This is a genomic window from Kocuria sp. CPCC 205261, assembly GCF_040981025.1.
GTDB lineage: Bacteria > Actinomycetota > Actinomycetes > Actinomycetales > Micrococcaceae > Kocuria > Kocuria marina.
In genome coordinates, this window is the sequence record NZ_JAVKPU010000004.1 from 1 (window position 1) to 112916 (window position 112916).

At 69.0% G+C, this 112916-nt stretch carries 110 protein-coding genes and 9 pseudogenes (1 of these 119 running past the window's edge); 71 read left to right on the top strand and 48 right to left on the bottom strand.

What is annotated here, in order from left to right; genetic code table 11:
• Positions 1–63: 63 nt before the first annotated feature.
• The 11 genes and pseudogenes from RF646_RS05415 to RF646_RS05465 all read left to right on the top strand — a co-directional run.
• A pseudogene (locus tag RF646_RS05415) lies at positions 64–525 on the top strand (transposase); the annotation flags it as partial.
• Positions 526–568: 43 nt separating this feature from the next.
• Positions 569–1087 carry a DUF4396 domain-containing protein gene (locus RF646_RS05420; RefSeq protein WP_085106907.1) on the top strand — a complete coding sequence of 173 codons (519 nt, stop codon included), beginning with the start codon at positions 569–571 and terminating at the stop codon, positions 1085–1087.
• Positions 1088–1192: 105 nt separating this feature from the next.
• A complete protein-coding gene (locus RF646_RS05425; protein ID WP_144997628.1) occupies positions 1193–1819 on the top strand; it encodes a YdhK family protein in 627 nt (208 codons plus the stop codon).
• 119 nt (positions 1820–1938) lie between these two features.
• Positions 1939–2322 (top strand): response regulator transcription factor, encoded by a 384-nt coding sequence (locus RF646_RS05430; RefSeq protein WP_144997630.1) that lies wholly within the window; start codon positions 1939–1941, stop codon positions 2320–2322.
• 6 nt (positions 2323–2328) lie between these two features.
• On the top strand, positions 2329–3426 hold the full coding sequence (locus tag RF646_RS05435; protein WP_085106905.1) for a HEAT repeat domain-containing protein: 1098 nt from the start codon (positions 2329–2331) through the stop codon (positions 3424–3426).
• Entirely contained in the window at positions 3413–4858 is a 1446-nt protein-coding gene (locus tag RF646_RS05440) for a glycosyltransferase (RefSeq protein WP_368835410.1), read from the top strand. The genes RF646_RS05435 and RF646_RS05440 overlap by 14 nt, the downstream gene beginning before the upstream one ends.
• Positions 4855–6429 (top strand): ATP-binding protein, encoded by a 1575-nt coding sequence (locus RF646_RS05445; RefSeq protein WP_368835411.1) that lies wholly within the window; start codon positions 4855–4857, stop codon positions 6427–6429. Before RF646_RS05440 ends, RF646_RS05445 begins: the two co-directional genes overlap by 4 nt.
• A gap of 40 nt (positions 6430–6469) precedes the next feature.
• A pseudogene (locus tag RF646_RS05450) lies at positions 6470–6585 on the top strand (ribosomal protein bL36).
• Positions 6586–6756: 171 nt separating this feature from the next.
• Entirely contained in the window at positions 6757–7776 is a 1020-nt protein-coding gene (locus tag RF646_RS05455; protein WP_064845456.1) for an NADP-dependent oxidoreductase, read from the top strand.
• 133 nt (positions 7777–7909) lie between these two features.
• Positions 7910–10159, top strand: a complete 2250-nt coding sequence (locus RF646_RS05460) for a bifunctional anthranilate synthase component I family protein/class IV aminotransferase (protein ID WP_368835412.1) — start codon at positions 7910–7912, stop codon at positions 10157–10159.
• 84 nt (positions 10160–10243) lie between these two features.
• Complete coding sequence (locus RF646_RS05465) at positions 10244–10405, top strand: hypothetical protein (protein ID WP_164497787.1); 162 nt, start codon at positions 10244–10246, stop codon at positions 10403–10405.
• A gap of 93 nt (positions 10406–10498) precedes the next feature.
• Here the strand turns inward: RF646_RS05465 and RF646_RS05470 are convergent, their stop codons facing one another.
• The gene (locus tag RF646_RS05470) at positions 10499–10735 is read right to left on the bottom strand and encodes a hypothetical protein (protein ID WP_055085169.1); all 237 of its coding nucleotides are present in this window, start codon (positions 10733–10735) and stop codon (positions 10499–10501) included.
• 186 nt (positions 10736–10921) lie between these two features.
• Here RF646_RS05470 and RF646_RS05475 point away from each other — a divergent pair, with 186 nt between their 5' ends.
• The 3 genes from RF646_RS05475 (at position 10922) to RF646_RS05485 (ending at position 13933) form a co-directional block, all read left to right on the top strand.
• Positions 10922–11872, top strand: a complete 951-nt coding sequence (locus RF646_RS05475) for an NAD(P)H-binding protein (RefSeq protein WP_368835413.1) — start codon at positions 10922–10924, stop codon at positions 11870–11872.
• Positions 11873–12286, top strand: coding sequence for a hypothetical protein (locus RF646_RS05480; protein ID WP_368835414.1), 414 nt, complete (start codon positions 11873–11875; stop codon positions 12284–12286).
• A 192-nt stretch (positions 12287–12478) separates the two neighbouring features.
• On the top strand, positions 12479–13933 hold the full coding sequence (locus RF646_RS05485; RefSeq protein WP_368835415.1) for a YeeE/YedE thiosulfate transporter family protein: 1455 nt from the start codon (positions 12479–12481) through the stop codon (positions 13931–13933).
• 178 nt (positions 13934–14111) lie between these two features.
• Here the strand turns inward: RF646_RS05485 and RF646_RS05490 are convergent, their stop codons facing one another.
• Positions 14112–15677: an MFS transporter gene (locus tag RF646_RS05490; RefSeq protein WP_368835416.1), complete on the bottom strand. Its 1566-nt coding sequence runs from the start codon at positions 15675–15677 to the stop codon at positions 14112–14114.
• 145 nt (positions 15678–15822) lie between these two features.
• Between RF646_RS05490 and RF646_RS05495 the strand changes: the two genes are divergently transcribed.
• From RF646_RS05495 to RF646_RS05515, 5 genes are read left to right on the top strand one after another with little or no spacing between them, the layout of a single operon-like run.
• The gene (locus tag RF646_RS05495; RefSeq protein ID WP_085106897.1) at positions 15823–17049 is read left to right on the top strand and encodes an inorganic phosphate transporter; all 1227 of its coding nucleotides are present in this window, start codon (positions 15823–15825) and stop codon (positions 17047–17049) included.
• On the top strand, positions 17046–17318 hold the full coding sequence (locus tag RF646_RS05500; RefSeq protein ID WP_085106896.1) for a hypothetical protein: 273 nt from the start codon (positions 17046–17048) through the stop codon (positions 17316–17318). Before RF646_RS05495 ends, RF646_RS05500 begins: the two co-directional genes overlap by 4 nt.
• Positions 17315–17923 (top strand): DUF3349 domain-containing protein, encoded by a 609-nt coding sequence (locus RF646_RS05505; RefSeq protein WP_368835417.1) that lies wholly within the window; start codon positions 17315–17317, stop codon positions 17921–17923. Before RF646_RS05500 ends, RF646_RS05505 begins: the two co-directional genes overlap by 4 nt.
• 38 nt (positions 17924–17961) lie before the next feature.
• Entirely contained in the window at positions 17962–18108 is a 147-nt protein-coding gene (locus RF646_RS05510; protein WP_368835418.1) for a hypothetical protein, read from the top strand.
• A complete protein-coding gene (locus tag RF646_RS05515) occupies positions 18105–18431 on the top strand; it encodes an aldo/keto reductase (RefSeq protein ID WP_368835419.1) in 327 nt (108 codons plus the stop codon). The genes RF646_RS05510 and RF646_RS05515 overlap by 4 nt, the downstream gene beginning before the upstream one ends.
• 127 nt (positions 18432–18558) lie before the next feature.
• On the opposite strand, the gene fmdA is transcribed toward RF646_RS05515, so the two are convergent.
• From fmdA to RF646_RS05530, 3 genes and pseudogenes are all read right to left on the bottom strand, one after another.
• Positions 18559–19815, bottom strand: a complete 1257-nt coding sequence (gene fmdA, locus RF646_RS05520; protein WP_368835420.1) for a formamidase — start codon at positions 19813–19815, stop codon at positions 18559–18561.
• Between the two features lie 58 nt (positions 19816–19873).
• The gene (locus RF646_RS05525; RefSeq protein ID WP_064845445.1) at positions 19874–20167 is read right to left on the bottom strand and encodes an FmdB family zinc ribbon protein; all 294 of its coding nucleotides are present in this window, start codon (positions 20165–20167) and stop codon (positions 19874–19876) included.
• Positions 20168–20389: 222 nt separating this feature from the next.
• A pseudogene (locus RF646_RS05530) lies at positions 20390–21196 on the bottom strand (urocanate hydratase); the annotation flags it as partial.
• 342 nt (positions 21197–21538) lie between these two features.
• Here RF646_RS05530 and RF646_RS05535 point away from each other — a divergent pair.
• The 4 genes from RF646_RS05535 (at position 21539) to RF646_RS05550 (ending at position 23624) form a co-directional block, all read left to right on the top strand.
• Entirely contained in the window at positions 21539–21739 is a 201-nt protein-coding gene (locus RF646_RS05535; protein WP_110919795.1) for an antitoxin VbhA family protein, read from the top strand.
• 42 nt (positions 21740–21781) lie between these two features.
• Positions 21782–22018: a hypothetical protein gene (locus tag RF646_RS05540; protein WP_368835512.1), complete on the top strand. Its 237-nt coding sequence runs from the start codon at positions 21782–21784 to the stop codon at positions 22016–22018.
• A 4-nt stretch (positions 22019–22022) separates the two neighbouring features.
• Positions 22023–22307 carry a Fic family protein gene (locus tag RF646_RS05545; RefSeq protein ID WP_368835508.1) on the top strand — a complete coding sequence of 95 codons (285 nt, stop codon included), beginning with the start codon at positions 22023–22025 and terminating at the stop codon, positions 22305–22307.
• A gap of 435 nt (positions 22308–22742) precedes the next feature.
• A complete protein-coding gene (locus tag RF646_RS05550) occupies positions 22743–23624 on the top strand; it encodes a manganese catalase family protein (protein ID WP_085106889.1) in 882 nt (293 codons plus the stop codon).
• A gap of 521 nt (positions 23625–24145) precedes the next feature.
• On the opposite strand, the gene RF646_RS05555 is transcribed toward RF646_RS05550, so the two are convergent.
• On the bottom strand, positions 24146–24352 hold the full coding sequence (locus RF646_RS05555) for an IclR family transcriptional regulator C-terminal domain-containing protein (protein ID WP_240919013.1): 207 nt from the start codon (positions 24350–24352) through the stop codon (positions 24146–24148).
• Here RF646_RS05555 and RF646_RS05560 point away from each other — a divergent pair.
• A complete protein-coding gene (locus RF646_RS05560; protein ID WP_367403059.1) occupies positions 24261–25076 on the top strand; it encodes an arginase family protein in 816 nt (271 codons plus the stop codon). The genes RF646_RS05555 and RF646_RS05560 overlap by 92 nt on opposite strands.
• Positions 25069–26337: pseudogene (locus tag RF646_RS05565) on the top strand (amino acid permease). The gene RF646_RS05560 and the pseudogene RF646_RS05565 overlap by 8 nt, the downstream one beginning before the upstream one ends.
• Before the next feature lie 254 nt (positions 26338–26591).
• Here RF646_RS05565 and RF646_RS05570 read toward each other — a convergent pair.
• Positions 26592–27338 (bottom strand): helix-turn-helix domain-containing protein, encoded by a 747-nt coding sequence (locus tag RF646_RS05570; protein WP_367403057.1) that lies wholly within the window; start codon positions 27336–27338, stop codon positions 26592–26594.
• A gap of 89 nt (positions 27339–27427) precedes the next feature.
• On the opposite strand from RF646_RS05570, the gene RF646_RS05575 reads away from it, so the two are divergent.
• Entirely contained in the window at positions 27428–29185 is a 1758-nt protein-coding gene (locus tag RF646_RS05575; protein WP_368835421.1) for an oleate hydratase, read from the top strand.
• A 47-nt stretch (positions 29186–29232) separates the two neighbouring features.
• Here the strand turns inward: RF646_RS05575 and RF646_RS05580 are convergent, their stop codons facing one another.
• On the bottom strand, positions 29233–29664 hold the full coding sequence (locus RF646_RS05580; RefSeq protein WP_286738714.1) for a MarR family winged helix-turn-helix transcriptional regulator: 432 nt from the start codon (positions 29662–29664) through the stop codon (positions 29233–29235).
• Positions 29665–29884: 220 nt separating this feature from the next.
• Here RF646_RS05580 and RF646_RS05585 point away from each other — a divergent pair, with 220 nt between their 5' ends.
• Positions 29885–30235 carry a hypothetical protein gene (locus tag RF646_RS05585; RefSeq protein ID WP_368835422.1) on the top strand — a complete coding sequence of 117 codons (351 nt, stop codon included), beginning with the start codon at positions 29885–29887 and terminating at the stop codon, positions 30233–30235.
• Positions 30208–30405, top strand: a complete 198-nt coding sequence (locus tag RF646_RS05590; RefSeq protein WP_064845438.1) for a hypothetical protein — start codon at positions 30208–30210, stop codon at positions 30403–30405. The genes RF646_RS05585 and RF646_RS05590 overlap by 28 nt, the downstream gene beginning before the upstream one ends.
• A 31-nt stretch (positions 30406–30436) precedes the next feature.
• Here RF646_RS05590 and RF646_RS05595 read toward each other — a convergent pair whose 3' ends face one another.
• The gene (locus RF646_RS05595) at positions 30437–31585 is read right to left on the bottom strand and encodes a 3,4-dioxygenase subunit beta (RefSeq protein ID WP_368835423.1); all 1149 of its coding nucleotides are present in this window, start codon (positions 31583–31585) and stop codon (positions 30437–30439) included.
• Between the two features lie 25 nt (positions 31586–31610).
• Here RF646_RS05595 and RF646_RS05600 point away from each other — a divergent pair, with 25 nt between their 5' ends.
• The 3 genes from RF646_RS05600 (at position 31611) to RF646_RS05610 (ending at position 34193) form a co-directional block, all read left to right on the top strand.
• Entirely contained in the window at positions 31611–31835 is a 225-nt protein-coding gene (locus RF646_RS05600) for a hypothetical protein (RefSeq protein WP_368835424.1), read from the top strand.
• 236 nt (positions 31836–32071) lie between these two features.
• On the top strand, positions 32072–33397 hold the full coding sequence (locus RF646_RS05605; RefSeq protein WP_368835425.1) for a deoxyribodipyrimidine photo-lyase: 1326 nt from the start codon (positions 32072–32074) through the stop codon (positions 33395–33397).
• A 31-nt stretch (positions 33398–33428) separates the two neighbouring features.
• A complete protein-coding gene (locus RF646_RS05610; protein ID WP_368835426.1) occupies positions 33429–34193 on the top strand; it encodes an SDR family oxidoreductase in 765 nt (254 codons plus the stop codon).
• 103 nt (positions 34194–34296) lie between these two features.
• Here the strand turns inward: RF646_RS05610 and RF646_RS05615 are convergent, their stop codons facing one another.
• The 8 genes and pseudogenes from RF646_RS05615 to RF646_RS05650 form a co-directional block, all read right to left on the bottom strand.
• Complete coding sequence (locus RF646_RS05615; RefSeq protein WP_144997669.1) at positions 34297–34980, bottom strand: GNAT family N-acetyltransferase; 684 nt, start codon at positions 34978–34980, stop codon at positions 34297–34299.
• A 14-nt stretch (positions 34981–34994) separates the two neighbouring features.
• Entirely contained in the window at positions 34995–35570 is a 576-nt protein-coding gene (locus tag RF646_RS05620) for a PIN domain-containing protein (protein WP_239321538.1), read from the bottom strand.
• Positions 35571–35650: 80 nt separating this feature from the next.
• The gene (locus RF646_RS05625; protein ID WP_035965677.1) at positions 35651–36082 is read right to left on the bottom strand and encodes a helix-turn-helix domain-containing protein; all 432 of its coding nucleotides are present in this window, start codon (positions 36080–36082) and stop codon (positions 35651–35653) included.
• 83 nt (positions 36083–36165) lie between these two features.
• Positions 36166–37131 (bottom strand): annotated as a pseudogene (locus tag RF646_RS05630) (AMP-binding protein); the annotation flags it as partial.
• A gap of 47 nt (positions 37132–37178) precedes the next feature.
• Positions 37179–37442 (bottom strand): DUF2892 domain-containing protein, encoded by a 264-nt coding sequence (locus RF646_RS05635; RefSeq protein ID WP_239321949.1) that lies wholly within the window; start codon positions 37440–37442, stop codon positions 37179–37181.
• Positions 37379–37729, bottom strand: coding sequence for a rhodanese-like domain-containing protein (locus RF646_RS05640; RefSeq protein WP_239321951.1), 351 nt, complete (start codon positions 37727–37729; stop codon positions 37379–37381). The genes RF646_RS05635 and RF646_RS05640 overlap by 64 nt, the downstream gene beginning before the upstream one ends.
• A 67-nt stretch (positions 37730–37796) precedes the next feature.
• Positions 37797–38006 (bottom strand): hypothetical protein, encoded by a 210-nt coding sequence (locus tag RF646_RS05645; protein WP_035965675.1) that lies wholly within the window; start codon positions 38004–38006, stop codon positions 37797–37799.
• 54 nt (positions 38007–38060) lie between these two features.
• On the bottom strand, positions 38061–38477 hold the full coding sequence (locus RF646_RS05650) for a sulfite exporter TauE/SafE family protein (protein ID WP_052161002.1): 417 nt from the start codon (positions 38475–38477) through the stop codon (positions 38061–38063).
• 285 nt (positions 38478–38762) lie between these two features.
• Between RF646_RS05650 and RF646_RS05655 the strand changes: the two genes are divergently transcribed.
• A complete protein-coding gene (locus RF646_RS05655) occupies positions 38763–39185 on the top strand; it encodes an organic hydroperoxide resistance protein (protein ID WP_035965673.1) in 423 nt (140 codons plus the stop codon).
• A gap of 159 nt (positions 39186–39344) precedes the next feature.
• On the opposite strand, the gene RF646_RS05660 is transcribed toward RF646_RS05655, so the two are convergent.
• A complete protein-coding gene (locus RF646_RS05660) occupies positions 39345–40262 on the bottom strand; it encodes a sulfite exporter TauE/SafE family protein (protein ID WP_162230341.1) in 918 nt (305 codons plus the stop codon).
• Between the two features lie 220 nt (positions 40263–40482).
• On the opposite strand from RF646_RS05660, the gene RF646_RS05665 reads away from it, so the two are divergent.
• Positions 40483–40650 (top strand): hypothetical protein, encoded by a 168-nt coding sequence (locus RF646_RS05665; RefSeq protein WP_165489832.1) that lies wholly within the window; start codon positions 40483–40485, stop codon positions 40648–40650.
• A 73-nt stretch (positions 40651–40723) separates the two neighbouring features.
• Here the strand turns inward: RF646_RS05665 and RF646_RS05670 are convergent, their stop codons facing one another.
• From RF646_RS05670 to RF646_RS05680, 3 genes are all read right to left on the bottom strand, one after another.
• The gene (locus RF646_RS05670) at positions 40724–41023 is read right to left on the bottom strand and encodes a CDGSH iron-sulfur domain-containing protein (RefSeq protein ID WP_368835427.1); all 300 of its coding nucleotides are present in this window, start codon (positions 41021–41023) and stop codon (positions 40724–40726) included.
• Complete coding sequence (locus tag RF646_RS05675; protein ID WP_368835428.1) at positions 41020–42117, bottom strand: iron-containing redox enzyme family protein; 1098 nt, start codon at positions 42115–42117, stop codon at positions 41020–41022. Before RF646_RS05675 ends, RF646_RS05670 begins: the two co-directional genes overlap by 4 nt.
• Before the next feature lie 132 nt (positions 42118–42249).
• Positions 42250–44469, bottom strand: coding sequence for a catalase (locus tag RF646_RS05680; RefSeq protein ID WP_368835429.1), 2220 nt, complete (start codon positions 44467–44469; stop codon positions 42250–42252).
• Between the two features lie 184 nt (positions 44470–44653).
• Here RF646_RS05680 and RF646_RS05685 point away from each other — a divergent pair, with 184 nt between their 5' ends.
• Positions 44654–45241, top strand: coding sequence for a GNAT family N-acetyltransferase (locus tag RF646_RS05685; RefSeq protein ID WP_368835430.1), 588 nt, complete (start codon positions 44654–44656; stop codon positions 45239–45241).
• A 67-nt stretch (positions 45242–45308) separates the two neighbouring features.
• Positions 45309–46175 carry a VanW family protein gene (locus RF646_RS05690; protein ID WP_368835431.1) on the top strand — a complete coding sequence of 289 codons (867 nt, stop codon included), beginning with the start codon at positions 45309–45311 and terminating at the stop codon, positions 46173–46175.
• Here the strand turns inward: RF646_RS05690 and RF646_RS05695 are convergent.
• The 10 genes from RF646_RS05695 to RF646_RS05740 form a co-directional block, all read right to left on the bottom strand.
• Entirely contained in the window at positions 46070–46825 is a 756-nt protein-coding gene (locus RF646_RS05695) for a class I SAM-dependent methyltransferase (protein ID WP_064845431.1), read from the bottom strand. The genes RF646_RS05690 and RF646_RS05695 overlap by 106 nt on opposite strands.
• Positions 46822–47373 (bottom strand): GNAT family N-acetyltransferase, encoded by a 552-nt coding sequence (locus tag RF646_RS05700; protein ID WP_368835432.1) that lies wholly within the window; start codon positions 47371–47373, stop codon positions 46822–46824. Before RF646_RS05700 ends, RF646_RS05695 begins: the two co-directional genes overlap by 4 nt.
• The gene (locus RF646_RS05705; protein WP_144997690.1) at positions 47370–48038 is read right to left on the bottom strand and encodes a hypothetical protein; all 669 of its coding nucleotides are present in this window, start codon (positions 48036–48038) and stop codon (positions 47370–47372) included. The genes RF646_RS05700 and RF646_RS05705 overlap by 4 nt, the downstream gene beginning before the upstream one ends.
• A gap of 211 nt (positions 48039–48249) precedes the next feature.
• Positions 48250–49671, bottom strand: a complete 1422-nt coding sequence (locus RF646_RS05710) for an MFS transporter (RefSeq protein ID WP_368835433.1) — start codon at positions 49669–49671, stop codon at positions 48250–48252.
• Positions 49668–50285 (bottom strand): methyltransferase domain-containing protein, encoded by a 618-nt coding sequence (locus RF646_RS05715; RefSeq protein WP_368814641.1) that lies wholly within the window; start codon positions 50283–50285, stop codon positions 49668–49670. Before RF646_RS05715 ends, RF646_RS05710 begins: the two co-directional genes overlap by 4 nt.
• Before the next feature lie 347 nt (positions 50286–50632).
• Entirely contained in the window at positions 50633–51178 is a 546-nt protein-coding gene (locus RF646_RS05720; protein WP_311254154.1) for a hypothetical protein, read from the bottom strand.
• Positions 51175–51969 (bottom strand): glycosyltransferase family A protein, encoded by a 795-nt coding sequence (locus tag RF646_RS05725; protein WP_368835434.1) that lies wholly within the window; start codon positions 51967–51969, stop codon positions 51175–51177. The genes RF646_RS05720 and RF646_RS05725 overlap by 4 nt, the downstream gene beginning before the upstream one ends.
• A 12-nt stretch (positions 51970–51981) precedes the next feature.
• Positions 51982–52482 carry a methylated-DNA--[protein]-cysteine S-methyltransferase gene (locus RF646_RS05730; RefSeq protein WP_064845422.1) on the bottom strand — a complete coding sequence of 167 codons (501 nt, stop codon included), beginning with the start codon at positions 52480–52482 and terminating at the stop codon, positions 51982–51984.
• Entirely contained in the window at positions 52479–53981 is a 1503-nt protein-coding gene (locus RF646_RS05735; RefSeq protein ID WP_368835435.1) for a DNA-3-methyladenine glycosylase 2 family protein, read from the bottom strand. The genes RF646_RS05730 and RF646_RS05735 overlap by 4 nt, the downstream gene beginning before the upstream one ends.
• A 69-nt stretch (positions 53982–54050) precedes the next feature.
• Positions 54051–54497, bottom strand: coding sequence for a pyrimidine dimer DNA glycosylase/endonuclease V (locus RF646_RS05740; RefSeq protein ID WP_368835436.1), 447 nt, complete (start codon positions 54495–54497; stop codon positions 54051–54053).
• Between the two features lie 106 nt (positions 54498–54603).
• Here RF646_RS05740 and RF646_RS05745 point away from each other — a divergent pair, with 106 nt between their 5' ends.
• From RF646_RS05745 to RF646_RS05765, 5 genes are all read left to right on the top strand, one after another.
• Complete coding sequence (locus RF646_RS05745) at positions 54604–55275, top strand: DedA family protein (protein ID WP_035965656.1); 672 nt, start codon at positions 54604–54606, stop codon at positions 55273–55275.
• 111 nt (positions 55276–55386) lie between these two features.
• Positions 55387–56016, top strand: coding sequence for a TetR/AcrR family transcriptional regulator (locus tag RF646_RS05750; protein WP_368835437.1), 630 nt, complete (start codon positions 55387–55389; stop codon positions 56014–56016).
• Positions 56017–56059: 43 nt separating this feature from the next.
• Entirely contained in the window at positions 56060–57262 is a 1203-nt protein-coding gene (locus RF646_RS05755) for a PLP-dependent aminotransferase family protein (protein ID WP_368835438.1), read from the top strand.
• Between the two features lie 102 nt (positions 57263–57364).
• Positions 57365–59095 carry a choline/carnitine O-acyltransferase gene (locus tag RF646_RS05760; protein WP_368835439.1) on the top strand — a complete coding sequence of 577 codons (1731 nt, stop codon included), beginning with the start codon at positions 57365–57367 and terminating at the stop codon, positions 59093–59095.
• Positions 59092–60348: an FAD-dependent oxidoreductase gene (locus RF646_RS05765; RefSeq protein ID WP_368835440.1), complete on the top strand. Its 1257-nt coding sequence runs from the start codon at positions 59092–59094 to the stop codon at positions 60346–60348. Before RF646_RS05760 ends, RF646_RS05765 begins: the two co-directional genes overlap by 4 nt.
• Here the strand turns inward: RF646_RS05765 and RF646_RS05770 are convergent, their stop codons facing one another.
• Together RF646_RS05770 and RF646_RS05775 are read right to left on the bottom strand one after the other, a co-directional pair.
• Positions 60349–60519, bottom strand: a complete 171-nt coding sequence (locus RF646_RS05770) for a hypothetical protein (protein ID WP_368835513.1) — start codon at positions 60517–60519, stop codon at positions 60349–60351.
• On the bottom strand, positions 60494–60892 hold the full coding sequence (locus RF646_RS05775; protein WP_368835441.1) for an NAD(P)-binding protein: 399 nt from the start codon (positions 60890–60892) through the stop codon (positions 60494–60496). Before RF646_RS05775 ends, RF646_RS05770 begins: the two co-directional genes overlap by 26 nt.
• Positions 60893–61333: 441 nt before the next feature.
• On the opposite strand from RF646_RS05775, the gene RF646_RS05780 reads away from it, so the two are divergent.
• On the top strand, positions 61334–61645 hold the full coding sequence (locus RF646_RS05780; protein ID WP_368835442.1) for a WGxxGxxG family protein: 312 nt from the start codon (positions 61334–61336) through the stop codon (positions 61643–61645).
• Between the two features lie 124 nt (positions 61646–61769).
• Here RF646_RS05780 and RF646_RS05785 read toward each other — a convergent pair whose 3' ends face one another.
• Both RF646_RS05785 and RF646_RS05790 read right to left on the bottom strand, forming a co-directional pair.
• Positions 61770–63101, bottom strand: a complete 1332-nt coding sequence (locus RF646_RS05785) for a CynX/NimT family MFS transporter (RefSeq protein ID WP_368835443.1) — start codon at positions 63099–63101, stop codon at positions 61770–61772.
• Between the two features lie 91 nt (positions 63102–63192).
• Positions 63193–63384 (bottom strand): hypothetical protein, encoded by a 192-nt coding sequence (locus tag RF646_RS05790; protein WP_035965649.1) that lies wholly within the window; start codon positions 63382–63384, stop codon positions 63193–63195.
• A gap of 200 nt (positions 63385–63584) precedes the next feature.
• Between RF646_RS05790 and RF646_RS05795 the strand changes: the two genes are divergently transcribed.
• Positions 63585–64862, top strand: coding sequence for an MFS transporter (locus RF646_RS05795; RefSeq protein ID WP_368835444.1), 1278 nt, complete (start codon positions 63585–63587; stop codon positions 64860–64862).
• A 340-nt stretch (positions 64863–65202) separates the two neighbouring features.
• On the opposite strand, the gene RF646_RS05800 is transcribed toward RF646_RS05795, so the two are convergent.
• Complete coding sequence (locus tag RF646_RS05800; protein ID WP_368835445.1) at positions 65203–65640, bottom strand: PaaI family thioesterase; 438 nt, start codon at positions 65638–65640, stop codon at positions 65203–65205.
• 180 nt (positions 65641–65820) lie between these two features.
• On the opposite strand from RF646_RS05800, the gene mgtE reads away from it, so the two are divergent.
• From mgtE to RF646_RS05820, 4 genes and pseudogenes are all read left to right on the top strand, one after another.
• A complete protein-coding gene (gene mgtE / locus RF646_RS05805) occupies positions 65821–67182 on the top strand; it encodes a magnesium transporter (RefSeq protein WP_368835446.1) in 1362 nt (453 codons plus the stop codon).
• A 63-nt stretch (positions 67183–67245) separates the two neighbouring features.
• A pseudogene (locus RF646_RS05810) lies at positions 67246–67722 on the top strand (aldehyde dehydrogenase family protein); the annotation flags it as partial.
• A gap of 142 nt (positions 67723–67864) precedes the next feature.
• On the top strand, positions 67865–68950 hold the full coding sequence (locus tag RF646_RS05815; RefSeq protein ID WP_085106860.1) for an alkene reductase: 1086 nt from the start codon (positions 67865–67867) through the stop codon (positions 68948–68950).
• A gap of 518 nt (positions 68951–69468) precedes the next feature.
• Positions 69469–70710: an MFS transporter gene (locus RF646_RS05820; RefSeq protein WP_368835447.1), complete on the top strand. Its 1242-nt coding sequence runs from the start codon at positions 69469–69471 to the stop codon at positions 70708–70710.
• 159 nt (positions 70711–70869) lie between these two features.
• On the opposite strand, the gene RF646_RS05825 is transcribed toward RF646_RS05820, so the two are convergent.
• Positions 70870–72321: an MFS transporter gene (locus RF646_RS05825; protein ID WP_084118221.1), complete on the bottom strand. Its 1452-nt coding sequence runs from the start codon at positions 72319–72321 to the stop codon at positions 70870–70872.
• 147 nt (positions 72322–72468) lie between these two features.
• On the opposite strand from RF646_RS05825, the gene RF646_RS05830 reads away from it, so the two are divergent.
• From RF646_RS05830 to RF646_RS05855, 6 genes are all read left to right on the top strand, one after another.
• Positions 72469–73371, top strand: a complete 903-nt coding sequence (locus RF646_RS05830; RefSeq protein ID WP_318281319.1) for an IclR family transcriptional regulator — start codon at positions 72469–72471, stop codon at positions 73369–73371.
• 74 nt (positions 73372–73445) lie between these two features.
• Positions 73446–74387, top strand: a complete 942-nt coding sequence (locus tag RF646_RS05835) for a shikimate dehydrogenase (RefSeq protein WP_167319007.1) — start codon at positions 73446–73448, stop codon at positions 74385–74387.
• Positions 74384–76240, top strand: coding sequence for a bifunctional sugar phosphate isomerase/epimerase/4-hydroxyphenylpyruvate dioxygenase family protein (locus tag RF646_RS05840; protein WP_368835448.1), 1857 nt, complete (start codon positions 74384–74386; stop codon positions 76238–76240). The genes RF646_RS05835 and RF646_RS05840 overlap by 4 nt, the downstream gene beginning before the upstream one ends.
• A 45-nt stretch (positions 76241–76285) precedes the next feature.
• Positions 76286–77617 (top strand): D-serine ammonia-lyase, encoded by a 1332-nt coding sequence (locus tag RF646_RS05845; protein WP_368835449.1) that lies wholly within the window; start codon positions 76286–76288, stop codon positions 77615–77617.
• 144 nt (positions 77618–77761) lie between these two features.
• Positions 77762–78463 (top strand): TetR/AcrR family transcriptional regulator, encoded by a 702-nt coding sequence (locus tag RF646_RS05850; protein ID WP_368835450.1) that lies wholly within the window; start codon positions 77762–77764, stop codon positions 78461–78463.
• 178 nt (positions 78464–78641) lie between these two features.
• Complete coding sequence (locus RF646_RS05855; protein WP_368835451.1) at positions 78642–82427, top strand: MMPL family transporter; 3786 nt, start codon at positions 78642–78644, stop codon at positions 82425–82427.
• A 149-nt stretch (positions 82428–82576) separates the two neighbouring features.
• On the opposite strand, the gene RF646_RS05860 is transcribed toward RF646_RS05855, so the two are convergent.
• Complete coding sequence (locus tag RF646_RS05860; RefSeq protein WP_167319000.1) at positions 82577–83071, bottom strand: Hsp20/alpha crystallin family protein; 495 nt, start codon at positions 83069–83071, stop codon at positions 82577–82579.
• A 259-nt stretch (positions 83072–83330) separates the two neighbouring features.
• Between RF646_RS05860 and RF646_RS05865 the strand changes: the two genes are divergently transcribed.
• Positions 83331–83750, top strand: a complete 420-nt coding sequence (locus RF646_RS05865) for a ChaB family protein (protein WP_144997750.1) — start codon at positions 83331–83333, stop codon at positions 83748–83750.
• 63 nt (positions 83751–83813) lie between these two features.
• On the opposite strand, the gene RF646_RS05870 is transcribed toward RF646_RS05865, so the two are convergent.
• The gene (locus tag RF646_RS05870; protein WP_035965631.1) at positions 83814–84293 is read right to left on the bottom strand and encodes a GNAT family N-acetyltransferase; all 480 of its coding nucleotides are present in this window, start codon (positions 84291–84293) and stop codon (positions 83814–83816) included.
• A 61-nt stretch (positions 84294–84354) separates the two neighbouring features.
• Between RF646_RS05870 and RF646_RS05875 the strand changes: the two genes are divergently transcribed.
• Together RF646_RS05875 and surE are read left to right on the top strand one after the other, a co-directional pair.
• Positions 84355–85317 carry a 1-phosphofructokinase family hexose kinase gene (locus RF646_RS05875; protein ID WP_064847129.1) on the top strand — a complete coding sequence of 321 codons (963 nt, stop codon included), beginning with the start codon at positions 84355–84357 and terminating at the stop codon, positions 85315–85317.
• Between the two features lie 219 nt (positions 85318–85536).
• Positions 85537–86394 (top strand): 5'/3'-nucleotidase SurE, encoded by an 858-nt coding sequence (gene surE / locus RF646_RS05880; RefSeq protein ID WP_144997753.1) that lies wholly within the window; start codon positions 85537–85539, stop codon positions 86392–86394.
• Positions 86395–86652: 258 nt separating this feature from the next.
• Here the strand turns inward: surE and RF646_RS05885 are convergent, their stop codons facing one another.
• The gene (locus RF646_RS05885) at positions 86653–87087 is read right to left on the bottom strand and encodes an NUDIX domain-containing protein (protein WP_368835452.1); all 435 of its coding nucleotides are present in this window, start codon (positions 87085–87087) and stop codon (positions 86653–86655) included.
• An 82-nt stretch (positions 87088–87169) separates the two neighbouring features.
• Between RF646_RS05885 and RF646_RS05890 the strand changes: the two genes are divergently transcribed.
• The 3 genes and pseudogenes from RF646_RS05890 (at position 87170) to RF646_RS05900 (ending at position 89505) form a co-directional block, all read left to right on the top strand.
• Positions 87170–88183: an NAD(P)H-dependent flavin oxidoreductase gene (locus RF646_RS05890; RefSeq protein WP_368835453.1), complete on the top strand. Its 1014-nt coding sequence runs from the start codon at positions 87170–87172 to the stop codon at positions 88181–88183.
• 114 nt (positions 88184–88297) lie between these two features.
• Positions 88298–88587, top strand: a pseudogene (locus RF646_RS05895) (Dyp-type peroxidase); the annotation flags it as partial.
• On the top strand, positions 88570–89505 hold the full coding sequence (locus tag RF646_RS05900; protein ID WP_368835509.1) for an encapsulin: 936 nt from the start codon (positions 88570–88572) through the stop codon (positions 89503–89505). The pseudogene RF646_RS05895 and the gene RF646_RS05900, both read left to right, overlap by 18 nt.
• Positions 89506–89557: 52 nt before the next feature.
• On the opposite strand, the gene RF646_RS05905 is transcribed toward RF646_RS05900, so the two are convergent.
• Together RF646_RS05905 and RF646_RS05910 are read right to left on the bottom strand one after the other, a co-directional pair.
• The gene (locus RF646_RS05905; RefSeq protein WP_368835454.1) at positions 89558–91444 is read right to left on the bottom strand and encodes an FAD-binding monooxygenase; all 1887 of its coding nucleotides are present in this window, start codon (positions 91442–91444) and stop codon (positions 89558–89560) included.
• Positions 91445–91627: 183 nt separating this feature from the next.
• On the bottom strand, positions 91628–91972 hold the full coding sequence (locus RF646_RS05910) for a hypothetical protein (RefSeq protein ID WP_368835455.1): 345 nt from the start codon (positions 91970–91972) through the stop codon (positions 91628–91630).
• A gap of 150 nt (positions 91973–92122) precedes the next feature.
• Here RF646_RS05910 and RF646_RS05915 point away from each other — a divergent pair, with 150 nt between their 5' ends.
• The 6 genes from RF646_RS05915 (at position 92123) to RF646_RS05940 (ending at position 98874) form a co-directional block, all read left to right on the top strand.
• Positions 92123–93649: a fumarylacetoacetate hydrolase family protein gene (locus RF646_RS05915; protein WP_368835456.1), complete on the top strand. Its 1527-nt coding sequence runs from the start codon at positions 92123–92125 to the stop codon at positions 93647–93649.
• 28 nt (positions 93650–93677) lie between these two features.
• Positions 93678–94373, top strand: a complete 696-nt coding sequence (locus tag RF646_RS05920; RefSeq protein ID WP_368835457.1) for a GntR family transcriptional regulator — start codon at positions 93678–93680, stop codon at positions 94371–94373.
• A gap of 110 nt (positions 94374–94483) precedes the next feature.
• Complete coding sequence (gene hpaE, locus RF646_RS05925; protein WP_368835458.1) at positions 94484–96019, top strand: 5-carboxymethyl-2-hydroxymuconate semialdehyde dehydrogenase; 1536 nt, start codon at positions 94484–94486, stop codon at positions 96017–96019.
• Between the two features lie 48 nt (positions 96020–96067).
• On the top strand, positions 96068–97234 hold the full coding sequence (gene hpaD, locus RF646_RS05930) for a 3,4-dihydroxyphenylacetate 2,3-dioxygenase (RefSeq protein WP_368835459.1): 1167 nt from the start codon (positions 96068–96070) through the stop codon (positions 97232–97234).
• A gap of 36 nt (positions 97235–97270) precedes the next feature.
• Positions 97271–98056, top strand: coding sequence for a 2-oxo-hept-4-ene-1,7-dioate hydratase (hpaH, locus tag RF646_RS05935; protein ID WP_131333745.1), 786 nt, complete (start codon positions 97271–97273; stop codon positions 98054–98056).
• A 110-nt stretch (positions 98057–98166) separates the two neighbouring features.
• Positions 98167–98874, top strand: coding sequence for an aldolase/citrate lyase family protein (locus RF646_RS05940; protein WP_368835510.1), 708 nt, complete (start codon positions 98167–98169; stop codon positions 98872–98874).
• Positions 98875–99118: 244 nt separating this feature from the next.
• On the opposite strand, the gene RF646_RS05945 is transcribed toward RF646_RS05940, so the two are convergent.
• From RF646_RS05945 to RF646_RS05970, 6 genes are all read right to left on the bottom strand, one after another.
• A complete protein-coding gene (locus RF646_RS05945) occupies positions 99119–99952 on the bottom strand; it encodes a hypothetical protein (protein WP_368835460.1) in 834 nt (277 codons plus the stop codon).
• 250 nt (positions 99953–100202) lie between these two features.
• Positions 100203–100946 (bottom strand): hypothetical protein, encoded by a 744-nt coding sequence (locus RF646_RS05950; RefSeq protein WP_186317169.1) that lies wholly within the window; start codon positions 100944–100946, stop codon positions 100203–100205.
• 244 nt (positions 100947–101190) lie between these two features.
• Entirely contained in the window at positions 101191–102861 is a 1671-nt protein-coding gene (locus RF646_RS05955; RefSeq protein ID WP_085106843.1) for an AbgT family transporter, read from the bottom strand.
• Between the two features lie 128 nt (positions 102862–102989).
• Positions 102990–103667: a hypothetical protein gene (locus tag RF646_RS05960; RefSeq protein ID WP_144997776.1), complete on the bottom strand. Its 678-nt coding sequence runs from the start codon at positions 103665–103667 to the stop codon at positions 102990–102992.
• 94 nt (positions 103668–103761) lie between these two features.
• Positions 103762–104577, bottom strand: coding sequence for a sulfurtransferase (locus RF646_RS05965; RefSeq protein WP_368835461.1), 816 nt, complete (start codon positions 104575–104577; stop codon positions 103762–103764).
• 137 nt (positions 104578–104714) lie between these two features.
• Positions 104715–105683 carry a LysR family transcriptional regulator gene (locus tag RF646_RS05970; RefSeq protein WP_368835462.1) on the bottom strand — a complete coding sequence of 323 codons (969 nt, stop codon included), beginning with the start codon at positions 105681–105683 and terminating at the stop codon, positions 104715–104717.
• A 140-nt stretch (positions 105684–105823) separates the two neighbouring features.
• Between RF646_RS05970 and RF646_RS05975 the strand changes: the two are divergent.
• The 7 genes and pseudogenes from RF646_RS05975 to RF646_RS06005 all read left to right on the top strand — a co-directional run.
• A pseudogene (locus RF646_RS05975) lies at positions 105824–106846 on the top strand (maleylacetate reductase); the annotation flags it as partial.
• Between the two features lie 144 nt (positions 106847–106990).
• Positions 106991–107821, top strand: coding sequence for a dioxygenase (locus tag RF646_RS05980; protein ID WP_260850521.1), 831 nt, complete (start codon positions 106991–106993; stop codon positions 107819–107821).
• Positions 107818–109314: pseudogene (locus RF646_RS05985) on the top strand (FAD-dependent oxidoreductase). The gene RF646_RS05980 and the pseudogene RF646_RS05985 overlap by 4 nt, the downstream one beginning before the upstream one ends.
• Before the next feature lie 57 nt (positions 109315–109371).
• Complete coding sequence (locus RF646_RS05990) at positions 109372–109764, top strand: hypothetical protein (protein ID WP_368835463.1); 393 nt, start codon at positions 109372–109374, stop codon at positions 109762–109764.
• A gap of 135 nt (positions 109765–109899) precedes the next feature.
• Entirely contained in the window at positions 109900–110697 is a 798-nt protein-coding gene (locus tag RF646_RS05995; RefSeq protein WP_368835464.1) for a carbon-nitrogen hydrolase family protein, read from the top strand.
• Positions 110698–110836: 139 nt separating this feature from the next.
• Positions 110837–111964, top strand: coding sequence for a Gfo/Idh/MocA family protein (locus tag RF646_RS06000; RefSeq protein WP_368835465.1), 1128 nt, complete (start codon positions 110837–110839; stop codon positions 111962–111964).
• A gap of 42 nt (positions 111965–112006) precedes the next feature.
• A protein-coding gene (locus tag RF646_RS06005) for a TIGR01777 family oxidoreductase (protein ID WP_064847114.1) crosses the window boundary here: on the top strand, positions 112007–112916 show its 5' portion. The gene runs 503 nt beyond the window's last position; only the first 910 of its 1413 coding nucleotides appear in the window; the start codon lies at positions 112007–112009; its stop codon lies off the right edge, out of view.

The window sequence follows — 112916 nt, forward strand, 5'->3', positions numbered from 1 at the left end:
GCCGAATAACCATCGCACGCACCTCTCGATCAGAGTGTTGCGACGATGGCTGGAACTCAAGCCGACGAGGGAAAGCTCTACCTCTGCGCCATCAAGGACGTGTTCTCAGCCCGGATCGTCGGCTACTCGATCAGCGACCGTATGAAGGCGCGACTGGCGGTGAACGCCCTGGACAACGCCGCTTCCCGCCGCGGTGACGTCGCTGGCTGCATCGTACATTCGGACCGAGGATCCCAGTTCCGGTCACGCAAATTCGTGCAGACGTTGAACCGTCATCACCTCATCGGATCGATGGGGAGAGTCGGTGCCGCTGGGGACAACGCCGCGATGGAGTCCTTCTTCGCCCTGCTGCAAAAGAACGTCCTGGACCGGAAGCGGTGGCGGACCCGCGACGAGCTCCGGATCGCGATCGTTACCTGGATCGAACGCAAGTATCACCGCCGCCGTCGACAGGCCCGTCTGGGTCGATTGACCCCCATCGAATACGAGACCATCATGAACCCCGCCGTGAGCCTCGCGGCCTGACACCCCAACTGTCACCTGTTCGTGCGGCAGTCCCGGTCACGACATGTCCAACATGGCCGCCAGCGCCACCCTCCACTGCCTCACCGGCTGCTCCATCGGCGAGATCCTCGGCCTGATCCTGGCCACCGTGTTCGGGTGGGGCAACGTCACCAGCACCGCCGTGGCCATCGCCCTGGCCTTCGTGTTCGGCTATGCCCTGTCCTCCCTGCCCCTGCTGCGCGCCGGCATCAGCGTGGGTCGGGCCCTGCGTCTCGTGCTCGCCGCGGACACCGTCTCCATCCTCACCATGGAGGTCGTGGACAACCTCGTCATGTGGCTGGTCCCCGGCGCCATGGACGCCGGCCTGCTGGACGCCCTGTTCTGGGGTTCCATGGCCCTGTCCCTCGTGATCGCGTACTTCGCGGCATACCCGGTGAACAAGGCCCTGCTGCGCCGCGGCAAGGGCCACGCCATCACCCACCACGCCTCCGGCGGCGGCCCCATGGACAACCGCCCCCTGGCGTACGGCATCAGCGCGTTCATGCTGGGCGGCTTCGTCGCCTCCCTCGGTACCCTGCTGTAGGGAACCAGTGCAGCGGGGTTCCGCTGCCACCCCGCATTCCCACCAGAAACCCGCCCGTACCGGGGTCCAGCAACCCGGGCGGGCCCGCAGAAAGGATCCTTTCCCATGCGTCGACTTCCCCTCACCCTCGCCGGTCTCGCCATCCTGGTGACCGCCACCGCCTGCTCCGCCGGTTCCGATTCCGCGGACCACTCCGCCCACGAGGGCCACGAGACCAGCGCGACCTCCAGCGCGACGAGCCAGGCGACGTCGTCCTCCGCGAGTGGCACGCCCAGTGCGAGCCAGGGCGGGCACGAGCACATGCACGCCATGGACGGTGGCCCCGCCCCGGAGGGCATCGTCGCCGCGGAGAAGCCCACCTACCCGGTGGGCACGCAGGTCACGCTGACCGCCGACCACATGGAGGGCATGAAGGGCGCCCCGGCCACTGTGGTGGGCGCTTACAAGACCGTGGCCTACGCCGTGAACTACACCCCCACGGACGGCGGACCCGAGGTCACCAACCACAAGTGGGTCGTCCAGGAGGAACTCCAGGGTGCCGGTTCCGAGCGCCTCGCGGACGGGACCGAGGTCACCATCGAGGCGGACCACATGCCCGGCATGAAGGGCGCCACGGGCACCGTTGCCTCCTCCACCACCCAGACCGTCTACATGGTGGACTATGAGGCGGACGGCATGACCATGACCAACCACAAGTGGGTCGTGGAGAAGGAGATGAAGCCCCGCGGCTGATTCCACCGCACGAAGTGTCATCTCCCGCCAACCTGCATGTATTCGAATACTCTTGGCCTCATCTCCTCCGCTGCCGCGGACCCGGAGCGTGTTCATCCCCCCAACACACGGAGCCCCTCGTGACCTCTGCGCAGCTCTCCATCCTCGTGGCGGACGACGACCCCGATATCCGGGACCTCGTGGTCTTCAAACTGCAGCAGGCGGGATACGAGGTCCGGGCGGTGGAGGATGGCACCGCTGCGCTGAGCGCGCTGGAGGACGGCATCCCAGACGTCGTGGTGCTGGACGTCATGATGCCCGGTCTCAGCGGACTGGACGTGCTGCGCCAGATCCGTGCCACCGAGGCTCTGAAACACCTCAAAGTGGTCCTGCTGACCGCCCGGGCCAGGGACACGGACGTGGACGACGGGTACAACACCGGTGCGGACGAGTACGTCACCAAGCCCTTCAGCCCCCGTGAGCTGCTGCACCGTGTGAACAGCCTCCTCAGCCGGGGGCGGTGACCCGCAGTGGCGACCCCCACGGTGGTCTCCGCGCAGCTGCTGTCCTGGGTGCTGTGGGTTCTGGTATGGGCCGCGGCCCTGCTCCTCGCGACCGTCCTGGGAACGCGTGCAGGCCGGCAGTGGCGTGAACGCCGGGACGCGAAGCTGCTCGGTGAGTTGCGCCCCGCAATGCTCGAGGTCGCGTCCGGTGAGGACGACGACGCCTCCGCCCTGCGCCGCCTGACCGCGGTGCCCCGGCGCCGCGTACCGGTGGTGGACCGCGCCGTCTCCGCGATGCTCTCCAAGGTCAGGGGGGAGCCCGCCCGTGCTCTGGCCCGGGTGCTCGACGCCCACGGACGCGCCGAGTGGGCCATCACGGGGCTCTCCTCCCACAGCGCGGTGCGCCGTGCCCACGCCGCCTGGACCCTCGGGCTGATGCGCGCTCGCGAGTCCGCGCCCCGGCTCCTGCCCCTGCTCCAGGACCGTTCCGCGGACGTGGTGGTTGCCGCCGCCCGTGCCCTGGCGCTGCTCGGCGATGGCTCCGCGGCCCGCGCCGTGCTGCGCGCGGTGGCGCCGCGGCGTCGTCCCCGCGGACTGCCCAGCTGGGTGGCCGTGGAGTCCCTGTGCGCCTTCGACGACGCAGCGGCACCCGTGATCGAGGAGGCCACCCTGCACCCGGACCCGGCGGTGCGCCACGTGGCGGCAACTGTGATCGGAGTGCGCCCCGTGCCAGGTGCCGCTCCCGTCGTGCGTGAGCGCCTGGCACAGGAGACCGACCCCCGGGCCCTCACCGCCTTCGTCGGCGCCCTGGGATGGGTGGGGGGAGCGCAGGACCTCGCCGTCCTGTCCGAGCTCGCCCGCCACCGGGACGAGAGCGTGGCGCTCGCCGCCGTGGAGTCCCTCGAACGGCTGGGTCTGCCCGCCTCCGTGGCGGCCCTGGGCCCCCTGGTCGAGGACACCCGGCCCCGGTTGGCGGAGCGGGCCGCGGTGGCTCTCACCGAACTGGGCCCTGCCGGGCGGGAGCGGCTGCTGGGCGCCCTGGACGGGGACACCCCTGCCGTGCACCCCGCCCACTACGCGCTGCAGCTGAGCGCCATGAGAGGAGCCGGCCGTGGAGTGGCTTGAGCTGCTGCGCGGCGCTGTGGCCGGGATCCTGGCGTTCATTGCGGTGCCGGTGCTGATCTACTTCCTGCTGATCAACACGTCCTACCTGGTGATGATCGTCCTGGCGGCGGTGGACTTCGTGGCCTACCGCCGCCGGATCCCGTTCGCGGGGCGGGAGGAACTGATGCGCTCCCGCACCATGCCCGGCATCAGCGTGGTGGCACCCATGCACAACGAGGAGGTCGGCATCCGCGTGGCCGTGGAGTCCTTTCTGTCGCTGCAGCACCCGCGCCACGAGGTGATCGTGGTGGACGACGGCAGCACCGACAACGGTTTCGAGGTGCTGCGCCGGGCCTTCGACCTGGTGCCGGTGTCCCGGCAGATGCCCGAGGACGTTCCGGTGCGGGAGGCACCGACCAGCATTCACGTCCCACGGGACGGGCGGACCCGGCTGACCGTGGTGCACAAGCGCAACTCGGGCCGCTCCGACTCCACCAACGTGGGCGTCAACCTGGCCCGCGAGGACCTGGTGCTGTTCGTGGACTCGGACTCCATCCTGGACCCCGGGGCGCTGCTGACGGTGTCCCGGCCCTTCATCGAGGACCCGATCTCCACGGTCGCCGCCGGGGGAGTGATCCGCGCCGTCAACGGGTGCCGCGTGAAGGGCGGCCGTGTCCTGGAGGTGCGCATGCCGGGCACGCCGCTCGCGGACATCCAGGTGATGGAGTACCTGCGAGCCTTCCACCTGGGACGCGCAGGCTGGTCCCGGATCAACGCGCTGCTACTCATCAGCGGCGCGTTCGGTGTCTTCCGCCGGGATGCCCTCGTGGCGGTGGGAGGCCTGGACGCCTCGAGCATCGGTGAGGACTTCGAACTGGTGATGCGTCTGCACCGGACCCTCCGCAGGCAGCGCCGGCCCTACCGCGTCACCTTTCTCACGGAGCCCATCTGCTGGACGGAGGTCCCCAGCACCCTGCCCGTGCTGCGGCGGCAGCGGGCGCGCTGGCACCGGGGTCTGTGGGAGACCCTGTGGGCCTACCGGGACATGCTGTTCAACCCCCGCTACGGCCGGCTGGGTCTCGTGGCGGTTCCGTACTACTGGCTCTTCGAGCTGATCGCCCCGCTGCTGGAACTCGCCGGGCTGGTACTGATCGCCCTGGGCTTCGCGCTGGGACTCGTGTCCTGGCAGTACTTCCTGTTGTTCATGCTCGTGGCCTACGCGTATGCGATCATCGTGACCCTCGCGGCCGTGACGATCGAGGAGCTGAGCTACCACAAGTACCCCCGCTGGCGGGACCTGGGCATCACGCTGGGCGCGGTGGTCCTGGAGAACCTGGGCTACCGCCAGCTCACGGCGTGGTGGCGCATGGAGGGCTGGGTGGCCTCCCTGCTGGGGCGCCGCCAGCAGTGGGGCACCATGACCCGTTCGGGTTTCACGGAGGTGAACGAATGAGCGCCCGCTTCCCGGCACTGACCCGCGTGCGGGACGGTGTCCGCCACCGCGGGGTGCGCGCCATCCTCCTGCAGGTGCTCGCCCTGTTGTGCCTCGCACTGCTCTTCACCGGCGCCACCGCACTGTGGGGACTGCACACAGTGCAGCTGAACGTGGCCGCCACGCGCACCACCATCACACCCCTGATGGATGCCACGCACCAGGTGGAGGCCACGCTGCTGCGCGCCCAGACGGCCGCGCGCGGCTACGCGGTCAGCGGAGACCAGGCTTTCGCGCGGGAGTACGCTGAGGCCACTGCGGACCTCACTGCAGCCCAGGACGTCCTGGGTGAGGTGGCGGCCGGGCGGCTGCCGCAGCTGCGGTCCTTGAACGAGTCCGTGGACACGTGGCTCGGCCTCACCCGGGAACCAGGGAGGGACACCCCGCGGAGATCTCTGGACCTGCCCACTACGACATCCGCCATGGACCGGGCCCTCGGTACACTGGAGGACGTCCGGGCGGACGCCTCCCGCCTGCGGGAGCAGCGCAGAGCGGATCTGAACCGGTCCATGACCCTGGCCGCGGCCGCCGTGGTGACTGCCGCGATGCTGTCGATCGCGGTGGCGTTCCTCGCCCTGGGCCGCGCGGACCGCGCCCTCGGGGCGCCGCTGCTCGCGCTGCAGTGCACGGTGGCGAGGCAGCGCGCGGGCGATCACGACGCCGTCGCGGAAACCTCCCACGGCGCTCGTGAAGTGGTGGGCCTCGCCGCGTCCTTCAACGCCTTCACCCGCGAGGCCCGGGACGTGGTGGAGCAGCGGGAGCGCACCCTGGAGCAGCTCACGGAGCTCAACCGCCAGAAATCCGTGTTCGTCTCCACCACCAACCACGAGCTGCGAACCCCGCTCACATCCATCAGCGGCTATGTGGAGATGCTCCAGGACGGGGACTTCGGCAGTGTCGGCCCGGAACAGGCCCGCGTGCTGGAAGTGGTGCGGCGCAACACGGAACGGCTGCGGCTGCTGATCGAGGACCTGCTGCTGATCAACAAGCTGGACCAGGACCAGGAGAACCGCTCGGCGCGCCACTGTGTGCTGGACCTCGCAGAGTGCGTGTCCGGGGTGGTCACCAATCTCGTTCCCCAGGCCGCGGCGGGCGAGGTGACCGTCCACGCGGACACGGACGGTTCGTGGCCCGTGTTCGGGGACCGGGACCGTCTGGAGCGGGCCGTCACCAACGTGGTGGGTAACGCCATCAAGTTCACCCCGCCCCACGGTGCCGTCTCGCTGACGCTGGAAGGCACGCCCGATGGCACGGGAGTCCGCCTGACGTGCACGGACACCGGGATGGGCATTCCCGAGAAAGAGGTGGGGTCCCTCTTCACGAGCTTCACCCGGGCCTCCAACGCCACGGCCCAGCAGGTGCCCGGAACGGGACTGGGGCTCGTGATCATGCGCACCATCGTGGAGCAGCACGGGGGGTCCGTGGCCCTGGAGTCGGTGGAGGGGGAAGGCACCACCGTCACGCTGAATCTCCCCCTGGCGACCCAGCGGAGCGAACCGGTGCAGCGGGTTGTGGCTACCGATGCTCCGTGATGCTCTCCTGAATAAGAATTGTTCGCAACCATGAGGTTCCGTGAAGGTTCGCACCTCGCTCCGCTCCCTCAAGCAGATCCCGGCTCGCAGGTGGTCCGCCACCGGGGCACGACCGATGTGATCAACAGGAAGAATCGGCGCATGAAGGCTCGTTAGGGCTGAGCCGCGCGCGGGGCGCCCCCGGGAACCGGTCCGTGCGGCGTCGGCGATCACCGTGGGGTGCGTAAATTACTCCTGGGCTGCCCCATGTGACGAGTAACCGGGGGTAGCGTCCGCTGGGCGCGAATCCTTGCTGTGGCAAACGTTTGTGCATGCCACTATGGCGACATGGCTACTACCGATTCCACCAGCACACAGATCCAGCTCGTCTCCCGCCCGGAGGGGTGGCCCGAGCACGAGAACTTCCGCACCGTCACCGTGGACCTGCCGGAGCTGCAGGACGGAGAGGTGCGCGTGCGCAACGAGTTCATGTCCGTGGACCCGTACATGCGCGGGCGCATGCGGGACGAGAAGAGCTACGTCCCGCCGTTCGCCCTGAACGAGACCATGACCGGCGGCGCCATCGGCCGCGTGGTCGAGTCCCGCTCCGAGGATCTCCCCGAAGGCACCCCCGTGCTGCACCAGTACGGCTGGCGCGACCTCGCCCAGGGATCTGCCAAGGAGTTCACCAAGGTTGAGGAGCTGCCCAACGCCGAGCTGTCCGTGTACCTGGGCGTGCTGGGCATGACAGGGATGACTGCGTACACCGGGCTCACCCGCATCGCCGGGCTGAAGGAGGGGGACCGCGTGTTCGTTTCCGGTGCCGCCGGCGCCGTGGGCTCCATCGCGGGTCAGATCGCCAAGCTGCTGGGCGCCTCCTACGTGATCGGTTCCGCCGGCTCGGACGAGAAGGCCCGGATGCTCACCGAGAAGTACGGCTTCGACAAGGTGCTCAACTACAAGGATGCCCCCATCCGTGAGCAGCTGGCCGATGCTGTGGGTGAGGATGGCGTGGACGTGTACTACGACAACGTGGGCGGCGACCACCTGGAGGCGGCTCTGGACGTGCTTAACCGTCACGGCCGTGTGGCCGTGTGCGGCGCGATCAGCCAGTACAACTCCACCGAGCGCCCCTGCGGCCCGGACAACATGGGCAACATCATCAAGAACTCCCTCATGCTGGAGGGCTTCACCATGGGTGACCACACTGACGTCGCCCAGGAGTACCGCCAGCGGATGGGTGAGTGGTTCACCTCCGGCAAGGTCACCCACGATGAGACCGTGGTGGAGGGCATCGACCACGCCGTGGACGCGTTCCTGGACATGATGAAGGGCGCGAACAAGGGCAAGATGGTCGTCAAGATCTGAGTGACGTCCTCGCCGCGTGGCTGCGCGGCACTGTGACCGTCGTCGAGGAACCGCTCCGCTGCTCTGCGTGGCGGTTCCTCTCCATATCATGGCCGCGTCCGAGCTGCTCCCCGGCGCCCCACGAGAGGAAACCGTGCCCCGACACCCTCTGCCGCATCGCGTGAGACCCGTGCAGATGCTGCGCGCGCTGCATGCTGAACCCGGTCTCGCGGCGCTGCTCGGGGACTGGATGCACGGGGACGCGGTGATCGGCATCCGGCCCGCGCGCGTGCTCGGTGCGGACGAGGACCCGTTCGCCGCTCTGGGCTCCGCGGACGACGACGATCCTCCCACCGTGGCGCGCGCCGCCCCGCCCAGCACGGGCGGGAACCGGCACGATCTCTGCGTTCTGGCTCGCCCCTGCGCCGATCCCGCCCGCTTCGGTGGCGGGTGGCTCGGTTACCTGGGGTACCAGCTCTCGCGCCGCCTGGAGTCGCTCCCGCCCGCACCTCCGCACTCGGGCGGTCTGCCGGAGCACCACCTGGCGCGCTACGACCACGTCCTGGTGCACGACAGCGCTGCGGACCGCTGGTTCTGTGAGTCCCTGCCCGGTGCGGACCCTGCCCGGGTGGCTGAGACGATTGCGGCGGTGGAGCGGGCGCTCGGTGCCGGCCCGGCGTCATCGTCCGGGGCGTCCGCGCCGCGCTCGTACCGGTGCGGGCCGTTCGAGGCCGCCGTGACCGGCGCGGCCCACGCCAAGGCGGTGCGGCGCGCGCTGGCGCACATCCGGGACGGGGACATCTTCCAGGCGAACATCTGCCGAGAGCTCACAGCGGCATTCGACGGTGACCCACTGGACCTGTTCTGCGCCGGGTACGAGCGGCTGCGGCCGCGTTTCGCCGGGTTCTTGCGCGTGCCGGGCGGCGCGGTGGCCAGCTTCTCGCCCGAGCTCTACCTGCGTCGGACGGGCACCGCCGTGCTCACGTCCCCGATCAAGGGCACCGCGCCCGCGGACTCGGACCCTCGCGAGCTGCACGCCTCCGCCAAGAACCGCGCCGAGAACGTGATGATCGTGGACCTCATGCGCAACGACCTCTCCCGCGTGTGCGTCCCCGGCTCTGTCCTGAGCCCCGCCGTGCCGCGCGTGGAGCCGCACACGGGCGTCCACCACCTGGTCGCGGATGTCCACGGCACGCTGCGCCCCGGGCTCGACGACGCCGCCCTCCTGCGCTCCACGTTTCCGCCCGGTTCGTGCACGGGGGCGCCGAAGGTCAGGGCCACCGAGATCATCAACGCCCTGGAGACCACCGCACGGGGCGTCTACACCGGTGGGATCGGGTACGCGAGCCCCGTGGCGGGGCTGGCCATGAACGTGGCCATCCGTACGTTCGAGTTCTCGGGCGCCACGGTGCGCCTGGGTGTGGGTGGCGGGATCGTCGCCGACTCGGACCCGGACGGGGAGGCGTTCGAGACCCTCGTGAAGGCCGCCCCGCTGCTGGATGCGGTCGGCGCCCGCTTCGGGCCCGAGCTGTCCCGGGAGTGGCGTGAGCACGCGGGGTCCTCGGAGGTGGCGACCCCGGCGTGCGTGGGAGGCGGTGGGGCGCCGTCGAGCGCGGCAGCCGCACTGCGGGACGCGCCCGTGATCCGCTCGACCCCCGACCCCTCCCTGGGGGTCTTCACCACGATGCTCGTCCGCGAGGGGCGCCCCGAGCAGCTGGTGGAGCACCTGGCAAGGCTCGGGAGCAGCGTGCGGGCGTGCTTCTCCCATGAGCTGCCGGGCGCGCTCGCAGAGCAGGTCCGCCAGCGTGCTGCCGGATTGGATGGCCCGCACCGGCTGCGGGTCACGGCAGTTCCGAACGCTGGGAGTCTGTGTCTCGAGATGACCCACGCCCCGCTGAACCCTCCCGGCGCGGCCCCTCCCGTGGATCCGTGGGTGCTGCGCCCGGTGGTGGTGCCCGGCGGGTGGGGGCGCCACAAGTGGGCGGACCGCCGCGCCCTGAACACGACACCCGGTCCGTGGTCCCCGGTGTGTGACCCGCTGCTGGTGGACCAGGACGGCACGGTGCTGGAGACCGGGCGTGCAAATGTGTTCGTGGTGCGCGGTGGCGTGGTCACCACCCCGCCCGTTGACGGCCGGATCCTGCCCGGGGTGATGCGCGCCCGGGTGCTCTCGACCCTGCGGGCCGCCGGGTACGAGGTCCGTGAACAGGACGTCACTCTCACGGACCTCGCTGGGGCGTCGGAGGTGTTCGTGACCAACGCCCTGCGGGGTGCCCAACCCGTGGGGGAGATCCGCGGTGTGGGTGCGTGGGCCCCTGGGCCTGTGACGGTGTGGGTGCAGCGCGCGCTCGCGGACGCCCCGTGGCGAACGGGCGGCATCGCCCCCATTGACACGACCCGGTGAGGTGAGGATGCTCGGGGCACGGCGCCGTCGTCCGGGCCGCGGAGCTCGGGGCGGCGCACCACGCAACCGCGAAGGAGCGCAGCCATGGGCAAGAACCCGCAGGACGAGAACACCGAGTCGGTCAGCCAGGTGGACACCGACGAGCAGCGCCAGAAGGCCGCCGAGCAGGCGAACACCCAGGAGCAGCAGGAGTTCTTCGAGGAGCAGGCCGGCACGGAGGAGCAGTCCCAGGGCTACGGGCACTGAGCACCGCACCGGGCAGCCGCTGACAGGCGAACCGCCCCGCACCAGGAAGGTACGGGGCGGTTCTTCTGCGCCGAGTGGCTGCGGGGTCGGTGGCTACTTCTTCTTGTTCTCGAGGGTCTGCTCGTACTGGGCGAGAGCCAGGCCCACGCTCATGAAGGTGGGCGCCCAGTGGCCCACGAAGATGCCCCAGCGGTCCGACTGGGCCTTGGAGTCGTCGCTCTTGAGGCGCGAGATTCCCCACGACACGAAGGACAGGGCGATCGAGCCCATGCCTGCGGTGTAGGCGTACTCGGAGCGGATACCGGCGTCGTGCAGGGTCTTCATGATCATGGTGTGATCTCCGTTCTGCTCTGCTGAGCAAGTGGTGGTGAAGCAGGGCTGGGTACCTCCACCGTAGATGCCGGGGGGCCAAATAATAAGGGGGTGATGGATCGGGTTCTGCCCGGTCATGGCACCGTTCCTTTCCCTTACCGAGCCGGACCACGCGCCGTCGCGCGGACATGACAGGCTGGTGCCATGAATGATTCCGCTGCAACAGTGCTCCTGGCCGGCTGCGGGGACGTGGGGACCGCCCTGGGATTGCGCCTCGCTGAACGCGGAGTGCGCGCGGTGGGCGTGCGGCGCCGCGCGGACGCGCTGCCCGAGCCCATCGAGCCGGTCTCTCTGGACCTCACCGAACCGGGGGAGGCCGTCCTTCCCGCGGCCGACGCCGTGGTGGTCACCCTCACCGCCGACGGCCGCGACGCGACCGCCTACGAACGCACCTACCTGGGTGCGCTGCGCGGGTTGCACCTGGCCCTGCCGTCCGACGCCGCGCCGCGCGTGGTGCTCGTGTCCTCCACAGGCGTCCTGGGCGGCACCGACGGTGAGGTCGTCACCGAGGCCACCCCGCCCGACCCTCAGCGCGCCACCGCCCACGTGTTGCTCGCCGCGGAGGAGCTCGCCGCCGACCTCTTCCCGGACCTGGTCATCGTGCGCCCCGCGGGGATCTACGGGCCCGGCCGCACGTCCCTGGTCGAGCGGGTCCGCACGGCCACGCCTGTCACCCACCGGCGCGTGACCAACAGGATCCACCGGGACGATCTCGTCACGGTCCTCTCCACCGTGCTCGACGCTCCCGAGCCGCCGCGGTTGCTGCACGCCGTGGATCATGACGCCGCTCAGCTGGGTGACGTCGTCACGCACCTCGCGGCGCGGCTGGGTGTCGCGGTGCCCCCGGACAACTCGCCCGCGGGGGAGGGGCCGCTCGGCAAGATCATCGACGGGGCGCTCGTGCACTCCCTGGTTCCTCGATCCCGGTGGCGCTACCCCACGTTCCGGGAGGGGTACGACGCGCTGCTGGGAGCGTCGTCGCCGGAGGAGTGCGACGCCGACGCCGGGCGAGCCTCCGGCGATGCCGCCGAGTGTGACGCCTGGACCGGGCGGGGCGCGACGTCGAACGCCACGACCGAATCGCGAGGTGCGTGAATGGCCGCGGAGACCCACTGGTTGCTTCCCATCAACCCGGCCGCTCATGGGCAGCACATGCCCGCCGACTGGCGCACCCGCCAGGACGCCACGGCGGTGTGGGAGGCGATCGGGCGCTCGCAGCCCGCGGATCGGTGGTGCCTGCGCACGGGCTACCGAACCATGACGGCGGGGGACACCATCTGGGCCTACCTGTCCCAGCGGCAGGAGCTGTGCGCCACGGGCGCCGTGCGGGAAGTCGTGCGGGAGGGCGATGAGTGGTTCGTGCTCGTGGACTGGGACGTGGAGCGGACCGCGCAGCTGTGCCGGGCCCCGATCCCGCGGGAGGTTTTCGGGCAGGTGCCCATGTCCGTGAGTCGGGCGGGGGAGGGTGCCGTCGGGGCGCTGCGGGCGGTATCGCGCCGGGCAACGTGACGCAATGTCGCTAATACCTCACGAGTAGGTACTTCGGGGCGTTTCCGGGAAGTGTGACACTTTGTGACGACAACCTGGACGTTGCCCCCGGGTGAGGAGTTGAGTATACGGAGTCTTTTTCGATCCCTCATCTCATCGTCCCTTCCTCCGAACGCGCCCTCTTTCCGGTGCGCGGGAAACTGGTACTCACCTATGATCCTTACCGGACTTGTCATCGGCGCGCTGCTGGGCATCGTCATGCAGCGCGGCCGCTTCTGCGTGACGGGCATGCTGCGGGACATCTTCCTGCAGCGCTCGTGGCGCACGTTCACGGCTCTGCTCGTGGTGATCACGGTGCACGCCGTGGGGCTCGCTGCGCTCACCACCCTCGGGGTGATCTCCCCCGACTACCCCTCGTTCATGCCGTTGGCCGTGGTCGTGGGCGGGTTCATGTTCGGGGTGGGGATCATCCTGGCCGGCGGGTGCGCCTCCGGCACGTGGTACCGCTCCGGCGAGGGCCTCGTGGGCTCGTGGATCGCGCTGGCCATGTACGCGCTGTCCGCGTCCGCCATGAAGACCGGCGTGCTCAAGGGCTTCAACTCCGGCATGAAGCAGTGGGACACCGGGCTCACCACCATCCCCAGTGCCCTGGGCGTCTCCCCGTGGCTGTTCGTGATCGTCCTGGCAGCGGTCACCGGTGTGATGGTGCGCCACTTCCTCAACCGCGAGAAGAACACCGTGAAGCCCGCACGGCTGAACGGCCGTCCCGCATGGAAGAAGCCCCTGCACGTCTACACTGCCGGCGCGCTCGTGGGTCTGATCGGCGTCATCGCATGGCCGCTGTCCGCCGCGACCGGCCGCAACGACGGTCTGGGCATCACCACCCCCACCGCCAACCTGCTGAACTTCCTGGTCACCGGAGCAGACGGGAAGCTGGACTGGGGTGTGATGCTCGTGCTCGGCATCCTGGTGGGCTCGTTCATCGCCGCCAAGTCCACGGGTGAGTTCCGCGTGCGCGTCCCGGACGCCACCACCACGGTGCGCTCCATCGCGGGCGGCCTGCTCATGGGTGTGGGCGCGGCCCTGGCCGGTGGCTGCACAGTGGGCAACGGCATGGTCCAGACCAGCCTGTTCACGTTCCAGGGTTGGATCGCGCTGCTGTTCATCGCCCTGGGCGTGGCCGTGGCCACCAGGATCTGGCTCAAGCCCACCGTTACGCAGCCCGCCACCGGCGAAGACGGCACCTACTCCACTGCTCAGAGCCTGGACCACACGGTGGGCGCCACCGCACCGGACGACAACTCGATCGACGCCGCTCCCACCGCGGGGGCTCCCCGCACCTCGGGTGCGAACGTGTTCTCGGGCTTCGCTGCGGCACCCGTCGCGCTCATGGTCAAGGACCCGGCAGGTGCACCATCGAAGAAGCTCACAGGCCTGGGGGACGGCTACTATGCCCTGGACTCGCTCGGTGCCGTGTGCCCGTTCCCGTTGATCGAGGCCAAGGATGTCATGCAGACCCTTCAGACCGGTGAGCACCTGGTGATCGACTTCGACTGCACCCAGGCCACCGAGGCCATTCCGCAGTGGGCGGCCACGGACGGCCACGAGGTCACCGACTTCGTGGAGAAGGGCGACGCCAGCTGGCAGATCACCCTCAAGAAGGGCTGACCCGACAGGCATCCCGGTTCACGACGCCGCCGCGCCACCTCTGCGCCTCACGCTCCCGCCTGCCGGGGGCCGGGGTTGGGAGGGCGCGGCGGCGGCGTCGTACCACCGGGACAGTGCGGAGCGCGGGCCCCGGGGGGGGGCGAGCGCTCCGGAGGTGTCGTGGTGTGCGCGCCGTGACTCAGGCGCGGGAGTCCTGTCGGGCGCGGTGGCGCATGTCCCGCAGGGCCACGGCCAGGGCGAGGAGCACCACGAGCACCACAACGCCCAGTCCCGCCGCGATGCCCACGGACCAGCCCTGGCCGGCGATCACTCCGTACGCCACCGCGGTGATCATGGCGATGCCCACGGCGGTGCCCACGCGCTGGCCGGTCTGCATCACGCCACCGGCGCTGCCCGCGTACTCGAGTGGCACCTCCGCGAGCGTGAGTGTCTGGTTGGGGCTCACCACGGCGCCCTGGCCGAAACCCACGAAGCCCAGGGTGAGCACGAGCCACCACTCGCTGATGTGCCAAGAGTCGTGCAGCAGGATCACCGCCATGCTCAGCAGCAGGCCCACGACCACGCTGAGCATGCCGAGCACCACGATCTTGCGGCCCATCCGGTTCACGCGGCTGCCGGCCAGGTTGGAGGCCACCGCGCTCGCCAAGGCATTGAGCAGGCCCACGCAACCGGCGGCCAGCGCGGTGTGGCCGAGCCCCTTCTGCATGTAGAGGGTGACAAGCACCCACACGCTCGTGATGCCCAGGAAATACAGCGAGATCAGCAGGGTGCCGTTGAGGAAACTGCTGACCCTGAAGATGTCCAGGTCCACCATGGGCTGGTGCCCAGAGGCCTTGAAGTGCTTCTCCCACGCGATCCACAGGGCCAGGAACATGGCGGCGACCGCGAGCAGGGCCCACACCCACGGGCTCGTGCCGGGGGAGCCGGCCTCGATGAACGGGAGCAGGGTGGCGAGCAGCGCGATGCCCAGGAGCACCGCACCCGTGGGGTCCATCTCCCGCAGGGCGTGGCGGATGGTGGTGCCCTCGGGCCTGCGCAGCAGCGGGCGGGGGAACCAGAGGAACGCGAGCACGAGCGCGACGACGCCCACGGGGACGTTCACCATGAACAGCCACCGCCAGCCCTCGGCCGCGCCGCCCGTCTGGATCAGCAGACCTCCCAGGACGGGGCCGATGGCCACGGAGACACCCACTGCGCTGCCCAGCATTCCGAACGCCTTCCCGCGCTCTGCGCCCTTGAAGTACTGCTGGATCATGGCCACGCCCTGCGGGTTGAGCAGCCCAGAGCCCACACCCTGCACGAAGCGGGCCACGATCAGCATGGTGGGATCCGGTGCCAGGCCCGCGGCGATCGAGGACAGCGTGAAGATGGCCACCCCGAGCATCCACAGGAACCCACGCCCGAACACGTCCCCGGCGCGGCCGCCCGCCACCAGGACCACACCGAAGGTCAGCGCGTAGCCGGAGAGGATCCACTGCAGCTGGGACTCGGAGGCGCCCAGTCCCTCCTGGATGGAGGGCAGCCCCACGTTGATGATGCTCACGGCCACCAGGGACATGAAGATGGCCACGAGCAGCACGGCCAGGATCCGCCACCGCCGCGGATCCGTGCCGTGGGCGTAGCCCCGGTGGGTCTGCGGATCCGGGCGCGGGCTGAGGATGGGCAGCTCGCCGGTTCCCGTGGCCGGGGAGCGTTCGTGCCAGGTCTCGCCGGGGTCCGGATCACGGTGGGGGTCAGAGGTCATGAACGCATTATGGGCCCGGTCTCAGACGCGCTGGGCGATGTTTCCCTGCGGCGGATCGTGCCGGACGCATGCACCCCGGTGCTGTCCCAGTGCCGTCCCGGGGGCGGTTTTGGTGCGCGGGACAGGGGGGCGTCATCCTGGAGGCATGACAGTTGAACTGGTGATCCTGGGCCTGGTGGTCGTGACCGCACTGGCTTTCGACTTCACCAACGGATTCCACGACACCGGCAACGCCATGGCAACATCCATCGCCACCGGTGCGCTCTCACCCAGGACGGCGGTTGCACTGTCCGCGGTGCTGAACCTGGTGGGGGCGTTCCTCTCCGTGGAGGTGGCCACCACGGTGACCAAGGACGTCCTGCTCATCCAGACCTCGGACGGCGGACTGGTTCACGGCCTGGACCCCACTCTCGCGCTGGTGCTGATCTTCTCCGGACTCATCGGCGGCATCCTCTGGAACCTGGCCACCTGGCTGTTCGGTCTGCCCTCCAGCTCGTCGCACGCGCTGTTCGGCGGGCTGATCGGCGCCGGCCTGGCCTCGCTCGGCGTCGCCGGGGTCAACTGGTCCGGTGTGGTCCAGAAAATCCTCGTCCCCGCCGCCCTCGCCCCGTTCATCGCTGGGTGCGTGGCCGCGGTGGGAACGGCGCTCGTCTACCTCATCAGCCGCGCCGCCTCGAACCGCCACAAGGACCGCGGCTTCCGTTGGGGGCAGGTGGGAACAGCGTCGATGGTGTCTCTCGCGCACGGCACGGGTGACGCGCAGAAGACCATGGGCGTGATTGCCCTCGCGCTGATCGCCCACGGGAACCTGAGCGTCCAGGGAATCGAGGACAACGGGCTGCCGCCGTGGATCATCGTCACGTGCGCCGTGGCCATCGCGCTCGGCACCTACCTGGGCGGCTGGCGCGTGATCCGCACCCTGGGCAAGGGACTCGTGGAGATCGAACCGCCGCAGGGCATGGCCGCGGAGGCTTCCTCGGCCGCGATCATCCTCACCTCCAGCCACTTCGGCATGGCGCTGTCGACGACGCACGTGGCCACCGGATCCATCCTCGGTTCGGGCGTCGGCAAGCCCGGGGCACGGGTGCGCTGGGGCGTGGCCGGGCGCATGGTGGTGGGCTGGCTGCTCACCCTCCCCGCCGCGGCCGTGGTGGGTGCGGTGTGCTTCATCATCGCCCGGGCCGTGGGCGGGTTGCCGGGAGCCGTGGTGATCTTCCTGCTCTTGGCGGCGGCGTCCGCGGTGATCTTCCTGCGCTCCCGGCACCAGAAGGTGGACCGGCACAACGTCAATGCCGAGTGGGACGAGAACACCCACTCCGTGGCCCCCGGTGACCCGGACCGGGCCGACACCCAGGAGGTGGCTCGCTCATGATCGCCCAGATGGCGAAATCTGCCCTCGCCGTGTTGCTGGCCGGGCTCTGCTTCGGCGCCGGACTGCCCGCGCTGTTCACGGTGGGCATCGCCCTGTGGAGCCGCGCCACCCTGCCGCCGGGCCCGGACGGCACGGTGCGCAGGAACGCCGTGGCGCTCGCGGGCGCCGTGCTGTGCTTTGCCATCGTGCTCGCCGCCGTGGTGATCGGGGTCCTGTGGATCACCCGGAAGAGCTTGGACCACTACCTAGGGATCTCGGTGTTCGGATGATGACCTTCGACGCGGCGCTGGAGCACCTCCGAGCCGCCTACCCCCAGGGTGTCCCCGAGGACGTGCGCCCCGTTCTGGCGGAGCTGCTCGTGCGCACGGTGGGCTCCCGCCGCGCGGAGCGCCTCCTGGAGGCCCTCGAGCTCCCCAGCCATGACACGCTCGTGGCCGCCTCCGGGTCCGCGGAGCAGCTCGCCGACGTCGCTGCCACCCTCGCGCGCGCCGGCTGGCCCCTCGCCGGGCCGGGTCCGGATGCCCCCGTCCGGCAGCCGGGCTACGTGGCCCGCGCCATGAACTGGCTGCGCGCGGACTACCCCCACGGCGTGCCCGCGCAGGACTACCTCCCGGTCCTGGCGGTGCTGCGCCCGCAGCTCAACGACGAGGACATGGCCGCGATCGCCGAGCAGCTCGCAACGGACGCCCGCACTGAGGGCACCTCCCTCTCCGAGGCGGACGCCCGCGCTGCGATCCACCGGGCCACGGAGGACGAGCCCAAGCCGGAGGAGATGGAGCGCATCCGCGCGATGCTCGCCGCGCACGGCTGGCCGCTGGAGGAGCCGCAGGATCCGGCCGCGGATCCGGGGCAGACCGAGGAGACCCGCTCGTAACCACCTACCAGGGCGCGTCCGCTGAGAAGGCCGGGTGTGTGGGCATCGTCTCGCGCGACGTCGCGCGCATGGGCTACGGCCTGGGGAGCCTGACGCGGGCGGCGTCGTCCGGGGCGGACCGGGACGCCGTGTTCTACGCGAGCAAGGTGGGTGCCCGGCCGCTCCCCGAAGGACCGCGCCCATGACGGCCGCCCCGAAGCCCTCCGAGCTGCCCTATACCGTCCACGAGAACCTGCGCTCGCTCGGCACCGACCACCTGGACGTGGTCTGCCTGCGGCGCATGGACATGCAGCCCGGGCTCGTCATCGAGGACCCCCGCGCACGCGAGATCGCAGAGCAGCTGGGGGTGGCCCCCAACCAGGTGGGACTCGCGTGGGTCCTGGCGCGCTCGCCGCAGTCACTCGTCGTCTCGGGTACGGCCGACCCGGACCACCTTCGCGAGAACGTGGAGGCGGCGGGAGTGCACCTTCCTGCCGAGGTGCTGCGGGAGCTCGACGCCGCGGCATGAGGCGCGCGGGAGTCTCCCGGCGGCGCGGTGCATCTGAGGCGGGAAATGACTGTCCGGTGGCATGGAAGCCGGGCACTTCCCGCCCCAGATGTCGTCGGGGCGGATCAGGAGCGGCGAACCGCGCGGATCAGCCCGGGTTCATCGCCCGCGGCGCGCCCATGCCCGGATCCACCTGCGTGGGGCCGCTGGCGGAGGGGCGGATGTCCACGTCGAAGATCTCCGTGGGCAGATACACCGTGGCGCACGAGTTGGGGATGTCCACCACCCCGGAGAAGCGACCTTCGATGGGGGCGGCGCCCAGCAGCAGGTACGCCTGCTCCTTGGACCAGCCGAACTTGGCGAGGTAGTCGATCGCGTGCAGGATCGCGCGCTGGTAGGACAGGTGGGAGTCCAGGTAGCGCTGCTCGCCGTCGAGCGTGACAGACGTGCCGGAGAACGCGAGCCACTCCGAGTACACCGGACCGTTGCGCCCGGGCATGAAGATGGCGTTCTCGCTCACGCCGTAGGTGTCCATGCCGCCCTTGATCACGTCCACGTGAATGTCGATGAACCCGCCCATCTCGATGCCGCCGCAGAACGTGATCTCACCGTCCCCCTGGGAGAAGTGCAGGTCCCCCATGGAGAGGTTCGCCCCGGACACGTACACCGGGTAGAACACGCGCGAGCCCTTGGTGAAGTTCTTGATGTCCTGGTTGCCGCCGTTCTCGCGCGGGGGAGCCGTGCGGGCGCCCTCGCTGGCCACGCGGTCGAAGTCGGTGCCGGTCAGCGAACCCAGGATCGCGGCGTCGGGTTCGGGTGGCAAAGCCAGCGGGGGCACGCGCTGGGGATCGGTGGCGATCAGATCGCCCTCGCGCTTGTTCCACGTTTTCAGCAGCTCGGAGGACGGCGCGGTGCCCATGAGACCGGGGTGGACCATGCCCGTGAACTTCACGCCGGGGATGTGCCGGGACGTGCACTCGCCGCCGCGGAAGTCCCACACGGCCTTGTAGGCGTCCGGGAACTGGTCCACCAGGAAGCTGCCGCCGTTCTTCTGCGCGAAGATCCCGGTGTAGCCCCAGCCCTGCCCGGCCAGCGGCCCCTCCTCCTGCGGAATGGGCCCCACGTCCAGGATGTCCACGATCAGCAGGTCACCGGGCTCCGCGCCCTCGATCCGGAACGGCCCGGACAGTGCATGCACCCGGTTCAGGGGTGCGTCCCGGATGTCGTCCGCGGAGTCGTCGTTCTTGATGGCGCCGTCGAACCACTCGCGGCAGTCAATGCGGTAGCTCTCGCCACGTTTGAGCGTGGCCACGGGCGGGATGTCCGGGTGCCAGCGGTTGTGGCCGGTCAGCTTCTGCTCGGTGAAGGGCTTGGTCGAGTCCAGCGGGAAAATCACTTCTGGCATGGTCCGTGACCTTTCTGGAGAGCCCCGCGGGCGGTTCCCGCGCGGCAGTGTGGGGAAGCTACGGCCGCGGCAGCTTCGCGTGCCGGGGGTCCCGGGTCACGGCCGGGGCCGCGCCGGGGGCGCCGGGCTGGCGGGGCAGGGATCGGACGACGTCTGGCGCGTCAGCCGTGCGGGCAGCGTCGTCAATCACGCGTGCCCGGGCAGAGTTCGCGCGGGACAGGCCCACGGCGGAGAACACGCGCCGTGCGTCCGCGCCGCACGCGGGACAGTCCTGGGAGCGCGGCACTTGGGCCATGGCGTGGTGGGCGTCGAACGGCCCGCAGGCCTCGCACCGGAACTCGTAGACGGGCATGGACGCTCCCTTCACGCGTGTGAACCACAATACAACCCGGTCTGAGGAGGGGACAGGCCCGGGCGCTGCCCTGCGGGCGGCCCGACGCACAGGGAGAGGTTCTGCCCCCGACAACGCGATATTCAGGGGCAGAACCTCCCCGCAAACGCGGCGTCCCTCACCCTACGTACTGGCTGTGCGCGGGGAGGCACGCGGGCGACGTCGTGCCCCGCCCCGCGCGCTGGTCACGACGTCCGCGGAGATCTCGCCCGCGCGGTGGCGGCGCAGCAGTTCCGGGAACACGTCCGCGGCGTTGCCCACGTACCCCACGGACAGCGCCCGGCGCTCGTTCTTGGCCGCCATGACCTTGGCGAGGGCGGTGTCCAGGTCCGTCTCCACCTCGGCCAGGTAGCGCTTGGACTGGCGGCGCTTGAGGCGCGTCTCGTCCACGTCCACGACGCGGCACGCGCCGCCGTTGAGTGTCACGGCCAGCGGCTGGGCGCCGCCCATGCCGCCGCAGCCGCCGGTGATGGTCAGGGCGCCGGCCAGGGTGGGCTCGGGGATGCGACCCTCCTCGTGCCTCTTGCGGGCGACGGCGTAGAACGTCTCGTAGGTGCCCTGCAGGATGCCCTGCGTGGCGATGTAGATCCAGGACCCGGCCGTCATCTGGCCGTACATCATGAGGCCCTCGTCCTCGAGCTTGCGGAACTCGGGCCACGTGGCCCAGTCGCCCACCAGGTTGGAGTTGGCGATCAGCACGCGCGGGGCCCACTTGTGGGTGCGGAACACGCCCACGGGCTTGCCGGACTGCACCAGAAGGGTCTCGTCCTCCTCGAGCTCCTTGAGGGTCTTGACGATGGCGTCGAACGCCTCCCAGCTGCGGGCCGCGCGGCCGGTTCCGCCGTAGACCACCAGGTCGTCGGGGCGCTCGGCGACCTCCGGGTCCAGGTTGTTCATGAGCATGCGCATGGGGGCTTCGGTCTGCCAGCTCTTGGCGCTGATCTCGGTGCCGCGGGGTGCGCGGACGGGGCGGGCGTTGGGCAGTGCCATGAGGGGTCCTCCAGGTGCGATTCGGTCCTGGGCGTGTGAGGCCGCGGACGGACAATGAGTCCATGGGACCACGGTCGGTGACGGGATCCACGGGTTCTGGAGGGGGTTGTGTCTGGGATGCCAGACAGGGGCGACGGGCGTGAACACGTCAGGTGAGAGGCCCGGCTCTCGGCAAGATCCCATACCGGAGTCACTGCCACGTGAGCCCCATGCGTGCGCCGCTGCGCAGGCCATGGGTTCCCACACGGGCATCGAAGCGGTGGTTCACGAGACGATGGGCACGGAGGTAGCGCGGAGCCACCGAGATGCCGTCACACTGATGCACCGAACCAGGAGGATGCCATGACCACGTACTCGGATGATGATCTTCACGAGCGTCGGGAGTCCATGACGGACATCCTGGCGAGCTGGGACCTCGAGGGAGCGCTGCCCGATGCCGCGGCCATGGACCTGATCCGTGAGTACGTGGCCGGCACGTTCGGATTGGATGAACTGATCCGCAAGATGGCGGATCTCCCGCTGTACCCCGAGCGGGCGGCCTGACGGAGGAAGTTCATCGACTTGTACCTCTAACCGGGCACCGAGGTGCTGCGGAACATCCCTGGTATCCGTGACCCGCGGGCCGCCTCGAAGCGCGAGCGCCGCGAGACGTTGACGCGCCGTCGTGAACTGGAGCGCGACCCGGTGCAGGGCACGTTCGACCTGGCGCACCTGCACGAGACTCACCGGAGGCTCTACCAGGACGTCTGGGAGTGGGCGGGGCAGATCAGGACCGTGGTCCTCGACGTTCCTGCATCCTTCCCGCATCGGGACCGCGTTTAACGGCATCCACGAGACGCTCCGGGAGTCTGGGCTGCTCAACGACCCGAGCATCTCGGACGAGGACTTCATTGAGCAGTCCTCCACCCTGCTGGCGCAGGTCAACTATGTGCACCCGTTCCGTGAGGGCAACGACCGAACGCAGCGGGCCTACCTGGACCAGATCGCCGCACTGTCAGGACGCACCCTGTCGTGGCGGAACATCGGGCGCATCGAGAACGAGCGGGCCTCCATCCGTGCGTCCAGCGAGGGACCGGGGAGCCGTTCAGGCCGCTCATCGAGGAGGTCCTGAAGCCGCCTCTCGACGAAATGTCCCTGCTGGACGAGGCACTGTGCCGGGCAAGCAACCCCGACGGCCGGTGACACGGAACCGATTCGTGCTGTTGCCCTCCTGCAGCCAGAGACCGGGGGTGACGCCGGCGTACTTGCCGTCCGGCAGCCGGGCAGTGCCGATCATGATTCCGTCTGCGGCGTACACGGCCAACGAGGTCGATGGTCCTGGCTTGCGGGGTGCCGTCTGCGCGGGCCAGGCCTGACGTGCCGTGATGCCGTCGCGGCGCTGCCGGTCTACTCGCTGGGGCCCCTATCTTTTTGGCTGAGATAGTAAGTAGCCTGTTGACGGGCGTCGAGGCGTGCAGCGGTCATTTTCGCGCGTTGCTCCAGGACTGATGTCACGACCTCTCTTGTCGCCCGAACGCGCACCACATATTGGCAAAGGGGTCTCCCCATGTTCTTCCACCAGCAAGCTCTGCAGTATCAAGCCAAGCCGAATGAACCCGACGCCGTCTACGCCCGTAAGCTTCAGGAGGTGATCGGCGGCCAATACGGCGAGATCACCGTGGCCATGCAGTACAGCTTCCAGGCCTGGAACGCCCACATCCCGGGCAAATATCGCGATCTGCTCTTCAGCACGGCGGCCGAGGAGTTCGGGCACGTTGAAATGCTCGCCACCATGGTCGCCCAGCTGCTGGAAAAAGCTCCCTTGGGCATTACGACCGACGCCATCCAGGACGACCCGGCTGTCGCTGCGGTGATCGGCGGCACCGACATCCAGCAGGGCATCGTCGCCGGAGCCGGTGCCCGGCCGGTGGACAGCATGGGCAACCCGTGGTCCGCCTCGTACGTGACCGCCAGTGGCAACCTGCTTGCGGACATGACCTCCAACCTCAACGCGGAGATGCAGGGCCGGATCCAGGTGGCCCGGCTGTACCACATGACCGACGACCCGGGGATCCGGGACCTGCTCTCGTTCCTGCTCGCCCGGGACACGATGCACCAGAACCAGTGGGCGGCGGCCGTGCAAGAGCTGAAGGAGTCGGGACTCGAGGAGATGCCGACGCCGAGCAATTTCCCGCAGAACAAGGAAGCCTCCGAGTTCGCTTACACCACCTTCCAGTTCTCCGACGGCGAGAACCTGGCGGACGGCCCGTGGGCCTCCGGCCCGACGCCGGACGGCAAGTCCGAGTTCAGCTACAGCCCGCAGCCGAACCCCGGTGTGCCGATGCCCCCGGTCACGCACCCCGACGCCCGCTTCTACGGCACCACAGAGTTGCCGAACACGGTCGAGAAGATGGCCGGTTCCGTCCAGGACAAGCTCAACCGCGAATAACGGCGGGGCGGTGTGGTGTGGGGCAGGCACCCGGTCTCTGATCGAGTGCCTGCCCCACGGGCACGCCGCGGGCACTTTTCTGCACCGGAAAGCATTGTCGGCATTCACCAGTCGTGGTCGTGTTGCCGCAGGTGGAGCCGGACATCATGCGGTCGGATGGCTCGGATTGTGAACGGGTCGTCGATACCTCGGTCAGCCAACCGAACCTGCACACCAGGACGCCGCAGTGACCGCGTCGGTCGACACCTCCGCGAAAGGCGTCAGGCCCCGCGCCAACGGGGTTCTTTTCCCACTCTTCCCGGGCAACGAGCGGTTTCGCCGCGGCTCCCACGGGCGCAATGAAACCGTCAACGACGGAAGATCCGGCGCCGGGGTGCGGAACCCCCAGTTCAGCATCTTTGGCCGCTGTAGGCGCGGTATTGCGCGATCCGTGCCTGCTGGCTTTCCTCACCCGCGCTCTGCGGAATGACCCGCCGGTGCGGCCCGTCGACCGGGCCGATCGTCGAAGATCGAGCGGGCAACTAGGTGCTGGTCGGCGCCGCCCCGTGCAACCGCCGCGTCAGCGCCTCCGCCGTCCGTCGCACGTGCCCCACCAGCTCCGCCCGCCGCTCGTCGTCGATCTTGTGCGCGAGAAACGTGAGCGCCACCCCCGCCACCGGCAACCCCCGGTGGTCGTGCGCCGCCACCGCCACGGACGCGAAGTTCGGCGTCACATCCCCCTCCTCCACGGCCCAGCCGCGCTCCCGGGTGCGAGAGAGTTCCGCCCGCAGCTGCGTCGCAAAGCTCCTGGACACCGGCAACCCCGTGGTGGTCCTGGGTGGCGGGCACGACACTGCGTGGGGCAGCTACCTGGGCCGCACCCGCTGCAACCGGCTACGGGGTCAGCGCGTGGGCGTGCTGAACCTGGACGCCCACTTCGACCTGCGCCAGGCGGACGAGCCGTCCTCCGGCACCCCGTTCTTGCAGATGGCCCGCGCGGACCAGCAGGCGGGCCGCACGTTCGACTACACCGTGCTGGGTATCAGCGAACCCAACAACACCGGCGTCCTGTTCCGCACCGCGGACGAGCTGGGCGTGGAGTACCTCACGGACGAGCAGTGCCAACCCCGCCACCTCGAGGCCGTCCCGGAGGTCGTGGACCGTCTCGTTGAGCGCGTGGACGCCATCCACCTGAGTATCGACCTGGACGTCCTCCCCGCCGCCGTGGCGCCCGGCGTGAGCGCCCCGGCCGGATACGGTGTTCCCCTGGAGACCATCCAGGCCGTGTGTCACCGCGTGGCCCGCAGCGGCAAACTGGTGCTCGTGGACGTGGTGGAGCTGCTGCCGCGGATGGACGTGGACGGCCGCACCGCCCGCGCCGCCGCGCGCCTCATCACCACCCTGGCCCACGACGCACTGAGCGCCCCACCGACCGGCCCCGCCGGGAACACCACAGGAGAGCGCCATGAGTAGTCCCGCATCCCCGCCGCCCGCACCGCAGCAGGGCGGGGCGGGCCACCCCACGCTGTCCCGCGGGCTGAGCATGCGCCACATCCAGTTCATCGCGCTGGGCTCGGCGATCGGCACCGGGCTGTTCTACGGCTCGGCCACCGCCATCCAGGCGGCCGGACCCTCCGTGATCCTGGCGTACCTGATCGCCGGAGCGGTGGTCTACATGGTCATGCGGGCCCTGGGTGAGATGGCCGTGCGCCACCCCGTCCCTGGTTCTTTCGGCCAGTACGCGGCGCGCTACCTGGGCCCGTTCGCGGGCTTCGTCACGGGCTGGACGTTCGCGTTCGAGATGATCGTGGTGGCCATCGCGGACGTCACCGCGTTCGGCGTGTACATGGGCTTCTGGTTCCCGGACACGCCCCGCTGGATCTGGGTCACGGCCGTCATCCTGTGCATTGCCGCGATCAACACCCGCAACGTGAAGATCCTCGGCGAGATGGAGTTCTGGCTGACCATCATCAAGGTGGGTGCCATCCTGGCGATGATCGGCGGCGGCATCGTGCTCATGGCCCTCGGCGTCTCCTACGCCCCGGGCGAGCCCGTGGGGCTGCAGAACCTGGTGGACCACGGAGGCTTCATGCCCAATGGCCTGGGTGGTCTGCTGGCCGCGCTGTCCGTGGTGGTCTTCGCGTTCGGCGGCATCGAGACCATCGGCATCACCGCGGGTGAGGCCGGCGATCCGGCCCGCTCCATCCCCAAGGCCGTCAACGCCGTGCCCGCCCGCATCCTGCTGTTCTACGTGGGCACCATGGTGGTGCTGATGTCCCTGGTCCCGTGGACCGAGATCACCGGCGAGGCCAGCCCGTTCGTGCAGATCTTCTCCGCCCTGGGTATTCCCGCGGCGGCATCCATCCTCAACGTGGTGATCCCCGAGGACGTGTTCCTGGTGATCGCCTCGATCGCCACGTTCGCCACCGTGTAGGTGTGGCTCATGATCCTGCTCTCGCACATCGCCATGTGCCGCGAGATCGAGCGCAAGAACCGCCCCGAGTCCGCGTTCGAGGTCCCGTTCTGGCCCGTGGCCTCGTGGGCCGCGACCGTCGGCATCCTGTTCGTGATCGTGCTGCTCGGCTGGTTCCCGGACACCCGAGTGGCACTGATCGTGGGCGTCGTGTGGCTCGTGCTCCTGGGTGTGGGCTACCTGCTGTTCGTCAAGGGCGGCGGCCGCAACCGCCCCGACCTGGACGACCACACCGCGCTGATCACCTTGCCCCGCAGCTGATCCCCGCCTGCTGAGAGCCCCGGCCCGTCCGCGAGCCGGGGCTCTCCCGTGCCCGGACGACGACGCCGCACGGCCGGGTCCGCGCGCCCCGTCACGCGCCGCGCCGGGTCACGGGTTCGTCCTCGCGGGGCCGTGCAGCCTGCTGAACGGGGCGCGGCCGCCGTCCGCTCCAGCGCCTGCCCGTGGCGCGCTGGCGCCGCTCCGTGCTCCCTGAGCAGGCCACCCGGGGCACGGCGGCGTCGCGCCCCGGCGGGCTACCGGGCGGACTCCGGGGAGGCGGGGGCAGCGGCATCGTGCGCGGGAGGAAGTGCACTGTCCACGCCCGCGGCCACGAGGGCGACGATTTCCCGCATTCGCTCGAGCACCAGGCGCAGCTCGGCGCGGCCCTGGCGGGCGCGGTTGAGCTCCGCGAGCCCGCTGGTCACGATCATCCGTGCGCCCACGTCCAGAGGCGTAGTGCCGGCGTGCGCGGCGGAGCGGCAGCCCGCGAGCATCCGCGCGATGTGGTTCTCGAGCTTCTCCACCAGCACCAGCACCTCGCGGCGGTGGGGGAGGTCCTCGCCGAAGAGAATCTCCCGCGCGATCCACACGGTGGTCTCCGGCCAGTGCACGGCCATGTCGAAGACCGGGGCGAGTGAGTCCATGATGGCGTCCACCACCGCAGCGGGGGAGCGGTGGCCGGGGTCGGGGGTGGCGTCCAGGGTGTCGTTGATGTGGTCCGCCCAGATGTTCTCGGTGACCATCATCAGCAGCTCCGCCTTGGTGGCGGCGTACTGGAACACGGTGCCCGCGGCCACGTCCGCGCGGGAGGCGACCTCACTCATGGACATCTGCGCGTAGCCCTTCTCGCTCATGAGCGAGCGGGCGGCGGCCAGGATGCGGGCGCGTTTCTGCGCCTTGGCGATCTCGCGGCGCCCGGGGCCGCGCGGGCTCACGCGGGCGGCCACGTGTTCCAGGGGGCGTGCTCTGCGGCGGGGCGTCGGGTTCTGAATTTTCTCCACCAGATAATTGTATTGCACTCAAAATTGAGTATGCTCAATTATGAACGCAGGGAGCGCCAAGGTGACGCCCCCGCGGAAGGAGGAACGACATGCAGTTCACAGCAGGCAACTACGAGGCCTTCATGCGGCCCCGCCCGGCGGAGCACGCACAGGACACCCGCGCGTGGATCGTGGGATCCGGTCTCGCCGGACTCGCGGCGGCAGTGTTCTTGGTCCGGGACGCCGGCGTGCCCGGCGAGAACGTGACTGTGGTGGAGAAGGGCCGGCTGCCCGGCGGTGCCCTGGATGGGCTGGACGTGCCCGAGAAGGGGTTCGTGATCCGCGGCGGGCGTGAGCTCGAGAACCACATGGAGTGCCTGTGGGACATGATGCGCTCCGTGCCGTCCCTGGAGATCGAGGGCGCGTCCGTGCTGGACGAGTTCGCGTGGCTCAACCGGGACGACCCCAACTACTCCCTGCGCCGCGCCACCGTGAAGCAGGGCCAGGACGCGGGCCACAAGGGCAAGTTCGACCTCCCGCAGCGCGCCCAGAAGGACCTCCTGCACATCTTCCTGGCCACGCGTGAGGAGATGGAGGGCAAGCAGATCCAGGAAGTCATGAGCAAGGAGTTCCTGGCTTCCCCGTTCTGGATGTACTGGCGCACCATGTTCGCGTTCGAGGAGTGGCACTCCGCGCTGGAGTTCAAGCTCTACCTTCACCGCTTCGTGCACCACATCGGCGGACTGCCGGACTTCTCCGCGCTGAAGTTCACCAAGTACAACCAGTACGAGTCCTTCGTGCTGCCCCTGATCTCCCACCTCACCGAGCGCGGTGTCACCTTCCAGTACGACACCGATGTCCGCGACATCGACTTCGCCCACCGCAACGGCGAGATCCGTGCCACCGCGATCCACTGGGTGCGCGAGGGCTCCACCGAGACCCAGGAACTGGGTGAGCACGACCTCGTGTTCACCACCATCGGATCCCTCGTGGACAACTCGAACGACGGCGACCACGCCACGGCCGCCACGCTAGACCGCGGCCCCGCCTCGGCCTGGGACCTGTGGAAGCGGATCGCCGCCAAGGACCCGTCGTTCGGGCGCCCCGAGGTGTTCTGCTCATCGATCGACGAGACCAAGTGGGAGTCCGCCACCGTCACCACCTTGGACGAGCGGATCCCCGAGTACATCCGCAAGATCGCGCAGCGGGACCCGTTCAGCGGCCGGGTGGTCACGGGCGGGATCGTCACGGCGGAGGACTCCTCATGGCTGCTCAGCTGGACCGTGAACCGCCAGCCGCACTTCAAGAAGCAGCCGAAGGACCAGGTCGTGGTGTGGGTCTACTCGCTGTTCGTGGACACTCCCGGTGACTTCGTGAAGAAGACCATGGCCGAGTGCACGGGCGAGGAGATCACCCAGGAGTGGCTCTACCACATGGGCGTTCCCGTGGAGGAGATCCCGGAGCTCGCGGCCACCGGCGCCAAGACGGTTCCCGTGATGATGCCGTACGTGACCAGCTTCTTCATGCCCCGCCACGCGGGGGACCGCCCCCGGGTGGTGCCCGAGGGTGCCCGCAACTTCGCGTTCATCGGCCAGTTCGCCGAGACCGGCCGCGACTGCATCTTCACCACCGAGTACTCGGTGCGCACCGGCATGGAGGCCGTGTACCAGCTCATGGGCGTGGAGCGCGGAGTTCCCGAGACGTGGGGCAGCACCTACGACGTGCGCGTGCTGCTCGAGGGCCTCACCCGGCTGCGGGACGGCGAGAAGGTCCGGGTCCCCGGGCCGGAACCGCTGCGCAAGCGGCTGCGTCGTCGTCTGGAGAACGGCGAGGTGGGAGAGCTTCTCGAGGAGTACGGCGTGCTGTGATCCTCAGCGCGGGCTGAGCGACCCTGCACGGGTGCACCCGGAAGCCGTCACAGTACGTGGCACAGATTCTGGGCCAGCATGTGCAGGGTCTTCGTGTCCCTGGGGGACATGTCCAGCTCGTCCAGCAGCTGGCGCTGCATCCCCGCGGCCGGTTCCTGCAGGGCACGCCCGGCGTCCGTGAGAGAGATGACCACCGAGCGTTCGTCCTGCTCGCTGCGGCGGCGGGTCACGAAGCCCGCCGCCTCCAGGCGGCGCAGCAGCGGGGAGAGGGTGCCGCTGTCCAGGGCGAGGGTCTCGCCCAGCTGGCGGACCGAGCGGTGGTCCTGCTCCCATAGCACGAGCATCACCAGGTACTGCGGGTAGGTCAGCCCGATGGCCTTGAGAGGTTCACGGTACGCGCTGGTCACCTTGCGCGAGGCGGTGTACAGCGCGAAGCACAGCTGCGTGTCCAGGCGGAACTCGGGATCCATGCCCACCATGGTACGGGAGGCGCCCACCACGGCGGGGTTGTGGAACAACGAGGACACGTCGCGTATAGCTATGGCCCAGCTCACAGGGTGTCCTCATCCTTCCGCTCTGTCCTTCCCCCAACAGCACGGAGACCCTGGTGCCGGAGCATGACCACGACCGTACGTCCACGCCGGCCGGAGGATCCTCGGTGACCGCAGCCACCGCCGCGCTGGCTGCTCCGGTCTTCTGGTGGCACCGATGATGGCGGTCATGCTCACCGGTCAGCGGATCATGCTGATCATCACCCAGTGGCTGGTGTACCCGCTGACCCTGATCTTGCTGGGCGTGACCCTGTACCCGATTCCCACGTGGAACTTCAGTGCGTTCCGGGGTGTGCCCTCCGCCGGGGACTTCCTGATGTCCGTGTGGATGATCATCCCGGTGCTTACGTTCGCGTTCAACCACTCGCCGGCCATCTCCCAGTTCTCCGTGGCCATGAAGCACGAGTACGGGGACCGCGCGAGCGGGCCTCCGTGGCGGCGTTCATCTTCATCACGGGTTGGATCGCAGCCGTGGCCACCCCGAGCATCCTGTCGCTGATCGAGTCCCTCGCCGGGCCCGTGATCGCCGTGATCCTGTACCTCATGCCGATGCACGCCATCCATCGGATCCCCGCTTTCGCGCCGTACCGTGGTAAGGCCTCCAACGTGTTCGTCACGGTGGCCGGGCTGGTCGCGGTCAGCGGGATCGTCTACGGCCTGGTCCCCTGACCCGTCCCGCCACGGAGTGCGGTCCGCGGTCTCACTGACCCGGAGCTCCACCCCCACCCGCGGCACCCGGACCGGCTCCGCCACCGGGAGCCGCGGCGTTCTGCGGCGCGGTGCTGGTGTCCACGGGCACGTCGATGGTAAGGGTGTACCCCGTGGCCACGCTGCCCGAGACCTTCGGCATCTGCATGTCCACCCCGTCCGAGAAGACGTTGTCCGTCTCCAGGGTGACCTGGGACATGTTCGTGGCGGAGTCCGGGTAGCGGGAGTCCTTGTAGACCGCGGTGGCCATTGCCTGCGGGATCGCGATCTGCGAGGTCAGCACCGCGTTGGTGGCGTCCGTGATCGAGCCGATGTCTGGGAAGACCTCGAAGTGGATGTGCGGCCAGCGGCCCGCGTAGCAGCCCGGGACGATCGACGTGAAGGTGACCTTGCCGTCGTCGCCCACCACCTGGACGCCGCGCAGGTACGTCTCGTCCTCCACGCCCTCCGAGTACATGGAGTAGTTGCCGTCCGGGTCGCAGTGCCACACGTACACGGCCGCGCCCGTCATGGGACCGTTGTCCTTGACCATGTCCACGATGTTCATCGTCAGGGTCATGGCTACGCCGTCCACCGCGGCGCCGCCGTCGATGCTCGCGGTGATGTTGCTGCGCTCCACCCCGGAGACGTCCAGCGCGTCCGCACCGTTGGAGCCGTCACCGGGGTAGGGCCCAGCGGTCTCCTGCGGCATCTCCTCGCCGTAGGTCTTGGAGGGCGATGGCGTGGCGCTCGCGGTCTCGGACGCCGATGCCGTCGCGGAGGCGGAACTGGACGAGCTCGACGTCGTGGTGCCCGTGCACGCCGCCAGTGCGAAGACGCTCGCGCCGGCCCCGAAGATGCCGAGCGCGCGGCGGCGGTCGATCAGCGTTCCGAGGTCGAAAGCGAGGCCCTGGTCCTCCACGTCCTCGTGGGGACGGTCCAGGACCCGTCCCTCGAACGTGCCGGCTGCGGGTGCGGAGAGGGCACCGGAGGCGTCGTGACCCTCATCGCGGGGGTGGCCGGTGTCAGGGCCGCCGGTGTCGCGGTGCCCGGGGTGGTGGCGGCCCGCGTGGTCGCGGTCGGTGCTCTGCGACTGCATGGCGCAGGTCTCGGAGGTGGCCGGGTAGGTGCGGATGCCGCGGCGTCGACGGATCGGGTTCATTACATGCTCCTTCGGAAGGCGCTCAGTGGCGCGTCGAACCCCCGACGCTACGGAGCCGGGCTGGATCCACGGTCCGACCGGCCTGTGCTGCGCGTGGGGTGTGCTTGTGCCGGGGCTGTGGATTGACGGGGAGCAGGCTCCGGGCCCCGCGCAGTGCCGGACGGCCGGGGAGGCCGTGCGTGACGTCGTCCGCAAAACCGGTGCGGACCGCGTGCCGTGGGACCGGCGCTACGGCGGGCTGTTGCCGTAGGTCCGACGCTCAGGGCGATCGTGGTGCGCAGCAGCCCCAGGGCCGGCGCGGCCAGTGCCACGATCAGCCACACGGCGCCGCGGGGTGCGAGGGAGTCAGACGTGTTGCGCACGGCGCCGATGCCACACAGGCCGGTGCCCGGTCCCTTCTCACCGGTGGGTGTGCCAGGCTGACAGGTGTCCCTTGACCGGCCCGGAATCCGGCACGTCCCACGCACGTCCCATCGAGGAGTTCGCATGACCACCGTGGTGCTGTTCCGCGACGACCTGCGGGTCACCGACCACCCCGCCCTGCACGAGGCGGTGTCCCACGGTGAGCCTGTGGTGTGCCTCTACGTGCTGGACGAGGAATCCCCGGGCATCCGGCCCCTCGGGGGTGCAGCGAAGTGGTGGCTGCATCACTCCCTCACGTCGCTGGCGGCGGATCTCGCCGCCCTGGGGACGCCCCTGACACTGCGGCGAGGGGCGGCGGGGGAGGTCGTGCGCGACGTCGTCCGCGAAACCGGTGCGGACCGTGTGCTGTGGAACCGGCGCTACGGCGGGCCCGAGCGCGCGGTGGACGCCGGGCTCAAGGACTGGGCCGGGGAGAACGGGGTGGAGGCGCACTCCTACGCCGGGAACCTGATGTTCGAACCGTGGGCCATCACCACGCAGGCCGGTGACCCCTACCGGGTGTTCACCCCGTTCTGGCGCGCGTGCACGAGCGGGCCGCCGCCGCGTGAACCGTATCCGGCGCCGTCGTCCGTGGTGCCCGCCGAGCCCACCCCTGCCTCCGACGCCCTCGAGGACTGGGGGCTCCTACCTACCGCGCCGGACTGGTCGGCAGGGCTGGCCCGCACGTGGACCGTGGGCGAGCGCGCGGCCCACGACCGCCTCGACGACTTCCTCGACGAGCGCCTGCCCACCTACACGCAGGACCGGGACGTCCCGGCGAAACCGGCGACGTCGGGCCTGTCTCCGCACCTGCGCTGGGGGGAGATCAGCCCGCACACCGTGTGGTACAGGGCGCTGTCCGGCGCGGAGAACCCGGGGAAGTTCCTCACCGAACTGGGATGGCGGGAGTACGCCTGGTACAACCTCTACATCCACCCGGACATGGCCACCCGCCCCATCAACCCCAAATTCGAGCGCTTCCCATGGCCTCCGCTGGACGACGACGCGCTCGCCGCGTGGCAGCGCGGGCGCACGGGGATCCCCCTGGTGGACGCGGGCATGCACGAACTATGGGAGACCGGGACCATGCAGAACCGGGTGCGCATGGTGACCGCGTCTCTATTGGCCAAGAACCTGCTGATCGACTGGCGGCTGGGGGAGCAGTGGTTCTGGGACACCCTCGTGGACGCGGACCCCGCCTCGAACCCTCACAACTGGCAGTGGGTGGCCGGTTCCGGGACCGACGCCGCGCCCTACTTCCGGATCTTCAACCCCGAGACCCAGCAGAAGAAATTCGACCCGGACTTCGTGTACGTGGACCGCTGGAACGGGCGGCAGGAGGGCGTGGAATCCATCGTGGACCTCAAGGCTTCCCGCGCCAACGCCCTGGAGCTGTTCAAGACCCTGTGAACCTCGCACGCTCCACGCCTACGCTGGCCCCATGAAGATCGCCGTGCTGGGTGCCAGCGGGAGTTTCGGGTCCGACGTCGCCGACCTCCTCGAGGCCGACGGCCACATCGTGGTGCGGGCGAGCCGCCGCACGGGGGTGGACGTCGTGGCCGGTCGGGGGTTGTTGCAGGCCTTGGCGGGTGTGGACGTGGTCGTGGACGCTTTGCACATCAATACGTTCGGTGCCCGCAAGTCCGTCCCGTTCTTCACGCGGGCCGCGTCCCAGACCGTTAAGGCGGCGCGCGAGCGGGGCGTGGGCCGGATCGTGTGCCTGTCCATCGCGGGTGCCGTGGATCCGCGGGTCAACGGCGGTTTCGGCTACTACAAGGGCAAGGCCGCGCAGGAAAGCGTGTACCAGCAGGCGGGGATCCCCTCCACCACGGTGCGCTCGACCCAGTGGTTCGATTTCATTCCCGCAACCACCGGCCTGGTCGCCCGCGGCCCGGTGGCCCTGGTGCCCACCCTTCTCATGGCGCCCGCGCGGCGCGAGGAGGTCGCACGGTTCGTCACCGAGGTCGCCACCACCCATCGCGAGGCACGTCACGAGATCCTCGCGGTGCGCGGCCCGGAGGTGGACACCATGGCGAACTTCGCGCGCCGCATCCTCGCGGCCGGCGGTGACCTCGCGGGCCGCACGCCCAGTGTGCTGAAGGAAGCGCCGCTGCTCGGCCGGGCGATCGCCCACGGTGGCCTGATCCCACAGGACGCGTTCGTCACCTCGCAGCGCTTCGACGAGTGGTTGCGGACGGAGCACTGAGAGGCGGCACCGCAGCGGCCCGTCGTGTGACGGATCGATGTCGCGAGGACCGCTATCTCGCCGTCGTCAGAGCATGGTGCGGGGGCCTCTAGTGTGCTGGAGGTCAGTCGCCTTCGATCCCGAAGAAGCGGCGCAGCGCCTGCGTGCCCTCGTAGGTCACCGGCTCCCCGGGCCGCACGTAGGTGTCGGGCGTGACGACGACGCGCTGCTCCTCCATCCCGACCGTCCCCTCCCGGGTGTGCTGCACCCCGCGGACCCGGCCGTTGTCCACGTAACCGGTCTTCCGGCTGACCGCCGCCGAGGCGTGATTGCTTACGACGTACGCGGACTCGCACGTGAGCGCGTCCAGCTCATCGAATGCGAAGCCGACTGCCATTTGGCGCATGAGCGTCCCGAGACCCCTGCCTTGGTGTGCTCGGCCGAACCACGATCCCGTGGTGACCCAGCGGGTGAGGGGGAAGTCCTGGGCCATCACGTCCTGCACGCCGACGAGCTCGCCGTCACAGCGGACGGTCAGCGCCAGGTTCCAGCGATCCGGCGCGAACGTTGACCGTTGCGTCCACCACCAGGACAGTGACGTCGCCGGGAAACCGTCTGGTGTCCCGGGGGCGTACGGTTCCTCGTGCCACGCGCGCGGGAAAGGCATGGGGAGGCCGGAGACCGAGATGCCGTTCTGGACGAGTTCTACGAGCTCCGGGAAGTCCTCGTCCCGGAGCACACGCAGTTCCACGTTCCTGCAGGTGATGCGCAGCCCGTAGGGCGGGAAGATCTCCTCCAACGTGAGCATGTCAGGAAGCGTCCTCAGGGTAGCTGAGCAATGTGGGCTAAGGCCTCTCGGATTCGGAAAGCAAATCGGGGACACCCAGCTTTGAGGAGCGCCTGGTCCAACTGCAGGTGGTTGGACTTGCCACTCCAATACTTTATTTGATTGCGCGCAATGGGAGCTACGCAGGCCGGATTCGAATCAGTAACCAGCAAAAAGAAATCGTCTGGATGGATGACCTCATACGGTTCTGTCTCGGGTGTTGTCGTGATGTCATTGGGATCGTTGCATGTGAGGATGATGTCTGCGCCTCCGAAAACGGCCCCCGCGTGGACGTGGTAATCGTGGCGATCCGTACCGGTGAAATCGAGATCGGACGGGAAGCCCTGCAGGACCTCATCCATGTTCTTGCGTATCAGCTGCGCCCGCTGGGCGGTTCTATGTCCCGGAGCTGTAGGGCATTTCTTACGCATGTTCGCGATGACCTCCGCGAAGACGTCCTCCGTGCTGTGGACCTGGAACATCGCGGGGTTTTCAAGGCGCAACAAGAAGAGCCAATCCATCAGGGTCTTGCTGAAGAGGACGTTGGCATCGACGAAAACTCTTTGCGTCATGGTCCCAATCTAATGACATCACGGGGGGCACCCCGGTTGAAAACAGGGGTGCCCCCCGTGTCGCTCACGAACGCATGATCTCAGTCCTCGAAAAGCTCGAAATTGTCTGCCGCGTCGAGTGCCCGCAGTTTCTCGAAGGCGTCGCGACGTTCCGTTTCCCGCTGTTCCCGCAATCGGAGGACATCGGAACGACGGAAGCGCGTATGTGATCCGACCTTGAAGGATTCGATCAGCCCCTCGCGGGTCCAACGGAGAAGGGTGGGGCGAGAGACCCCCAGGATGTCCGCGGCCACCGTACTTGTCAGCTCGTCGGGCATTTGAGCAATGCTGACCGAACCGTGCTCGGCAATGGCCGTGAGTGCATGGAGGAGTGTCCTCTGGACCTCGTCCGGGAGTTCCACCTCCCCGCCGTTTGCATCGCGCAGAACCAAGGTTGAACCCTGACGCGCGGGGGCCTGCGCCGCGCGCACGGTCTGGGCCGAGATCGTGATCCGCTCAGTCATGGTGGTCATTGGCGTCTCCCTTCGCGCCGTGCTCGTAAGTATTTAGTTATACCGTAACACTCATTCACATATAAGTGAAATAACCTGCGGGTTCAGCGCTCCAGATCCAGCAGCTTGAGCGCCTCCTCACGCATCTCCACCTTGCGGACCTTGCCCGTGACGGTCATGGGCAACTCCTCCACCACGTGCACATAGCGCGGGATCTTGTGGTGGGAGATCTTCCCCTGCGAGAACTGCGCGATGGATTCCGTCGTGATGGGGGCCGCGCCCTGACGCGCCCGGATCCACACCATGAGCTCCTCCCCGTACTTCTTGCTCGGTACACCGATCACCTGGGCGTCCACGATGTCCGGGTGGGTGTAGAGGAACTCCTCGACCTCGCGCGGGTAGATGTTCTCCCCGCCCCGGATCACCATCTCCTTGATGCGGCCGGTGATCTGCGCGTACCCGTCCTGATCCATGACGGCGATGTCCCCGGTGTGCAACCAGCCGTCGGAGTCGACGGTCTCGCGGGTCTTCTCCTCCTGACCCCAGTAGCCCTTCACGACCGAGTAGCCGCGGGGGTGGAACTCCCCGGCCGTGCCGCGCGGCACGGTCTCACCTGTGGAGGGATCCACGGTCCTGACCTTCACGGGCGGGTGCACCCGGCCCACGGTCTCCACGCAGCGGTCCAACGAGTCGTCCGCGCGCGTTTGGAAGCTCACCGGCGAGGTCTCCGTCATGCCGTAGCAGATCGCGACCTCGCTCATGTGCATCTTGTCGATCACCTTGCGCATGACCTCCATGGGGCACGGGGAACCGGCCATCACGCCGCTGCACGGCGAGGACAGGTCGTAGTCCCCGAAGTCCGGCAGCTCGAGCTCGGCGATGAACATGGTGGGCACCCCGTACAGGCTTGTGGCCTTCTCCTGAGAGACGGCGCGAAGCGCGGCCCGCGGGTCGAGCCCCGGCCCCGACAGGATGATCGCGCTGCCGTGGGACGTGGCCGCGAGGTTGCCGATCACCATCCCGAAGCAGTGATACAGCGGCGGCACCACCACGATGCGGTCCTTCTCCGTGCAGTGCCGCCGAGAGAACGTTCTCGGCGGCGCTGCGGTGTCGCGTCTCAGGCGAGCCGACGCGTGACGTCCGCCAGGTGGACGTGGTCGCGCTGGTTGTGCGGCAGGGCCGAGAGCAGCTGGCCCATGGCGCAGGTGTTGCTCACGGCGGCGAAGACCAGCCCCGCGCCGACGGCGCCGGAGAACCATGTGGCACGCGGCGCCACGGTGCTCGTCAGAAGCCCTGCGAGTACCAGGGACCCGGCGGTCAGTCGGACCTGGCGTTCCAGATCCCAGCACCGGTGCGCACCGTGCGTCCGGCGTCGCGCCATGCGTCGATCCCGCCGGTCAGGACGGTTGCGCTCGTCATACCCGCCGAGGCCAACAGCTCCGCGGCGCGCGTTGAGCGGGCTCCGGAGCGGCAGATCACCACGGTGTCGCGGGGTAGTAGCTGCCCGATCTGCCGGGTGTGCTTCTCGGTGAGAGCCAGGGGGGCGTTGACGGAGCCCGGAATGTGACTGATGCCGAACTCCACGGGGGCCCTGACGTCCAGGAACAGCGGTGCACCCTCATGGGGGTCCTGGAGTTCGGAGGCGGAAACGGTGGCGGGTGAGGACATGGTGTTCTCCTTCTCGAGTGGTTCTCGGACGGGACGGTGCCCGGCTCGGGTGCGGGGTGTCACAGGGTCAGCCCAGGAGCCGGGGCACGCTTTGCAGGGCGGTGTAACACTCCGTGAGCACCAGCAGGCCGGCGAAGTCCAACGACAGCAGGCGCGTGTTGATCCGGTGGCCCACGCGGGCGCCGAGTGCTGGGCCCACCACGGCGGCGCCCGCGAACGGCCCCACGGCCTCCCACTCCAGGTGGGGTAGGACGCTCGTGTGCAGCGACAGGGTCACGAGACTGTTGACGAGGGCGGTGAGGATGAGCGGTAGCCATGAGCGCGGGTCGGATCATACGAGACGGTTCTCGGGGCCGTCGTGGTTCGAGGACGGGCGGGACGAGCGTCGCCGCGTGTTCTTCACGATCATGGCCGCGGCCACGACCACGAGCAGCGCGGAGAACAGCGTGAGCAGCACGGCGTCGTCCATCAGGCCGGACACGTTGGCAGCGAGCACCGCACCCCCTGTGCCCAGGGCGCCGAAGACCACGCCGATCCCAGGGCGGACGTGGCGGCGCCGGAGATGCGAGACCAGGCCCGAAATCGCACCCGAGATCACGACCACCAGGGAACCCACCGTTGCGTGGGTCGGGGGGAGTCCCAGGGCGAAGGTGAGCAGCGGCACGGTCATGATGGCCCCGCCGCCGCCCAGCGCGCCCATGACGAGCCCCACCAGCAGCCCTGCGATGACGACGATGAGCGCGATCACTCCTGCGGGATGATGACGGTCCTGGGGTGCGCGCCGAAGCAAGCCGCACTCGCTGTAGCACATACTCCCGGGGGTAATTTTGGAGCGAGGGAGAACCGTGTGCGGATCACGCGGTGGGGTGCAGGGGAGGGGGATTCCGTGTGGCCCTCACCGGCCCGTCCCGCATGAAAAGTGAACGTCTAGATTGTGGACAATCTAAATACCGCGACCTACCATCGATTGCGGTCGTACCACCCGGCGTTCAGGGCCGGGGCTCACCGGCCACGGAAAGGACGAGGAATCATCATGAAGGCTATGTACACCGCGGAAGCGCTTGCCCAGGGCGCGGGCCGCAACGGCAGCGTCGCCACCAAGGACGGGTCGCTGCAGTTCGACCTGGCCGTGCCGAAGGAGATGGGGGGATCCGGGAACGGCGCCAATCCCGAGCAGCTTTTCGCCGCCGGGTACGCGGCCTGCTTCCACTCCGCCTTGCAGATGGTCGCCCGCCAGCAGAAGGTCTCGCTCGGTGATTCCGCCGTGGGGGCCCGCGTGCAGATCGGCGACAACGGCGCAGGCGGGTTCACCCTGGCCGTGCAGTTGGAAGTGATCATCCCCGAACTCGAGCACGACGCGGCCCAGGAACTCGCGGACGCCGCGCACCAGGTCTGCCCCTATTCCAACGCCACGCGCGGCAACATCGAGGTCACCGTGACCGTCGTGGAGGATTGACGAGCGCGTCGCACCGCGCCCGATGAGAGCGCACGGCACGTCCCCGGCGTTCTGCGGCCCACTGAGGCCCTGACGGGGCCGTGCCGTGACGCACGGGCGGGGGCCACGAGCCCCACGGCGCCGAGGGGGATGTCACGTCCCCTCGGCGCGACGTCGCCGTCAGACGTTCTCGGGGACGCGCACCTCGGTGCGCAGTGTCGCGGAGCGGCGGTCGGCGAGTTCGCGGCGCACGACCCAGACCACCGCGACGATCCACAGCAGGGCGAGCGCGCCGAGGATCGCGTAGTACGCGGCGTCGCCGGGGAGGCGCGCCTGCACGGCGTCCAGGCGCAACAGGGTACGCGTGTTCGTGAAGATGATGAGTCCGCCGGCGCCGACGGCGAGGATGCGCGGGGCGAGCCAACGCACGAGCCACGCGGCGATCGGCGCGGCCACCACACCGCCGATCAGCAGAGCCAGGACCATGCCGAAGTCGACGCCCTGGCTGCCGAGTGCCATCAGGAACCCGATGGAGGCACCCAGACTGACCACGAACTCGGACGTGTCGATGGATCCGATGACCTTGCGCGGGGCGATCTTGCCGGAGGCCAGCAGGGTGGGGGTGCCCACGGGGCCCCAGCCACCGCCGCCGATCGCGTCCATGAAGCCCGCGACCGTGGCCAGGGGGATCAGGAAGAATCCGCGCACCTTGCCCGTGAAGTTCGGGCGCCGCCCGCCGAGCCGCAAGAACCTCCACACCACGTAGCAGCCCAGCAGCAACAGGATCACGGACATCACCGGTGCGGCAGCCTCCCCGGAGAGGGTCAGCAGGTGGGCGCCCGCGAATGCGGCGATCCCGCCGGGAACCGCCATGAAGCCCACGACGCGCCAATCGATGTTGCCGAAGCGCCAGTGCGAGAGCCCGGAGGCCAGGGTGGTGCCCACCTCCGCGAGGTGCACTGTCGCGGACACCGAGGCGGGGGTCAGACCCACGGCCAACAGCAGGGTGGATGAGGTCACGCCGTAGGCCATACCGAGCGAACCGTCCACGAGTTGCGCCCCGAAACCCACCAGGGCGAGCAAGATCAATGTACGCACGGTGCGACTCCTGTGCAGTGGAAGGGGTGAGATGACTCAGCCTAGGAACCGGGCGGGCGCTCACCCAAGGAATGTTGCGCCGTGCGTCACAACGTGTAGTGCGGTGACATCCGCTTGACATCGGCCGGGGGACGTCTTCTCTTGTCAATCGTCAGTACGCTGACGAGGATGGGAGGGTCAGCGATTCCGCCGACCGAGACGTCCGACGAAAGGACAGCACGTGGCAGAGAAGAATCCCGCCAACGCGGGCGAGGAATCCATCAAGATGAGCCCCCAGGAAGAGAGTGCGGCCCTAGGTCGGGAGACCCAGGCGGACGCCGAACCTGCCGACGAGGGCGTGGGCGCCATGACGGACAACAAGGGCGACGAGCCCGCCACCGAGAACTGACCTGAACCACTACGTGATCGGCCCGTGGCACATGCCACGGGCCGATCGCGTATTCAGGTCTCTGATGTCCGGCTCAGTCCTCCTCGCGGGGGTTGCCGATGTTGTACCGCGGCGGGCGGGTGCGGAAGTTCGCGAGCTTATGCGAACCGTCGCAGAACGGCGCGATCGACGACATGTTGCACCGGCACAGCGCGACGACGCGCCGCGGCGGCTTCTGCGGCTCGGCCCCCGGTTCCGGGGCGATCAGCACGTCACCGCGCACCAAGAGCGGTCCGTCCGGGCACGGGGTGATCACCACGGGATCCTCGGCGTCGTGCGCCACCGAGAGGCCGGGGCTCCCGTCGTCCGGGGTGCGTGGATCCTGCTCGCTCACAGGGCCACCCGCTCGGCGACCGGGGCCTCGGAACCCACGGTCTGCAGTCCCGGCATGTTCCCCCGCAGGGAGGTCCGCCCGTCCGACCAGCACTCGAGCATGTGATCACCCATGAGCCCGTCCACGTACAGGCACGCGGCCGCGCCGAACAGGACGTCCTCGAGCAGCTCGGGCTCGTCCTGGGCGAGCGCCCCGGCGAGGTCACGCGCGGCGATCTGTTCGTGAACGGCGTCGGCCTCCACGTGCTCGTCGTAGTACCAGGTGATGTCCGCGTCGTAACCGAGCTTGCGGAACGCCCGACCGTAGTACTTGTTGGGGATCGAGGACGTCATCTCGAACGCCGCGAGGTGACCCGCGATGGCCCCGCGCAACCGGCGGTGCAGTCCGAACAGGCTCATGAGGTTCATGGACGCGAGCGTGGGGGCGGGCACGAGGTCCAGGTAGTGGTCCAGGGTGTCGTCCAGGCCGAGACCTCGCATGGTCTGCGCGAAGATCGTGGCGTGCACGCGCTCGGGACGGCCCCCGCCGTACTCGTCCGACTGGATCTCCACGAGCGCCGCCTTCGCGCGGCCCCGCAACCGGGCGATGCCCCACGAGTGGGGGTCCGCCTCGCGCAGCGTGTAGATGGAGCGGTGGACCAGGAACTCGCTCAGGATTTCCTCGCTCGGGTGCCGGGCGAGCCACGTGGCCAGGGTGGGCTTGGCGTCCCCGCCGGTCATCGCGAACATCGTGTCCACGAGCTGCGCGGAGTCGCCGGGCAGGGGATCGGGGAGGGGCACGCGACGGCGCAGCTCGGCCTCGAAACCGGCCTCGAGCACTGTGCGCACGCGCAGCAGCTCGGGATCCCACTCGCGGTCCGCGGTCACGAATTCCGCGGGCCCGTAGTGCAACAGGTAGAGCAGGAACAGGGACAGCTGCAGGTCCTCGTCCGCGAGGACGTCCTGCGACGCGTTAACCGCGGTGGCCGTCGCTTCGGACAGCGCCGCGTACCCGCTCGCCGGGGTCTCCTCCGGGCCGGTCAGGATCTCCAGGAGGGCCGTGCTCACGGGTCCGCGAGCGGTCGGGGCCACGGTTCGGGTGGGGACGGTCGTCATGATGGTGTTCTCCGCTCGGGAAGGTGGGTGCTCGGCGCGGGTGGGGTGTCTCTGAAGACGGGGATTGCCCGCGGACCGCGGTGGAGCGGTCCGCGGGCAATCGGCGGAAATAGTACGACTACTTCCTATTCATTAGGCCAACATACCCGTGGTCGGGAAACGTTCCCAGACCCGGTGGCTGCCGAGCAGTTCCACCACGGTGCTCAGCACGTCCTTGGCGGAGTCCGCGCTCACGACGCCAGGCGTCTGGGCGATCTGCAGGGCGTCCAGCACGTCCGTGCCGGGGCCGAACGCGGCGATCGCCTTGGCGTGGCGCCACATCTCGTTGAGCAGCAGGCTCACGCGGGGGTCGATGTCACCCGGGCTGGGTGCACCTGCCTTCGCGTCCAGGCCACCGGCCACGGGGTTCACAGGAGCGCCGGCGGTGGCGACCACCACGGCGTCGAACTCGATGGACCGTGCCGTGAGCAGGGTGCGGTGCGCCACGATGCCCGGGGCCACCTCACCGCCCTGGGGTGCGATGACGAGCGGGACCATGTCCGCGCCGTCGATCTCGGAGACGAGCGTGGCGAGCTGGTCGGCGTCCGTGTCCGGACCCACGAGAATGCCCACCTGGCGGCCTTCGACGGGCCACGTCTCGCCCACCTGGGTGAGGGCCGGGGAGGCCTGGACGTCCTGGGCGGGAGCCTCGGTGGGCTCCTGCTCGGGCAGCCCCAGCGCCTGGGCCACGGTCTTGCCCAGCGCGGGGTCGATCGCGAACAGGTGGCGCAGCTGACGGGTGCGGATGTTCTCGTCCCAGCACTTGCCGAGCTCGAACGCGTAGGCCTGCGCGGTGTGCTCGCGCTCCACCTCGCTCAGCGAGAGCCAGAACAGGCGTGGCTGGCTGAAGTGGTCCTCAAAGGACTGGGGCCGCACGCGCTCCTTGACGGACGCGGGGACCGGGGCCGGGTAGTCGATGAACGCGTGCTCGTCCTCGGGAGTCTCCGCCGGGTTGCCGCCGTCCAGCGAGTTGGGCCGGTACGGGGCCACACCCGAGTGCACCGCACTCTGGTGGAAACCGTCACGCAGCATGTCGTTGACCGCCGCGTGCGGGCGGTTGATGGGCAGCTGGTTCCAGTTGGGCCCGCCCAGGCGGGTGATCTGGGTGTCCAGGTAGGAGAACAGACGCCCCTGCAGCAAGGGGTCGTTGGTCACGTCGATGCCCGGGACCAGGTTGTTGGGGTTGAACGCCACCTGCTCCGTCTCCGCGAAGTAGTTGGAGGGGTTGCGGTCCAGGGTCATCAGACCCACGGGCTCCACGGGGACGAGTTCCTCCGGGACGATCTTGGTGGGGTCCAGCAAGTCGATGCCCTGGAACATTTGGTCCTCGGTGTCCTCGAACACCTGGACGCCCAGTTCCCATTGCGGGTACGCGCCGGCCTCGATGGCGTCCGCGAGGTCCCGGCGGTGGAAGTCCGGGTCCGCACCGTTGATCAGCTGGGCCTCTTCCCACGCCACGGAGTGCACGCCCAGGCGCGGCTTCCAGTGGAACTTGACCAGCACGGTGGAGCCGTCCTCGGCCACCAGACGGAACGTGTGGACGCCGAAGCCCTCCATCATGCGGAACGAGCGCGGGATGCCGCGGTCGGACATGTTCCAGATGGTGTGGTGCTGGGCCTCGGTGTGCAGGGACACGAAGTCCCAGAACGTGTCGTGGGCGGACTGGGCCTGGGGGATCTCGCGATCCGGGTGGGGCTTACCGGCGTGGATGACGTCCGGGAACTTGATGGCGTCCTGGATGAAGAACACCGGCATGTTGTTGCCCACGAGGTCCCAGGTGCCCTCGTCCGTGTAGAACTTGACGGCGAAACCGCGGGTGTCACGGGCCAGGTCGCCCGAACCGCGGGAGCCCAGCACGGTGGAGAACCGCACGAACACCGGGGTTTCCTTGTCCTTGGCAAACAGGCCCGCGCGGCTGAGCTTGGTGGCCGAGCCGTAGCCGCGGAACGTGCCGTGGGCACCCGCGCCGCGGGCGTGCACCACGCGCTCCGGGATGCGCTCGTGGTCGAAGTGGGAGATCTTCTCCCGGAAGTGGTGGTCCTGCAGCAGCACGGGACCGCGGGCCCCGGCCTTGAGGGACTGGTCGGAGTTCGTCAGGCGCGCGCCGTGCGCGGTGGTGAGGTACTCACCCTGCTGGGCCATCGCGGACATCGGGGCATCGGTGGGCGCACCCGTGGGCGTGACCCGCTCGGGGGCACCCTGATCGGGCTTGGGCGGAAGCGGCTGACGGGGAGCGGTGGGCTCCTCGATGGTCGGCTCACCGGTCCCGGGAACTCCCGGGACCTGGGGGGCGTTGTTATCGCGTGCGGACATGACGATCCTCCTACGAAGCTGACGCACGCCGCGGTCATGGAGTGCGACGTGGTTCTCCCATACTGTCAGCACCCTTGGGGGTGGGCATACACCTGTAGGGAGGCAGTCGCTGTCCTGCGGGGTTGTGAACCCGTCAGGGGCTGCGCCCGCGGGCCGCGCGGCGTCGTCGTGAGACAGTGATCCCATGACGTGGACACCGGTGACATTGCGCGGGCGGTTGGTCCGCCTGGAACCCCTCAGCCGCGAGCACCTGGACGGGCTGATCGAGGCCACCGAGGACGGGCGCATGTGGGAGCGCTGGTACACGAGCGTGGCGGACCCGGACGGTATGGCCACGGCCGTGGAAAAGTGGCTCACGTGGCAGGACGAGGGATTCATGCTGCCCTTCGTGACCGTGCGGCAGGCCGACGACGCCGTGCTCGGGATGACCACGTTCTACGACCCGCAGTGGGGTGTGCCGCGCGTGAGCGTGGGCCACACGTGGAACCGGGCATCCACCCACCGGACGGGGACGAATGCGGAGTCCAAGCTGCTGCTCATGACCCACGCGTTCGAGGAGCTCGGGTGCCGGTGCGTGCGTTATGAGACGAGCTGGGCCAATCAGCAGTCCCGGGCAGCGATCGAGCGCCTCGGTGCTCGGCTGGACGGTGTGCTGCGCGCGGACCGGTTGGAGCGCAACGGCGCGCTGCGGGACACCGTGGTGTACTCGGTGCTCGAGCACGAGTGGCCCTCGGTAAAGGCGGGACTCGAGGCGCGGGTCGCGCGACGCTGAGGGAGAGGCTCACTAAAAACGTTTGTTTGCTATTGCGAATCACTGTGGGCGTTCCTACGCTGGGTCCATGGGACGCAAACTCTTCTCGGAGATCTCCCCACTGACCTACCGCATTGCGGTGGAGCGTCAGAGATGGCAGCGGCGCGCGAAGGACCTCGGCAGACGCGGGGCGTTCGCCACCGAGCGTTCGGCCGAGAACCTGCCCGTGAAGGTCTACCGTCACAACTCACTCATCCGGCGCACGCTCGGCAACACCGAGCTGGACCTGCAGGAGGGCAAGGCACGCTCGCTGGAACTGTCCGCGCCGCTCGTGGACGGGATCGTGATCCGCCCGGGGCAGACGTTCTCCTTCTGGCGGCTCGTGGGCAATCCCACGCGTTCCCGCGGCTACCTGCCGGGTGTGGTGATCAACGGTGACCACGCGGACGTGGGGATCGGCGGGGGCATGTGCCAGTTCACCAACCTGCTGCACTGGATGGCGCTGCACTCGCCACTGACCGTGGTGGAGCACCACCACCACAGCGGATTGGACCTGTTCCCCGACTTCAAACGCCAGATCCCGTTCGGGACCGGGACGTCCATCATCTACAACTTCCTGGACTACCGGCTGCGCAACGACACCGGGCAGAGCTACCAGCTCCGCGTGTACGTGGACGACGAGTACCTGCGCGGTCAGCTGCTCTCGGACGACACCTGGCCGGAGAAGTTCCACATCCGCGAGGACGAGGCGTACTTCTACCGAGTCACGGATCCCGCGACGGGTGAGGAGCAGGTGCGCCGGCACAACGTGGTGCGGCGGGAGACCCGGTCCAAGCGCACGGGCGGCACCTATCGGGACTCCCCGTCCAGCCTGCCCGCCCGCACGGTGATGGGCCAGACGACGTCGCGCGACCGGGACGGTTCGCCCCACGCCTCGGTGAGGTCGGCGGCGTAATGGCGCAGAACGTCGTCGTGCCCGGACTCCGCGGCGTTGCGCACCGCAGACCACGTGCCCAGGTAGCCCAGGAAGGCATCGAGCGGCCAGGATCGCCGGATGGACAGCGCGGCCACCGGGACCTGCGGGAAGGGGAAGTCGATGTCCCGGTACCCGGTCTCCACGAGGCGGCGCTCGGGCGGCCAGAACGGACCGATCTCGCGCCAGTAGAACCGCTCGAAACGTTCCCGCAGGCCCGGCTCCACCTCCACCACGCCGTAGCTGATGAGTGCGAGGACGGCGCCGGGGGCCGCGATGCGGCGTGCCTGCGTGTAGAAAGCCGGCAGGTCGAACCAGTGTGCGGCCTGGGCCGCGGTCACGAGATCGGCGCGGCCGTCGGCCACGGGCAGGTCCTCCGCCGTCCCGCGCGCGTAGTCGACGCCGCGTACGGGGGCGGCATGAGCGAGTTGATCCTCACCGGGGTCCACGCCGATCACGTGCGTGAAGTGTTCGGCCAGCAAGCCCGTGAGCTGGCCTGTCCCACAGCCCACGTCCACCGCGGTGCCCCGCCGCGGGGCGATCCGTGCCAGTTCCGCGCCCAGCTCCGCGGGGTAATCGGGGCGGTGCGCGGCGTAGTTCCCTCCGCCCTGCTCGAACCAGTTCCGGGTCATGTGGCGGCCCTCTCATGGGATGGCGGGGTCGGGTGTACCGGTCGTTCCCACAAGGTCACACGGCTGCGCACCTCGTCGTTCTCGTACGGCGCGGTCTCGCCCGTGGGCTCGTACCCCAGAGCCTTCCAGAAGCCGACGGCGCTCGCCGCGTTGGTCTCCACGATCCCCAGGCGCAGGGTGGTTACCTCGGGCCAGCCGCTCACGAGGTTCGTGACGGCATCATGCATCGCCCGCCCCAGGCCCTCTCCCTGGTGGTCCTGCCGCACGAGAAGCAGACCGATGTGGGCGTGATGCTCCTCGGGGAAATTGCGGATGACGTCGGCCATGGCTGCCAGAGCAGGCCCGCGGAACAGCCCGACGTCGTACTTCTGTTCGCGTGCGAGGCCGGGCGGGAGCGCGGAAAGGATCTCGGCGGCGTCGCCGGGGAGGGGCGCGTGTCCACTGATCCGGCGGGTGTAATCGGGGGTCGCCTCGAGCAGCGCTTGTAGCGCCGGCGCGTCCTCCGGTCTCAGTCCACGCAGTTCTGCCGGTTCGGCGACGGCGCTCACCCGAGTTCCGGGGTCCGCGCAGGGGAGGTGACCGCAGCGGCGTCGGGCACCCGGACGGTGCTGGTCAGGGCGGTGAGGCTGGGCCGGCGCGGGGTGGAGCTGAAACCGAAGTCCGGGGCCGGGGTCATGTCCGTGAGGCGGCCCAGGTCCTGGTCGTCCCAGGTGGCGCGGGAGTGGGTGATGGTGTGGAGGTCGTAGGCGGCGTACCACTCGGTGCGGTCGTTGCCGGCCGTACCCAGGGTGCGCACGCCGGGCATCACGCGGTGGGCCACCTGATCGGTGAGCCGGGCGAAGGTCAGCGAGGTGCTGATCGGTCGGGGGACCGTCTGCAGCAGGTACCCCAGGGGCGCTCGCGGCCCCACGCTGAAGTGCCATGTAAGCGGCCCCGCGGTGACCGTCCACCGGGAGGCGCGGGAGAAGCCCGTGCGCTGCACGTTCACGGGGACGCGGGTGACGGTGTCGAAGGTGTAGGTGTCGGACACGAAATGCGCGACCCAGTCGTTGGGCGCCAGCAGTTCACGGCGTCCGTCCGGGTGGGCGACCATGACGTCCGCGAACGGGCCCTGCGGCGTGTGGGACCAGCACCCCAGCACTAGCCGCGTGCCGGAGGACGTGCCGACCCCGGCGATGTGGCCGGTGAAGCGGTGACGGATGGAGGAGGTCATGGGGCCAGGGTAGGGGAGGAAGGGGTGGTGGGGGAGAAGGTGGCATACGGGCCGGGTACGTCCCTGCTGCGTGGCAAACCCGGGGGCGACGTCGCACCCCCGAGCGCTGAGGCCACCGTGGGTCCCGGGGTGCCGACGTCGTGCGAACCCTGGCGGCGTCGGCGTACCGGGACCCGTGTGGACGCCCCACCGACCCGCCGGTACCCGCGGCTCACTTCACCGACCCCGGCTCGTCCCGCGGGACGGCGTGTGTCGCGGCGGCCATGAGTACGGCGGTACCCGCCGCCGCCACAAAGACCCATCCGGAGGCGTGGATCACGGTGGCGGGATCGCCCTCACCGCCACCGGCACGGATGAGGTTGGTGGCGATGGCGCCGTAGATCGCCACCCCCACGGCTGAGCCGGTGGAGCGGGCGAACATGTTGAGACCCGTCACCGACCCGCGCTGGTTCCACTCCACCGAGGACTGGGCCATGATCAGCGACGGCGCCGCGGTGTAACCGAGCCCCAGCCCGATGATAAACGCGCACACAGCCATACCGATCACGCTCGGCCACGGCGACAGCGCGGCGGTCAGGGCCGCTCCCACGGTCGCGATCGCACCGCCCAGAAACATGGTGCGCCGGAAGCCCCACCGCATGTAGATCCGCCCCGCCGTGGACGCAGCCACGGGCCAGCCGATGCTCACGGCGGCCACGGCCGCTCCCGCCGCGATCGGTGTGGCCCCGGCCGTGCGCTCCAAATAGGTGGGAACGTAGCTCGTCATCCCCACCAGCAGCGCGCCGATCCCCAGGGAGACCAGGGTGGTGCTTGCGACCACGCGGCGTCGTACCAGCGCGAGGTCGATGATTGGTTCGCTCGCGCGACGCTCGACGGCCACGAAGATCGCCAGCCCCATGACGCCGACGACGCCGCACACCAGGGTGGGCACCGAAAGCCACTCCCACGCGTTGCCGCCCTCCAGCGCGCCGAGGATGAGGGCGGACAGGGCGATCGCGAGCACCGCGGCACCGGTGAAGTCCACCCGGTGCTCCTCGCGCTCGATCTTCTCGTGATAGCTGCGCAGCAACAGCCACCCCGCCACGAGGGCCACCGGGATGTTGACGAAGAAGACCCACTGCCAACTCAAGAACTGGGACAGCAGCCCACCCAATGTGGGCCCCACGACCGAAGAGACCGCCCACACCCCGGCCACGTACCCCTGCACGGCGGCGCGCTCGGCCACGGTGTAGATGTCCCCCACGATCGTCATGCCCATGGGCGCCACGGCTCCCGCACCCAATCCCTGGATCACCCGGAAGACGATGAGCGACGGCATGCTCCACGCGCATCCCGCGAGCACGGAGGAGACCAGGAACAGCCCCACACCGGTGAGGATCACGGGTTTGCGCCCGTACATGTCCGAGAGCTTGGAGAAGATCGGCACACTCACCGCCTGCGCCAACATGTAGCTCGAGAACAGCCACGGGAACTGGGCGAAGTTACCCAGGGAACCCACGATGCTCGGCACCGCGGTCGCCAGGATCGTGGCGTCCAGGGCCACCAGAGCCGTGGAGAGCATTACGGCCAGCAGGACGGGACCACGCTGCGAGCGCAGCCCCACCGAGGCGCGATCCACGCCGGAGGTGTTCACGCGCCCCGCCGCGCCACGACCATCCGGTCCCGCGAGTGGCCGGACCCGGCACCGCGTTCCAGGTGTCGCTCGCGGATCTCGTTCGTCTCGATCTGCCATCCCTGCCCGGTCAGATACGTCACCACGTCCTCGGGCATCACGTAGTCGGCGGGGTCGAAACCGTGAGGTGTCTCATCCAGCTCGTGATGCACGAACACCAGCCGCCCGCCCGGTGTCACGGCGTCCGCGAACGCGCGCACCGCTGCGTCGTCGCCCCGCTTGGGCACCGCGGGGTATTGGGCGGACACCAGGTCGAACGGGCCGAGGGGGCGCTCGCCGAACCCTTCAACGAGCCACGTGATCTCGACCCCCGCGGCTTCTGCCGCGGCCCGAGCGCGGTCGACGGCGACGCGTGAGACGTCCAGCCCCGTCACCGTCCAGCCACGTCGGGCCAGCCACACGGCGTCGGCGCCCTCACCGCAACCCACGTCCAGCGCCGTGCCGGGAGCGAGGTCCGACGTGAGCGCCATCAGGGCGCCGTTGGGCTCCCCGCTCCAGATGTGCGTAGCGCCGTAGCGCTCGTCCCAGCCGGCAGCGGTCTCGGGCGTGCGGTGGGGAGCGTGTTCGTGGGTCATGCGTCCCAGAATTCCACTGCGGCCCGGTACCGCGCCACGTCGTCCGCGCTGGGCGTGACCGGCCCGGTACCGCGCCGCGACCGCGAAGGGCAACTGGTGTCTCCATCTAATTGTGGACAACTAAAATGTGAACAACTATGATTAAGCCCGGTCGCCCGAGCACTGCACCCCGGCCCCCGCCTTGGTCCAGCACACGGCCGGTGACCGCGCGTCCGGATCGAACGCCCCGCTCCCCAGCGGGGCTCCATACTGTTCGCCGACGCCGCAAGCGTGCGGTGAGTCCCGGCACTTGGGGGGTCGGGACTCACCGCACGCGACCGTTCACGGCCCGCCGGGGACGACGACGCTCAGTGCGGTTCCCTGTGGAAGCCCACGCAGGCAGCCCCCAGCACCCCCATGACGATGTCCCCCAGCGTGTCCAGGGGTGGGATGTGGATGTCCGGTGTCGCGAACAGGAACCCCAACAGTTCCATGACCTCCCACACCACAGCGATCACGAAGCCGGCCACCGCGCACCACGTGAACCGCATCGCGGGACGATCGCGCACCCGGCCCCGCACCCGGGGGTGGTGGGTCAGAACGCGATTCCATACCATCCACACCAGGGCGTACAGCGTCACGAAGTGGATGAGGATGTCCCACCACCAGATCCTGCTGTAGAGCTGTTCGGCCGCGCTCATGGCGGCGGTGAGCATGATGAGCGAGCACACGGCCCGCGCGTACTGGGTGCGGAACCACAGAAACGCGATCACCTGTCCGAGTCCCGCGAGCAGTAGGACGGCCATGTCCACCCGGCGCCCGTCCAATGCGTAGTAACCCGCCCCGATGATCGCCGTGAAGCACATGGCCGATGCGACCACGCCGCCCACGCTGTGCGTCTGCTCGGACGTCATCGGCTGCCCCCACGACCCAGGGGGCCGGAGAGAACGCGTTGCCGGATACGCACCCACGGTCGTTCACTGCGCCAGTTGAGGAACACGGTGGCCATGGCCATGCGCAGCTGCCGGCGGATCCGAGCGGGGGAGACCAAGGCCCGCCAGGACACGATCGCGACATTGCCCGGGTCCATGATCACGCGCTGATCGCGACGGACGCGGAAGCTGAGGTCGAAATCGTCGTGCACCCGTGGATCCCGGTGCACCTCTTCCCGGACATGCTGCCACCACGCCCGGGTGAAGGCCATGTTGGACCCCCATAAGGCCCAGTGGCCCAGCGCCGTGCCGGCCACCAGGCGGTAGGCCGTGATGTATGCCGCCCCCAGGATGCGTCCGGCCAACTCGTACCGCGGCCCGAACCGCGCGATCCCGGACACCGCCACGGTGGCCTTCCCCTGCGGATCCCGCAGGGCCCGTGACAGCACCGCGGTGTGTCGCTCGACCCAGCCGGGGGAGGGGAGGCTGTCCGCGTCACAGCGCAGGATGAGGTCCCCGCGGGCGGCGTCGTAGCCCGCGGCCGCGGAGACGGCCACTCCGGGGACGGGTTCCCACACCCGGTGTACTTCGGGGTGGCGGTCCAGGACTGTCGAGAGATCATCGGTGGAACCGTTGTCCACCACGACGATCTCGTCCGGGGTGCGGGTCTGCTCACGCAGGGCCCGGAGGCAGCGCTCCAGGTAGGAAGAGTCGTTACGAACGGGGATGACCACGCTGCAGGTCATGCGTTGCTCGGTGTTCTCCCGTTCCACCCGTCCAGTCTGTCATGCCGCGGAGCGTGCCTCTCGCCGCAGCAGATCACGCTTGATCGCCTCGCCCCACGCGAACCCACCCATGGAACCGTCCGAACGCAGCACCCGGTGGCACGGGACGAACAGCGCCACGGGATTGCGGGCGCACACCGACGCCGCCGCCCGAACGGCCCGGGGATTGCCGAGCTCCCGCGCGAACTCGGTGTAGGTCAGGGGGGACCCGGGGCGGATGCGGCGCAGCGCGGCCCACCCGGCCTGCTGGCCCTCGGTGCCGTGCAGGTCCACGGGCACGGTCATGACGGAGTCGAGATTGCCGTCGTAGAACGCGCGGACCGCCTCCAGTGCGGGCACGTCACCGGATTGCGCTTCCTCCGGACGGAAGGCCGGGCGGATCCGCGCGAGCAGCTGCTCGGTCGAGCGTGTCCATCCGGAGGCCACGACGGTTCCGTCCTCCCGGGCCACTGCCGTGAAGGAACCATCAGGGGTGTCAATGCTCTCAACGACATAGGTCATGACTGCACACTTTCCGAGAAGGATGCGGGAGGGGTCAGCGGGCCCCACAGATGGGTGGTGGCGTAACTGCGCCATGGGGCAGCGGCCCCTGCCCAGTCCACGAGTGCGGGTTTGGTGTCCGGGAGCCCGAGCCGTCGGGCACCGGCGCGCATGGCCCCGTCGTCGATCAGGAACACGTCCGGGTCCCCGGTGACCCGCATGCGCACGTGGTCCGCGGTCCATGGCCCCACCCCGGGGAGGGTGAGGAGCGCGGCGCGTTGCTGAGTGGCGTCGTCGCCGGGGGACAACTGCAAATCACCCGAGGCGAGCGCGCGGGCAGCACCCAGGACCGCCTGGACCCGCGCGGCCGGCCCGCCCAGGAACTGGACGCCGTGCTCGGCGATGGCCGCTGCGGTCGGGAACATGTACCGGATGCCCGTGGCGAAGGAGGGCGCGGGCTCTCCCATGTCCCGCGCGCGGGCACCCAACACGGTGCGGGCCGCGGCCAGGGAGATCTGCTGACCGATGAGCGTGCGGATCAACGTCTCGTGCGGGTCCGCGGAACCGGCGACCCGCAGCCCTGGGGCGGCCTCGACCAGCGGGCGCAACACCGGGACGCGGGACAGCGCGGCGGCCACTGCCTCCGGATCGGCGTCCAGGTCGAAGAGCCGACGCACCCGGGCGATCAGCACGGGCAGGTCCGCGAGATCCGTGACCCGCGCGCGCAACCGCAACCGCCCCGCGCGCTCGTACACGCGCAGCCAGGCCGGGCCGCCGGGCAGGCTCAGCGCGCGGGTGTAGGAGGCGGGGGTCCCGACCTCCACGCCGTCCACCGCATGGACCGCGAACCACACGAACAGCCCGCGCACGTTCAGGGGCTCGCGATAGCTCAACGCGAGGTCCACCTCGCCCGGCTCACTCGCCGCGCCGTGTCCCGAGGGTCCGGTGCTCGTGCTGCGCGCCCGCAATTGCTGCGGGGTCATGTCGTACACCTCGCGGATCACCTCGTTGCACTGTCGGATGCTCGAGAATCCCGCGGCGAACGCGGTCTCCGCGACCGGCAGGTCCGTCTGCGTCAGTAGGGCGCGCGCCGTCTGGGCCCTGTGGGCGCGGGCGAGCGCGAGCGGTCCGGCGCCGAGTTCCTCGGTCAGCACGCGGGTGAGGTGGCGCGTGGAATATCCCACGCGCCGCGCGAGTCCCAGCACGCCCTCGCGGTCCACGACCCCCTCGGTGATGAGCCGCATGGCGCGCCCCACCACGTCCCCGCGCAGATCCCACTCCGGGGACCCCGGCACGGCTTCCGGGACACAGCGTTTGCAGGCGCGGTACCCGGCGGCGTGGGCGGCCGCGCTCGTGCGGTAGAAGCGCACGTTCTCGCGGTGGGGCGTGCGCGCGGGGCAGCTCGGGCGGCAGTAGATCCCGGTGGTGCGCACCGCGGTCACGAACTGCCCGTCGAAGCGCCCGTCCCGGGACTCGACAGCCCGGTAGCGCTCGTCGAACGAGGAGTCTTGAGGGGGCATGCGTCCCACGGTCCCACGCCCGGGCGCCGGGCGCTAGCGGATTTCGGACACGGCGGTGGCCCGAACCGGTTACTTCACGCGCTCCCACTCGGCGACCGGCCCGGGAACCGGGACGAACAACGGGTGGTGGGGAGCAGCGTCGGGATCGATGCCGTCCAGTGCGGATCGCGCCCACTCGGGGTCGCGGTCGAGGACCTTGCGCAGCAGGAACTCGAACTCGTAGCGCAGCTGACCGGTGGTCACGGTGAGCGTGATGGGCTGTGTGCTCGCCTCCCGGGCCAGGCGGGTGCGGTCGAAGTTGTAGCCGCGGCGGTCGGCCTCGTCGGCGACGCCGTGCAGGTACGTGGCCACGGACAGGACCGGATCGCTCGTGGCGCGGAAGCGCTGCAGCTGGGGGTGGCGCGTGTAGCCCTTGGTCTGACCGAGCAGGACCTTCTGGACGAGCAGACCCTCCCGCCAGCACGCCACCAGAGCACGACGGTCCAGCAGGGACGGGTGAACTGACCACAGACGCATGGCCCCATTCAATCGCGCACCGCCCCGATAGCTCCAAGCGGACCCCAAGATTCCTCCCGTAGCATGGCGGACACACCCCTGACGACCACGTGCGGAGAACACCTTCATGTCCCTGCCTGCCATCCTGGCCGCCACATCAGCCGACGAGAGTGCTCAGCTCTCCGGTATCGCGGGGTGGGTGGTGGACGTCATGGAAGCCATCGGCGCTCCCGGCGCCGGACTGCTCGTGGCCCTGGAGAACCTGTTCCCGCCGCTGCCGTCCGAGGTGATCCTCCCGCTCGCCGGTTTCACGGCCAGCCAGGGCAATTTCAGCCTGGGCGGGGCCATCTTCTGGACCACGCTGGGGTCGGTCGTGGGCGCGATCGCGCTGTACTGGATCGGCGCCGCACTGGGACGACGCCGCCTGCGCGTGATCGTGGACAAGATGCCGCTCGTGGATCTGCATGACCTGGATCGCACCGAGGAGTGGTTCGACCGCCACGGCAAGGCCGCCGTGTTCTTCGGGAGGATGATCCCCATCTTCAGATCCCTGATCTCCGTTCCCGCGGGGATCGAGCGGATGTCGTTCGGGCTGTTCGTGGTGCTCAGCGCGGCCGGGTCCCTGATCTGGAACACCATTTTCGTGCTCGCCGGGTACTTCCTGGGGGAGAACTGGCACATCGCGGAACAGTACGCCGGGGTGTTCTCACGCATCGTGGTGATCGCGGTCCTGCTGTTCCTGGTGTGGTGGGTCGTCAAGCGGATCCGGCGCAATCGTCGTTCGGCTCACGAGGGATGAATCACGGGGCACCTCGAGGGGTCGCGAACTGGGATACAGTTGCCCCCTAAGATGCCCACAATTCTCGATAATTAATGCACTAACAAGGCTCTGACCAGTACGATCGCACGTGTGGCCCGACCCCGAAAATTTGACGAGACCACTCGCAAAGCACTGATCAAGAACACCGCCGAACAGATCCTGGCCGGCGGTGTCGAGTCCGTTTCCCTCCGGCCACTGGCCGCCAAGCACGGCTGCTCCACCACCGCGATCTACACCATGTTCGGCAGCAGGGACGCCCTGATCGATGCCGTGCGGGAGGAAGCGATCGTGAGCTACCTCCGCGCGCACGAGATGGCCGTGCGCACCGGCGAACCCGTGGCGGACATGCGCGCACTCGCCCGCTCCGGCAGACGCTGGGCCCTGGAGTTCCCGGCGCTGTACAACGTGATCCTGGGCAAGGCGGGGGACTGCATCGGCGCCCGCAGGGACGGTTCCACCGGGGGACCCAGCCGCGCGGAATTCGCGAACACGGCCATGCAACCCATGTACCGACTGGTCCGCGGGGCCATCGACAAGGGAATCTTCCATGACCTCCCCGTGGAGGTCATCGGTGCCACACTCTGGGTGGGCGTCCATGGATGGATCGCCATCGAGATGAGCCGTCCGGTCCTCCCCGACACGGACGCCGACGCCGCGTTCGACCGTCACGTGCTCGCCCTCCTGAGAGCCTGGTGCGCGCGCACGCCCCTGGGTGAGTGATCCCGGACCCTCACCGTTCCGGGGCCGGTGGGATACTGGCCGCATGAGCACCCTCGAACCCTTCTCGTTCCGTATCGCCGACCGTCTGCGCGGGGTGGATTCCTCCCCCGTGCGCGACCTGTTGGAGGTGGTGTCCAAGGAGGGTGTGATCTCGTTCGCCGGTGGTGTCCCGGATCCCGCGTACTTCGAGATTGATGACGTCAAGGCCGCCTACGAGTGGGTATTCGCGAACCACCCCGCACGCGCGCTGCAGTACGCCTCGAGCGAGGGTGAGCTGGAACTTCGCGAGCAAGCGGCGCGTCGGGTCAGCAGGCACCTGCCCACCACCGCGGACCAGATCCAGGTGACCACGGGCTCCCAGGAGGGGTTGTTCGTGGTGGCCCAGGCACTGGTCAACCCGGGGGACGTGATCCTCGTGGAACGGCCCACCTACCTGGCGGCTGTGCAGGCCTTCGATCTCAACGGCGCGCACATGGTGGGCGTCCCCACGGACGAGCACGGCGTGGTGCCGGAGGAGCTCGAGCGGCTCATCGCCGAGCACGGCCCCACCTTCGTCTACCTGATCCCGTCCTTCCAGAACCCGTCCGGGATCTGCATGCCCGTGGAACGACGCCGCGCCGTCGCGGACGTCCTGCTGCGCACCGGCACCGCGCTCGTGGAGGACGACCCGTACGGCGAGTTGTGTTACACGGGCGAGCCCATGGCCCCCATCGCATCCCTTCCGGGGATGTCCGCGCAGACGATCCTGCTGAACTCGGTGTCCAAGATCATCGCTCCGGGGGTGCGGATCGGGTGGATGCGCTCCGAGGGGCCCATCCAGTTCACGCTCACTGTGGCCAAGCAGGCGATCGGGCTGCAGTCGCCCGTGCCGGACCAGTTGGCCGTGGCGCGGTATCTTGCAACCGCCGACGTCGAGGCGCACCTCGAGCGCGTACGTCCCGTCTACGCCGAGCGGGCGCGGGCCATGTACGCGGAACTCGAGGCCGTCCTCCCGCGGGACGCTCACATCACTCGCCCGGACGGAGGCATGTTCCTGTGGGTCCGCCTGGGGCACGGGATCGACACCGCCCGATTGCTACCGTTCGCGGTGGAGGAAGGCGTGGCCTTCGTCCCGGGTGCCTCCTTCTATGCGCACGACCCGGACGAGTCCACCATGCGGTTGTCCTTCGTGACCCATGCCCCGGACGTGATCCACGAGGGCGTGCAGCGGCTGGGCCGCGCGCTGGCCCGCTACGGGGAGCTGTAGACCTCGACCCCATGGAACACCGCGGCGGATCCGCACGGGCGCCGTCGCGCCGGCCCTCCCCTTGACCCGACCCTCCCGTTCCCGCGACCGAAAGGATCCCTCATGAGTGTGAAACCCCTTCCCGTGCCCCCGCTGGAGGAGACGCTGCAGCGGATGCTGAGCGCCGTCGAACCCCTCGTGGACGGCGCGGCGCTCGAGCGGACCCGGCGTGGTGCGGAAGCGTTCCGGACCAGGGAGGGCCCGCGGTTACAAGCGGCACTCGAGGAGTTCGCCCGTGCGGAGGACGCCGAGGGGCGCAGTTGGTTGTCCCGGGAGTGGCTGGACGGATATCTGACCGTGCGCACACCCCTGCCGCTGACCACCAACGTGGGATTCCAGATCACGGGGGACTTCGGCGCCCCGGGGCTGGGCCGGGCGGCCGAACTCGTCTACCGGGCGGCGTGGGTGCATCTACGGCAGGTGCGCGGGGAGACCCCGCAGGAGGTGGACCCCCGCGGTAACGACGTGAGTATGTCCCAGTGGGAATGTCTCACGGGCGGGGTGCGGCATCCTCGCGCGGAACGGGACGAGATCCGCAGATCGGAGCGAGCGGCGTCGTCGGGGTCGGCCGAGGCAGCGGAGGAGATCGGCGTGATCCACGGCGGCCGGCTGTACGCGCTGACGATCAGCACCCAGGACCGGCAACCGCTGCCGCTGCGCACGGTGGCTGCGGGGCTGAGCGCGGTCGTGGAGCGGGACGAACCGCGGGAGACCGAGCTGCCGTTCGGGGCGCTGTCCTACCTGGGCAGTGAGACGGCCGCGCCCCTGTTGGAGAAGTTGACTTCGAACGAGCACAACGCGGAGATCTACGACCGGATCAGCCGCATGGTGTTCCTGGTCAATGTCGTGGGGGCACGGGCCGAGGTCGTGGAGCACCTGGAGCGCTGCGCGTTCGAGGTGGGGCAAGCGTGGGCCTACAAACCGATCACGTACGAGGTGTGCCTCGAGGATCCGTGGCTGGCCATGCACGTGGAACACAGCACCGTGGACGGGGCCACGATCCTGGCCGTCGCGGGAGCCATGCAGGACGTGACGATCCCGGACGAGGCCGCGCTGCCGGACGCCCCGCAACCCGCCGCGATTACGTGGGAGCTCGAGCCGCAGTTGCGTGACGAACTCGTGGCGCGGGTCGCCCAATACCGCACGGAGGCCGCGCTGCTGGGCGTGCACCGGGTGTTCGTGCCGCGGCTGCACCGCGCCGAACTCCCGTTCAAGATCAGCGACGACGCCGCTCAGCAATTCATCATGTTGCTCGCCCAGCTCGCGACGTACGGGACGGCGCGCGGTGTATATGAAGCGGTGGACATGCGTGAGTTCCAGGCGGGGCGCACCGAGTGCCTCCGCCCCGTGACCCCGCAGGCCACCGCGTTCGCCCGCGCCCTGCTCGCCGGTGAGGCGACCGAGGAGCTGTTCACGGAGGCCCTGGACGCACATCGTGGCTGGGTTAAGGCCTGCAAGAACGCCCGCGGTGTGGATCGCCACCTGTTGGGACTCGCCATGATGGCCCGGAAGACGGGGGAGCTGTCCGAGTTCTTCGACTCCCCGGGGATCGCGGCCATGCGCCACGACTTCCTGTCCACCACGTCCATCGGCGGTCCGGACCCGATCGTGCGCTACGCGTTCGCGCCCACCACACCCGAGGGCTTCGGTGTCACGTACACGACCCATACGGACGGCTACGAGTTCTGCGTGAACTACCGCCGGGACTCGAGTGAGGACCTGGAGGCCTTCGCGCACAATCTGACCGTGAGCGCGGAAACGTTCTGGGGATTCGTGAAGGGGCTGGCGGGGTGACGACGCCCGCGGAGCCGCCCACCGTTCGCACCACGTGCGCCATCGTCGGCGGCGGTCCGGCCGGCCTGGTGCTGGGTCTCCTACTGGCGCGTGCGGGTGTGGCGGTCACGGTGTTGGAGAAGCACGCGGACTTCCTCCGCGACTTCCGCGGGGACACCGTGCATCCCACCACTCTGGCCCTGCTCGACGATCTCGGTCTCGTCGATCGTTTCGAGGCCATTCCGCATTCCAGGGTCACCCACGTGGACCTCCCGGACCCCGAGGGCCGCCCGGTGCGCATGGTGGACTTCACCCGGTTGCCGGTGCGCCACCCCTACATCGCCATGGTCCCACAGTGGGATCTTCTGAACCTGCTCGCGGACGCGGCCGCCGCCGAATCCACGTTCTCGCTGCGCGCGGAGCACGAGGTCACCGGGGTGACGTGGGAGAAGGGGCGGGTGAGCGGCGTCGTCGTCGAATCGCCGGAAGGTACCGGACAGGTCGCGGCTGATCTCACGATCGCGTGCGACGGCCGCTGGTCCGTGATCCGCCGCGCCGTAGGGTTTCCGGCGCGGGAACGCGCCGTGGGCTTCGACGTCTGGTGGTACCGCCTGCCCACCGATCGCCGCGTGGGGGAGTCGCTGCTGCCGCGCTCGAACCGGGGGCGGGTGGCCATCGGCATCCCGCGCGACGGCTACATCCAGGTCGCGCAGCTGGGCCCCAAGGGTGCCGACGACGCCGTGCGCGCCCGCGGTCTCGACGCCTTCCGGGCCGACGCCGCGCAGCTCTTCCCGGAGGCGGCCACCGGGGTGACCGGGATCGGGTCCACGGCGGACGTGAAGCACCTCGACGTGCGCCTGGACCGGCTGCGCCGCTGGCACGCCCCGGGGGTCCTGTGCATCGGGGACGCTGCACACGCGATGTCGCCGGTGGGCGGCGTCGGGATCAATCTGGCGGTGCAGGACGCGGTGGCTGCGGCCCGCATTCTGGCTCCGCTGCTGCGTTCTGGCGGTGCATCCGGGCGGGCGGAGGCGCGTGGGTTGGCGCGGATCCAGCGACGCCGCATGGTGCCCACGGTGGTCATCCAGGGCATGCAGCGAATCCTGCACGCGGCACTGATCATGCCGGCGATCCGGGGCAGGGACCTGCGGCCGCCGTCGTGGATCGTGAAGGTCGTGCGGCGGGTCCCGTGGCTCAGTGCGCTCCCGGCGTTGGCGGTGGGCGTAGGACCACGGCCGGAGCGGGCGCCGCGCTGGGCGCGACGCCCTTCCTGATCACCCACCCACGGCCGGGGCTTCCGGGACCTGCTCATCGGCACGGAACGAATGGATCCAGTCCAGGTCCCGGTCTAAGGCGTCCGGCGAGGCCAGGCGAATGTTGCGTTCCCGGGCGCGAGCGCCGTCGGGCAGGTGGAGCATTTCACCCACGGTGACGGACGCGTCCACGATCTTGCGGGTACGGAAACGACGACGCCGCTCGTACTCGGCACGCGCATGGTCCCAGTCGGTCGTGCTGGAGAGTAGGTCGGATAGGACGATCGCGTCCTCGATGGACTGGTTCGCAGCCTGGCCGTGGTGGGGGGACGGCGGCGCTGACCTCCTGCAGGACAGCGGTCTGTTCGTAGATCCGGACGTCCAACCCCTTGCGCTGCAGATCGATGGCAAGGGTCAGACCGCCGATTCCCGCGCCGATGATGGCGATGCGCTGGGACATGTGAGCTCCTCCCGGGGCGACTGATCTTGAAACTACCCGGGGAAGGGGGCGGGCTGGTCCGGGGCGGGTGAGGTTACGGAGGGGGTAGGGGAATGCCCTCTGCATTCCTCGATCATCGGTGCTGGGGGCGCGAGGACGAAATCGTATATTTATTCCCGATTCATCCTCTTCGCCCGCGTGTATCCGGGAAAATTTAAGGAAATCGCCGCTTCACCTGGGTGATGCAGTACGCGCCGGTGTTCCGGCGGCCCCGGCCAGGAGAATCAAGCTCTCGGACTCGCCTCCGATTATTCCCGAATATAAAGAGAGCACACTGTTGCCCGCGAGAGGCGGCGAAGTCATAACGGGGGGCCCGTTAGGCGAGTTAAGACCATATTTCCAAGGGTGCGAAATCAATGCGCCACCTTATCGAATATCCATGCTGTTATTCCCGGCCCGCCACGGCATATATTCCTTACCGGCCGGTCGCTGGAGACACACAATTAAGGTAGGGTGCTTATTAAGCCGTCAAATGATGGTGCTTCCTTTCCCAGCCAGGAGTGCAAAATGATGCGTAAGACCGCTACTACCGCTGCCCTGTCCCTCGCAATCCTCACCGGTGTGTCGGCCCCTGCCATCGCCGCCGAGGAGAGCCCGGCTCCCGCCACGAGCCAGCAGACCAACGACGACAACGGCAACGCCGGCCTGTGGGGTCTGCTCGGTCTCCTGGGTCTGGCCGGTCTGCTGAAGAAGAACAAGACCGTCCACAACGATCGCCACGTCGACCACACCACGGATCGTCGCCGCGACACCGGGACCAGCACCGTGCGCGACACCGGGACTACCAACGTGGACGGCACCACCCACCCGGGTCGCTGAGACCTCGTTCCCTAGGTTCTAGATCCAGGACCTGATGGCTGGGGCCCACTCATTCGTGAGTGGGCCCCAGTCCTGTATCCGTAACATCAACTGCAGTGGAACGCGCGCTGTCATGTCGTGGTGTTCACGACCGCGCCCTGAACGCCGCCAACACCCCGCCCACCGTGAACACCACGGTCGCGGCGAGCACCAACAGCAGGGGCGCCGTCCACGCCCCGGTCGCGGTGTTCAAACCCCCGGCCAGGGGTGGCCCGATCGTGGCCGCGAGGTAGCCGATGCCCTGCACCCGCGCGGACATCCGCGCCGCCTCGGCGGAGGAGCGGGCCACGCGGGCGACGATCGAGAAGATCGCCGTGAAACCGCCGCCCTGGGCCGCCCCGCCGATGAGCGACCACGCGATGAACCACCCCGGCGCGAGCATCAGGCCGATGGGTAGGGTGATCCACAGCGCTCCGATCAGTGCCACCGGAACCCACGCGGGCGCCCGTGCGGCCAGGAGGGGCACGCCGAACGCCCCGATGACGGCGGCCACCTGGAACAGCGACGCCGAGGCCCCGGAACTCGCCAAGCTCAACCCCCGCGTGTCCGCGAGCAGCGCGGGTAGCCACGCCGTCACCGAGTAGTAGGCCATGGCCTGCCCGCAGAACGCCAGCGCGAGCAACCAGCCGATGCGCCGCACACGCCCCGTCGCGTGAGCGGTGTCGGGTTCCGCTGGCGGCAGCATCTCCGCGGGGGCCTCTGAAGTTTCGGGGGCCGACGGCGTGTGGGGGTTGGGGGCCGCGCTGCGGCCGGGGGCGTCGGGGGACGACGACATGTGGGCGGCTGAGGCGGCGTCGTCGCCGGGGCTGCCGGAGCGGCGTCGTGAAAGCAGGAGCCAGTAGCCGATGCCGGCGAGCGCCAGGACGCCCCAGGCCGTGAGGGCCCAGCGCCACCCCAGGGCGGCGGCGAGCGGCGCGGTGCCGAGCGCGGTGATCATGGACCCCACGTTGAGGGCCGCGGAGTAGGCGGCGGTGACCACGGAGACCTGGCGCCAGGGGATGTCGCGGCGGATGATGACCGGGATCACGATGTTGCCGATCGTGATCGACGCCCCGATGACCACGGTGCCCACCAACAGCAGGGGCGTGGAGCCGAGAGAACGGATGATGGTGCCCATTAGGACACCGATGAGGCAGAGCAGGACGGCGGCCTCGGGGCCCGCACGTCGGATGACCGCGGAGGCCGCCGGGGTGACCACGGCGAAGAGGAACACCGGGAGTCCCGTGAGCAGCCCCGCCGCGACCGACGAGAGGCCGATGTCCGCCTGGATGTTCGTGATCACGGGCGTGGGCGCGATCATGGGCCCGCGCAGGCTCAGCGCCACGAGGATGATCCCGGCCACCACCCACGGCAGCCGTGCTCGGATGAAGTGATGCGTGCTCGTGGGGACTCCTCGGTCGATGTGCGTCCCCAGCATCAATATCAGATGGCGCGGCGGATCGGGGAACGGAACCGTTCCCCGAGCCGCACGAGGTTGCCGGAGGGGGCTTACCCCCTCCGGCAACCCCTCACCCCTCCCGCTGCGCGAGAATGTCGTCGAGCGTCTCGCGCACGGCTTGGCGTGCTGCCACGCGGGAGCTGGCGGCGCGTTGCTGCTCGTGGTTGTCCGCGTCCTCGACGCGCTGCATCTCCTCCTGCTCCCGTTCCTTGGCCTTGTCGCGTGCGGATTCCAGGGCATCCCAGATGCTGTTTTCACTCATGCGTTCATTCGACCACTTGCCACGGGACGCGACAACCGTCTCGCGGCAGCGAATTTCGGACGGACCCCTTCCAGTCTTGAACCCGCCGGAAAGCTCCGGTGTAGGACCCTGGTCACATAAATAATCGCGGCCACTGTTCCGGGTGCTCGTATGAGCGGGTCCCGGGGCAACGGCACCACTTCCCTGATCCAGAGGTTGTCATGTCCAGCACGACCGAAGGTCCCACGGAGCATCCCGCGGCCCGAGAACACGACCCCCGCAAGGCCTGCAAAGCGCTGATCGGCGCCTACGTGGGCACGTCCCTCGAGTGGTACGACTTCTTCCTGTTCGGCCCCACCGCGTCCATCGTCTTCGCGCCCTTGTTCTTCGGCGGCGAGGACCCCGCGCTGGCCGTCCTGCGGTTCGTGCAGGGCATGGCGGTCCGCGGCGAATGGGGCGGCGCCACCCTGCTGGCCGTGGAGAACGCCCCTGAGCACAAGCGCGGTTTCTCCGGCGCGGTGGTGCAGCTGGGTTCGCCCACCGGCACCATCCTGTCCTCCATGATCGTGGCCGCCGTGGTGGCCCTCTCGGGCGAGCGGTTCCTCGAGGGCGCGTGGCGTATCCCGTACCTGATCTCTATCGTCCTGGTCGCCGTGGGCGTGTGGATCCGGCTCAAGATCGACGAGACGGAGGACTGCAAGCAGGCCGAGGTCGCTCGGTCGGCGACGCCGCACGAGAAGCAGAGCGCGCCCGTCGCCGACACCCTGCGCGCCGCTCCCGGTCGCCTGATCGTGGGTATCGACACCTACCTGTTCGGTAACGCCGGCTTCTTCGTACTGACCACGTTCATGATCAGCTACGTGACCAAGCAGCTCGGTCTGCCCTCCACCGTGATCCTCACGGCCATCGCATGGGGTGCCGTGGTGCAGATCGTGGTGATGTTCATCGCGGGCAAAGTCGCGGACAAGACCTCCCCGTCCATCGTGGAGGCCGTCGGCTACGCGATCGCCGCGCTCGTGGCTTTCCCCATTTTCTGGCTCGTCGATACCCGGGACACCGCCCTGATCACCGTGGCCATGATCCTGGGACTCGGCTTCGCCTCCATCCCGTACGCCCCCGTGTGCACCGTCCTGACCCAGTTGTTGCCGGTCAAGGTCCGCTATTCGGCCATCGCACGTGCCCGCACCCCAGAGGGTGCACCCGTCGTGGATGCGGGTGGGCGTTACCTCATGCCGGGGCTCATCGAGTCCCACGGGCATCCCGGGATATATGTCTGCCTGACCATGAAGGCGGACTGCAGGCCGTCCGTGACACCGCGAGCGAGCGACGTCGTCAAAGCGATCCGCGAGGCCGCACAGGAGGCCGAGGCGGGGGGAGTGGGTGCGTGGGTGGGCTACGACGAGCACCTTGATGGGCGGGCCCGGACGACCTGCTGGCCGGGAAGCGGGTGGCCCTGGCCGACTTCTCCGCGTGGGGGATCACCACCGTCTACGGCATGAGCAGCGGTCCCCTGGAAGTGGGCGCCTACCAGCGGCTGCACACCGCAGAAGAGCTGACCACGCGCTTCCGGCCGAGGCCCCATGGTTGGGCGTGCCCTGAGCAGTGGGCTGCGGGGGGGGGGGGGGGCGATCCACGGGATCGGGGACCGCGCCGTGAGGCAAGTCTTGGACCTCATCGCGGCGTCCTCGACCGCGTTCGTGTAGGAGCTCGGAAATTCGCACATCAATAATTTGGGCCAGGAGCGCATGAACCGCGATGGTCGCATCGTGCACCGGGGCGGGTGTAGCGCCGTTCCGGTCTGTCATGCGGTGACGGCGCGGCGTTCCAGTGCCCGGCCCGTCACTTCACCGTACCTTTGGGCTGCGGCGGGGTGGTGCCCTGCCCCGTGAAGTAGGCGATCACGCGCCCGTCGGCCTCCAGGACGACGTCGCAGATCTGATTCCTGCCGAAGCTCACCCGGCGCGTGGCGATCGCGGTGATCACCTGGCCGCTGTGCGCGGGAGCCATGAACGTGATCTCGGCGTTGCGCGTGAGGATGGGGGAGCCGGCGGTCGCGCAGCAGTACGCGAGCGTGGTGTCCGCCAGGGTGAACAGGTATCCGCCGTGGCAGACACCGTGGCCGTTGGCCATGAAGTCGGACACGGTCATGGACATGGTCACTCGGCCCTGTTCGATCTCACCGAGGTCCATGCCCAGGTGCAGGGGTGCGGGATCGTTGCGCAGGATCTCGTGCAGGAGTTCACGGATGGCGGTCATGTCGGTGGGGTCTGCGTACACGGTCACCCTTCGGTGCAGGGCCTGGCCGGGCCTGGAGGACCACTCCCGGGTGCGGGGTGGGGCGATACGAGAACACTCTAGAGTGCGGCCACCACTGGGCGGGCGCGTCCGATTTCTGACAGGCTGGCAACGGCTCCCGCGTCCCGTCGGTGCCGTCCAATGACCAGGAAGGGGTGGCACGTGAGCCGTGTCCACGAAGTCAAGGTCCAACGGCCCTTCCGCGCCGTCGAATCGGCCATCGGGAGCCAGGACCTGCCGGAGGTGGCACGCTTGCTCGCGGAGCTCACGGTGGGGGAGGTCGTGGACCTGTTGGAGCGGCTGGGAGTGCGCCAGCGCGCCGTCGCCTACCGGATGCTGGCCAAGGACCGCGCGGTGACCGTGTTCGAACGTCTCGACGCGCCGCTGCAGCGCGAACTCGTGACGGGTCTGCGGGACGAGGAGGTCGCGGGCGTCGTCGAGTCCCTGGACACCGACGATCGCGTGAGTCTGCTGGACGAACTGCCTGCGGCCCTGGCCAGCCGGCTGTTGAAGGGATTACCGCTCTCCGAGCGCGAGCTCACCGCGGCGGTGCTCGGCTACCCGGAGAACTCGATCGGGCGGCGGATGAACCCCTCGTACGTCACGACCCACCCCGACCTGACGTGCGCCGAGAGTCTGGAACGGGTGCGCGGGGAATTGGAACGCACCCGCAATGTGTACACGGTCATGGTCACGGATCCGCAGCGGCGGCTCCTGGGAGTGACCAGCCTGCAACGACTCATGGCAGCCCCTCCGGACACCCTTGTCTCACAGGTCATGGAGGAGGCGGACCGGGTGTCCGCGACGGAACCCCGGGAGCGGGCGGCGCGCCAGTGCGCGGCCCTGCGGGTGCTCAGCCTGCCCGTCGTGGACGACGAGGACCGCCTGGTGGGCGTGCTCACCGTGGACGACGCCCTGGACATTCTCGAGGACGCCGAGTCCGAGGACCAGGCGCGGCTCAGCGGTTCCGAGCCGTTGCGCAGGCCGTACCTGTCCACCCCCGTGTTCCGGCTCGTGCGCTCGCGCGTGGTGTGGTTGTTGGTGCTCGCGGTCAGCGCCGTGCTCACCGTACGGGTGTTGGAGACGTTCGAGTCCACCCTGGAACAGCTCGTGGTGCTGTCCGTGTTCATCCCGCTGCTCACGGGCACCGGCGGCAACACGGGTAACCAGGCGGCGACATCCCTGACCCGCGCGCTCGCCCTGGGGGATGTGCACACCCGGGACGTCGTCAAGGTCATGCTGCGCGAGATGCGCGTGGGACTGTGCCTGGGGCTGTTGTTGGGCGGACTGGGATTCGTGATCGTGGGGTTGATCTACGGGTGGGACATCGGCGCGGTGATCGGGCTGACACTGCTGGCCCTGTGTACGTTGGCCGCCACCGTGGGGGGATGTATGCCATTGATCGCACGCGCCATCGGGGCGGACCCGGCCGTGTTCTCCAACCCGTTCATCTCCACGTTCGTGGATGCCGCCGGGCTCGTGGTCTACTTCCTGATCGCCCGGGCGATGCTGGGGCTGGCCTAGAGCGGGAGCACCCCCAGGCCGGAGCCATTCACCCCGGTGCCCGGAGCGCCCTGCAACGCCGCAGTGGTCAAGCCCTCCGAGTACACCCCGCTGTCCGTGCTGGGCTTGATCCACGTGCTCAACCAGGTGCTCCCGGCGGACGTCCTGCACGTGGTGCCCGGCGGCGGCGAGGTGGGCAAGGCGCTGTCCGAACACGACGGTGTGGAGAAGATCATGTTCACCGGCTCCACCACGACCGGCCAGGCGATCATGCGCTCGGCCGCGGACGGGCTCGCACGACTGACCCTCGAGCTCGGGGGCAACGATGCCGGTGTGGTGCTGCCGGACGTGGACCCGCAGGCCATTGCCGGGGACCTGTTCTGGGGTGCGTTCACCAACACGGGCCAGACGTGTGCCGCGCTCACCCGCCTCTACGTCCACGAGGACGTCTACGACTCCGTGTGCGAGGCGCTCGTCGGCGTGGCGCAGCAGATGTCCATGGGCAATGGCCGTGAGGAACAGAACGTCCTGGGTCCGCTGCAGAACAAGCTGCAGTACGACAACCCGTTGGTGGGCCAGGAGCAGAAGGGCTGCGGCAACTCCTCCGGCGACCCTTCTGAAAGCCTTCCTCGGGAATGGTGTGCGGGGGAAGGATGTTGTGGGTACTGACTAAGTATCAACAGCTTTCGACGAAGGGAAACATATGCCCACCCTGTTCGACCCGATCACCGTAGGAAAGTTCGAGCTCGCGAATCGTGTGGCCATGGCGCCGCTGACCCGGATGCGTTCCGACGCGGACGGCGTACCCAAGGACATGAACGTCGAGTACTACTCGCAGCGGGCGTCCGCGGGCCTCGTGGTCACGGAGGGGACGTTCCCGGCCGTGACGAGCCGCGGGTTCTGGGGTCAGGCTGGCATCGAGACCGCCGAGCAGGCCCAGGGCTGGTCCCGGGTGGCGGACGCCGTACACGAGAAGGGCGGCGTGATCTTCCTGCAGATCATGAACGCCGGGCGGGTCTCCCACCCCGAACTCACCGGCGGCCCCCTGCCCGAGGCCCCCAGCGCGATCGGTGTGGACCAGGCGGTGCACGTGCCCAGCGGCAAGCAGCCCATGCCCACGCCCCGTGCCCTGGAGACCGACGAGCTGCCCCGCATCAAGCAGGAGTTCGTCGCCGCGGCCCGCCGCGCGGTGGACGCCGGGATCGACGGCGTGGAGATCCACGGCGCCAACGGCTACATCCTCCACGAGTTCCTCGCCCCGTCCTCCAACCACCGCACCGACGAGTACGGCGGCTCCCCGCAGAACCGGGCACGGTTCGTGATCGAGGTGGCGCGCGCCGTCGCCGAGGAGATCGGCGGGCAGCGCGTGGGGCTGCGGATCTCGCCCGAGCACAACGTCCAGGGCGCGATCGAGGACGACCACGACGACGTCGTGGCCACCTATGACGCGTTGCTCACCGGTCTGCGCGGACTCGACCTCGCGTACCTGTCCGTGCTGCACAAGGACGTGGACGGGGAGTTCGTGCGGGACCTGCGCCGTGGCTTCGAGGGTGTGTTCTACCTCAACAGCGGCTTCAGCGTGGTCACCGAACTCGAGGAGGCGGAGCACATCATGAGCGCCGATCTCGCGGACGGCGTGGTGGTGGGCCGCGAGCTCATTGCCAACCCGGACCTGGTGGAGCGCTGGCGTGACGGGCTGGAGCTGAACACCCCGGACTCCACGACCTTTTACGTGGGCGGACCCAAGGGGTACGTGGACTACCCGTTCGCGAATGTGGCGGCCCGGTAGGCACGGGTTCCTTCAGGAGGGTGGCAGCCGTCTGGACGGACGGCTGCCACCCTCCTGCGTTTCTTGGGTCGTGACTGGCGCCTCAGCCCGGGGACCCTCGGGCGAGCGGCTGACCCCCTGCTTTAGCTGAGCACATGTCGATTCGCGGGGGTGATGCTGCTTTTGCTCCACTTCGCATTCCTCGACTACGTCAACCGCACAAAATAGCTGACCCTTGATCGGCCCCAACAACCGCTCGGGCTCGACGAATTCCCCTGTCATCAGCCTCGGCGCCACGTCGCGGCGGTGACCGAAGTGATCGGCGTCAGACCCGCGCGTTCGAGGATGGGCCGGAAATACTCCGTGCAGTCGACGTGGACGAAGCGCTTACTTCGGACCTGGGCCGACCTGGCGCGCTGGGCCACGAGGGTGCAGTAGAGACCGCGGCCCGATGGCCCCCGGGTAGCATCGAGGTGTCGTCAGGGGATTATCCGCGCGTGTGGTCGGGTGCGCGGCGTCGGTCGTACCCAGGAGAATCCGTGAGCACTCGCCCACCCGCCGTCCCCGAACCCGCCCGGGACTCACCGTCCCTCTCAGCTGCGGGCGGATGGCCCTTCCTCATCACCGCGCTGGTGGGCAGGCTCCCCGCCGCCACGGTGCAATTGGGTCTGTTGCTGTATGTGAGCGGGGCCGGTCTGGGCCTGGGGCTCGCGGGGATCACCGTGGCCGCCGCGGGACTGGGTTCCGCCGTGGGCGCGCCCGTGATCGGGCGGTTGGTGGATCGCTTCGGACCCCTGCCCGTGGTGCTCGCGGCCACCGTGGTGCAACTGCTCGGGATGGGATTGTTGCTCGCCGTGGTCCTTCACGACGCGCCCCGGTCACTGATCCTGGTGTGCGCCGCGGTGGTCGGCACCGCGAACCCCCAGGTGGGAGCCATCGCGAGGGCCCGCTGGTCCGCCCTGGCCAGGCGCCGGGACACCCCCGGCCTGGTGGGCAAGGCCCTGGGGTACGAGACCGCGTGCGACGAGATCAGCTTCATCCTGGGGCCCGTGATCGCCGGGATCCTGGTGGGTGTACTCGGCCCGAATCCGGCGCTCTTGGTGCTCATGACGTGGGTCGTGGTGGGTCAGGGGTGTTTCATCGCCTATCTGGTGAGCCGCCGCGGCATGAGGGTGGACGCGCAGACGCCCACCCCCACCGACGGCACCGCCCCACGGATCCGCCTGAAGGCCGTCCTCCCGCCCATGCTCGCGTGCCTGTGCGTGGGAACGGTCTTCGGCTCCACGCAGACCGCACTCACCGCGATCAACGCGGCCCGAGGGACCGATGCCTACACGGGCATCATCTACGGCTTCATGGGGCTGGGCAGCGCTGTGGCGAGCGTGCTGGTGTCCCGGTTCCCGGAGCGCGTGCCGCTCGCATGGCGCGTGGCCGGCGGAGCACTTCTCGTGGTGCTGGTGTCCGTCCTGCTGCTGCCGGTCCCCGGCTCGGTGGGTCTGGCGCTGCTGTTCACGGTGATCGGCCTGGGCGTCGGCTCTATCCTGGTCAGCGCCTACACGCGCGGTGAGCGCGTGGCCCCGTCCCACCGGATCGCGAGCGTCATGACCATGCTCACGACCTGCCTGGTCCTGGGGGTCTCCTTTGGCTCGGCACTGGGCGGGGTCCTGTCGGTCGTGCCGCGGCACGGGTTCCTGCTCACCCTCGGGGCCGGGGCGGCCGCCCTGCTGGTCTCGGTCGCCATCCACGCGACCCGCCCGCCCGGACGCCGCCGGGACGTCTGAGGACGGGGCCGCGCGGCGTCGTCGTCCCCGTGCTCGGACGACGACGCTGCGCCGCCTCCGCGACCCACCGCACCTGACGGCGGGCAGACGGAAGGCGCGACCGGGGAGCTCCCGACCGCGCCTTCCACGGAATGGCAGTGCGATGACCAGAGCCCGGAATCAGCGGCCCGCGGCGTTGCGCTTGTCCAGTGCCACGACCTCGAGAGCCTCCGTGCGGCTGGTGTGCAGGTCGTCGATGTTGCGCAGCGAACGGGACTTGGTCTCCTTGGCCGTGAGTGCGGCGATCACCGAGATCAGACCGGCGGCGCAGACCACGAGCGCCACGTTGAGCCAGGCGTCGCCCTCGGCGCCGGCCACGGCTGTGGCCAGGAAGGGGGTCACGCCGCCGGAGATCGCGAAGCCGATCTGCGTGCCCAGCGCGAGCCCGGAGACGCGCACCCGGGTGGGGAACATCTCGGCGTAGAAGGACGGCCAGATGCCGTTGGCCATGGAGTAGAACACGCCGGAGAGCACCGCACCCAGGAGGAAGATCAGGACCCAGTTACCGGAGGACACCGCGCCCAGATAGGGGAACATGAGCAGCGAGGAACCGATCACACCCATCACGAAGATGGGCTTGCGGCCCACCCGGTCCGCGAGCAGCGCCCACGCAGGGATGGTGAACAGGGCCACGAAGTTGGCGAGCACGGACACCCACAGCATGGTGGAGCGTTCCAGGCCCACGACCGAGGTCGCGAAGGACAGGGACCACACCAGGAACACCACGTTGACGGTGTTGATCAGCGCGGCGGCGGCGATCCGGATCACGGCGGCCTTGTGGTACTTGAGCATCAGGGCCAGCGGGGTCGCGGGCTTCTCGCCGGGGGTCTCGGCCTGGGCGTCCTCGAAGGCGGGCGGCTCCTCCAAGTGACGGCGGATCAGGTAGGCGACCAGGACCACCACGGCGGAGATCCAGAACGGGACGCGCCAGCCCCAGCTGAACAGCTGCTCCTCACTCAGCAACAGAGTGAACGGAATGAACACGGCGGTGGCCAGCAGGGTGCCGAACTGCGTCCCCTGCAGGGTCCACGAGGTGGTGAACGCACGGTGGCGGTCGTCGGCGTGCTCCAGGGACACGGAGATGGCACTGGCCTGCTCACCCGAGGCGGACAGGCCCTGGATCACGCGGCACAGCACGAGCAGGGCGGGTGCCAACAGGCCCACCTGGTCGTACGTGGGCAGGCACCCGACCAGGAACGTGGCGCCGCCCATCATGAACAGGGTCAGCATCAGGACGAACTTGCGTCCCATCCGGTCACCGAGCGGGCCCATGATGAGCGCCCCCAGCGGCCGCACCACGTAGGCCACGCCCACGGTGCCCATGGCCAACAGGATGGCCACACCCGGGGACGCGTCCTTGGGGAAGAACAAGTGGTTGAGCACGAGCGCCGCCGCGGTGCCGTATACCGCGAAGTCGTAGTACTCGAGCGCGGAGCCGATCCAGCTGGCCAGCGCCGCCTTCTTGGGGGTCTTGACGTTCTCGGGGCGTGCGTCGGTCAGTTGTCCCGACGACGCCGACGCCGCCGGGGCCGGCGGGTGGATCGGCTGATCCGGTCCTGGGGTCGTGCTCATGAGCGGGTCCTTCCGTGGGGCGTCATCGCGTTAGCAATTGCCAAATAATGAAAATCACTTCCGAATACTTGAAACCAAGAATGGTGTGGGTCACACTGTTCGTCAAGTGGTCGAGAAAAATGTCCGTCAACGAATCAGGAGTTGAGCGTGAGCCCCAGCGCATCGCAGCCGCGCGTCGCGGCGTCGGCGGCCCAGGAACCGGAGCAGGAATCCGGCCGGGAACCGGAGCGAGAAGGCGACCGAAAACCGGGCCGGGAGTCCGGGGAGGGTGGGGCCGGTAGCCGGTCCCGGGCCGCTGACCGTTCGGGAACCGTGCGCAAGGGGCTCGCGCTGCTCGAGATGCTGGCCGAGTACCCCCACGGGGCGACCGCCGGGCAACTCGTGGCGGACTCCGGCTACGCGTTCAGCACGTGTTACCGCTTGCTGAGCACCCTCGTGGACGCCGGGTACGCGGAGTACGAGCCCGCGACTAAGCAGTACCGGTTGGGTCTGCTGCTCTTCGCGATGGGACAGAAGGCGGCCACGGCCAGGGGTTACGCCGGCACCGCACTGCCCGTCATGCGGGAGGTCGTGGAGGCGACCGGTGAGAGCTGTCTGCTGGCCGTGCTGGACGGGGACCGTTTCCTCACCGTGCACACCGTGGACGGCCCGCACCACCGCATCACCACGGACCCGGGGGACCGGGGGGAGCTGCACACCTCCGCGCTCGGCCGGGTGCTGCTGGCTTTCACCGCACCGGACGTCCGCGAGGACCTCGTGGCGTCCCTCGACCTCAGCGCGCGCACGGAGCGCTCGCTCACCGACCGCGAGCGCTTGCGCGCGATCCTCACGCAGGTCCGGGAGCAGGGGTGGGCCCTGCAGGACCAGGAGCACGACGACGGTATGGCCGCCCTGGCCGTGCCCGTCATGTCCCCAGGTGCTCCCCTCCAGGCGGCGCTCGCGCTCGCCGCGCCCGTACACCGGTGCGATCCCACTGAGCTCATCCAGAACGTCCCCCTGTTGCGGGAGGCCGCGGACCGACTCGCGGTGGTGCTTCCGCAGCGCAGCTGATGTTCGGGTCCGGGCTCCCTGGGCCCTGAATTCGCACCTCTTGACCACGGCACACACTCCCCGGAAGGAGTCCCATGTCCACTCGCAACGAGTCCTACCTGGTGGGTTTGATCGGCGACGGCATCACCCAGAGCCTCACCCCGTCCATGCACGAGGCCGAAGCGGACCGGCACGGTCTGCGCTACCTCTACCGCCCCGTGGACCTGGGGGTGATCGGACGCCCCGGCACGAGTGTGGGGGACCTCTTGCGGGCCGGGCGTGATCTGGGGTTCAACGCCTTCAACATCACGCACCCGTGCAAGCAGCTCGTGCTCGAGCACCTGGACGAGATCGATCCGCGCGCCGAGGCCATCCAGGCCGTGAACACGGTGCTCATCCGGGAAGGAAAGTTCATCGGGTACAACACGGACTGCTCGGGGTTCACCACCGGATTCGGGCACGGTCTGCCCGGCGTGACCGTGGGGTCCGTGGTGCAGTTCGGTTCCGGCGGGGCGGGGTCCGCGGTGGCCGAGGCCCTGCTGTCCCTGGGTGCGCAGCGGCTGTGTCTCGTGGACGTGGACGTGGCCCGCGCCGCCGAGCGAGCGAGCGAACTCGCCGCCCGCTACCCGGACGCGGTGGTGGAAGCCGTCACGGCCGAACGGGCCACGGAGCACATCGCGGCGGCCGACGGCGTGGTCAACGCGACCCCGGTGGGGATGCACCACCACCCCGGGACGCCTTTCGACGTGGGTCTGTTGCGACCGGAGCACTGGGTCGCGGACGTGATCTACCTTCCGCTCGAGACGCCCCTGGTACGGGCGGCGCGGGCTCTCGGGTGCTCGGTGCTGGACGGTGGACACATGGCCGTGGGGCAAGCAGTAGATGCGTTTGCATTGATCACGGGGGTTGCCCCGGACAGTGCCCGCATGCGCCGGCACTTCCTGGAGCTCACCGGCCAGGGCGACGACGCCGTTACCGTCCCCGCGTCCGCTCCCGAGGGTGAGCGCAACCACGAGAAACAGGAGGGTGTCCTGTGAGGACCAGTATCGCCACGGTGTGCTTGTCCGGAACCCTCGAGGAGAAGATGCGGGCGGCGGCCTCCGCCGGGTTCGACGGGATCGAGGTCTTCGAGCCGGACCTGGTGGTCTCGCCGTCGTCGCCCGAACAACTCCGAGAGCTCGCAGCGGAGCTGGGGCTCTCCCTGGACATGTACCAGCCGTTCCGCGACGGCGTGGAGGTGGCCCCGGAGGCGTTCCCGGATTCCCTGCGCCGACTGCGCGCCAAGTGCGAACTCATGAACCGGCTGGGCACCACGGTGCTGCTCGTGTGCTCGAACGTGGCTACCGGTGTTCTGGACGACGACCAGGCGATCGCTGAGCAGCTGCGGACCGCGGGCGACGTCGCCGACGAATACGGGATCGACCTGGCCTACGAGGCTCTCGCGTGGGGCGCGCACGTCAACGACTGGCGCCACGCACACCGGATCGTGGAACTCGCGGACCACCCCCGGGTCGGGACGTGCCTGGACAGCTTCCACATCTTCTCCCGCGGGGACACCGTGGCCGGGGTGGAAAAGTGCGACCCGGACAAGATCTTCTTCGTGCAGCTCGCGGACGCGCCCCTGCTCCAACAGGACGTGCTCTCGTGGTCGCGCCACCACCGGGTCTTCCCGGGTGAGGGGGACTTCGACCTGGTGGACCTGCTGGGCCGCCTGCACGAGTGCGGGTACGCCGGGCCCGTGTCCCTGGAGATCTTCAACGACTCGTTCCGGCAGGCGGACGTCTACCGCACGGCCGTGGACGGGTTGCGGTCCCTGCGCTGGCTCGAGGACCAGACCGCGGACGCCGTGCGCGACGCCGGCGGGGAACCCGAGCGCGAGCCGCTCGTGCTCACCGATCTGCCCGCTCCGCAGACCCCCGACGACTGGGACTTCGTGGAGCTGCGCACCCGGGAGCTCGGGCGCGTGACCCGGTTGCTACATCAGCTGGGGTTCTCCCTGGCCGGGCACCACCGCTCCAAGGACTCGGTCCAGGCGTGGACGCAGGGGCCGGTGCGGATCGTGGTCTCGGAGGACCCGGGGGCCACCGTGCAGCCCACGCGGCTCGCGGCCCTCGGCTTCCAGGTCGCGGATCCCGACCTCGCCGCGTACCGCGCGGAACGCCTGCTCGCCCGGGCCGTGGATCGCGCTCAGCAGCCGGACGAGACCGTGCTGCACGGCGTGCTCGCGCCGGACGGGACGGAGTTATTCTTCGGCCCGCACGGCAACCATGGGGTGCCCCCGTGGCTCGGGGAGTTCGGCGCGGACCAGGACGACGCGGCGTCGGGCGCCCTGATCACGGGCGTGGACCACGTGAACCTGGCCCAGCCGTGGCAGCACTACGACGAGGCGGTGCTGTTCCTGACGTCCCTGCTGAACCTGCATCCCACGTCCTCGCAAGAGGTCGCGGGGCCGTCCGGACTCGTGCGCTCGCAGGTCATGCGCTCGGAGGGCAACACCGTGCGGATCCCCCTCAACGTGGCGCCCATGGCCGCGGAGCAGGGCGCCTTCACGGGCGCGGCCTACCCGGAGCACGTGGCGCTCGCGTGCTCGGACGTTGTCGCGGTGGCACGCCGGGCACGACGCCGCGGGCTCGCCTTCCTGCCCGTGCCGCGCAACTACTACGAGGACCTCGTGGCCCGCTTTGATCTGGATTCTGAGTTCGTGGCCGAGCTCGAATCCCACGGGCTGCTCTACGACCGGGACGAGCACGGGGAGTTCCTGCACTTCTACACGGCCACGCTGGGCGAGGTGTTCGTGGAGGTCGTGGAACGCCGCGGCGGCTACGAGGGCTTCGGCGCCCCCAATGCTCCCGTCCGGTTGGCCGCGCAGTACCGGGAGTTCGGGGGCTGAGCCCGGTCGGTGGCCTGTGAGAGCATGCCGCGCCATGATGGGGCCATGGATACGCCGGAGATCGAACCCACCACGGAACCGCCGAGGCAGCACGGGTCAAGGGGTGCGTCGGATCCCGTGCTGTCCCGGCTGGCCCGGGAGGAACCCCTGACATGGTGGAATCCCGCGGTGGACAGCGCCCGGGGGCTGGCGGCTTCCGGGGTGGACCCGGCCTTGGTCGGCGACGCCGCGGCGCGCCTCGAGCGGTTCCGGCCCTGGATTGCGGCGACCTTCCCCGAGACCGCGCCCGCGCGGGGGCTCATCGAGTCGCCATTGGACGAGGCCGGCGAGTGGCAGCGCGTTAGCGGTATCCGGACGGGGCGGGTCCTGCTCAAACGTGACGACATCCTCCCCGTGAGCGGTTCCATCAAGGCCCGTGGCGGGGTGCACGAGGTCCTGCAGTACGCCGAGACGCTCGCGGTGCGCCACGGCCTGCTGCCGGAACCACCGCGGCCCGGACCGGACTACACCGTGTTCGGGGCCGAGCCCTTCCGCCGGCTCATGCGGGAGCACCGCGTGGTCGTGGGTTCCACGGGAAACCTGGGGCTGTCCATCGGGATCATCGCCGCGGCGCTCGAGCTGCGGGCCACGGTGCACATGTCCGTACACGCGCAACAGTGGAAGAAGGATCTGCTGCGCTCGCGGGGAGTGGAGGTCGTGGAACACAGCACCGACTACACGGAAGCCGTCGCGGCGGGGCGTGTGGCCGCCGAGGCGGACGAGTCGGTGCACTTCGTGGACGACGAACACTCGCTGAGCCTGTTTGCGGGGTACGCCGTGGCGGGGGCGCGGGTGGCCCGGCAATTACATGACCTGGGTGTCGCTGTGGACGCTGAGCATCCCCTGTACGTGTACCTTCCATGTGGCATCGGGGGAGCCCCGGGCGGCGTGGCCTACGGATTGAAACGGGAATTCGGGGGTGCAGTGCACTGTGTGTTCGTGGAACCCACCCGCGCACCCTGCATGCTCCTGGGTGTGTACACGGGTCGTCATGACGGGATCTCGGTGGCGGAACTGGGGTTGGACACCCGCACGGTGGCGGACGGGCTCGCGGTGGGGCGGGCCTCAGGATTCGTGGGTCGAGCCGTGGAAGGGTTGCTCGCCGGTTACGTCACGTGCACGGATGAGGCGATGTTGTCCCAGGTCAGGAGCCTGTATGGCGCGGAGGGCATGGTGGTGGAGCCCTCGGCCGCCGCGGCCCTGGACGCCCTGCGGCGCGTCGCCCACGAGGGAGCGGGGGAGAACCCGATGAAGATCCCCGACGGGGCCACCCATCTGGCCTGGCTCACCGGTGGTGGCATGCTCCCGGATCACGTGCGGGCGGGATACCTCGCATGACGCTCCGACAACCGACGTTCCAGGGACCGACGCCCCCACCATCGATCCCTCAAGGACTGAAGTACGCAGACCTGGCAGAGAGGTGATGAGAGCCTCCTCATCAGAAGATGCACACAGTGCAATTACTGCCGTACGATGGATCACGTGTTGACCACGTTGCTGTCCGGATGCGCCGACGACCGTTCGGGTGAGCCTCGATCAGGGGAGCCCAAGGACAAGCGCGAAGCCATCCGGCTGCGCAATCGGCGGGCCATCATCGCGGCCGCGGGTGAACTGGCCACCGAGCTGGGCACCGACCGCGTGACCGTCAACGAGTTGGCCGCGCGGGCGGGGGTCTCCCGCCGGACCATCTTCAACCACTTCCCCTCGGCCCAGGACGCGGTGTTCGAGTACCTCTCGGAACTCGTGGCAGGGCTGATCGACGGGGTGCTGCGGGATCTCCCGGAGCCGACGACGCCGAAGGGCACGACAGTGGCGACCTCGGACGTTTCCCTGGGGGACGTCTACCGGCAGTTGATCGGATCGCTGCGCACCCACACCCTGATCGAGGAACTCCAACCGGTGTTCTCCGTGGACCTGCAGGACACCCCCGCGGCCTCGCTGTGGGGATTCAGGGTGACCCGCACCGCCGTGGACCGCTTGAACGAGGTGCTGCGCGAACGACTGCCGCAGCACTCGTCCTTCGAGACGCACTTGGTGGCCACCACGCTCATCAACTCGTTCGCTGAGTGCCTCGACGAATGGGTTGCGCGCACCGGGGGCGAGCTGGACGAGCGGGGTCGCCGGATCTGGGACGAACTGTTGACCACCGCGCTCGGCGTCCTGGGGCGGGGCTTCGATTCCTGATGCCGCGCACCGATCCGAAACCCTGACCAGCACCACCGGCGAGCCCCCGACGCCGGGGCCCGAGACCGCAGACCGGCGCCGCGGCGTCGTCGACAACCGCACAGCACCCATGGACCGATCAGCCGCCGCCCCGCGCGACGCACCCACCAGAGAACTTCCGATTCAGTAGGAGAATCCCGTGGCACGACTTCTGTACAGGCTGGGCAAGAGCGCAGCCTCCCACGCGTGGGCGGTGATCTTGGTATGGCTCGCGGTGCTTGCGTTGGCCGTGGGCGGGGTCGCCATGTCGGGTGTGAACCTGAGCAACGCCATCACGATCCCGGGCACCGAGACCCAGAACCTCGCGGATCGGCTCAAGGACGAACTCCCGGAGGCGAACCAGGGTACCGGGCGCGTCGTGTTCTTCACGGAGGACGGCTCCGCGTTCACGCAGGCCCAGAAGGACGGCATCGCCGAGGCGCTGAAGGCCACCGAGGACGTGGACCAGGTGGCCTCCACGAGCAACCCGTTCCAGACGCAGCAACAGCTGGACGACGGTCGGCAGCAGTTGCGGGACGGCCGCCAGCAGCTCGAGCAGGGCGAGCAAGCACTCGCACAGCTGCGCCAGAACTTGCCGCCGGGCGTGAGCGAACAGCGCATCCTGCAGCAACGCGGGATCGACCCGCAGCAGATCGCCCAGCAGAAGGCCCAGCTCGAAGAGGGTGAACGGGCCATGGAACGCATGGGTGACTACCGCGTGGTCTCCCGGGACGGCAACTCCGCGATCAGCGTGGTGAGCTTCTCGGTGGACCAGACCTCCGTGGAATCGGACACCAAGAGCGCAGTGATGGACGCCATCAAGGACCACCCCGTGGACGGCGTGGACGCCGAGTTCTCCCAGGAGCTCGCGCAGGACATCTCTTCCCTGGTGGGTCCGGCGGAGATCGTGGGCGTGATCATCGCGGCCCTGGTGCTGCTGATCATGTTGCGCGCCGTGGTCCCCGCGGCGCTGCCCGTGCTGACCGCGCTGTTGGGCGTGGCCATCGCCACGAGTGCCACCCTCGCGTTCTCCGGCGTGATCGACATGATGTCCGTGACGCCCATGCTCGGCGTCATGCTGGGCCTGGCCGTGGGCATCGACTACTCCCTGTTCGTGCTCAACCGGCACCGGCAGCAGTTGCGACGAGGTATGCCCGTGCGGGAATCCATCGGGATGGCCGTGGGCACCTCCGGAACCGCCGTGTTCTTCGCGGCGCTGACCGTGATCGTGGCCCTAGTGGCTCTGAACGTCACGGCGATCCCGTTCCTGGGACTCATGGGCACCGTGGCCGGTGTGGCCGTGGCGGTCGCCCTGCTGTTGACCCTCACACTCACCCCTGCTCTGCTCTCCCTCGCCGGGCGGCGTGTGCTGCCCAGGAAAGCGCGGGACGCCGCGCCCCGCGAGGAGAACATCGACGAGCACGACGTCCCCCTGCACCTGCGCCACCCCTGGATCACCACCCTGGCGTGCGCGGCCGTGCTCATCGTGCTCGCGCTGCCGGCCCAGACCATGCGCCTGGGCCTGCCGGACGCGTCCACTGAACCCCAGGACAGCACCCAGTACCAGGCCTACCAGCGCATCGCGGACGACTTCGGTGCGGGTGAGAACGGACCCCTCGCCGTGGTCGTGGACCTCCCCGGGGGTCTCAGCGATGCCGAGGCCACCGACAAGATGAACACGGTGGCGGACCGCTTGGCGCAGCAGGACGACGTGGCCAACGTGCTCCCCGGTGTGACCACGGACGACAACACCACCGGCGTGATCCAGGTGATCCCCTCCTCGGGACCCGCGGACGCCGAGACCGAGGAACTCGTCAACAACATCCGGGACCTCAACGGCGATCTCCAGGCCAATGAGGACGTCCACGTGGGCGTGGCCGGCACCACCGCGGCGAACATCGACGTCTCCCATTTGCTGGGCGAGAAACTGCCCCTCTACCTGGGCGTCGTGCTGATCATCTCGCTGTTGTTGCTGCTCATGGTCTTCCGCTCCATCCTGGTCCCGGTGATCGCCACGCTGGGCTTCCTGCTCTCCGTGCTCGCGGCCTTCGGTGCCGTGGTGGCCGTGTACCAGTGGGGTTGGGGTGGCGCCGTGTTCGGCGTGCACGATCCCGGGCCCATCCTCAGCTTCCTGCCCACGCTGATGATCGGCATCTTGTTCGGCCTGGCCATGGACTACCAGTTGTTCCTGGTCTCCGGGATGCGCGAGGCCTACGCCCACGGGCACCCCGCGCGCCAGGCCGTGGTCTACGGCTTCAAGGCGGGCCGCTCCGTGGTCACCGCCGCGGCGATCATCATGATCTCCGTGTTCGCGGGCTTCATCTTCGCGGACATGGCCATGGTCCGGCCCATCGGCTTCGCACTCGCGATCGGCGTTCTCCTGGACGCGTTCGTGGTGCGCATGCTCCTGATCCCCGCGGTGATGCGTTTGCTGGGCGAGAAGGCCTGGTGGCTCCCGCGCTGGCTGGACAAGATCCTCCCGCACGTGGACGTCGAAGGTGAGTCCCTCGCCGTGCAGGGTGCCGGGCAGTCCGGCACGGTCTCCGAGGGCGACGCCGCCGGGTCCGCCCCCGTCACCGGTCGCCATCGCGCGGTGTCCGGGAAGCGCCGGGGAAAGTCCGGCCACGGGCAGCATGCCGCGACCGCCGCCGTGGCCACCGCGGGTGCGGCCGGCGCAGCGGGTGCGGCCGGTGCGACCGGTGTTTCCGGTCGGACGACGTCGCACGGTCACCGTGCCGGGGCCGGCGAGCGGACCCACGGTCATGTCGGGAACCACCGCACCGCGGCCGATCACCGTGCCACCTACCACCGGGGATCCGAGCGCCGCTCGGCCGGGCAGCACCATGCCACCGGGGCCCCTCTCGGTGCCGTGGCCGATGACGCCCAGCGCCGCGGTGAGCCCGCGGGCGCTGCCGAGAATGGGGGCTCCCGCGAAGACACCGCAACGCCCGGGACCGCGGGGACCCAGCGGCGTCGCGGTCGGCACGCGGCGGCTTCCACGAGCACGTGCATTGCCGAGGACCGGGCCGCCAAGCCGGCCGCGGACGTGATCGTGCGCGCCGCGGACCCGGTGCTGCGCGCCACGAACCAGGCGTTGCGGGTGCTCCCGGATGTGCTGGATTCCGAGGAGAAGCTGCTCGAGTCCCTGGCCGTGCGCGGCGAGGAAGCGGCACCGCACAAGGCGATGCACAAGCGCGCGAGCTTCGAGAAGGTCATGGTGGCCGGGTACCCGGTCATCGTTGCGCGGCCCAAGGCGGCCATCACCCGGGCGGACGCCCCGGTGGTCGTGCACTGGCACGGCGGAGCGTACGTGAACCCCATGACCACGGTGCACTGGCGCTGGATCGACGCCCTGATGCAGCGCACCGGGGTCACCGTGGTGGTGCCGGGCTACGGGCTCGCCCCCGATCACACGGTGGACGAGGCGCTCGAACTCGCCGACGGCGTGTGGGACCTGGCCCGTTCGTTCGGCCCGCGCGTCTTCCTGTCGGGCGACTCCGCCGGCGGTGGTCTGGCGTTGGCCCAGGCCATGCGACTGCGGGACGCGGACGATCTCGGCGTGGCGGGTCTGATCCTCATGGCCCCGTGGGTGGACACCACGGTGACGAACCCCCAGATCGAGGCGTACCGGGACGCGGACCACATGCTCGGTACCGACGGCGCTCGGGCCGCCGCTCGTTGGTGGGCCGGCACACGGGACGTCACTGACCCCATGGTGAGCCCCGCGTTCGGCGACGTGCGCGGACTGCCCCGCACGTTCGTGCTGCAGGGTGACCGGGACATGCTCTACCCGGACACCATGGAGTTCGTGGCCGAGCTGGTGCGAGCAAACGTCGACACCACCGCGGTGGTCTGCGAGGGCGGACCGCACGTGTACGCGCTCATGGTCTGGTCCTCCCGCGCGTCCGAGGACCTCGACCACGTGGTGCGGTGGATGAACCGCTGACCCCGTCGTGAACATGAGTGTGCCCCGCAGGGTGACCTGCGGGGCACACTCATGTCATGGGGCGGTGAGCCCCCGATTGAGCAGGCCTGTTCCGACCGGGTGGATTCGCCGGTCAGCGCCGGTGAAGGGTCGGTCCTGATCGGCCCTGTTCAGTCCTGCGACCCCTCGGAGTCCTTCTGCACGTTCTGCGAGCGGTCCTCGTCCGAGCCCTTGTCGTGCTCCAGGACCACGTTGTCGTGGTGTTCCTGGCCGGTGGCCACCTGGATCTTGCGCGGCTGGGACTTGGGGGACACGGGGATGGTCACGGTCAGCACGCCGTTGTCGTACGCGGCGGTGATGTTCTCCGTGTCGATGCCCTGGCCCAGGTTGAGCTGGCGGACGAACGAGTGGCTGCGGCGCTCGCGCACGATCCACTTGGTGTCCTTCTCCGCGGAGGGCAGACGACGCTGCGCACGGATGGTCAGCAGCTGACCGTCCACGTCCACGTCCACGCTCGTGGGATCGATGCCCGGCAGGTCCGCGGCAAGGTAATAGTTGGCGCCCTGACGGTAGAGGTCCATGGGCATCTGCTCCAGGCCGTTGCGGCCGGAGAGGACCTGGTTGGCAAAGTTCTGGACCTCGGAGAACGGGTCGAATGTAGCCATGACGATTACTCCTTCACTCTGCGGCACCCACGTGCTGTGCCCCGCGATCCGGTCGATTACCCGCGTGGAGCCATCACGTTTCTTGAGTCTCTGTGACTCAACAACGTCTAATGTAGCAGGCTGTCGGCGGAAGTGCTAGTCACTGACGCACGAAAGCTGAGTGGCACTGACTCAAGCAGCGGGCGGGCCTGTCGCAGCGGCGTCGGCGGCGCGTAAGATCGAGTCACCAGTGACACCCGAACGCTTTGAGGAGGCCCCCGTGCCCAAGGCGAAGAAGAACGGCCACGCGCGTCAGGACGAGATCCCGTCCACGCTGCAACGCTCGGACGAGAAGGCACAGGACACGTTCGCGCAGACCTACGACTCGGCGCAGGAGGAATACCACGACGACGCTCGGGCGGCGCGCACCGCGTGGTCGGCCGTCAAGCACACCCACGAGAAGGTCGGGGACCACTGGGAGCCCAAGGAGCACAACGGGCCCTCGGACGACAGCGCCGAGAAGGGCGGTCTGAACGCGGAGGACACCGCCGGCGGGGTGGACGCTAATGCCAGCAAGGAGCACCTGTACGAACTCGCCCAGGAACTGGACATCACGGGACGCTCGGACATGACCAAGGACGAATTGGTCGAGGCGATCGACAAGGCCAACCGGAAGAAGACGCGCGAGGCCCGCGACTGAGGTTCACCGCTCGGCGGGCTCATACCCTGCGGGTTTGTGACTGCTGGCCTGCGATCGGTGGGTCTACAACTGGCGGGCCAGGAAGACCGAGGCCGTGGTGGCGTCGTGGAAGGAATCCACGGGCTCGTAGCCGCGCTTGCGGAACATCGCGATCCCCTCGGTCATCTCCTCGTTGAGGGAGACCACGGCCGTGGTGGCGCCGAAAGCGCGCACCTTGTTCTCGAGTGCCCGCACCAGGGTGCGCGCGTGGCCCTGTCCGCGGTGTTCCGGGGTGACCCAGATCCGGCGCAGTTCCACGCGGTCATCGTCGAGTTTGCGCACCGCGCCGCACGCGATGACCGAGCCCGTGACCAAATCCGTCATGAGGAAGAAATCCCCGTGCGGCGGAGTGACGTCCTCCGGGGCGGTGACCTCGGTGAGTTCGGGATCGAAACCGCCGTCGATCCGGTTGTTCAACTCGCTGAAGTACGCGCTCAGGGCGCGCAGCGTGTGCTCACTGGCGGCCTGACCTTCCACGATACGAACCGGTGCGGTGACGTTCATCCCACCATGGTGACACCTTGGTGTGCTGTTCACCAGCGCCCGTGTCATGTAGCTTTCGTTCGTGACCGAGACCCGCCCCGGCCCCAAGCCGCGTATCTCCATCCTGGTTCCCACTCCGCTGCTGATCACGGAAATCACGGAACCGGCTGCGCATCGTAACCGTAGTTCCCACGAGTCGGACGTGCATATGCACCCCGGCGGGCAGGGGCTGTGGGTGGCCCGGATGGCCGGGTCGCTGGGGGCGGACGTGTCCGTGAGCGGGCCGTTCGGTGGGGAACTGGGCTCGCTGATCCGCACCATGCTGGACGGGTTGGGCATGCAGGTCAATGCTGTGCGCTACGGGTACGGCAACGGCGGATACGTCTACGACCTGCGCGGCGAGGACCGGGAGACCGTGGCCCATATGCCGCCCCCGGAGCTCTCCCGCCATGAACTGGACGATCTCTACGGCACGGCGTTCGTGGACGCGCTCGCCTCGGACGTCCTCACGGTCACCGGGGCCGAACCCGGGGACGTGGTGCCGGCGTCGTTCTTCGGCCGCCTTATCCGGGACACGCGGGATGCCGGGACCACCGTGGTCGCGGACCTCAGCGGCAAGCCCGCACTGGCGGCCGTGGCGGCGAACGTGGACGTGCTCAAGATCAGCCACGAAGAGGTGCTCGATCTCGAGCTCGTCGCGGAGGACACCGCGGAGGCCCTGGTGAGCGCCGGACACATGCTGCTCGAACGCGGTGCGGGCGCCGTGGTGATCTCACGCGCCAAGGACCCCGCGCTGCTCGTGGAGAAGGATTCCGTGCGGGAGGTCTCCGCGCCGTCCATCACACCGCTGGACCACCGAGGGGCGGGGGACTCGATGACCGCGGGGATCTCGGTGGGTCTGGCGCGCGGTTTCGATCTCGTGGAGGCCGTGGCCCTCGGTGCATCAGCGGGAGCGCTGAACGTGGCGCGCCGCGGCCTGGGGACCGGCAACCGCACGACCATCGAGAAGTTCGCCCGCGAGATCACGGTGCGCACGCTGTCCTGACGTTCCGGGTGCTTGACCTGTGGCTCTCCGATTCGGTGCCACGACCCGGCTCCGGCTCGACGCGCCGAGCAGTTCGGTCTGACGCCCAGTGCACCCTGACCGGACGTGGTCGCGGGCAGTTCGGCCCGTGTGAAGCGTGACCGGGTTGGTCCTCCTGGGTGGCCTGGCCCGAATACCGGGCTCTGGTCCGCGTGACGGGCGCGTGTCACCATGGTGCACATGCACATCCTGGTCACCAATGACGACGGCATCTCGTCCCCGGGGCTCGCGGTTCTGGTGCGCGCCGCACTGGATCGAGGGCACACGGTGAAGGTGGCCGCACCTGCCGAGGAGTACTCGGGTGCGAGTTCCTCCCTGTCCGGGGAGGAGATCGACGGCCGGATCGCGCTCGTCGCAGCCGCGCCGCCCGGGATGCCGCGCGACGTGGACTGCGTGGGCGTGAAGGCCGCGCCCGCATTGATCGCGTTCCTGGCGTCCTATGGTGCGTTCGGACAGCGGCCCGATCTCGTGCTCTCGGGGGTCAACCTGGGCGCGAACACGGGCAAGGCCACATTGCATTCCGGCACCGTGGGGGCGGTCCTGACGGCCGCGTCCCACGGGATCCCCGGCATCGCGGTGTCCATCACGTCCGGCGCGCCGCAGCACTGGGACACCGCACACCTGGTCACCCGGTTCGCGCTCGAGCGATGGGAGACCCGTCCGTTCGACGAGTGGATCCTCAACATCAACGTCCCCGACGTCGCCCCCGAACGCCTCCGTGGACTCAAACCCGCGCGGCTGGCGGGCTTCGGCGCGGTGCAGGCGCAGATCGGCCGCGGGGACGAGAAGCACATCGCCGTCACCTACAGCGCCGAGACTGGCCCGGAGGAACCCGACAGCGACCACTACCTCCTCACCCACGGCTGGGCCACGGCCACCCTGCTGCGCGCCCCAGTGGACGACCCCCACCAGACCCTGCGCACCATTGCACCCGACGCCCTGGGCATCACCCCCCGCGATCCCTCCGCCGACGACGCCGCACCCGCCCCCCTCGACGACGTCACCGTGGACGCCGCCACGGTCATGCGCCGCACGTGACCCGGCGCCCCTGCTGTCGCGGCGTGGAACATAGTGAAACGGCGATACCCCAGTGACCCGCCCCGGGAATGCCCCGCTGACCCGCCCCGGGAATGCCCGCCCATGTGACCCTCGCAAACCCTTGGGCACGCGGAATCCAGTCCCAAAATTTTGGGCATGCGGAAGCCAGTATTCGGGCGGTTAAGTGGCTTTGGAACGCCTGAGAATCCGCGGTGGGCCTCAACGTGCCTCACAATTTGCCGGTGGCCTCCGCGCACCTCACGACTCGCGGCCGGAGACACATGCCCCGCTGGACGCGGCACGCAGCGCCGGGAGAGCATGCAACCGGGCCAGGGGAGCGAGGTCCGTGACGTCCTCCGCACCCGCGAGGGGCTGCCACCGCAGTTCCACGATCTCCGCTGCAGGCACGGGGGTGTCGGTGAGCGGCACGGTGCTCACGAACACGTGACTGTGCAGTCCGTGGCCGGGTTCGTTCGCGGCATCCGAGTGCCATTCCCCCACGGGGCGCAACTGCTCCGGGGTCAGCGAGATCCCCAGTTCCTCCCGGACCTCGCGGATCCCGGTCTCCAGCGGTGTCTCGTCCCCCTCCGGCTTGCCCCCGGGGAACATGAACATCCCGGTCGAACGCTTGCGCACGGTCAGGACCGCCCCGTCCGAGGCGCGCCGCAGCACCACACCGGTCACCTTGATCACGGGACGTGAGGGGGACCTGTCGGCGCTGGTGAGGGGACTGGCATCATGGGAATCCGGCACGCCCCCACTATAAGGAGCCACGATGACGAACCCTCTGCATGATCTGTCCGTACCCGTGGTGCAGGCACCCATGGCGGGTGGCCCCTCGACCCCCGCGCTCGCCGTGGCCGTGGCGGAAGCGGGCGGACTGGGGATGCTGGCCGCGGGTTACAAATCCGCGAGTGCCATGGCGGAGGAGATCCGTGAGGTCGCCGCACGCACGGACCACTTCGGGGTCAACCTCTTCGTCCCCGAACGGGACCCCTCCGATCCGGAGCAGCTCGAGGCGTACGCGCGAGCCCTCGCCCCCGTGGCCGCCGACCTGGACGTCCCCGCACCGCAGCCGGGCCCGTTCACGGATGACGACTACCCGGCCAAGCTGGATCACCTCGTGGCCAACCCCGTGCCCCTCGTCTCGCTCACGTTCGGACTGCCGGGAGCGGCCGACGTCGCGCGGTTGCGTGAGGCGGGCAGCGTCGTCGTCCTCAATGCCACGGACGCGCGGGAAGTCGAGGCCGCGGTGGAACTCGCACCGGACGCGATCGTGGTGCAGGGCCGCGAAGCGGGCGGACACCGGGCCACACACGGCCAGGCCACGACCCCGGAGGACATCAGCACCGCGGAACTGCTCGACCAGGCGCGTGAGTTGAGCGAGATCCCGTTGATCGCCGCGGGCGGGATCGCGAGTCGCGAGGACGCCGCGGACCTGCTCGGCCGCGGAGCCGTGGCGGTGCAAGTGGGCACCCTGTTCCTCACCGCGCGGGAAGCGGGGACCAAACCCGCCCACCGGGAGGCCCTGCTGAACAGCGGGGGCAGGGACACCGTGGTCACGCGGGCGTTCTCGGGCCGCTGGGCCCGCGCCCTGCGTAATGGGTTCACCGACCGACTCGGATCTGCGCAGGTGAGTGGTTACCCGCAGGTGCATTACATGACGGCGCCGCTGCGGGCCGCGTCCGCGGGCGACGCCGAGGGGCTGAACCTGTGGGCGGGCACCGGTTTCGGCGCGTGCCGGCACACGAGCGCGGCGGAGATCGTGGAACTCTTCCGGGGGTTGTGACCCACTGCCGCGGGACGGTCCCCGAGGGTTAGCGTGGGAAGGACAGCAAACCCGCCCACCCACCGAGAGCCCATGCCCACTCAGAAGATCGTGGCCGCCCCGGCCAAGTCCGCGATGTTCCTGGTCCTGACCATCAAGGAGGGATCGGAGGCGGAGGTCGCGGACATCCTCACGGACGTCTCGGACCTCACCAAGGCGGTCTCGTTCCGCGTCCCCACGAGTGACCTGTTGTGCGCGGTCGGTATCGGCTCCGATGCGTGGGACCGGCTCTACGATGCGCCCCGCCCCAAGGGCCTGCACCCGTTCCCGGAGATCGTGGGTCCTGTGCACGCGGCCGTGTCCACCCCGGGGACCTGCTGATCCACTTGCGCGCGGTCTCCCAGGACATGTGCTTCGAGCTGGCCAAGCACCTCATGAAGCGCCTGGGCCCGCACGTGGACGTGGTGGACGAGGTACAGGGCTTCACGTTCTTCGAGGAACGCGATCTGCTGGGTTTCGTGGACGGCGCCGCGAACCCGGAGGACGAGGACGCGTTCACGGTCGCGGTCGTGGGTGACCAGGACCCGACCTGCCGCGGCGGCAGCTACGTGCACGTGCAGAAGTACCTCCACGACATGGGCGCGTGGGAGGCACTGTCCGTCACGGAGCAGAAGCTGGTGATCGGGCGAACCAAGCTCGAGGACATCGAGCTCTCGGACGAGGACAAGCCCGCCAACTCGCACGTGGCCCTCAACGACCTCGACGACGTGGACGGCCGGGCCTGCGAGATCATACGTGACAACGTGCCGTTCGGTCGCGTGGGCACCGAGGAGTTCGGCACGTACTTCATCAGCTACGCCGCGGATCCGGGCGTCGCGGAGACCATGCTCGAGGACATGTTCCTGGGCGACCCTCCGGGCACCTACGACCGCATCCTGGACTTCTCCACCGCGGTCACGGGCTCCCTGTTCTTCGCGCCGCCGCGTTCCTTCCCGGATGACCCGACCACGGTGCCCCCGCGCGACGGCGCCCCGGACGCGGACCCCGCGGGCACCGAGTTCTCAGCACTGGGAACAGGCCACGTGAGCGACCTGACCGCGGACGCCCCCTGCATCCAGGCCCTGCAGCGCCGCATGGTGCGCGTGGTGGAACTGCGCGCTCCGTTCACGGTCCGGCGCACGGACGTGGACGCCGTGGCCCGCGCCAAGACCGAACTGCACCTGGGCCTGGACGCCGCGATCGGCTACTCGTCCCACACCGCGGAGACCGTGGACCTCTACTTCCGGGAGACCCTCACGTTCCGGGTCAACACGTCCGAGGCGAGCGTGGTCATCACCCGCTGAGCCCGGCCCGGGCCTCGTCACGGCCCCCGGGAGTAACCCCCGGGGGGCAGGGTCAGTTCTTGCGCAGGAACTTCCCGAAGAACTCGGTGAGTTCGTCGGTCGCGTCGAGCGGCAGGACTGCGGCCACGTAGTGATCCGGGCGGACCACCACGACGGCGCCGTCGCGGCTGATCGTGCGCACGTCGAAGACGTCCTCGCCGGGGATCGCGGCGTAGACGCGCTCCCAGTAGTTCAGCTCGAACGGGCCCACCTGCGGCTTGAACGCGCGCGGCACCTTGGTGATGTCGACGTCCGTGTAGGGCTGCTGGTAGGTGACGTCCACGTCGAAGAGGGTGGCATCGCCGTCGTCATCACGGCGCAGCGCCACGAGCGGGGATGAAGGATCGTTCTGCCACCACTCGGCGAACGCGGTGGTGGGGGAATCCGCCCCGGCCACGGCGCTGTCCGCGAAGACGTGGATGCGCCAGCGCCCGTCCGCGGTGGCCTCGTGACCCTGGTGCACGACCATGGAATCGCACACGCGCTGGACGCGGGCGGACTTGAAGCGCTTACCCACCGGGTAGCCCTCGGCGAAGTCCTGGTGGTCGGTACCCGCCGTGATCAGGGACGGCTGGTACTCGGTCATGAACCCGGCCGGGAACTCCGCGGTCTTCACGTAGAAGTCCTCGAGGTACGTGGGATCCGGCAGCTTGTCCTGGGGGGTGGCCATGAGGGTGGACCACTCACGGTCGAAGTCGATCAGGTTCTTGGCGATCACCTGACGTTCCTCGGAGTAGGTGTCCAGCAGGGACTCGTCCGCGCGCCCGGAGAGCACGGCCCCGAGCTTCCAGCCCAGGTTCCAGCCGTCCTGCATGGACACGTTCATGCCCTGGCCGGCCTTGGCGGAGTGGGTGTGACACGCGTCCCCGGCGATGAACACGCGGGGCACGCGGGTGCCGCGGTCCTCGGTGTCGACGTCGTCGAAGTGGTCCGTGAGGCGGTGGCCCACCTCGTACACGGAGGACCAGGCCACGGACTTCACGTCCACGCTGTAGGGGTTGAGGATCTTGTTCGCGCGGCGGATGATCTCCTCCACCGGGGTCTTGCGGATCTCGTGGTTGTCGTCCTCGGGGACCTCGCCCAGATCCACGTACATGCGGAACAGCAGCCCGCCTTCGCGCGGGATCAGCAGGATGGAGCCGTTCACGGAGTTGATCGCGCACTTGGTGCGGATGTCCGGGAAATCGGTGTTGGCGAGCACGTCCATGACGCCCCACGCGTGGTGGGCGCCCTGGCCGCTGAGCGTGCGACCGATCGCCTTGCGCACGCGGGAGGACGCGCCGTCGCACCCGAAGACGTACTTGGCGCGCACCGTGCGCTCCTCGCCCTCGCGCTCACCGGCGGCGTAGCGCACGGTCACGGCCACGGGGTACTCCTGGTCCTGGTCGATCTCCAGGTTCACGAACTCGATGCCGTAGTTGGGGGTGATCCGGGCCGGGCCGCGTTCGGCCGAGCGCAGGAAGTAGTCCAGCACGCGGGCCTGGTTCACGATCAGGTGCGGGAACTCGGACACGCCGTGGGGGTCATCCGCGGGGCGGCCGGTGCGCACGATGTTCTGGGGGTTGGTGGGGTCCGGGTTCCAGAAGCACATCTCGCGCAGGTGGTACGCCTCCTGCGTGATCTCCTCCGCGAAACCGAAAGCCTGGAAGGTCTCCACGCTGCGGGCCTGAATACCGTCCGCCTGGCCGATCTCCAACCGGTCCGGACGGCGCTCGATCATGCGCGTGTTGACGTCCGGGTACTGGGACAGCTGTGCCGCCGCGATCACACCCGCCGGTCCCGTGCCCACGATCAGCACGTCCATGGTGTCGGTCAGGTCCTCGGGGCGGTCCACGCCGCAGCCGCGGGGCTCCTCGATCCGGGGATCCTCGGAGACGTATCCGTTCTGGTGAAATAACATGCCTTCTCCTGGCTTGTGCGGTGATCTCGCAGGGTGTTCCCGCAGGGTCCGGGATCCGGGTCCGAGTCGCGGACGTGCCGCGGGGCGGCGTCCGTCCTGTGCGGTTCCACCGGTGAGATCCGTACGGCGGGTGCGGGCCACGCTGCCCGCCCCGGGGTGGTTCGGTGGCGTCGAAAGAGTGTGTCACGGATCATATACGATCTGTGTTCTGGGTAACAATTCCAGCCCCATGGTCCTCCCGGGTGCACGGGAATACGGAAACGAGGGGCCGTGCGAGGAACGCCCCGAGGGGCGGAAGAGGAAGCTCAGCCCCACTGTGGCGAAGGCCATAAGAGTGGCCGCCTGGGGGTCTATGGGCTTGAAGAATAAGTGGTTGAACACGAGTCCCGCGGCGGAGGCTAAGAGGAAGAAGTCGTACCACTCGATACTGGTACCGATGATGGTTCCGGCCACGACCTTGCGCTGCTCACGACGCCGCGTGGCACTTCTGGCCGTTGTTTCGTGGGCGATGGGATCGTGGGTCGCCATGTGTGACTCCTTCGTCCGGCGAGTCTGGTTCTCTGGGGTGGGTGCGCCGCCCGGGTGTCCCAGGGGGAGATGATGTGATCCGCGCCACTTGCCCAGAATATATGGATAATATACGATTTCAAATAACATTCTGACGAGGAGGCAGTGGCCGTGACCGAGAACCCCCAGAACGCTCAGCAGGCTTCATCCGGAGCCCCTGGACAGCCGGTTCCCGTGCATCCGGGCAAGATCATCGCGGTGCACGTGGCCTACGAGTCCCGTGCGGCGCAGCGCGGTCGCAAGCCCGCCGTCCCGTCCTACTTCCTCAAGCCCGCGAGCTCGCTGGGTGGTTCGGGCGCCGCGGTGGAACGCCCCGCCGGCACCGAGCTGCTCGCGTTCGAGGGCGAGATCGCCCTGGTGATCGGGACGCCCGCGAAGAACGTCTCCCTCGAGGACGCGTGGTCCCACGTGGCCTCCGTGACCGCCGCCAACGACTGGGGTCTCTACGACCTGCGCGCCGCGGACAAGGGCTCGAACCTGCGCAACAAGGGACGTGACGGCTACACGTCGCTGGGCCCCTCCCTGATCGACGCCCGCGAGATCTCCCCGGAGCAGTTGCGCGTGCGCACGTGGCGCAACGGTGAGCTGGTCCAGGAGGACACCACTGCGGCGGAAAACATGATCTTCCCGCTCGCCCAGTTCGTGGCGGACCTCTCCCAGCACCTGACCCTCGAGGAGGGGGACGTGATCCTCACGGGCACCCCCGCCGGTTCCTCGGTCGCACAGCCCGGGGACGTCGTGGAGATCGAGGTGGACGCGCCGGAGGTGGCGGGAGCGCCGTCGTCGGGCCGCCTGATCAGCCACGTGACCGAGGGTGACGAGAGCTTCGACGAGGGGCTGGGCGCCATGCCCGCCGTGGACGACAAGCAGCGCGAGGAGGCGTGGGGTTCCCGCGAGGCCGCGGGTCTGCCGGACTCCGACGCCGCGGCACTGCCCGAGGCGTTGCGCGCCAAGCTCGAGAAGGCGCCCACGGCCGGGCTGTCCGCGGAGCTGCGCAAGCGCGGACTCAACAACGTGGTGATCGAAGGCGTGTACCCGCAGACGCCCGGCACCGCGATGGTCGGCACGGCCAGGACCCTGCGCTTCGTGCCCAGCCGCGAGGATCTCTTCACGTCCCACGGCGGCGGGTACAACGTGCAGAAGCAGGTCTTCGACGCCGTCGGCCCGGGTGAGGTGATCGTGATCGAGGCCCGCGGGGCGGCAGGTTCCGGCACGCTCGGTGACATCCTCGCGCTGCGCGCCAAGTTCAACGGCGCGGCGGGAGTGGTCAGCGACGGCGGTGTGCGCGACTACGCGGCCGTCGCCGAGATCGGGTTGCCCGTCTTCGCGCAGACCGCGCACCCCGCGGTGCTGGGCCGCCGACACGTCCCGTGGGACCAGGACGTCGCCGTGGCGTGCGGCAACGCGACCGTGCTGCCCGGTGACGTGATCGTGGGTGACGACGACGGCGTCATCGTGATCCCGCGCGAGCTCGCCGAGGACGTCGTGGACGCCGCCCTGGCCAAGGAGCGCGAGGACGCCTGGGTGGCCGAGCGCGTCGCCGAGGGCAACCCCGTCAAGGGACTCTTCCCGCCCACGGGGCAGTGGAAGGAAGAATTCCAGCAGTGGTTGGCGGAACACCCCGCCTCCGACGACTGACCGACACCCCCATCGAACCGAGGAAACCATGACCACGACCACGGCCACCGGGGCCCCCAGCAAGGCCCAGCGTGCCTACGACTGGATCAAGAGCCAGATCATGACCCAGGCGTTCTCGCCCGGCTACCGCCTGGTGCTCGCGAGCATCGCGGAGGCCCTGGAGATGTCCGTGGTGCCCGTGCGCGAGGCCATCCGGCGGCTCGAGGCGGAGGGCCTCGTGACCTTCGAGCGCAACGTGGGTGCGCGTGTGTCCATGGTCAACGGTGAGCAGTACCGCTACAGCATGGAGACCCTCGGTCTGTTGGAGGGTGCGGCCACCGCGCTGTCCGCGGAACACATGACCGCGGCGGACCTCGCGCGCGCCCGCCAGCTCAACGTCTCCCTGGAGGCGTCCCTGAAGAACTTCGACCCGCAGGCGTTCACCGAGACCAACCACGAGTTCCACCGGGTGCTCGCGTGCCGGTGCCCCAACGAACGTCTCAACGACCTCGTGATGGTCGAGTGGGAACGGCTCAACCACCTGCGCACCTCCACGTTCTCGTTCATCCCCGAACGTGCGCGCGCCTCGGTCAACGAGCACTACCACATCCTGCACCTCATCGAGACCCGCGCCCCGGCCGACGCCGTGGAGCGCGCCGTGCGCCAGCACCGTTCCGCGACCCTTCGCAGCTACCTCAGCAGCCGCGCCGACACCCACGAGGAGCCGCAGCGCCGGAGCTCGTGAACCACCGACCCACCCGTACCGATCGGGCCGCCGGCCGGGCGCACCCGGTCCATCAAGAACACGCAATCAGAAGCAACCCGTCAGAAGTCACCGACTGGAGGAGTCATCCCATGGCAGCTCTGCAGGAGACCACGCCCGAGAACCTTCCCGATTCCATCCGCCACTACGTCAACGGCGAATGGGTGGATTCCGTGGACGGGGACACGTTCGAGGTGCTCAACCCCGTGACCAACAAGCCCTATATCAAGGCCGCCTCCGGTAAGAAGGCGGACATCGAGGCCGCCGTGGCCGCAGCTAAGAAGGCGTTCGACGAGGGGCCCTGGCCCAAGATGCTGCCCCGTGAGCGCTCGCGGGTGCTGCACAAGATCGCGGACATCGTGGAGTCCCGCGGTGGCCAGCTCGCCGCCATGGAGTCCTACGATTCCGGTCTGCCCATCACCCAGGCCCTGGGTCAGGCGCGCCGCGCCGCGGAGAACTTCCGCTTCTTCGCGGACCTGATCGTCGCCCAGATCGACGACGCCTACAAGGTCCCCGGCCGCCAGGTGAACTACGTCAACCGCAAGCCGATCGGTGTGGCCGGGTTGATCACCCCGTGGAACACCCCGTTCATGCTCGAGTCCTGGAAGCTGGGTCCGGCCCTGGCCACGGGCAACACCGTGGTGCTCAAGCCGGCCGAGTTCACGCCCCTGTCCGCGTCCCTGTGGCCCGGCATCTTCGAGGAGGCCGGTATCCCGGCCGGTGTGTTCAACCTGGTCAACGGCTTCGGCGAGGAAGGCTACGCCGGCGACTCGCTGGTCAAGCACCCGGACGTCCCGCTGATCTCGTTCACGGGCGAGTCCCGCACCGGGCAGATCATCTTCGGCAACGCCGCGCCCTTCCTCAAGGGTCTGTCCATGGAGCTGGGCGGCAAGTCCCCGGCCGTGGTGTTCGACGACGCCGATCTGGAGGGCGCGATCAACGCCACGATCTTCGGTGTGTTCTCCCTCAACGGCGAACGCTGCACCGCGGGTTCGCGCATCCTGGTCCAGTGCGGGATCTACGACGAGTTCGTGGAACGCTACGCGGCCCAGGCCAAGCGCGTGAAGGTGGGTCTGCCCTCGGACCCGTCCACCGAGGTGGGCGCGCTCGTGCACCCCGAGCACTACGAGAAGGTCATGTCCTACGTGGAGATCGGCAAGCAGGAGGCCCGTCTGGTGGCCGGTGGCGGTCGCCCCGAGGGCTTCGAGACCGGTAACTACGTGGCCCCCACGGTGTTCGTGGACGTCAAGCCGGACGCCCGGATCTTTCAGGAGGAGATCTTCGGCCCGGTCGTGGCGATCACGCCGTTCGACACCGAGGAAGAAGCCCTGGAGCTGGCCAACAACACCAGGTACGGCCTGGCCGCCTACATCTGGACGAGCGACCTCAAGCGTGCCCACAACTTCGCGCAGAACGTGGAGGCGGGCATGGTGTGGCTCAACTCCAACAACGTGCGTGACCTGCGTACCCCGTTCGGCGGCGTGAAGGCGTCCGGGCTGGGCCACGAGGGTGGCTACCGCTCGATCGATTTCTACACGGACCAGCAGGCCGTGCACATCAACCTGGGCGAGGTGCACAACCCCGTGTTCGGCAAGCAGGAAGACGCCGCCGAAGAAATGGACGCCTGAGCGTCCCCCTCCTCTACCACCCGGTGCCACCCACGAGAAGGACACACCATGACGAATCCCGCTGATCGGACAATGACGTCCTCGGGCTTCTACGTTTCGCAGGAAGCTCCGATTACCACCGACAACCCCATCACGACCCCGTCCGTGCCCGCGCCGGACATCCTGCGCTGCGCGTACATGGAACTCGTGGTCACGGACCTCGTGAAGTCTCGCGAGTTCTACGTGGACGTGCTGGGGCTCACGGTCACGGAGGAGGACGAGAACACCATCTACCTGCGTTCGATCGAGGAGTTCATCCACCACAACCTGGTGCTGCGCCAGGGCCCCGTGGCCGCCGTGGCCGCGTTCTCTTACCGTGTGCACACCCCCGAGGACCTGGACAAGGCCGTGGCTTTCTACGAGGAGCTCGGCTGCCGCGTGGAACGCCGCGCGGAGGGCTTCACCAAGGGCATCGGCGAGTCGGTGCGCGTGGAGGACCCCCTGGGCTTCCCGTACGAGTTCTTCCACGACGTGGAGCACGTGGAGCGCCTGGCCTGGCGCTACGACCTCTACACCCCGGGTGCCCTGGTGCGCCTGGACCACTTCAACCAGGTCACCCCGGACGTTCCCCGCGCTACCAAGTTCATGCAGGACCTGGGCTTCCGCGTGACCGAGGACATCCAGGACGAGCAGGGCACGGTGTACGCCGCGTGGATGCGCCGCAAGCCCACCGTGCACGACACCGCCATGACCGGCGGCGACGGTCCCCGGATGCACCACGTGGCCTTCTCCACCCACGAGAAGCACAACATCCTGGCGATCTGCGACAAGCTCGGTGCGCTGCGCCGCTCGGACATGATCGAGCGCGGCCCCGGCCGCCACGGCGTGTCCAACGCCTTCTACCTGTACTTGCGCGACCCGGACGGTCACCGCGTGGAGATCTACACGCAGGACTACTACACGGGTGACCCGGACAACCCCGTGGTCACGTGGGATGTCCACGACAACCAGCGTCGCGACTGGTGGGGCACCCCCGTGGTTCCGTCCTGGTACACGGACGCCTCCCTCGTGCTGGACCTGGACGGCAACCCGCAGGAGGTCGTGGCCCGCACCGAGGAGTCCGAGCTCGCGGCGACCATCGGCGCGGACGGCTTCTCCTACACCCGCCCCTCCGAGGGCGAGGAGTCCATGCCCGAGTGGAAGAAGGGCGAGTACAAGCTGGGTCACCAGCTCTGATCGTTCGGCTTCCACGACCAACGCGAGGGAAACACCATGCTGGAGAAGGAACGCATCACTAAGATCGCGGACGATCTGGCCGCGGCCGAGCGCGAGCGCACCATGATTCCGCGGCTCACGCAGCAGTACCCGGAGATGACCGTGGAGGATTCCTACGCGGTGCAGAACGAGTGGCGCCGCCGCAGCGAGGCCGCCGGACGTCGGCTGGTGGGGCGCAAGATCGGGCTGACGTCCAAGGTCATGCAGGAGGCCACGGGCATCACCGAACCGGACTACGGGGCGATCTTCGCGGACCAGGTGTACGAGAACGGCTCCGTGATCCGCCACGACCAGTACTCGAACGTGCGCATCGAGGTGGAACTCGCGTTCGTGCTCCGGGACGAGCTGACCGGGCCGAACGTGACCATCTTCGACGTCCTGCGCGCGACCGAGTACGTGGTCCCGGCGCTGGAGATCCTCAGTTCGCGCCTCGAGATGGAGGGTCGCACGATCGTGGACACCATCTCGGACAACGCGGCACTGGGTGGGATGGTCTACGGCGGTAACCCCGTAGCTCCGGACTCCGTGGACCTGCGCTGGGTCTCCGCGCTGCTGTACCGCAACGAGAGTCTCGAGGACACCGGCGTGGCCGCGGCCGTGCTCAACCACCCCGCGAACGGTGTGGCGTGGCTGGCCAACAAGCTCGCCGCGCACGACGACACCCTGCCCGCCGGAAGCATCGTGCTGGCCGGTTCCTTCACCAAGCCCATGTGGGTCCACCCCGGGGACACCGTGCACGCCGATTACGGAGATCTGGGGGCCATCACATGTCGGTTCGAGTGAACGATCTGATCCACGCGTTCCGCGCGGAGGACGCTCCCAACCTGCCCGGTGTGCTGCCGAGCCTCAAGGACCTCTTCCCGCTGGCCTCTGACGATCAGCCGGTGATCGGGATGTTCCACTCCTCCGGGGATCCCGCCGCCGCGGAGATCCTGGCCGGGGCCGGTTTCGACTACCTGCTGATCGACGGCGAGCACTCGCCGCTGTCGCTCGAGACCATCCAGTCCGTGCTGCGCGCGATCGCCGCCTACCCCACGCTCGGAGTCGTGCGGGTCCCCGAGAACAGCGAGGTGCTCATCAAGCAGTACCTGGACCTCGGCGCCCAGTCGCTCGTGGTGCCCATGGTCGACTCGGTCGAAGGGGCGCAGGCCGCCGCTCGGGCGGTGGCCTATCCGCCCGGGGGTGTGCGCGGCGTCGGCTCCGCCCTGGCCCGCTCCGGCCGGTGGAACCGGATCCCCGGGTACCTGACCCGGGCACGCGAGACCATCACGCTGATCGTTCAGGCGGAGTCCGCCGCTGCCGTGGAGAACGCCGCCGCGATCGCCGCCGTGGACGGCGTGGACGGTGTGTTCATCGGCCCGTCGGACCTCGCCGCGTCCATGGGGCTGCTCGGTCAGCAGACCCACCCGGACGTCGTGGCCGCCGTGAAGCACGTGATCTCGGAGGTGAAGGCCGCCGGCAAGTTCGTGGGCGTCAACGCGTTCGCCCAGGACCAGGCGCGGGACTACCTCGCTTCGGGCGCGGACTTCGTGAACGTGGGCGCCGACGTCGCTCTGCTCGCCGTCGGCAGCAAGGCCCTGCTGGAGGCGTTCCGGAAGTAGCCGCCGAGGGCCGGCGTCGCGCCGCAGCTCTCGGGCCTGGCAGGCCATCCGCGCACTTCGAGGCACTCCGAAGCCACCGGCGATTTTTGGGGTAGCTAAAGCCAGGCACGATTTCCTAGGCACTCCAAAACCACTCGCTCGCCGGATACTGGCTCCAGGGTGCCCAGAATTTCGATACTGGCTTCCGTACGTCCCAGAATGCACGCGGCACTGCCTGAAATCTTGTGGCTCAGAGCGTCGCGTGTCAGTCCATGGAAATGCTGTGCAGCATCGCTTGGATGGCGGGGACGTCCGGGTGAGTGGCGACCGTGGTGTTCAGGATGTCGACCAGTTCCTCATCGGTGACGAACCTCCCGGTCGTGTTGACCGGGCCGGTGGAGAACTCGACCCACAACTCGCGACCCGTCTCGCCTCCCGCCAGGCTCACCAGGCCGGAGGAGTTGACCTGTGAGAGGCCGAAGAGCACGGAGTCCTCGTCCGGACCCTTGACGCTGCGGAGGTACGCGGAGTACGTGCTCACCTGCGCCCCGATGTCCTCGGACAACTGTGTGGTCTCACCGGGCACCGTGTAGCGGGGGGACGTGAACCAGTCCTCGCGCAGCGGTCGTACGTCCGTGGTGGCGATCCGACCCATCGCCTGACCCGTGGGGCTCGTGAGCTCCAAGTACCCCTGATCCGTCTTCGCGGTCCACGAGGCGGGGTACTTCATGCTGAAGGCCCCGTCCGGCGCGGTGTAGGTCTCGGACAGGGCGATCGTGTCACCTGTCTGGTCGCCCGGTGCGGGCTCGGTCGGTTCAGTGGTGGCGCCGGGCGCCCCAACCGGTTCGGAACTCGCATCCGACGCCGAGGGCGTGGATGGTGCGGTCGTTCCGGAGTCCCCGGGCTGTGTCGCCGACGGCGCGGCGGACCCCGCAGTCGACGTCGCCGTCCCGCCCGATTGCGGCGGTGCGGTGCTGTGCGTGGTGGTGTCGGAGCTCGTGGGGGTGGCCGCGCCGTTCGACGCGGTGCACCCCGTCAGAGCGAGGGCGGACGTGATACCGAGGGTGATGGCCCAGCTGCGGGCTGTGTTGTGTGTCATGGCACCAGCGTGGATCCGAGACATGTTGTTTGCAATAGTGAACAATAAAGTGTGATGCACCTGTGATGTAGGACACCTCAGTGTTTGCCCATGTCGCAGGGTGTTCTCGAGTGATCGGATCGGCGTGCCCACTCGGATCACCCGCCGAAAAACATCAGTGCGGTCATCCCGGCAACCCACCGGAATGACCGCACCGGCCACTCTCCCCGCGCTCTTTGCCCCGCCCCGACGAACGGCCGGCGGGTCGTCTCTAGTCGACGGCCCGGATGGACTTGAGGATCGCGTCCACCGTGCCGGCCTCGTCCGTCTCGTTGATCTGATTGACCAGCTTGACCCCTTGGCTCTGGGACAGCGGTCGGTTCCCCTTGTTCACGGGGGCGTAGTAGAACTCCGCCCACAGTTCGTCCCGCTTGTCCCCGCCCGGGAGGGATACGATGCCCTGGCTGCCGGACTCCGTGAGCCCCCACAGGATCGAATCGCTGCGCTCGCTGTGCGGCGGGGCCGGGACGTAGGTGGAGTACGTGAACACCTGGGTGCCCACCTGCTTGCTCAACCCGGTTTCCTCCCCGATCAGGGGGTGGGCGGGTCGGGTGAACCAATCGCCCTTGGGGGGTCGGACCTTGGTGGAGGCCACCTTGCCCTGGACCTTCCCGTCCGGGCTGGTCAACTCCAGGTACCCGTTGTCCTTCTGGACCTTCCAGGACTTGGGGTACTTCACCGTGAACAGTTTCGCCGGATCCGTGTAGGTCTCCGTGAGCTCGTAGACGTCCGCGCTGTGGTCGGCATCCGGAGTGGCACTCGCCCCGGACTGCGCCTCACCGGACGGCGAGTCACCGGTCTGGGGCTGTGTGCCGCTCGCGTCGGTGCTCGTCTGCTCCCCACCCTGCGGCGTGCTCCCCTGGGTGGCCCCGGCGGCGTCGTTGCCCGGGCCGGAATCGTTGCTGGACCCGCATCCGGTTACTGCGAACGCCCCGACCAGGGCAAGGGTGGTCATCCATGTTCGAGGTGATGTCGTCTTCGCCATAGCAAACAGGCTGACAACTTGTCCGGGTCGCTGCAATGCCACATCCGCGTTGTAATCAACCCGTGATTTTTCATTTTCATAGAACGCAGTTCCGTCCCCGCGTAATCCCACGATGACCTGGGAGAACGCGGTTCACGGCGACGTCGAACTCTTAAGGGGACAACACTGTCCCTTTTGGGGGACAACGAGCGAAGTGTCCGTGAACATTGCGGCGTCAGTGTGTGGGGGAGCCGGGTCCGAGCGGGATGCCCAGGCCCCACCAGGCCAGGAAGAACAGGAACCACACCACGATCATGGCCAGGGACAGGGGTAGCACCATGGACATGAGAGTGCCGATCCCGGCCTTGGGGTACCAGCGCTGGATGAAGCCCAGGGTCATGGCGAAGAACGGGTTCAGCGGCGAGAGCACGTTGGACGGGGAATCCCCGATGCGGAACAGCATCTGCGTGGTCTCCGGGGGGATGGACAAGTACATGAACATGGGCACCAGCACGGGCGCGGTGAGGGTCCACTGCGCGGAGCCGGATGTGATGAACAGGTTGATCACGGAGATCAGCACCACCATGCCCGCGAAGAGCACCACGGGCGGGACCCCGGCGGAGCCGAGCACCCCGGCGGTCTTGATGGCCAGTACGGTGCCCATGTTGGACCAGTCGAACCACGCGATGAACTGGGCGGCCGCGAAGAACAGCACGATTAGGGGTGCCACCTGGGTGATCGCGGAGGCCATCATGGGCGGCACGTCCGAGGCCTTGTCGATGGTCCCGGCCACGATCCCGTAAGCGATACCGCACACAAAGAACAGCAGCCCGATGGGCACCGCGACACTGCTGATCAGCACCGAGGTCAGGGGGGTGCCGTCCTCCCCGGGGAACGGTGTGCCGGGGATGAACAACAGGGTGAAGTAGATGCCCAGGCCCGCGACGAGCGTTCCCACGGCGGCCCACAGGGCGGTGGTCTCCCGCCGGGACGTGACCGTCAGGGTCTGGGCCGTGAAGGTCTCGGCGTGCTCGCCGTCGCCGGCCTCGGCCGCCCGTGCGGCCTCCGCCTCGGAGCGTTCCGCCGCGTGGTACTTCTTGGTCATCCGGGTCAGGACGGTCTCCGAGACCAGGGTGATCACGAGCGCCAGCACCACGGCGGAGGCCGCGGAGAAGAAGTAGTTGGCGATGGGGGAGACCGTGTACTCGGGATCCACGAGCTGCGCCGCGGACTGGGTGATCCCGCCCACCAGCGGATCGGTCAGGTTGACCACCAGCGAGGCGTTGAAGCCGGCCGAGGACGAGACGAACGCGATCACCGCGCCCAGCACGGCGGAGCGGCCGGCCGCCTTGAACGCCGCCGCGCCCAGGGGGATCAGCACCACCACGATCGCGTCCGAGGCCACGGAACCGGTGACACCCGTGAGCGCGAGCACGAACGTGAGCCATCCCGCCGAGACGCGGGAGACCACGAGTTTCACCGCGGTGTTGATGAGCCCGCTGCGTTCGGCGACGGCCACGCCCAGCAAAACCGTGATCACCACGCCCAGGGGCGGGAAGGAGGCGAAGTTCTCCACGGCGTCGCCCACCATGGCCTGCAGCCCCTCGGACGTCAGCAGGTTGTGAACGGTCTCCACGTCCCCGGTCGCGGGGTTCTGCGCGGTGACACCGGCCGTCGCGAGTACGGCGGACAGCACCGCCACGAGACCGGCGAGAATCACGAAGAGCCAAAACGGGTGCGGCAACTTGTTGCCCACCCACTCGACGCCGTTCAGGAACCGCAGCAGTGCGCCGTCGCGCCCGGACGTTCCCGAGGGCGGTCGGCCGCCGGGCGCGGGGTCCCGCCCCGGGCCGAGGGCGGGCGAGCTGCCGGCCGCGGCATGCACGGTGAACGAAGGGTCGGTCATGGCCCGGTTCTTTCGTGGTCGGGGACGCGGCACCTGCGGTGCCCGGAAAGCCCGAGACTATCAAGGCCACGCAAACACGAGCGCCCGGTCGAACGGGTGTCCGACCGGGCGCGCTTGGGGGACCGCCGTCAGTTGTTCGGCAGGTCCTTGGGTGTGAGGTAGCGCTCGCCGTCCTCGGTGGTCTCGAGGTCGTAGTCGCGTTCCTGCTCCTGGACACGGTCCTCGACCATGTGCGAGTGCCGCACGGGTTCGATGTCCGGCATCTCCTCGGCGCGCTCGTACTGGGCGTTGCCCTCGTCGTCGACCTCGCCGTCCACGTCCGGGCGGTCGGCGGGGTTCGCGGAGATGTTCGGGTTGGGATCCCCGGGCCTGGGCTGGAACTTCCGCGTTCCGGCCAGCGCCTCCGAATCGACGTCGCGGGCGCTCTGCTCGTCCACGGTGCCCTCGCCCACGTTGGGGAAGCCGGTCTCCTTCAACGCCTTGGGCGGCTTGCCGTGGTCCGCGGCGTGGTCATCACGCACGACGTCGCGGTCGTCACGGACGGTGCGCTCCTCGACGACGTCGCCGCGATCGGTCGCGTTCACCGCGCCGTCGACGGTGCCCGGATCGGTGGCGCCCGCCGGGGGGACGCTGGTGCGACGGACCGCGCCGGGTTGGTCGGGGTCCCCTTCTGCGGAACTCTCATCCGGTTGGGTGTCGCGGCCGGCGCGGGAGTCGTCGTGGCCCTGCACGGTGGTGGGCTGGTCGGGATCGTCGATCTGACCGGCGGACGCGATGGGATCCGGGTTCTCGGGTTGCTGAGTCATGACGTGCCTCCTGTACTGTCCGTGGCGCTAACCACTGTGGTGCTTCCCATCTTGGCACCGAGGTGGGGAAACCGTAAGTACCGTGATGGATGGTTCAGCCCTGAGGGGACGTCTCCACGGGGCGGTCCGTGTGGGAGTAATGGGACCAGCTACCTGGGAACAGCCGTCCCGTGCCGAGTCCCGCGTGCTCGGCCACGAGGAGGTTGTGGCACGCCGTCACACCGGAGCCGCAATAGGAGATCATGTGGTGCGCGTCCGTGACCCCCGCGCGCTCGAATCGCTCCCGCACCTGCTCCACCGGTTGCAGGGTCTGTCGCTCGGTCAGGTGCTCACGGCACGGGACGTTCACGGCGCCCGGGATGTGGCCGGAGCGCGGATCCACGGGATCGGGGGTGTTGCCCGCGAACCGTGTGCGGTCGCGCGCGTCCACGACCAGCGGGCCGTGGACCGCCTCGTCGATGCTCGCGAGCGCGTCGGGCGGCCACGGCACCGGGGTGAAACGTGCCTCGGGGAGGACCGTGCGGCGTCGTTCCAGCTCGCCGGAGCCTGCGGCAGAAAGGCCGCCGTCGAGCAGCGCGGCGCGGTGGCCCGTGGTGCGCAGCATCCAGATGAGGCGCGCGGCCATGACGTTGCCGGCGCCGTCGTACGCGACCACCGTGGTGTCGTCGCCGATGCCCGCCCGGGACATCGCCGCGGCGAAATCCTCGGGGGTGGGCAGCGGGTGCCGACCCTTCTCCGGGGAGGCCGGGGCCGCGAGCGCGGTGGCCACGTCCACGAATACCGCGCCGGGCAGGTGTCCCTGCAGATAGGCGGCCTCCGCGCTGCGTCCGTCCAGGTACATGCGGGCGTCCGCGAGCACCACGTCCTCGCGGTGCTCGGCGAGCCAATCGGGTGATACGAACGGGTCCATGACCGTCTCCCCCACTTCCTGCGACGACGTCCTCCGACGACGACGCCGCGTGCTGTCTCCCAGCCTAGGCCCGGTACGTGCGTCCCTTCACGAGGAACGCGGGATGACCGATAAGCGCCGGTTATGGCAGGAGGTGGTCACCAGCTCTGTTCCTGCTCGAGCGCGGGATCCGGACCCACGGCGTCCCCGGGTCGCGCCCACGTGGCGGGGTCCAACAGGACGTCTTTGACGCGCAGGGCGGCGGGGGACAGCGGTTGCTGCGTGCGCCAGCCGACGACGGCGGTTTGTTGCGCCACGCTCTCCCGCACCTTCCGGATCACGCATTTGGCGCCCATGATCTCCCGCACCTGCTCGGGCACGAGCGCCACCCCGCGCCCGGCCGCCACGAGCGGGACACATGTTTGCAGCGTGGACACCTCCGTGACGACCGCCGGGCGGGTCGTGGGGCGTTCGCGCCACACGTTGGCCAGTAACTCCGGCAGCCCGGACAGTCCCGGGTAGCGGGCGGGCACGAGCCACGTCTCGGACGCCAGGTCCGCCAAGGAGACATAAGGCGGCAGGGCGTCCATGCTGCGCGGCAACAGCACCACGAGCGGCATGGTCAGCAGGGGTTCCAGGGAGAGGTCCGCGCCGTGGATCCGCCGCAGGGCGGAGACGTCCGAGGTCAGGACGACCCCCAGATCGATCACGCCCTCGTGCAACGTGCGCAGTGTGATGTCCGGGGAGGGGTCCCGCAGGTCGATGTCGATGTCCGGGGCCGCGCTCTCCAGGATGTTCAGCGCGTGCGGCAGGTGCCACCACTCGAACGCGGGTGCCACGGACAGCGTGACCTGACCCCGCCGACCCTGGGCGATCGACCGCATGCGCGCTGTGGTGGACGCGAGGTCGTGCAGGATGCGCCGGGCGTCCGTGGCGAGTTGTTTGCCGGCCTCGGTGGGCCGGGTGCCGCGTGCGCCGCGGTGCAGCAGCGGCACGCCGCATTCCTTCTCGATTTGCTTCACGGTGTTGCTCAGAGCCGGTTGCGTGATCCGCAGGGCCGCGGACGCGGCAGTGAAGCCCTGGTGGTCCACGACCGCGAGGAAGTACGTGAGCTGGCGCGTATCCATAATGTGTCCTTATGTCTGCCTAGAAAAAATTGTATTAGATCTATGGATATGGTGTGCACCACACTGGAAGGACATCAGGATCATCCAGTCAAGGCAGGTTTCCCATGTCCATCCAGCGTTCCGACTCAGCGCTCCGGCCGATGGTCTTCGAGCACACGACCCTGGGACAACGTGTCCTGTTCGGCTCGGGAAAGGCCGCCGAACACCTCGTGGCCGAACTCGACCGCCTCGGCGCCACGCGCCCCATGATCATCGCGGGGGAGCACGAAGCCGAGCTGGTCCGGCAGGTCGCCGAGCGTGCGCAGCCCGCCCTGACGTGGAACGACGTCGTCCAGCACGTCCCCGTGGAACTCGCCGAGCGCGCGCGGGACGCCGCACGCGAGGCGGACGTGGACGCGCTCGTCACCGTGGGCGGCGGCTCCACCACGGGGCTGGGCAAGGCCATCGCACTGACGTCCGGGCTGCCCCTCCTGGCCGTGCCCACGACCTACGCGGGCTCCGAGGCCACGAGCATGTGGGGTATGACGGAGGACCGCACCAAGTCCACCGGCCTGGACCCCAAGGTGCTGCCCGAGGCTGTGATCTACGACGCCGAACTCTCGCGTTCCCTGCCCGTGGGCCTGTCGGTCGCGTCCGGGCTCAACGGACTCGCGCACTGTGTGGACTCGCTGTGGGCGCCCAAGGCCGATCCCATCAACCAAGCGCATGCGCTCGAGGGTGCGCGGGCACTGGCGATCGCCCTGCGGGGGATCGTCAAGGACCCCGAGGACATGCACGCCCGTGAGCAGGCGCTCTACGGCTGCTACCTCTCCGCACTGTCGTTCGCGTCCGCGGGCTCGGGGATCCACCACAAGATCGCGCACGTGCTCGGGGGGACGTTCAACCTGCCCCACGCCGAGACCCACGCGACCGTGCTGCCGTACGTCCTGGCGTTCAACGCCCCGGCCGTCCCGGAACTCGCCGGCCGTCTCGCCGCCGCGCTCGGGTACGAGGGCACCGTGGCCGGTGGGGAGGCCCGGGCCGCCAACGACGCACTGGCCGCACTGCGGAAGGACCTGGACGCACCCCGGGCGCTGTCCGACGTCGGCTTCACCGAGGAGGACGTTACCGAGGCCGTGGAGCGCTCGCTCCAGGCCATCCCGGAGTCCAACCCGGTCACGCCCACGACCGAGAACCTCACCGCGCTGTTGCGCGCGGCCCTGCAGGGGGAGAACCCCTCGGTGGTCACGGCCGCGACCGGTGACGCGTCCGACAGCACCGAGAGCGAGGAGCAGTGCCAGCGCGAAGCGCAACTCACCGAACAGGTCCTGGCGTCCTTCGACGAGTCCCCCGACCAGCGCCTCGCGGAGGTGCTGCGCAGCGTCGTGACCCATGCCCACGCCGTCGTGCGCGAGACCCGGCTGACCGAGGACGAGTGGAACGCCGCGATCAAGTTCCTCACGGACGCGGGGAACATCACCACGGACACCCGTCAGGAATTCGTGCTGCTCTCGGACGTGCTGGGCATCTCCATGCAGACCATCGCCGTGAACAACCAGGCCTACGAGGACGCCACGGAAGCCACCGTGTTCGGCCCGTTCTTCACCCAGGACGCCCCGCGTATCGACCAGGGCGAAGACATCGCCGGGGGCGCCCCGGGCCAGCCGTGCTGGGTCGAGGGAACCGTCAAGGACACGGACGGCAACCCCGTGGCGGGTGCGCGCATCGAGGTGTGGGAGGCGGACGACGAGGGTCTGTACGACGTCCAGCACACCGACGGCCGGGTCTACGGCCGCGCATGGCTCGAATCCGACAACGATGGGACGTTCCGCTTCTGGGGCCTCACACCCACCCCGTACCCCATCCCGCACGACGGGCCCGTGGGCAAGATGCTGCAGAGCACCGGGCGCTCGCCGTACCGCGCCGCGCACCTGCACTTCATGGTTTCGGCCCCGGGGCGGCGCACGCTCGTGACCCACATCTTCGTGGAGGGGGATCCGCAACTCGAGGCCGGCGACTCGGTGTTCGGCGTCAAGGACTCCCTGATCAAGACGTTCGAGACGCATGACGCGAACGAGCCCACCCCGGACGGTCGCAGTCTGGACGAGAGCTGGGCCAGCACCCGCTTCGACGTGGTGCTCGCCCCCGAGGACGTCTGAGCCCACCTCTTTCCCCTCCACCGCAAGCGCCGTGCCGTCACGGCCCCGCCGGATCGTCCTCCGCCCTGTTCCTGGCCTCGCTGGGGGTGGACGTCCTGGTGGTCAGCAAGTACTCGACCACGGCGGACACCCCCCGAGCCCACATCACCAATCAGCGCACGGTCGAGATCATGCGTGACCTGGGCATCGAGGACCAGATCCTCCCGGAGGCAGCTCCGCACGAGCAGATCGGTGAGACGGTCATCTGCACGACCATCGCGGGCGAGGAACTCGGCCGAGTCCGCTCGTGGGGCAACCGCCCGGACCGGCACGCGGACTACGTGGCGGCGTCGCCGTCCCTGAAATGCGACCTCCCGCAGACCCACCTGGAGCCGATCCTGGTGCGCAACGCCAAGTACCGCTGGAACACCGAGTTCGTCGCGCTGCAGCAGGACGACGGCGCCGTGCACGCCCTCGTGCACGACCGGCTCACCGGGACGTCCTACACGGTCCACGCCAAGTACCTGGTGGGTGCCGATGGCGGTCGTTCCCGCGTGGTCGAGTAGCTGGGGCTGCCCATGGAGGGCCTCATGGGTAAGTCCGGGTCGATGAACATCGTGTGCGACATGCACCTCTCGCCCTACTGCGAGAACCGCGAGTCCGTCCTGTACTGGGTACTCCAGCCCGGCGCCGCGATCGGCGGGATCGGTCTGGGTCTCGTGCGCATGGTGCGTCCGTGGAACAAGTGGCTCATCACGTGGGGCTATGACATCGAACAGCCGCCCCCGGAGCTGACCAAGGAGTCCACGCGGGAGATCGTGCGCAACCTGATCGGGGACCCGAACTTGAACATCGAGGTCAAGTCCTTCTCCCTGTGGACCGTCAACGAGATGTGGGCCACGCGCAACATGGAGGGCAGGGTCTTCGCCATGGGTGACGCGACCCACCGGCACCCGCCGAGCAACGGGCTGGGGTCCAACACGTCCATCGGGGACGCCTACAACGTGGCGTGGAAGCTCGCGTACGTGCTCAAGGGCTTCGCGGGTCCCGAACTGCTGGGCTCCTACCAGGACGAGCGCGTTCCCGTGGGTGAGCAGATCGTGAAGCGCGCTAACACGTCGCTCGGTCAGTTCGGCGCCGTGCTGGATGCGCTCGGCGTGGACCCGCGCGATGACGCCGAGTCCATGAACCGGCAGATCGCCACACGCAAGGAGGCCTCGGAGGAGGGGGAGCGGCGTCGTCAGGCGCTGCGCGACGCCCTGGAGCTGAAGAACTACGAGTTCAACGCGCACGGCGTGGAGCTCGGGCAGTCCTACGAGTCCTCCGCCGTGGTCGCGGACGACGGCATGGTGCTCGTGCGCCCCGACAACCACGTGGCCTACCGTTCGCACGGGATGGTCGAGGATTCCGCGGCCATGCTGACCGAGACGCTGCGCGCGGGACGGCTCCGATCGGGTGGACATCTCCACGCTGCTCACCGCGAACGGTTCGCAGTACGTCATCGACTGCGGTGAGGGGTGGGGCCCGTCCTACCGCCGCTGCGGGGAGTCCACTCCCGGGTACCGTGGAGCATGACCAAAAAACTGATGACCGCCCGCCGCAGGGCCCACCGCGCCGCGTTGTTCACCGGATTGGCACTCACGGGGATGGGGGCCCTGCACCTCGTGAAACCGGAACCGTTCGACCACCTGATCCCCGAACAGCTGCCCGGCACCGCCCGGCAGTGGTCCATCGGCTCAGGATTCGCGGAACTCGGGACCGCCGCGCTGCTGCTCATCCCCGCCACACGCAAGGCCGGCGGGGCGGCCGCGGCCGCCCTGTTCGTGGGTGTGTGGCCCGGCAACTTCAAGATGGCGTGGGACTGGCGCCACGCGTCCGCCGCGAAGCAGGCGATCTCCCTCGGCCGCCTCCCGCTGCAGATCCCCATGATCATGAGCGCGGTCAAGATCGCCAAGAACGCATAGGTCCCGGGGCCGCCCCGCACCCGCGGGCGGCCGGGTGGTTCCGCGTGAGACGCGCCGTCGACGTCCGCACGGAGACGGCCCCTGCGCCCGGGCAGCACTTCCGGACCCCTGCGCCGCCCGGCTACCGTGACTGATATGCGTATCGCACTCGGCCAGTTGCTTAGCACCCACGACTCGCAACACAACCTCGAGCGCGTCCGCGAGCTCGCGCGCCGCGCGGGGGAGGACCGCGCGGATCTCCTCGTGCTGCCCGAGGCCACGATGTTTGCGTTCGGTCGCAGCCTCAAGGACGTCGCCGAACCTCTCGATGGCCCATGGGCCACGGCGGTCTCCGAGCTCGCGCGTGAGCACTCGGTCGCGATCGTCGCCGGCATGTTCACCCCCGGCGACGGTGATCGCGTGCGCAACACCGCGGTGATCGCCCTCCCGGACGGCACCATGCGCGGCTACGCCAAGATCCACTTGTACGACGCCTTCGGCTTCCTGGAGTCGGACACCGTGGACCCCGGCGACGAACCGGTCACCTTCTCCGCGGGCGGCCTCACTGTGGGGGTCGCCACGTGCTACGACATCCGCTTCCCGCGTCTGTTCACGCGTTTGGCGCACGACGGCGCCGTGGTCACCGTTCTCGGCGCGTCCTGGGGGGACGGGCCGGGCAAGGTCGCGCAGTGGGAACTGCTGGCACGCGCGCGAGCCCTGGACACGACGTCGTACGTGGTGGCCGTGGGACAGGCGAACCCCGAGTCGGTGGGGGAGGAGAACCCGGACAAGGCGCCGCGCGGTGTGGGGCACAGCCTGGTGGCCGCGCCGGACGGTTCCGTGGTGGCGCGGCTGGGAGACGCCCCGGACTACACGGTCGTGGACCTGGACCCGGAGCTCGTGGAGCGGACGCGCAAGGCCATCCCGGTGCTGCGCAACGCGCGCGAACTCTGAGACCCGGGAAGCTGTGCGCGGTGGGTGAACGAGCGCTGACAAGGCTCGCGGCCCGTGCCTACAGTGGGCAGTAGCACGTCATAAGCCCCTGACTTGTGGGCGTGGACCGTCATACTCGAGCAGTCCGGAGGTCAGAATCATGGCTGATGCCATTCAGAACAACCACCCCGTCCGCTTCGCCGTGGTGGGCGTGGGACAGATCTCTCAGCAGGCGTTCATCCCCGGGCTCTCCCGGATCGAGGACGCGGAGCTCGCGGCCTTGGTGACCTCGAGCCCGGAGAAGGCGGAGGCGCTGGGTCAGGAATTCGGTGTGGCCACCTACTCCTACGAGGAGTACCCGGCGCTGCTGGAGTCCGGTGACATCGACGCCGTGTACGTGGCCACTCCCGTCTTCCGCCACCGCGAGTTCGCGGAACCCGCACTGAAGGCCGGGATTCACACCCTGCTCGAGAAGCCCATGGCCACCTCCGTGGAGGACTGCCAGGCCATCACCGATGCCGCGAAGCAGAGCGGGGCAACCCTCATGGTCGCCTACCGGCTGCACCAGGAACCCGCGACCGTGGAGATGATCGAGAAGGTCCGTGACCAGCAGGTCATCGGTGACCCGCGGTTCTTCACCGCGACCTTCTCCCAGGACATCACGGAGGAGAACCACCGCGGTCACTCGGGCTTCTGGGGTGGGCCCATCCCCGACATGGGCACCTACCCCCAGAACATGGTCCGCAACCTCTTCCACGACGAACCCGTGGAGGTCTACGCCAAGGGAGTTCGCACCCCGGGCCGCGAGTTCAACTTCGACGACACCGTGGCCGTGACCCTCACCTTCCCGGGTGAACGGGTGGCGCAGTTCACCATCAGCTACGCCTCCGAGTCCGCCGAGCAGTTCACCGTGGCCGGGACCAAGGGCGAGATCAGCGCGCAGCCGTGCTTCGGTTTCGGTCCGGGCGTGGGCATCGAGTACACGCTCACCCAGGAGGGCTCCTCCGAGAGCTTCGCCCACGACCCCGTGGAACAGTTCGGCGGCCAGACCCAGTACTTCGTGGACTGCCTGCGCCGGGGCGAGGCCCCGGAACCGGACGGCGAGGAGGGCATGCTGGACGTGCGCGTGAACGAGGCCGTCCTCGAATCGCTCGAGACCGGCCGCCCCGTCACGCTCAAGCCCTATCAGCGGGAACGGACGGTGACCTCCGAGCAGGTCCGCCGCGTCACCCCCGCGGACGAGCCGGAGGACGACGAGCTCGTGGACCAGGTTCCCCAGAACGGCTGATCTCCCGCATCCCGGGCCCCTCGACGAACGGACAGCACTGCCATGACACACCAGTACATCCATGAGACACGGTTGTCCCAACCCCGGGAGCGGGTCTTCGCGTGGCACGAGCGCCCCGGAGCCCTGCCCCGCCTGACCCCGCCGTTCGGTGGGGGCCCCGACCAGGTGCGCCAAGCGCCGTCGGACGGGATCGAACCGGGCTCGGAAGCCAAGCTGGGGATCTCCGTGCCCGGGACGTTCGGCATGGTGCACCTGCCCTGGACAGCCGAACACGGTGAGTGGGATCCGCCGCGGTACTTCACGGATCGCATGGTCAGCGGGCCGTTGGGGGAGTGGGAGCACCGGCACGTCTTCGAGGAGACGGAGAACGGCGGGACCCTGGTCCGGGACCAGGTCACGGTGCGCCCACTGCCGGAGTGGGCGGGCAAGCTCAACGACCTGGGTGAGCGCGTGATGACGCCGCAGCTCGAGCGGATCTTCGCCTACCGGGAACGTCAACTGCGTGCCGACCTGGACTTCCACGACCAGCACGACGGGCCCCGGCTCACCATCGCGGTGGCCGGTTCCTCCGGGCTCGTGGGCACCCAGGTGTGCGCGCTACTCGAAACGGGCGGGCACACGGTGCTCCGCCTCAAGCGCGGCGGCGCCACCGGTGAGGGTGTCATCGGCTGGGACCCGGACGAAGGGGTGCTGAACCCGCACGATCTGGAGGGGGTCGACGTCGTCGTCCACCTGGGCGGCGAAAGTATCGCTACGCGTTTCACGCCCGCGAAGAAGCACGAGATCATGCGCTCGCGCGTGGACAGCACCAACCTGCTCGTGCGCGCGCTGGGCCAGGTGTCGGCCGAGAAGCGCCCGCGCGCGCTGGTGGTCGCCTCCGCGATCGGTTACTACGGCACCGGGCGGGGGGACGAGATCCTCACGGAGGACTCCGCGTCCGGGGACGGTTTCC

What these genes read in the sequence shown, in the direction of transcription:
- RF646_RS05420 (WP_085106907.1), top strand. Translation starts at nt 569, where the DNA reads ATGTCCAACATGGCCGCCAGCGCCACCCTCCACTGCCTCACCGGCTGC.
- RF646_RS05425 (WP_144997628.1), top strand. Translation starts at nt 1,193, where the DNA reads ATGCGTCGACTTCCCCTCACCCTCGCCGGTCTCGCCATCCTGGTGACC.
- RF646_RS05445 (WP_368835411.1), top strand. Translation starts at nt 4,855, where the DNA reads ATGAGCGCCCGCTTCCCGGCACTGACCCGCGTGCGGGACGGTGTCCGC.
- RF646_RS05455 (WP_064845456.1), top strand. Translation starts at nt 6,757, where the DNA reads ATGGCTACTACCGATTCCACCAGCACACAGATCCAGCTCGTCTCCCGC.
- RF646_RS05465 (WP_164497787.1), top strand. Translation starts at nt 10,244, where the DNA reads ATGGGCAAGAACCCGCAGGACGAGAACACCGAGTCGGTCAGCCAGGTG.
- RF646_RS05470 (WP_055085169.1), bottom strand. Translation starts at nt 10,735, where the DNA reads ATGATCATGAAGACCCTGCACGACGCCGGTATCCGCTCCGAGTACGCC.
- RF646_RS05475 (WP_368835413.1), top strand. Translation starts at nt 10,922, where the DNA reads ATGAATGATTCCGCTGCAACAGTGCTCCTGGCCGGCTGCGGGGACGTG.
- RF646_RS05480 (WP_368835414.1), top strand. Translation starts at nt 11,873, where the DNA reads ATGGCCGCGGAGACCCACTGGTTGCTTCCCATCAACCCGGCCGCTCAT.
- RF646_RS05485 (WP_368835415.1), top strand. Translation starts at nt 12,479, where the DNA reads ATGATCCTTACCGGACTTGTCATCGGCGCGCTGCTGGGCATCGTCATG.
- RF646_RS05490 (WP_368835416.1), bottom strand. Translation starts at nt 15,677, where the DNA reads ATGACCTCTGACCCCCACCGTGATCCGGACCCCGGCGAGACCTGGCAC.
- RF646_RS05495 (WP_085106897.1), top strand. Translation starts at nt 15,823, where the DNA reads ATGACAGTTGAACTGGTGATCCTGGGCCTGGTGGTCGTGACCGCACTG.
- RF646_RS05500 (WP_085106896.1), top strand. Translation starts at nt 17,046, where the DNA reads ATGATCGCCCAGATGGCGAAATCTGCCCTCGCCGTGTTGCTGGCCGGG.
- RF646_RS05505 (WP_368835417.1), top strand. Translation starts at nt 17,315, where the DNA reads ATGATGACCTTCGACGCGGCGCTGGAGCACCTCCGAGCCGCCTACCCC.
- RF646_RS05515 (WP_368835419.1), top strand. Translation starts at nt 18,105, where the DNA reads ATGACGGCCGCCCCGAAGCCCTCCGAGCTGCCCTATACCGTCCACGAG.
- fmdA (WP_368835420.1), bottom strand. Translation starts at nt 19,815, where the DNA reads ATGCCAGAAGTGATTTTCCCGCTGGACTCGACCAAGCCCTTCACCGAG.
- RF646_RS05525 (WP_064845445.1), bottom strand. Translation starts at nt 20,167, where the DNA reads ATGCCCGTCTACGAGTTCCGGTGCGAGGCCTGCGGGCCGTTCGACGCC.
- RF646_RS05535 (WP_110919795.1), top strand. Translation starts at nt 21,539, where the DNA reads ATGACCACGTACTCGGATGATGATCTTCACGAGCGTCGGGAGTCCATG.
- RF646_RS05550 (WP_085106889.1), top strand. Translation starts at nt 22,743, where the DNA reads ATGTTCTTCCACCAGCAAGCTCTGCAGTATCAAGCCAAGCCGAATGAA.
- RF646_RS05575 (WP_368835421.1), top strand. Translation starts at nt 27,428, where the DNA reads ATGCAGTTCACAGCAGGCAACTACGAGGCCTTCATGCGGCCCCGCCCG.
- RF646_RS05580 (WP_286738714.1), bottom strand. Translation starts at nt 29,664, where the DNA reads ATGGTGGGCATGGATCCCGAGTTCCGCCTGGACACGCAGCTGTGCTTC.
- RF646_RS05595 (WP_368835423.1), bottom strand. Translation starts at nt 31,585, where the DNA reads ATGAACCCGATCCGTCGACGCCGCGGCATCCGCACCTACCCGGCCACC.
- RF646_RS05605 (WP_368835425.1), top strand. Translation starts at nt 32,072, where the DNA reads ATGACCACCGTGGTGCTGTTCCGCGACGACCTGCGGGTCACCGACCAC.
- RF646_RS05610 (WP_368835426.1), top strand. Translation starts at nt 33,429, where the DNA reads ATGAAGATCGCCGTGCTGGGTGCCAGCGGGAGTTTCGGGTCCGACGTC.
- RF646_RS05615 (WP_144997669.1), bottom strand. Translation starts at nt 34,980, where the DNA reads ATGCTCACGTTGGAGGAGATCTTCCCGCCCTACGGGCTGCGCATCACC.
- RF646_RS05620 (WP_239321538.1), bottom strand. Translation starts at nt 35,570, where the DNA reads ATGACGCAAAGAGTTTTCGTCGATGCCAACGTCCTCTTCAGCAAGACC.
- RF646_RS05625 (WP_035965677.1), bottom strand. Translation starts at nt 36,082, where the DNA reads ATGACCACCATGACTGAGCGGATCACGATCTCGGCCCAGACCGTGCGC.
- RF646_RS05635 (WP_239321949.1), bottom strand. Translation starts at nt 37,442, where the DNA reads ATGGCGCGACGCCGGACGCACGGTGCGCACCGGTGCTGGGATCTGGAA.
- RF646_RS05640 (WP_239321951.1), bottom strand. Translation starts at nt 37,729, where the DNA reads ATGTCCTCACCCGCCACCGTTTCCGCCTCCGAACTCCAGGACCCCCAT.
- RF646_RS05655 (WP_035965673.1), top strand. Translation starts at nt 38,763, where the DNA reads ATGAAGGCTATGTACACCGCGGAAGCGCTTGCCCAGGGCGCGGGCCGC.
- RF646_RS05675 (WP_368835428.1), bottom strand. Translation starts at nt 42,117, where the DNA reads ATGACGACCGTCCCCACCCGAACCGTGGCCCCGACCGCTCGCGGACCC.
- RF646_RS05680 (WP_368835429.1), bottom strand. Translation starts at nt 44,469, where the DNA reads ATGTCCGCACGCGATAACAACGCCCCCCAGGTCCCGGGAGTTCCCGGG.
- RF646_RS05685 (WP_368835430.1), top strand. Translation starts at nt 44,654, where the DNA reads ATGACGTGGACACCGGTGACATTGCGCGGGCGGTTGGTCCGCCTGGAA.
- RF646_RS05690 (WP_368835431.1), top strand. Translation starts at nt 45,309, where the DNA reads ATGGGACGCAAACTCTTCTCGGAGATCTCCCCACTGACCTACCGCATT.
- RF646_RS05695 (WP_064845431.1), bottom strand. Translation starts at nt 46,825, where the DNA reads ATGACCCGGAACTGGTTCGAGCAGGGCGGAGGGAACTACGCCGCGCAC.
- RF646_RS05705 (WP_144997690.1), bottom strand. Translation starts at nt 48,038, where the DNA reads ATGACCTCCTCCATCCGTCACCGCTTCACCGGCCACATCGCCGGGGTC.
- RF646_RS05715 (WP_368814641.1), bottom strand. Translation starts at nt 50,285, where the DNA reads ATGACCCACGAACACGCTCCCCACCGCACGCCCGAGACCGCTGCCGGC.
- RF646_RS05720 (WP_311254154.1), bottom strand. Translation starts at nt 51,178, where the DNA reads ATGACGTCCGAGCAGACGCACAGCGTGGGCGGCGTGGTCGCATCGGCC.
- RF646_RS05730 (WP_064845422.1), bottom strand. Translation starts at nt 52,482, where the DNA reads ATGACCTATGTCGTTGAGAGCATTGACACCCCTGATGGTTCCTTCACG.
- RF646_RS05735 (WP_368835435.1), bottom strand. Translation starts at nt 53,981, where the DNA reads ATGCCCCCTCAAGACTCCTCGTTCGACGAGCGCTACCGGGCTGTCGAG.
- RF646_RS05740 (WP_368835436.1), bottom strand. Translation starts at nt 54,497, where the DNA reads ATGCGTCTGTGGTCAGTTCACCCGTCCCTGCTGGACCGTCGTGCTCTG.
- RF646_RS05745 (WP_035965656.1), top strand. Translation starts at nt 54,604, where the DNA reads ATGTCCCTGCCTGCCATCCTGGCCGCCACATCAGCCGACGAGAGTGCT.
- RF646_RS05755 (WP_368835438.1), top strand. Translation starts at nt 56,060, where the DNA reads ATGAGCACCCTCGAACCCTTCTCGTTCCGTATCGCCGACCGTCTGCGC.
- RF646_RS05760 (WP_368835439.1), top strand. Translation starts at nt 57,365, where the DNA reads ATGAGTGTGAAACCCCTTCCCGTGCCCCCGCTGGAGGAGACGCTGCAG.
- RF646_RS05775 (WP_368835441.1), bottom strand. Translation starts at nt 60,892, where the DNA reads ATGCAGAGGGCATTCCCCTACCCCCTCCGTAACCTCACCCGCCCCGGA.
- RF646_RS05780 (WP_368835442.1), top strand. Translation starts at nt 61,334, where the DNA reads ATGATGCGTAAGACCGCTACTACCGCTGCCCTGTCCCTCGCAATCCTC.
- RF646_RS05785 (WP_368835443.1), bottom strand. Translation starts at nt 63,101, where the DNA reads ATGCTGGGGACGCACATCGACCGAGGAGTCCCCACGAGCACGCATCAC.
- RF646_RS05790 (WP_035965649.1), bottom strand. Translation starts at nt 63,384, where the DNA reads ATGAGTGAAAACAGCATCTGGGATGCCCTGGAATCCGCACGCGACAAG.
- RF646_RS05795 (WP_368835444.1), top strand. Translation starts at nt 63,585, where the DNA reads ATGTCCAGCACGACCGAAGGTCCCACGGAGCATCCCGCGGCCCGAGAA.
- RF646_RS05815 (WP_085106860.1), top strand. Translation starts at nt 67,865, where the DNA reads ATGCCCACCCTGTTCGACCCGATCACCGTAGGAAAGTTCGAGCTCGCG.
- RF646_RS05825 (WP_084118221.1), bottom strand. Translation starts at nt 72,321, where the DNA reads ATGAGCACGACCCCAGGACCGGATCAGCCGATCCACCCGCCGGCCCCG.
- RF646_RS05835 (WP_167319007.1), top strand. Translation starts at nt 73,446, where the DNA reads ATGTCCACTCGCAACGAGTCCTACCTGGTGGGTTTGATCGGCGACGGC.
- RF646_RS05845 (WP_368835449.1), top strand. Translation starts at nt 76,286, where the DNA reads ATGGATACGCCGGAGATCGAACCCACCACGGAACCGCCGAGGCAGCAC.
- RF646_RS05860 (WP_167319000.1), bottom strand. Translation starts at nt 83,071, where the DNA reads ATGGCTACATTCGACCCGTTCTCCGAGGTCCAGAACTTTGCCAACCAG.
- RF646_RS05870 (WP_035965631.1), bottom strand. Translation starts at nt 84,293, where the DNA reads ATGAACGTCACCGCACCGGTTCGTATCGTGGAAGGTCAGGCCGCCAGT.
- surE (WP_144997753.1), top strand. Translation starts at nt 85,537, where the DNA reads ATGCACATCCTGGTCACCAATGACGACGGCATCTCGTCCCCGGGGCTC.
- RF646_RS05890 (WP_368835453.1), top strand. Translation starts at nt 87,170, where the DNA reads ATGACGAACCCTCTGCATGATCTGTCCGTACCCGTGGTGCAGGCACCC.
- RF646_RS05900 (WP_368835509.1), top strand. Translation starts at nt 88,570, where the DNA reads ATGTGCTTCGAGCTGGCCAAGCACCTCATGAAGCGCCTGGGCCCGCAC.
- RF646_RS05905 (WP_368835454.1), bottom strand. Translation starts at nt 91,444, where the DNA reads ATGTTATTTCACCAGAACGGATACGTCTCCGAGGATCCCCGGATCGAG.
- RF646_RS05910 (WP_368835455.1), bottom strand. Translation starts at nt 91,972, where the DNA reads ATGGCGACCCACGATCCCATCGCCCACGAAACAACGGCCAGAAGTGCC.
- RF646_RS05920 (WP_368835457.1), top strand. Translation starts at nt 93,678, where the DNA reads ATGACCACGACCACGGCCACCGGGGCCCCCAGCAAGGCCCAGCGTGCC.
- hpaE (WP_368835458.1), top strand. Translation starts at nt 94,484, where the DNA reads ATGGCAGCTCTGCAGGAGACCACGCCCGAGAACCTTCCCGATTCCATC.
- hpaD (WP_368835459.1), top strand. Translation starts at nt 96,068, where the DNA reads ATGACGAATCCCGCTGATCGGACAATGACGTCCTCGGGCTTCTACGTT.
- hpaH (WP_131333745.1), top strand. Translation starts at nt 97,271, where the DNA reads ATGCTGGAGAAGGAACGCATCACTAAGATCGCGGACGATCTGGCCGCG.
- RF646_RS05940 (WP_368835510.1), top strand. Translation starts at nt 98,167, where the DNA reads ATGTTCCACTCCTCCGGGGATCCCGCCGCCGCGGAGATCCTGGCCGGG.
- RF646_RS05945 (WP_368835460.1), bottom strand. Translation starts at nt 99,952, where the DNA reads ATGACACACAACACAGCCCGCAGCTGGGCCATCACCCTCGGTATCACG.
- RF646_RS05950 (WP_186317169.1), bottom strand. Translation starts at nt 100,946, where the DNA reads ATGACCACCCTTGCCCTGGTCGGGGCGTTCGCAGTAACCGGATGCGGG.
- RF646_RS05955 (WP_085106843.1), bottom strand. Translation starts at nt 102,861, where the DNA reads ATGACCGACCCTTCGTTCACCGTGCATGCCGCGGCCGGCAGCTCGCCC.
- RF646_RS05960 (WP_144997776.1), bottom strand. Translation starts at nt 103,667, where the DNA reads ATGACTCAGCAACCCGAGAACCCGGATCCCATCGCGTCCGCCGGTCAG.
- RF646_RS05965 (WP_368835461.1), bottom strand. Translation starts at nt 104,577, where the DNA reads ATGGACCCGTTCGTATCACCCGATTGGCTCGCCGAGCACCGCGAGGAC.
- RF646_RS05970 (WP_368835462.1), bottom strand. Translation starts at nt 105,683, where the DNA reads ATGGATACGCGCCAGCTCACGTACTTCCTCGCGGTCGTGGACCACCAG.
- RF646_RS05990 (WP_368835463.1), top strand. Translation starts at nt 109,372, where the DNA reads ATGACCAAAAAACTGATGACCGCCCGCCGCAGGGCCCACCGCGCCGCG.
- RF646_RS05995 (WP_368835464.1), top strand. Translation starts at nt 109,900, where the DNA reads ATGCGTATCGCACTCGGCCAGTTGCTTAGCACCCACGACTCGCAACAC.
- RF646_RS06000 (WP_368835465.1), top strand. Translation starts at nt 110,837, where the DNA reads ATGGCTGATGCCATTCAGAACAACCACCCCGTCCGCTTCGCCGTGGTG.